This is a genomic window from Candidatus Accumulibacter sp. ACC012 (assembly GCF_907163155.1).
Lineage (GTDB): Bacteria > Pseudomonadota > Gammaproteobacteria > Burkholderiales > Rhodocyclaceae > Accumulibacter > Accumulibacter delftensis.
In genome coordinates, this window is sequence record NZ_CAJQUC010000025.1 from 57,672 (window position 1) to 146,460 (window position 88,789).

75 protein-coding genes, 2 tRNA genes and 1 pseudogene (1 of these 78 running past the window's edge) are annotated in these 88,789 nt (G+C 63.6%); 41 read left to right on the forward strand and 37 right to left on the reverse strand.

What is annotated here, in order from left to right; translation table 11 throughout:
• The 6 genes from QZ648_RS23770 to QZ648_RS23795 form a co-directional block, all read right to left on the reverse strand.
• On the reverse strand, positions 1–1,182 hold the 5' portion of the coding sequence (locus tag QZ648_RS23770; RefSeq protein ID WP_291998474.1) for an outer membrane protein transport protein. Its footprint begins 150 nt before the window's first position; 1,182 of the gene's 1,332 nt are visible here — the first part of the coding sequence; it begins with the start codon at positions 1,180–1,182; its stop codon lies off the left edge, out of view.
• A gap of 122 nt (positions 1,183–1,304) precedes the next feature.
• A complete protein-coding gene (locus tag QZ648_RS23775) occupies positions 1,305–1,838 on the reverse strand; it encodes a hypothetical protein (protein ID WP_291998475.1) in 534 nt (177 codons plus the stop codon).
• 111 nt (positions 1,839–1,949) lie between these two features.
• The gene (locus tag QZ648_RS25220; RefSeq protein ID WP_366144239.1) at positions 1,950–2,219 is read right to left on the reverse strand and encodes an SHOCT domain-containing protein; all 270 of its coding nucleotides are present in this window, start codon (positions 2,217–2,219) and stop codon (positions 1,950–1,952) included.
• A gap of 129 nt (positions 2,220–2,348) precedes the next feature.
• Entirely contained in the window at positions 2,349–2,747 is a 399-nt protein-coding gene (locus QZ648_RS23785; RefSeq protein ID WP_291998476.1) for a hypothetical protein, read from the reverse strand.
• 101 nt (positions 2,748–2,848) lie between these two features.
• Positions 2,849–4,492, reverse strand: coding sequence for a hypothetical protein (locus tag QZ648_RS23790; RefSeq protein ID WP_291998477.1), 1,644 nt, complete (start codon positions 4,490–4,492; stop codon positions 2,849–2,851).
• A 37-nt stretch (positions 4,493–4,529) separates the two neighbouring features.
• Entirely contained in the window at positions 4,530–7,367 is a 2,838-nt protein-coding gene (locus tag QZ648_RS23795; protein ID WP_291998478.1) for a DUF1254 domain-containing protein, read from the reverse strand.
• Positions 7,368–7,521: 154 nt separating this feature from the next.
• On the opposite strand from QZ648_RS23795, the gene QZ648_RS23800 reads away from it, so the two are divergent.
• Positions 7,522–8,610, forward strand: coding sequence for an AraC family transcriptional regulator (locus tag QZ648_RS23800; protein WP_291998479.1), 1,089 nt, complete (start codon positions 7,522–7,524; stop codon positions 8,608–8,610).
• A gap of 36 nt (positions 8,611–8,646) precedes the next feature.
• On the opposite strand, the gene QZ648_RS23805 is transcribed toward QZ648_RS23800, so the two are convergent.
• Positions 8,647–8,808, reverse strand: coding sequence for a hypothetical protein (locus tag QZ648_RS23805; RefSeq protein ID WP_291998480.1), 162 nt, complete (start codon positions 8,806–8,808; stop codon positions 8,647–8,649).
• On the opposite strand from QZ648_RS23805, the gene QZ648_RS23810 reads away from it, so the two are divergent.
• Together QZ648_RS23810 and QZ648_RS23815 are read left to right on the forward strand one after the other, a co-directional pair.
• Complete coding sequence (locus QZ648_RS23810) at positions 8,807–9,478, forward strand: DUF2092 domain-containing protein (RefSeq protein WP_291998481.1); 672 nt, start codon at positions 8,807–8,809, stop codon at positions 9,476–9,478. The genes QZ648_RS23805 and QZ648_RS23810 overlap by 2 nt on opposite strands.
• Positions 9,475–9,666 (forward strand): hypothetical protein, encoded by a 192-nt coding sequence (locus QZ648_RS23815; protein ID WP_169066000.1) that lies wholly within the window; start codon positions 9,475–9,477, stop codon positions 9,664–9,666. The genes QZ648_RS23810 and QZ648_RS23815 overlap by 4 nt, the downstream gene beginning before the upstream one ends.
• Positions 9,667–9,760: 94 nt before the next feature.
• On the opposite strand, the gene QZ648_RS23820 is transcribed toward QZ648_RS23815, so the two are convergent.
• From QZ648_RS23820 to QZ648_RS23830, 3 genes are all read right to left on the reverse strand, one after another.
• A complete protein-coding gene (locus QZ648_RS23820) occupies positions 9,761–10,267 on the reverse strand; it encodes a hypothetical protein (protein WP_291998482.1) in 507 nt (168 codons plus the stop codon).
• 324 nt (positions 10,268–10,591) lie between these two features.
• On the reverse strand, positions 10,592–12,259 hold the full coding sequence (locus QZ648_RS23825) for an IS1634 family transposase (RefSeq protein ID WP_291998483.1): 1,668 nt from the start codon (positions 12,257–12,259) through the stop codon (positions 10,592–10,594).
• A gap of 80 nt (positions 12,260–12,339) precedes the next feature.
• On the reverse strand, positions 12,340–14,184 hold the full coding sequence (locus tag QZ648_RS23830; protein ID WP_291995907.1) for an IS1634 family transposase: 1,845 nt from the start codon (positions 14,182–14,184) through the stop codon (positions 12,340–12,342).
• Between the two features lie 541 nt (positions 14,185–14,725).
• Between QZ648_RS23830 and QZ648_RS23835 the strand changes: the two genes are divergently transcribed.
• Positions 14,726–16,453 (forward strand): hypothetical protein, encoded by a 1,728-nt coding sequence (locus tag QZ648_RS23835; RefSeq protein WP_291998484.1) that lies wholly within the window; start codon positions 14,726–14,728, stop codon positions 16,451–16,453.
• 397 nt (positions 16,454–16,850) lie between these two features.
• Here the strand turns inward: QZ648_RS23835 and QZ648_RS23840 are convergent, their stop codons facing one another.
• From QZ648_RS23840 to QZ648_RS23870, 7 genes are read right to left on the reverse strand one after another with little or no spacing between them, the layout of a single operon-like run.
• Positions 16,851–18,611, reverse strand: a complete 1,761-nt coding sequence (locus QZ648_RS23840) for an Hsp70 family protein (RefSeq protein ID WP_291998485.1) — start codon at positions 18,609–18,611, stop codon at positions 16,851–16,853.
• Entirely contained in the window at positions 18,608–19,348 is a 741-nt protein-coding gene (grpE, locus tag QZ648_RS23845) for a nucleotide exchange factor GrpE (protein WP_291998486.1), read from the reverse strand. Before grpE ends, QZ648_RS23840 begins: the two co-directional genes overlap by 4 nt.
• 14 nt (positions 19,349–19,362) lie before the next feature.
• A complete protein-coding gene (locus tag QZ648_RS23850) occupies positions 19,363–19,653 on the reverse strand; it encodes a DnaJ domain-containing protein (protein WP_248595293.1) in 291 nt (96 codons plus the stop codon).
• Positions 19,646–22,207 carry a tetratricopeptide repeat protein gene (locus QZ648_RS23855; protein ID WP_291998487.1) on the reverse strand — a complete coding sequence of 854 codons (2,562 nt, stop codon included), beginning with the start codon at positions 22,205–22,207 and terminating at the stop codon, positions 19,646–19,648. The genes QZ648_RS23850 and QZ648_RS23855 overlap by 8 nt, the downstream gene beginning before the upstream one ends.
• Positions 22,208–22,262: 55 nt before the next feature.
• Positions 22,263–23,006, reverse strand: a complete 744-nt coding sequence (locus tag QZ648_RS23860) for an arginyltransferase (RefSeq protein WP_169066007.1) — start codon at positions 23,004–23,006, stop codon at positions 22,263–22,265.
• A 4-nt stretch (positions 23,007–23,010) separates the two neighbouring features.
• A complete protein-coding gene (gene aat / locus QZ648_RS23865; RefSeq protein ID WP_291998488.1) occupies positions 23,011–23,718 on the reverse strand; it encodes a leucyl/phenylalanyl-tRNA--protein transferase in 708 nt (235 codons plus the stop codon).
• Entirely contained in the window at positions 23,715–24,824 is a 1,110-nt protein-coding gene (locus QZ648_RS23870; protein WP_169066009.1) for an ABC transporter ATP-binding protein, read from the reverse strand. Before QZ648_RS23870 ends, aat begins: the two co-directional genes overlap by 4 nt.
• Positions 24,825–24,977: 153 nt before the next feature.
• On the opposite strand from QZ648_RS23870, the gene QZ648_RS23875 reads away from it, so the two are divergent.
• On the forward strand, positions 24,978–26,612 hold the full coding sequence (locus tag QZ648_RS23875) for an iron ABC transporter permease (RefSeq protein ID WP_291998489.1): 1,635 nt from the start codon (positions 24,978–24,980) through the stop codon (positions 26,610–26,612).
• A 57-nt stretch (positions 26,613–26,669) separates the two neighbouring features.
• Here QZ648_RS23875 and QZ648_RS23880 read toward each other — a convergent pair whose 3' ends face one another.
• Positions 26,670–27,701: an extracellular solute-binding protein gene (locus tag QZ648_RS23880; protein WP_169066011.1), complete on the reverse strand. Its 1,032-nt coding sequence runs from the start codon at positions 27,699–27,701 to the stop codon at positions 26,670–26,672.
• A 292-nt stretch (positions 27,702–27,993) separates the two neighbouring features.
• Between QZ648_RS23880 and QZ648_RS23885 the strand changes: the two genes are divergently transcribed.
• Positions 27,994–29,415 (forward strand): carbohydrate porin, encoded by a 1,422-nt coding sequence (locus tag QZ648_RS23885; protein WP_291998490.1) that lies wholly within the window; start codon positions 27,994–27,996, stop codon positions 29,413–29,415.
• 270 nt (positions 29,416–29,685) lie between these two features.
• Here QZ648_RS23885 and QZ648_RS23890 read toward each other — a convergent pair whose 3' ends face one another.
• Complete coding sequence (locus tag QZ648_RS23890; RefSeq protein ID WP_169066012.1) at positions 29,686–30,234, reverse strand: C40 family peptidase; 549 nt, start codon at positions 30,232–30,234, stop codon at positions 29,686–29,688.
• A 388-nt stretch (positions 30,235–30,622) separates the two neighbouring features.
• Here QZ648_RS23890 and QZ648_RS23895 point away from each other — a divergent pair, with 388 nt between their 5' ends.
• The 8 genes and pseudogenes from QZ648_RS23895 to QZ648_RS23930 all read left to right on the forward strand — a co-directional run.
• Entirely contained in the window at positions 30,623–31,618 is a 996-nt protein-coding gene (locus QZ648_RS23895) for an oxidoreductase (RefSeq protein WP_169066013.1), read from the forward strand.
• A gap of 32 nt (positions 31,619–31,650) precedes the next feature.
• Positions 31,651–32,775 carry a diguanylate cyclase gene (locus QZ648_RS23900; RefSeq protein WP_291998491.1) on the forward strand — a complete coding sequence of 375 codons (1,125 nt, stop codon included), beginning with the start codon at positions 31,651–31,653 and terminating at the stop codon, positions 32,773–32,775.
• 71 nt (positions 32,776–32,846) lie between these two features.
• Complete coding sequence (locus QZ648_RS23905; protein WP_169066015.1) at positions 32,847–34,748, forward strand: propionate--CoA ligase; 1,902 nt, start codon at positions 32,847–32,849, stop codon at positions 34,746–34,748.
• 193 nt (positions 34,749–34,941) lie between these two features.
• Positions 34,942–35,424, forward strand: coding sequence for a TonB-dependent receptor plug domain-containing protein (locus QZ648_RS23910; RefSeq protein ID WP_291998492.1), 483 nt, complete (start codon positions 34,942–34,944; stop codon positions 35,422–35,424).
• The gene (locus QZ648_RS23915) at positions 35,322–36,983 is read left to right on the forward strand and encodes a TonB-dependent receptor (protein WP_366144240.1); all 1,662 of its coding nucleotides are present in this window, start codon (positions 35,322–35,324) and stop codon (positions 36,981–36,983) included. The genes QZ648_RS23910 and QZ648_RS23915 overlap by 103 nt, the downstream gene beginning before the upstream one ends.
• Before the next feature lie 22 nt (positions 36,984–37,005).
• Positions 37,006–37,578, forward strand: coding sequence for a YfiR family protein (locus QZ648_RS23920; protein ID WP_169066017.1), 573 nt, complete (start codon positions 37,006–37,008; stop codon positions 37,576–37,578).
• Position 37,579: 1 nt separating this feature from the next.
• Complete coding sequence (locus QZ648_RS23925; RefSeq protein ID WP_291998494.1) at positions 37,580–39,967, forward strand: ATP-binding protein; 2,388 nt, start codon at positions 37,580–37,582, stop codon at positions 39,965–39,967.
• Positions 39,909–40,214, forward strand: a pseudogene (locus tag QZ648_RS23930) (EAL domain-containing protein); the annotation flags it as partial. The gene QZ648_RS23925 and the pseudogene QZ648_RS23930, both read left to right, overlap by 59 nt.
• A 74-nt stretch (positions 40,215–40,288) precedes the next feature.
• Here QZ648_RS23930 and menD read toward each other — a convergent pair.
• From menD to QZ648_RS23945, 3 genes are read right to left on the reverse strand one after another with little or no spacing between them, the layout of a single operon-like run.
• Positions 40,289–42,061 carry a 2-succinyl-5-enolpyruvyl-6-hydroxy-3-cyclohexene-1-carboxylic-acid synthase gene (gene menD, locus QZ648_RS23935; protein WP_169066019.1) on the reverse strand — a complete coding sequence of 591 codons (1,773 nt, stop codon included), beginning with the start codon at positions 42,059–42,061 and terminating at the stop codon, positions 40,289–40,291.
• Positions 42,058–43,560, reverse strand: a complete 1,503-nt coding sequence (locus tag QZ648_RS23940; RefSeq protein ID WP_169066020.1) for an isochorismate synthase — start codon at positions 43,558–43,560, stop codon at positions 42,058–42,060. Before QZ648_RS23940 ends, menD begins: the two co-directional genes overlap by 4 nt.
• Positions 43,561–43,600: 40 nt before the next feature.
• Positions 43,601–45,019, reverse strand: coding sequence for an AMP-binding protein (locus QZ648_RS23945; RefSeq protein ID WP_291998495.1), 1,419 nt, complete (start codon positions 45,017–45,019; stop codon positions 43,601–43,603).
• A 231-nt stretch (positions 45,020–45,250) separates the two neighbouring features.
• On the opposite strand from QZ648_RS23945, the gene QZ648_RS23950 reads away from it, so the two are divergent.
• Together QZ648_RS23950 and QZ648_RS23955 are read left to right on the forward strand one after the other, a co-directional pair.
• On the forward strand, positions 45,251–45,946 hold the full coding sequence (locus tag QZ648_RS23950; RefSeq protein ID WP_169066022.1) for an SOS response-associated peptidase: 696 nt from the start codon (positions 45,251–45,253) through the stop codon (positions 45,944–45,946).
• Positions 45,947–46,126: 180 nt separating this feature from the next.
• On the forward strand, positions 46,127–48,046 hold the full coding sequence (locus QZ648_RS23955) for a diguanylate cyclase (RefSeq protein ID WP_291998496.1): 1,920 nt from the start codon (positions 46,127–46,129) through the stop codon (positions 48,044–48,046).
• An 8-nt stretch (positions 48,047–48,054) separates the two neighbouring features.
• Here the strand turns inward: QZ648_RS23955 and fghA are convergent, their stop codons facing one another.
• The 8 genes from fghA to QZ648_RS23995 form a co-directional block, all read right to left on the reverse strand.
• Positions 48,055–48,915: an S-formylglutathione hydrolase gene (gene fghA / locus QZ648_RS23960; protein ID WP_169066024.1), complete on the reverse strand. Its 861-nt coding sequence runs from the start codon at positions 48,913–48,915 to the stop codon at positions 48,055–48,057.
• Between the two features lie 5 nt (positions 48,916–48,920).
• A complete protein-coding gene (locus QZ648_RS23965; protein WP_291998497.1) occupies positions 48,921–50,033 on the reverse strand; it encodes an S-(hydroxymethyl)glutathione dehydrogenase/class III alcohol dehydrogenase in 1,113 nt (370 codons plus the stop codon).
• Between the two features lie 60 nt (positions 50,034–50,093).
• Positions 50,094–50,585: a DUF1178 family protein gene (locus QZ648_RS23970; protein ID WP_291998498.1), complete on the reverse strand. Its 492-nt coding sequence runs from the start codon at positions 50,583–50,585 to the stop codon at positions 50,094–50,096.
• A gap of 37 nt (positions 50,586–50,622) precedes the next feature.
• Positions 50,623–50,706, reverse strand: a tRNA-Leu gene (locus tag QZ648_RS23975).
• A gap of 71 nt (positions 50,707–50,777) precedes the next feature.
• Positions 50,778–50,853, reverse strand: a tRNA-Gly gene (locus QZ648_RS23980).
• A gap of 193 nt (positions 50,854–51,046) precedes the next feature.
• The gene (locus QZ648_RS23985) at positions 51,047–51,463 is read right to left on the reverse strand and encodes a biopolymer transporter ExbD (protein WP_291998499.1); all 417 of its coding nucleotides are present in this window, start codon (positions 51,461–51,463) and stop codon (positions 51,047–51,049) included.
• A 17-nt stretch (positions 51,464–51,480) separates the two neighbouring features.
• The gene (locus QZ648_RS23990; protein WP_169066028.1) at positions 51,481–52,215 is read right to left on the reverse strand and encodes a MotA/TolQ/ExbB proton channel family protein; all 735 of its coding nucleotides are present in this window, start codon (positions 52,213–52,215) and stop codon (positions 51,481–51,483) included.
• Between the two features lie 20 nt (positions 52,216–52,235).
• Entirely contained in the window at positions 52,236–52,934 is a 699-nt protein-coding gene (locus QZ648_RS23995) for an energy transducer TonB (protein WP_291998500.1), read from the reverse strand.
• A 324-nt stretch (positions 52,935–53,258) separates the two neighbouring features.
• On the opposite strand from QZ648_RS23995, the gene QZ648_RS24000 reads away from it, so the two are divergent.
• Positions 53,259–53,573 (forward strand): hypothetical protein, encoded by a 315-nt coding sequence (locus tag QZ648_RS24000; RefSeq protein WP_169066029.1) that lies wholly within the window; start codon positions 53,259–53,261, stop codon positions 53,571–53,573.
• Positions 53,574–53,763: 190 nt separating this feature from the next.
• The gene (locus tag QZ648_RS24005) at positions 53,764–54,684 is read left to right on the forward strand and encodes a DMT family transporter (RefSeq protein ID WP_291998501.1); all 921 of its coding nucleotides are present in this window, start codon (positions 53,764–53,766) and stop codon (positions 54,682–54,684) included.
• Positions 54,685–54,702: 18 nt separating this feature from the next.
• On the opposite strand, the gene QZ648_RS24010 is transcribed toward QZ648_RS24005, so the two are convergent.
• Positions 54,703–55,413 carry an aspartate/glutamate racemase family protein gene (locus QZ648_RS24010; RefSeq protein WP_169066031.1) on the reverse strand — a complete coding sequence of 237 codons (711 nt, stop codon included), beginning with the start codon at positions 55,411–55,413 and terminating at the stop codon, positions 54,703–54,705.
• A 438-nt stretch (positions 55,414–55,851) separates the two neighbouring features.
• Between QZ648_RS24010 and QZ648_RS24015 the strand changes: the two genes are divergently transcribed.
• The 3 genes from QZ648_RS24015 to QZ648_RS24025 all read left to right on the forward strand — a co-directional run bounded on the left by QZ648_RS24015 (position 55,852) and on the right by QZ648_RS24025 (position 57,452).
• A complete protein-coding gene (locus QZ648_RS24015) occupies positions 55,852–56,433 on the forward strand; it encodes an SCO family protein (RefSeq protein ID WP_291998515.1) in 582 nt (193 codons plus the stop codon).
• 18 nt (positions 56,434–56,451) lie between these two features.
• Positions 56,452–56,880: a DUF1318 domain-containing protein gene (locus QZ648_RS24020; RefSeq protein ID WP_291998502.1), complete on the forward strand. Its 429-nt coding sequence runs from the start codon at positions 56,452–56,454 to the stop codon at positions 56,878–56,880.
• 77 nt (positions 56,881–56,957) lie between these two features.
• Positions 56,958–57,452: a copper chaperone PCu(A)C gene (locus tag QZ648_RS24025; RefSeq protein WP_291998516.1), complete on the forward strand. Its 495-nt coding sequence runs from the start codon at positions 56,958–56,960 to the stop codon at positions 57,450–57,452.
• Positions 57,453–57,553: 101 nt separating this feature from the next.
• Here the strand turns inward: QZ648_RS24025 and QZ648_RS24030 are convergent, their stop codons facing one another.
• The gene (locus QZ648_RS24030) at positions 57,554–58,495 is read right to left on the reverse strand and encodes a COX15/CtaA family protein (RefSeq protein WP_291998503.1); all 942 of its coding nucleotides are present in this window, start codon (positions 58,493–58,495) and stop codon (positions 57,554–57,556) included.
• Positions 58,492–59,541 carry a COX15/CtaA family protein gene (locus QZ648_RS24035; protein WP_169066035.1) on the reverse strand — a complete coding sequence of 350 codons (1,050 nt, stop codon included), beginning with the start codon at positions 59,539–59,541 and terminating at the stop codon, positions 58,492–58,494. Before QZ648_RS24035 ends, QZ648_RS24030 begins: the two co-directional genes overlap by 4 nt.
• A gap of 307 nt (positions 59,542–59,848) precedes the next feature.
• Here QZ648_RS24035 and QZ648_RS24040 point away from each other — a divergent pair, with 307 nt between their 5' ends.
• From QZ648_RS24040 to QZ648_RS24090, 11 genes are all read left to right on the forward strand, one after another.
• Positions 59,849–59,998: a hypothetical protein gene (locus QZ648_RS24040; protein WP_169066036.1), complete on the forward strand. Its 150-nt coding sequence runs from the start codon at positions 59,849–59,851 to the stop codon at positions 59,996–59,998.
• A 30-nt stretch (positions 59,999–60,028) separates the two neighbouring features.
• On the forward strand, positions 60,029–60,568 hold the full coding sequence (locus tag QZ648_RS24045; protein ID WP_043564523.1) for a cytochrome c oxidase subunit II: 540 nt from the start codon (positions 60,029–60,031) through the stop codon (positions 60,566–60,568).
• Between the two features lie 14 nt (positions 60,569–60,582).
• A complete protein-coding gene (locus QZ648_RS24050) occupies positions 60,583–62,277 on the forward strand; it encodes a cbb3-type cytochrome c oxidase subunit I (RefSeq protein ID WP_169066037.1) in 1,695 nt (564 codons plus the stop codon).
• Between the two features lie 157 nt (positions 62,278–62,434).
• Entirely contained in the window at positions 62,435–63,331 is an 897-nt protein-coding gene (gene cyoE, locus QZ648_RS24055) for a heme o synthase (RefSeq protein ID WP_169066038.1), read from the forward strand.
• 44 nt (positions 63,332–63,375) lie between these two features.
• Positions 63,376–64,260: an SCO family protein gene (locus QZ648_RS24060; RefSeq protein ID WP_291998504.1), complete on the forward strand. Its 885-nt coding sequence runs from the start codon at positions 63,376–63,378 to the stop codon at positions 64,258–64,260.
• A gap of 84 nt (positions 64,261–64,344) precedes the next feature.
• Entirely contained in the window at positions 64,345–64,809 is a 465-nt protein-coding gene (locus tag QZ648_RS24065) for a tRNA (cytidine(34)-2'-O)-methyltransferase (RefSeq protein WP_169066040.1), read from the forward strand.
• Between the two features lie 142 nt (positions 64,810–64,951).
• Positions 64,952–66,523, forward strand: a complete 1,572-nt coding sequence (locus QZ648_RS24070; RefSeq protein WP_291998505.1) for a hydrogenase iron-sulfur subunit — start codon at positions 64,952–64,954, stop codon at positions 66,521–66,523.
• Complete coding sequence (locus QZ648_RS24075) at positions 66,516–67,013, forward strand: hypothetical protein (RefSeq protein ID WP_169066042.1); 498 nt, start codon at positions 66,516–66,518, stop codon at positions 67,011–67,013. Before QZ648_RS24070 ends, QZ648_RS24075 begins: the two co-directional genes overlap by 8 nt.
• 106 nt (positions 67,014–67,119) lie before the next feature.
• Complete coding sequence (locus tag QZ648_RS24080) at positions 67,120–69,039, forward strand: 2Fe-2S iron-sulfur cluster-binding protein (RefSeq protein ID WP_291998506.1); 1,920 nt, start codon at positions 67,120–67,122, stop codon at positions 69,037–69,039.
• Positions 69,040–69,164: 125 nt separating this feature from the next.
• The gene (locus tag QZ648_RS24085) at positions 69,165–69,512 is read left to right on the forward strand and encodes a YdhR family protein (protein ID WP_291998507.1); all 348 of its coding nucleotides are present in this window, start codon (positions 69,165–69,167) and stop codon (positions 69,510–69,512) included.
• A gap of 28 nt (positions 69,513–69,540) precedes the next feature.
• Complete coding sequence (locus QZ648_RS24090; RefSeq protein ID WP_291998508.1) at positions 69,541–70,017, forward strand: PaaI family thioesterase; 477 nt, start codon at positions 69,541–69,543, stop codon at positions 70,015–70,017.
• A gap of 164 nt (positions 70,018–70,181) precedes the next feature.
• Here the strand turns inward: QZ648_RS24090 and QZ648_RS24095 are convergent, their stop codons facing one another.
• Positions 70,182–73,307, reverse strand: coding sequence for an SUMF1/EgtB/PvdO family nonheme iron enzyme (locus QZ648_RS24095; protein WP_291998509.1), 3,126 nt, complete (start codon positions 73,305–73,307; stop codon positions 70,182–70,184).
• A 422-nt stretch (positions 73,308–73,729) separates the two neighbouring features.
• Here QZ648_RS24095 and QZ648_RS24100 point away from each other — a divergent pair, with 422 nt between their 5' ends.
• Complete coding sequence (locus QZ648_RS24100) at positions 73,730–74,074, forward strand: DUF559 domain-containing protein (RefSeq protein ID WP_291998517.1); 345 nt, start codon at positions 73,730–73,732, stop codon at positions 74,072–74,074.
• A 276-nt stretch (positions 74,075–74,350) separates the two neighbouring features.
• On the opposite strand, the gene QZ648_RS24105 is transcribed toward QZ648_RS24100, so the two are convergent.
• Complete coding sequence (locus QZ648_RS24105; protein WP_169066117.1) at positions 74,351–75,298, reverse strand: CysB family HTH-type transcriptional regulator; 948 nt, start codon at positions 75,296–75,298, stop codon at positions 74,351–74,353.
• A 107-nt stretch (positions 75,299–75,405) separates the two neighbouring features.
• Between QZ648_RS24105 and QZ648_RS24110 the strand changes: the two genes are divergently transcribed.
• From QZ648_RS24110 to rlmB, 8 genes are all read left to right on the forward strand, one after another.
• On the forward strand, positions 75,406–76,182 hold the full coding sequence (locus QZ648_RS24110) for a sulfite exporter TauE/SafE family protein (RefSeq protein ID WP_169066048.1): 777 nt from the start codon (positions 75,406–75,408) through the stop codon (positions 76,180–76,182).
• A gap of 64 nt (positions 76,183–76,246) precedes the next feature.
• The gene (locus QZ648_RS24115; RefSeq protein ID WP_291998510.1) at positions 76,247–77,965 is read left to right on the forward strand and encodes a nitrite/sulfite reductase; all 1,719 of its coding nucleotides are present in this window, start codon (positions 76,247–76,249) and stop codon (positions 77,963–77,965) included.
• On the forward strand, positions 77,958–78,485 hold the full coding sequence (locus QZ648_RS24120) for a DUF934 domain-containing protein (RefSeq protein ID WP_169066050.1): 528 nt from the start codon (positions 77,958–77,960) through the stop codon (positions 78,483–78,485). Before QZ648_RS24115 ends, QZ648_RS24120 begins: the two co-directional genes overlap by 8 nt.
• Positions 78,482–79,207 carry a phosphoadenylyl-sulfate reductase gene (locus QZ648_RS24125; RefSeq protein WP_291998511.1) on the forward strand — a complete coding sequence of 242 codons (726 nt, stop codon included), beginning with the start codon at positions 78,482–78,484 and terminating at the stop codon, positions 79,205–79,207. The genes QZ648_RS24120 and QZ648_RS24125 overlap by 4 nt, the downstream gene beginning before the upstream one ends.
• Positions 79,208–79,249: 42 nt before the next feature.
• Positions 79,250–80,170, forward strand: a complete 921-nt coding sequence (cysD, locus tag QZ648_RS24130) for a sulfate adenylyltransferase subunit CysD (RefSeq protein ID WP_169066052.1) — start codon at positions 79,250–79,252, stop codon at positions 80,168–80,170.
• A 26-nt stretch (positions 80,171–80,196) separates the two neighbouring features.
• Positions 80,197–81,477, forward strand: coding sequence for a GTP-binding protein (locus QZ648_RS24135; RefSeq protein ID WP_169066118.1), 1,281 nt, complete (start codon positions 80,197–80,199; stop codon positions 81,475–81,477).
• A gap of 21 nt (positions 81,478–81,498) precedes the next feature.
• On the forward strand, positions 81,499–82,575 hold the full coding sequence (locus QZ648_RS24140) for a carboxysome shell carbonic anhydrase domain-containg protein (RefSeq protein WP_211203672.1): 1,077 nt from the start codon (positions 81,499–81,501) through the stop codon (positions 82,573–82,575).
• A gap of 96 nt (positions 82,576–82,671) precedes the next feature.
• Positions 82,672–83,433, forward strand: coding sequence for a 23S rRNA (guanosine(2251)-2'-O)-methyltransferase RlmB (rlmB, locus tag QZ648_RS24145; RefSeq protein ID WP_291998512.1), 762 nt, complete (start codon positions 82,672–82,674; stop codon positions 83,431–83,433).
• Here the strand turns inward: rlmB and QZ648_RS24150 are convergent.
• Positions 83,430–85,691 carry a polysaccharide biosynthesis tyrosine autokinase gene (locus tag QZ648_RS24150; RefSeq protein WP_291998513.1) on the reverse strand — a complete coding sequence of 754 codons (2,262 nt, stop codon included), beginning with the start codon at positions 85,689–85,691 and terminating at the stop codon, positions 83,430–83,432. The two genes, rlmB and QZ648_RS24150, sit on opposite strands and share 4 nt — an antisense overlap.
• Positions 85,692–85,824: 133 nt before the next feature.
• Positions 85,825–87,024, reverse strand: coding sequence for a polysaccharide biosynthesis/export family protein (locus tag QZ648_RS24155; RefSeq protein WP_169066056.1), 1,200 nt, complete (start codon positions 87,022–87,024; stop codon positions 85,825–85,827).
• Positions 87,025–88,789 lie beyond the last annotated feature (1,765 nt).

The following is an 88,789-nucleotide window of genomic DNA, read 5'->3' on the forward strand; positions in this document are numbered from 1 at the left end:
AATGCCCCAGTAGGTGGTCTTGCTGAGCTGCTGCTCGCCGCCAACACCGAAACGCCAGGCCGAGTTTACCGGCAGCAACGGCGAGACGTCGCCCGACTGCATGCCGGAGTCGTAAGCAACACCAAAGTTGAGCAGCCAGAGTTCGCTCAGGCGGTGCTGCGCGCCGAGCGCGACGTGCCAGGTATCCTTGAAGTTCAGGTTCTGCGTCAGGCTGACCGGATCATTGGTGTCCGAGATGCCCAACTGCACCTCGCCGAACTTGGACCACTGCTGCCAGCCAACGCTGCCGAGCACCGCCCAGCGATCATTGACCTGGGTAAACACGCTGGCCATCGCCTGCTGCGGGACATTGATCCCGACCTTGATGTCGGCGTCCAGTGTGCCACGGTTGCGCAGTATGGTGGCCAGACCGGGGCCGAGGTTCGAAAACTTGGCCGGTCCCTTGAAATCCAGATCGATCTGCGAATTCCAGGTCAGCCCCAGGCGTGTGCCCGGATCGATCTCATAGAGCAGGCCAAGGTTGAGCCCCCAGCCCCAGCTGCGGTCGTCCAGCTTCAGTCGGCCGTCGCCAAGGCCAGGCGCCGGATTGTTGATCGCCACGTAGTTGGTGTAGATGCCGTACATGGCATTGACGCCGGCGCCGAGCGAAAGCTTGTCGTTTACCTTGTAGGCGATCGAGGGCAGCAGGGAGATTCCGAGCAGCGTCGTTTCCTGCACGTAGTAGCGCCCGACCCAGTCGTTGTCGTAGCTCAACGGCGCACCGAAGTTGCCGGTGACCGCAAAACCGAGCTTGAGGTCAGGCGACACGCTATAGCTCAAAAAACCGCCGCCACCGGGGAACCAGCCATTCGAGCCAACCGCGTAGCCGCCGTTGTCGCCGCCAAGTCCGGGTGAGGTGCCCGTGTCGGCCGAGAACTTGGTGTTGCCCCAGAGCAACTGCCCCCCTGCCAGGAACTGCGTCCCCTCCAGCCTCGTCATGCCGGCAGGATTGCTGAGCACCGTCGACGCATCCTGCGCGCGCGCACCGTAGCCGGCCGACGCCAGACCGACGTCGGCCGTCCCGACCTCGTAGGCAATCAAGCCGCCGGCCATCCCCTGGCCGGCGGCCAGGGCGCCGGTGCACAAAACCAGCTTCACCGCCTTGCGGCACGCTGTACCGATCTCAAGCTGCCAAGTCATCATCGTCACCCATCCGCAATTGAATAGCCGTCAATTTCTTCGCCGCGAGCGGCCGCCAAGCGCGGGAGCGAACCACTGATGCCGCGGAAGGGCCAGCTGCCGCTCGCTCCTCCACACACCCGAAACTACCGCCAGCCAACGCCGCGACGCCCGACCCCGACGCCGTGGAAGCCAACTCCGACGCCGCCGCCGGGACCAATCCAGTCGATGAACAAGGCAGTCACGCCACCGCTCGTCGGCACCGTGCCTTCGATAAGCTTATAACTGTACACTAGGTCCTTGCCGTCGACGACCGGCTTGCTGATCTCGACGATGGTCAACGTGTTGTTCTCTTTGCCCGGCTCATAAACCGACAGGGTGGCATTTGGCGGATCGGCGCTGAAGTTGTTCGGTCCCGCCGCAGCTGTCCACTCTTCAAGATAGGCCGCCAGCGTGATATGGCCGGCGACGCGCACCGGCCGATCCGAGAAGTAGATCGTCTGTGGCGCGACGTTGACCAGGCGCAGCGTCGTGTCGTCGGCTTTCAGCCTTTCAGCGCTTTGCACGAACATCAACTGAAGCTTGCTTTCCTCCACCGCAGTTGCGGGGTTGAGCAAAGCACCAAGCGGGGCAGCCGCAACCAGCGCGGCAGCGGCCACGAAATTCCGTCTTGCATTCATCGTCGTACCTTTCGTCAAAAAAAAAAGCGGGCCTCGGCGATCGCCGCATCATGGCAAAGAAATTGGCAGCGGCATGGCCCGACCTTGCCGCGCCGGTATCGCCCGCGCGCCCTACTGCGTCAGCTGATTGAGGATCTTTTTCTTCGCCGCCTCGTAATCGCTGGCGCTGATCAAGCCCTGATCGTACAGCGACTGCAGTTCCTTGAGCCGCTGTTGTGGCGTCTTGGTCTGGCTGGCGTTCGCCGCGGCCTGATCGGCGGCAGCCGCCGCCTGCTGGGCTGATGCAGCAGAGGCATTGGCTGCGGTCTGCGCCGAAGACGCAGCCGCGGCTTCCTGCGAAGCGGCCGCATTTTCATTACCCGCATCCTCAGATTTGCCAATTCAAGCTGGAGACTTGAGCGCTCCGCGGCGGTGCTTCCGGACGACGCTCCTCACACCCTCGCCGCGAACCGAGGCGGCAACGACCGCGACAGCCTTACCGGAACTCCCAACAGAACCGATGATCCCGTTTCAGCGATGACGCCTCGTGCCGCGATCGCCGACGGCACCGGGCTGGTTGACGCCCGGGTCTCTGCCAACATTGCCGGCTGCTCCAGGCTGGTTAACGCCGGGATCCCGCCCGATATTGCCGACCGCTCCGGGCTGGTTAACGCCCGGATCGCGTCCGACGTTACCCGCCGCGCCAGGCTGATTGACGCCGGGATCCCGCCCGACGTTGCCGACCGCTCCGGGCTGGTTGACGCCCGGATCGTGCCCGACGTTGCCGGCTGCACCGGGCTGGTTGAATCCTCGGTCGCGCGCGTTCAGCGTCGCCGGCACGGCGACGATCAGGGTACCGATCAGCAGCGCCGGTAGCCACGTTTTTCTGCCGCCGGCCGGCCGGCCGACGATCTCTTTCTGCACTGTCATTGATGCCTTCATTGTTTTCTCCAAGATAATTGAAGCTGCTCCAGCGCAGCTCGACGCAAGCCCTGTCGCGCCCAGCAGCACTCCACGCACCCTCCGAACTGCTACTTGCCGCCCGGCGTCGCTGCCGACTTCGGCATCACCTGCAACACGTAAAAGCCCTTGCCGAGCGCAGTCGGGAAGTACACGCGCCCGCCGAAACCCGGCGGCGTCAGCGAGTTGATCGTCAGCGGCTCGAAAAAGTCCGACTCGGCGATGATCTTGCCGGTGGCCGCGTCACGCCAGGTCAGCTGCTCCTTGTAGTTGGCCGTGAACAGCGCGGCCTTCAGCGGCTCCTTCTCGACGTTGCGCTTCATGTTCGTCAGCAACAGCACACGCTTGTTCGCTGGCCCGAAAAGCGGCTGGAAGGTGGTGGTCGTGTTGTCGAGCACGAACACCACTTTCAGTTCGCCGCTGGCCGGGTCGAGCTTGATGCCGGCGACCTTGCCGACGCCCATGTCGGCGGAATAGATCATGTTGTTCTCGGGGTCGGCGCCGCACTTCGGCGGCGCAAAGCTCCACTCGCCCTTCTTCAGCTCGCCAAAGGGGAAAATGATCTGCTTCCTGTTCGCGTCCCTGAGGTTGGCGACAACGATGCTCGACGCCACCTTCTCGCTGCCGGCGCCATTCAGCTGGAAGGCAATCCAGTCGCCGAGCAGGCTGGGTGCGGTGGCAGTGGTCTGGCCTTCCTGCATTGGATGGATGACCCAGGAATCGTCGGCAGAGAGCTTCTTCGTCGCCGGGTCCCAGAAATAGCGCCGCGCGCTCTTGTCCATGCCAATGTAGATCGCGATCCTGCCTTCGTACATGCTCACGATGTGCGGCGACGACGCCGGCTCGGGAAGCGGGATGTCATCCAGCACCTCGAGCGTATCGGGGTTGACCGCCACCAGCTGCGAGTTCGGCTGCCGCATGCCTTGCTCGGCCGCGCACTTGATGATCGCCATCGTGCCCTGTAGCGTGCATCCCTTGGGCCGTGTCTGATCCTTCATGATCAGCGTCCCATCGGGCGCGACGGTCATGTGCTTGAAGTTGGTGTCCATGGGCGGTGCGTCGCCACTGGGCAGGGTGTTGTGCTTCAGGATCAGGCCGCTGTCCGGGTCGAGCAGCACGATCTGGTTCGACCAGGAAAAGGCGATCTTGCCGTTGGCCAGGATGTTCAGGTTGGCGTTTCCGATCCAGCGGCCAGACGCGTTCAGGTTGTCCAGATAGGTGCGCCAAAGCTGCTTGCCGGTGGTGGCGTCGGCCTTGGCGACGAAGGGCCCGGCCATGTTCGGGTCTTCGAGCGTCGGATATTCGCCGCCGACGATGTACAGCTCGCCTGGCTGGCGGTTGTTGATGTACGAGATGCCCGGGTAATCATCAGCGCTGCGCCAGGCGTAGACAGTGTTCGCGCCGTCGCGCGAACCGAGGAAGCTGGCGCAGGGGAACAGGCCACTGCGCTGCGCATCGGAGATCTCCGCGCCGTTGAGCGACGAATAGTAGCCCGGCGTCGAGATCTTCTGCTGGCAGTCCAGCTCCTTCGCGTACAGGCTGACATCGCCCGGCAGCGGGCCGTTGGCGACGATCTGGTTCGGCATCAGGCCGATCTTCGCGACGCGCTGGTCGATCTTCGGCTCGATCACCGACCAGCCCAGGCGGTAGGCGGCGTAGCCCAGAACGACCACCAAGATGAGGCCGATCAGCTTCAGCAATGAGGATGTCTTCAATGCACTTTCTCCCTTGTCGCGAGGTCGATGCGGCACATCACCTGGTCTTCAATCCCGACGCCTCGAACGCCGCTTTGTTGGTGTACTCCCCACGCGGGTAGTACGGCCCCATCACTTCCTCCTCCATGCCGGGCCTGGTGATGTTGTCGGGGCGTTCCTTCCAGGTCGGGTTGGTAGCCATGATGCGCAGCATCAACATGCCGAAGTCGGGCCGGTTCTTCGGCCCGGCAATGCCTTCGCCACGCGGGCTCCACTCGATCCAGGCGACGCCGTTTTCCGCCGTGGCGTTGGCCGGCCGGTCTTCCTTGCGGCTATAGACAATCGTGTAGTTGCGCTCGGCGTCGAGCGGCACCTGCATGTCGGTCAGGCCGTCGACGATCTGCCCCGACGGCATGGCCTCGCAGCTGACCAGGGACCAGTACTGGGTCTGTGCATCGGGCATGATTTCCAGGCCCTTGCCGCCAGCGCCGGCATAGGTGTTCGGGAAAGTCGGCATCTTGCCGCGCATTACGTAAACCGGGCCGAACTTGCGCGACAGCTGCACGAACAGGTACTCGGTGGCCGGGTCGCCGCCGCCGTCGATCGGGCCGGCGAAGGGGATTTTCGCACGCTCGTCGGGCGTCTTGAACGAACCCAGGATCGAGTAGCGGAGGTTCCAGTACTTCTCCCACACCGGCAGCCTGCGTGCCGGCGCGCTGGCCGGATCAAGTTGCGGGTCGTTGCCCTTGGCGTGCACCAGTTGCTCCCACTGCTCGTCGCTCACCGGCTGCTTGGTGGCACCGGGGAAGGGCCGGCCGAAACGTTTGAGCACTTCCTGCGAAGACAGCGTCGTGCCATCGGCCAGAGTGCCGGTATAGGTGGGCATGTGGAAACCGCCCCTGGGCGTGTCGGACGCCCCCCAGCCAGTACCGTCGCTGCCCTGGTCGGAGAGGTAGATGCGATTGACGAACTGCAGCTCGCTGCCACCTGTGCCGGCATAGAGCACATTGGCCTCGCGCTGCTGCGGATCCTCCGGTGCTTCCCTGGCGACGACGCGCAGCGTGAAGTTGCGCGCTTCGGCCAGGCGGTCCGCGCCGACTCGGAAGGGGTTGCTTGACCCCGGGTCGGGATCGATGTTGCGCCCGTCGACCGCCTCCCCGATGGAGACGAAAGTGCCGCCTTTTTCCCGGTACAGCGCGAACTGGAAGTAGCGCGCATGCGAGTAGCGATAGCTGAAGCTCACACTGCCACCGTCAGGGAGGGCCATGCGGCCGATGAAATAGGTCGACTGCCAGTCCGGCCACAGATTCGGGTTCTGGATCGGCCGCGGGTATTCGAGGTGGTTCCAGTAGCCCCAGCCGCGCGGACCCTGGAACAGGCCGTCGTGACCGTAGCGCGTGTCGGTGCGCACGATGTTCTCGATCGACTTGTCGCCGAAGCGCCGCACCCCCAGCGCGTTGAGGTTCTGCACCGGCACCAGCGCCGGCGGCTTCCACGCCCCCTCGCCGAGCGGATACACCGACGGCGCCTCGGTCTTCGGCCAGTACATTCGCATGACGACGAACAGCGGCCCGTTCGGCGCCGGCAGCCAGTTCGCTTCCTTGTCCTTGCCCGGCGAATCCTTCTGGATGTACACGGTGATCGAACCGTCGGCGTTCTTTTTCAGCTCGGGCAGCATCGGCGAGTTGATCAGGTAGCGCTTGATCGGGTTGTCGATCAAGAGCTGTGTGCGCCCGTCGTACATGGTGATCGACCAGAAGGCGTTCACCGGCGGTAGCTGGCCGGCGGCGAAGGTCATCTGGTAGCTGTGCTTGCTGCCGTCGGCGACGATGCCGTTGCTGTCGTGCCGCGTGAAGGGGTAAACCGCCTCGGCCTCGCTGTTACCGTAGATGCCGAGCTTGGCGGCGGCAGCGCGCAGCGCCCAGTTGCCGTTGTAGAAGTCGCGGTTGCCGGCAGCGGCACCGATATGCCAGCCATTGACGTCCTTGCCGATACTCTCGGCGGTCTGCCCGATCTTCTGCAGCGCGGCCTTGGTCGCCTCGCCCATCGCTGCCTTGACGGCCGGCGTCAGTTGTTCACCCGACGGCTTGAGCCCGGCGCCAATGCCAACTTTCGCGAAGCGTTCGCGCATCGGTTTTTCGACTTCGGCGGTGCCGGTCGGCGGGCAGAACTGCAGCAGGAAGTTGAGGTAGGCGGCAAACTCGCTTGTGAAAGCCTCGGGCTTGAAGGCCGGCCAGTCGATGGCCGGCGCCGCGGGCGGCCTGGCGCCACCGATGAAGGCCGACAGCGGCTTGACCAGGTAGCCGGCCTGGACCTGCTCGACATTCGGCATGTCGGCCGGATTGAAGAGCTGCGTGCGGTAGATGGCCAGGCTGAACTGCGTCTCGCTGCGGAAGGTCCTGGCCACAGTGGCCGGCGCCGTACCCTGCCAGTCGGGCCCGGCGATCAGGTAGCAGCCGGCCTCATTGCCCGTGGCGCGGCTGCCGATGTAGCCATAGTTGTCGGTGTACAGGTCGACCAGCTGCACGTCGTAGTAGCGCGCCGGCTCGATCTTCGGCATACACAGCACCATCGGCTCGGCACGTAGGTCGAGCATGACCATCGAGTAAGGGGTGTCGCTGTTCGGCGTGCTGATCGCCGTATCATGCGGGGTGTAGACGCGCGCCTCATTGTGGAGGGTGTTGAGCGGCGCCTTGAACTGGCCCGACTTGCGATCGATGAAGTAGTCGTACTGCACCTTGTAGCCGACGATCATCGGCAAGCCGTAGAGGTACGCCTCTTCGACAGCATCCTTGATTCCGGCGACGGCGTCCGCTTCCGTCGCCGCCAGGCTTGCCGTTGCCATGGTAGAACCCATGGTGATCGCCACAGCCAGCTTCAATACTTGCTTGCGCATGCTTAACTCCTTCTCTTGCCAACGATCCGGCTGAACACTGCGTGCGCTACGAAGGTGACCGGCCAGCCCATGAAAGGACGCGATTGTCGACTGTTCCGTACCAGCTTGCTTGATAATTTGCGACATCTGCAGGTACGCACCGGAAAGCTTCACCATGGAGAACAATCAGGCAATGCAGGAAGCGAAAAGTGGCTATGGCGAAGTTCCGGAGGGATTTCAGCGCGTTGGCCCCCTGGCCAACATCGCCCAGATGATCGCGCACTTTGCGCTTGATGCCGAAGCGCTGTTCGCCAGCGTCGGCGTCGCGCGAGACCTGGTCAGCGACCCGGACAACATCATTTCGCCGCACACTGCCGGCAAACTACTCGAACGCTGCGCCGAGCTCAGCGGCTGCCCGCACTTTGCGCTGCTTCTCGCCCAGGCGCAAAGCGCTTCCTCGCTTGGCATGGTCGGCGAGCTGCTGCCGCACTGCGCCGATGTCGGCACGGCGCTGGCCCACCTGCAGAACCTTCTCCACCTGCACGACCGTGCCGGGATGGCGACGCGCACCATCGATGGCGACTCCGCGACCTTCGGCTACGCCTTGTTTGCCGGGCCAATCGCCGGCGTCGACCAAATCTACGACGGCACGCTTCTCATCGCGCAGAACATCATGCGCCTGCTCTGCGGCCCGCAGTGGAAAGCACGCGCCGTGCTGCTCTCACGACGTCGACCGGAGAACCTGCGCCCCTATAAACAAGCCTTTCAGTGCCCGATCGAATTCGATGCCGAGAGCTCGGCACTGGTCTTCCCGGCCAGCGATCTGCGCTTGCCGGTCGCCGGTGCCGACCCTGATCGCTTCAAGCTCTTGAAAGAAAGGCTGGAAGACATCCGCAGCCAGCATGATCTCGACCTCGTCGCGCAGACCCGTCGCGTGGTGCAGGCGATGCTCGTCCTGCGGCGCTGTTCGCTGAGCGGCGTCGCCCGGGAGCTCTCGATGAACCCGCGCCGGCTGAACCGCCTGCTCGAGCGCGAGGGCAGTACCTACCGGCAGCTACTCGACGAAGCCCGCTGCGGTTTCGCGCTGCGGCTGATCTGCCTGACCGACCTGTCGCTCGGACAGATCGCCGTGGTCCTCGACTATTCCAGTGCCAGCGCCTTCACACACGCCTTCAAACGCTGGAAGGCTGTCTCGCCGCTGGCGTGGCGACGCCTGCATGGGCGAACGATTACGACCGCTGCAAGCATGCACGATTCACGCTAGACTAAGCGGAGCATCACGCTCCCAAACACAGAACCCTCATTCAGAAAGGTAGCTTTCAATGAATCCAGACACACGAAAACCAGTGAATTTCGCAGCGCGCAGCATTTCCACGCTTGCACTTTCGGTGGCGATTGCCTTGGGACTATCGACCCCTGCGAGCGCCGATGAACTGGATGCCAAACGATTGGTGAAGGCCATGTCGGAGTTCCTGGCCGCGCAACAGGCGCTGTCGTTCAACTACGACGCCACTCTTGAGGTGGTCACCCCGGAAGATCAGATTCTCGCACTGGCAAGTTCGGGCAAGGTGGAACTCAAACGACCCGACAAGATTCACGCAACGCGCGCCGGAGGCTTTGCCGATGTCGACATGTCCTTCGACGGAAAAAAACTCACCATCCTGGGCAAGAATCTGAATATATATACTCAGGTCGAGATACCCGGCTCCATCGATCATCTGGTCGATGTGATGCGCGACAAATACGACCGCCCCCTCCCCGCCGCGGATCTGCTGCTGTCGAACTCCTACGATGCGCTCATGGAAGGAGTCGAAGACATAAAAGATCTTGGCAGTGGCGTGATTGGTGGCGTCGAGTGTGATTCGCTGGCGTTTCGAGCCAAAGACGTCGACTGGCAAATCTGGATTGCCCACGGCGACAAGCCTTATCCCTGCCGTTACGTGATCACCTCCAAGCGCGTGCCGAATGGCCCGAGTTACAGCATCCAGTTCAGTAATTGGAAGAGCGGGAAAGCGGTCGCGGCGAGTGGTTTCGAGTTCAAGAATACGAGCAAGGCCACCGCGGTCAAGCTCGAGGATCTCAAAGGCACGGGTGACTTGCCCGAGCACTTCACCAAAGGAGAAAGCAAATGACCAGGCTGAAAGCGGTTGCAGTTTTCACGATCGCCACGGCGATCATTGTTCTCGGAGCTGAAGTTGGCGAGCAGCTCTCAATTCCGGGGATTAACAGTGTCATCCCGCGAGCTGAAGCCATCGTTGGCCGGCCTCTCACGCCGGTAAGCTACGCTGGCGTGGCACGGCGCACCGCACGCCGTTACTAAGCAGCCGCTTGTTATCACGGCTGGTCCGGCAATGAGCTAAGGGAAGCGGGCGTGGGCGATGAAGAGCACTTGCCAGCGCCCGCGCCTTCGCAGCTCAAGAACCACCGTTTCGCGCCGACGGCTCGTTTGGCGAAAGCCAGTCAGAGTCCTGGACGATGCCGAAGTCGCGAAGCCCGGCGATGAAGGCATCGGCGGCGCTGTCATGGCCTTGGCTGCGCACGAGGTCCAGCAATTTCGACGCCAGTTCGGCAAGCTCTTCGAGACTTTGCGCCGAATTGATGCTGGCGGCAGGATAATCCGCATCCGCTCCCAGAGTGGCGAGCATGCTGGTTGCCATGAACTGCCTTGCGGCGCGCAATGAATCTGCCGATGAGCTAGCGCCAGCCTCAGCAGCGACTTCGATAAAACCGCAAGCGAGCAGACCGGCAATACCGGCGGCCGCCTGCGCTGGCGAGGAGAATCGGCGAACCAGCGCCGCGGCGGTGGACTTCCCGTCAATGGTGATCAGCAGAGCGCGCAAACGGGCCGGCAGCTTGTGTCTGCGCCACTTGATCTCGTCGAGCCCCCTGGCCGTCTTGGTGTAAACGATGTCCGGATCCATCGCCACTCCTCTGCTTCCTAGTTACGAATATAACACCATTTTATTTTCATGGTGACGGTCACGCGTGCCTCGTGAAAGCCTTGAAATGCGGTCGCCGGAGGGCGCGTGCCGGCCAGTGCTGTTTGACTATTTCGCGCGCTGCAACACCGACCGTCATGCTTTCGACACAAAGGCGACGTACCATCTGCCGATTGCTTACCCAGCACGCGCGGGCACGGATGACATTCTAGCCCGTGTTTAACATTCTCAAAAAAACCTCTTGCATAATCAACTGCTTGCAAGGCACTTGAATCTCTAATGGCACAACAAGCGCGTAATTTCGTGTCAGGCGACCAGTTTTCGGGTTCCTCCGGGGTCTGAGTTGACGCCCAAGGCGCGATAGATCGCCATCAGCTCGGGCTCGGCGGCAGTGGCCTTGCGGACGTGCAGCGTGCGGCCATCGCGTTGCCGGAAAGTCGTCGTCACCCGGCGCTGGATCGAGAGGGTTTCGCGCAGGGTCGCCCAACTGTCGGGAATGCCCGCCGCCTTCAGCTTTAGGCGAAGGAACTGCACACACTGGTAAGCCAGCACGGTAATGAACAGATGGCCGTCGGCGCGCTCTTCCTTGTGATGAAAGACCGGCCGCAAGCCCAGCTCACTCTTGAGGCTGCGAAACACACTCTCCAGGTCAGTCAGCAGGGTGTAGGTGCGCCAGAGCCGCTCCTCGTCCCAGTCGAGTTCATTAGTGCGCAAGCAATAGACGCCCGGGTGCGTCGCTTGGCTCCCCTCGCGCGGCACCTTCTGCCAGGTGATCCCGGTGACCCGCTTGCCCGATTCGTCCGTCACCAGGTCCACCGTGTAATGCTGGCTGGTGCCGCGACTCTTCTGCTTCAGCCGGCCGAGTCGTTCGTGCAATTTGTCGGGGCGCTTCTCGGCACGTGGTTTGGCCAGGCCGTCCTGCATTTGCTGCAGTCCGGCTTCGAAGCGCTGGCTGAAGGATTCGAGCATGGCCTCCTCCTTGAGCTGCCGACCCGGTGAATGGCAAAACAACTGCAGCTCTTTCCCGTCTTCACTGAGCGCCTTTTGCAGCCGCAACGGTTGCTCGTCGGCGGTCTCGATCGTGACCGCCTGTGTTTCATCGAACTGCCGGGTCCCCCCGCGACGAACGACCAGGTAGCGATAGCCATGTTCGACCAGCCAGGCGATGTTGGCTTCGGTAGCGATGCCCGCGTCCATGATCACCAGCGCCCCTGCCGGGGCGTCCAGTCCGGTCAGCATGCCAGCAAGCGTGCCGGCTTCGCTGACATTGCCTTCGAAGGTCTGCGAGCGGCGCACAAAGCCACTGCCGTCGAGCACCAGGCCGAGCGTCACCAACGGGCAGTCGCTGCGCTTCTCCTTGGAACGGGCACGCTTGGCCTTGCGATTACTCGGAACTTCGCCTTCAAAATACGTGTTGGTCAGGTCGTAGAGCGTGATCGTCTCTTCCAGGCCAAAGAGCGTGCGAACGGTGCCGAACAAGCGCGCTTCAATCACTTCCCGATGCTTCATCAGGACGTCCGAAGCACGGTAAAGACTCATGTGCGACATCGACAGGAAGTCGACGTCGATCAGCTCGCCCAAGGCGCTCTGCTTCTGCAGCCAGCTCCAGGTCGCCCGCTCGGAGCCCGGGCGGCCCATTCTCCCGATCAGGTTGCCGATAATCGACGCCCGCAGCACGCCATTGACGCCCAACTCTCGCAATTGGTCGATGATGCCCAGTTCGGTCAGCGCATGCAGACCGACGTGCTCGACGCCAACCGAGCGCGGCTGCATCACTTGCAGCGAGTCAATATCGACTTCCTCGAACGTCACCGGCGGACGCGGCTTTCCGCAGGGCTCACTGGCCTCCGCCGCCGGCGGCGAGTCGCTCATCGGCGACCGCACGATCAGTTGCCCCGCGTAGCGCTGGGCTGCGCTTTCGATAGGGCCCGTGCAGGGCAGTGGCAGGAGCGCTTCCTGGCCCGTGTTTAACATTCTCAAAAAAACCTCTTGCATAATCAACTGCTTGCAAGGCACTTGAATCTCTAATGGCACAACAAGCGCGTAATTTCGTGTCAGGCGACCAGTTTTCGGGTTCCTCCGGGGTCTGAGTTGACGCCCAAGGCGCGATAGATCGCCATCAGCTCGGGCTCGGCGGCAGTGGCCTTGCGGACGTGCAGCGTGCGGCCATCGCGTTGCCGGAAAGTCGTCGTCACCCGGCGCTGGATCGAGAGGGTTTCGCGCAGGGTCGCCCAACTGTCGGGAATGCCCGCCGCCTTCAGCTTTAGGCGAAGGAACTGCACACACTGGTAAGCCAGCACGGTAATGAACAGATGGCCGTCGGCGCGCTCTTCCTTGTGATGAAAGACCGGCCGCAAGCCCAGCTCACTCTTGAGGCTGCGAAACACACTCTCCAGGTCAGTCAGCAGGGTGTAGGTGCGCCAGAGCCGCTCCTCGTCCCAGTCGAGTTCATTAGTGCGCAAGCAATAGACGCCCGGGTGCGTCGCTTGGCTCCCCTCGCGCGGCACCTTCTGCCAGGTGATCCCGGTGACCCGCTTGCCCGATTCGTCCGTCACCAGGTCCACCGTGTAATGCTGGCTGGTGCCGCGACTCTTCTGCTTCAGCCGGCCGAGTCGTTCGTGCAATTTGTCGGGGCGCTTCTCGGCACGTGGTTTGGCCAGGCCGTCCTGCATTTGCTGCAGTCCGGCTTCGAAGCGCTGGCTGAAGGATTCGAGCATGGCCTCCTCCTTGAGCTGCCGACCCGGTGAATGGCAAAACAACTGCAGCTCTTTCCCGTCTTCACTGAGCGCCTTTTGCAGCCGCAACGGTTGCTCGTCGGCGGTCTCGATCGTGACCGCCTGTGTTTCATCGAACTGCCGGGTCCCCCCGCGACGAACGACCAGGTAGCGATAGCCATGTTCGACCAGCCAGGCGATGTTGGCTTCGGTAGCGATGCCCGCGTCCATGATCACCAGCGCCCCTGCCGGGGCGTCCAGTCCGGTCAGCATGCCAGCAAGCGTGCCGGCTTCGCTGACATTGCCTTCGAAGGTCTGCGAGCGGCGCACAAAGCCACTGCCGTCGAGCACCAGGCCGAGCGTCACCAACGGGCAGTCGCTGCGCTTCTCCTTGGAACGGGCACGCTTGGCCTTGCGATTACTCGGAACTTCGCCTTCAAAATACGTGTTGGTCAGGTCGTAGAGCGTGATCGTCTCTTCCAGGCCAAAGAGCGTGCGAACGGTGCCGAACAAGCGCGCTTCAATCACTTCCCGATGCTTCATCAGGACGTCCGAAGCACGGTAAAGACTCATGTGCGACATCGACAGGAAGTCGACGTCGATCAGCTCGCCCAAGGCGCTCTGCTTCTGCAGCCAGCTCCAGGTCGCCCGCTCGGAGCCCGGGCGGCCCATTCTCCCGATCAGGTTGCCGATAATCGACGCCCGCAGCACGCCATTGACGCCCAACTCTCGCAATTGGTCGATGATGCCCAGTTCGGTCAGCGCATGCAGACCGACGTGCTCGACGCCAACCGAGCGCGGCTGCATCACTTGCAGCGAGTCAATATCGACTTCCTCGAACGTCACCGGCGGACGCGGCTTTCCGCAGGGCTCACTGGCCTCCGCCGCCGGCGGCGAGTCGCTCATCGGCGACCGCACGATCAGTTGCCCCGCGTAGCGCTGGGCTGCGCTTTCGATAGGGCCCGTGCAGGGCAGTGGCAGGAGCGCTTCCTGGGGATGCAGAAGCTGTTCGATGCGACGACACAGCACCGGCCAGTCCTCCTGCTTGATGGCGAAATTACGCCCGAGATTCAGCAGGGTGATCTGACGGACCTTGCCTGCGACGCGTTCGCCCCGCACCAGCCGAAAGGTGAAGTAGCCCTCGCCGGTGACCTTGTTGTTCGTTCGTGTCTGTCGGATATACATGCCCACGATCGTACAAGAAATGCAAGGGGAAAAACTAGGCTTGAAAAACTATTATGGCACAACATTGCGCCTCAGAAATGCGGCCTATTGAGAATCAATGACTTACAATCGCCGCAGCCCGGAAAAGGCCGCAATATGACAAAGAGTTGTTAAAGAGGGGCTAGCGGGCTGACTGCCCCTACGCGCCCGGACTAACGGTCATGACATGTCGAGACGCCCCTGATGATGAAAGCCATGACCGTTTTCCCTCTTCCCCTGACCCTTCTCGCGCGAGGGGAGAAGGGAGTTTCGTGAGTCGCTTGCGCGACTTTCACATTAACGGTCATTGCGGGACGGGCAGCCACCCCGTATCATGAAACATATCAAGGCGCGGCCTGCTCGCCGACCAAAGTTAGAGGCACCAGGGGTGGTGCTTGACCGAGGCAACAGAGCGGGTCCGCCCGGCTCTTTTTCTTGGCATCGCGACGTCATCGTCGGCGATGCTTTTTTGCGCCCGACGGTTGCCTTGTTTCACATTAAGCCATAAGCCAAGGAGGCGGGGATGGACAGGTTCTTCAGCGGACTACGCATCGGCGAAAAAATCGGCCTCGGCTTCGTCGTCATCGGCCTCCTTTTTGTCGGCGTCGCCTGGCACTACCATCAGACGCTGGCTACTGTGCTCGGCGACTACCGGCAACTACAGGTTTTTGAAGTGCGAAAATCGCTGGCGCTGGAGATCGAGATCGAACTGGCGGCCGTACGTGACGCCGAGAAAGGCTTCCTCATCGAGCACCGGGAAGCCTTGGTGGAAGAAACCGACAAGCACTTGCAGGCGCTGAACGACAAGGTGGCGGCGCTGGCCGCGGTCGACCCGGACTCCCGACAAACCGCAGCGTCCCTGCAGGGCCTGCTGAGCAGCTATCAGGAAGATTTCCACGCCGTCGCCGACGCCTGGCGGATCATGGGACTGGACGAGGACTCCGGACTACAGGGCACCTTCCGCAACAAAGTGCATCACCTGCAGGAGCTTGCGGCCAATTACAACGTCGACCGCCTGTACACCCTGCTACTGCAGATTCGCCGTAGCGAGAAGGACCTGGCCTTGCGGCAGGACCCTGCCTACCGCGAACAGGTTCGCCGGCTGATCGCCGAGTTTCGCCAGCTGCTGGAGACCTCCGAACGTCAGGACGCGGTCAGCCAGAAACTGCTGGCCGAGCTCACGGTATATGCGACGAGCTTCGAACCCTACGCCGAAAGCGCCCTCAAGGGCGGCAACGTCAGCGGCGGCAAGGGGCCGTTCCGCGACGCAGCGCACCGCATCGAAGCCATCCTGAATGCCTATCACGTACCCAAGCTTGAAACCAGCGTCCTGCAGCTCCGACGACGCGAGAAGGACTTCCTCCTGCGCGGCGATGAGTCTTACCCGCCGATGGTGGTCGAAATCGCCGACGCCATTCGCGCGCAGATCACCGCTTCGCTGATCGCCGAGGCCGACAAGTCGCTGCTGCTCGGGCTACTGCAAGATTATCAAGAGGACTTTCTGGCCCTGGTCGCGCAAAGGGCCAGCATCACTATCCTGAGCCGCGAGATGAGTGCCGCCGCCGATCTTGTCGCGCCGCTGGTAAAGCAGAACGCGGACCAGGCCAATCAGATGATGGCCCGCCGCGTCGTGGAAATTACCGAATCGTCGGAAGCCAGCGCGCGGCTCAGCCTGATCGTCGTCGGCTGCGCCATCGCTCTCGGCGCACTCTTGGCGGTGGTGATCACCCGGCGCGTCGTGCGCCGCATTCAGTTGATGGCCGGACTGCTCGACGACCTGGCCTACGGCAGTCCCAGCCACCGCGTCCCGACGGTGAAGGGTGGACGCGACGAAATAAACGCCATGGGGGAATCACTGAACTCACTGGTCGAGCACCGGGCGACCTTCATGCGCTGGTGGAAGGAATCAATGGCCGAAGTCAACGCGCGACGCGAGTTGGCTGGCGCGAACAGCGACGAGGAAAAGGACGAAGCGATGCACGATCTACGCAGCGCCGGCATCGCCAAACTACAGCTACTCAACGCCATTCGCAGCCGCCTGCTGCAGCATGGCGAGCGTGTTCTCGACATTTCTCAAGGTCTCCAGGCGGCCCCTGGCAGCGTCACCGAAGAGGATGCGAAAGCCCTCGAACATGCCGCCAAGGGCATGGCGACCTTGTTCGAAGTGCTCGCCACCGAGGACACACCCAGCACACTCAGCACATCCAGCAGTCGACCAGCGGCAAGTGCCAACGGCGGCGATCCCGCCTAGCGGCAAGCGAGCTCCCGAGCCGGTTTGGCAGGCCTTACACCTGCCGAAACATCACTCGCTGCAAGGCTCGGTCATAAATCCAGGCGGAAGGACTTCGTCACCTGGCGCCGGGAAGCGGGCACCCTCCTCCGCGTGCCGCTTCCGGTGAAGCGGCGGCGCGCCAGCCAGAAAGGCCTGGATAGCCTGCGCAAGCGCACTTCTCTGTAGTGCCAAAGCGGCGTCGACCTGCCTGCCCGCGGCGGCCCTGTCGCCGCCGACCAGCAAACGCGCGGCTTGCGCGAGGCGGCGAGCGGCCGCAAGCTCGGCTTGCCGCAGCAGCGAAAAATCACAGCCACAACGGGAACAGGTGGCGGCCTCAGTCAGGCGCGCACGGCACGCCGGACAGCGCGCGAGATGTTCAGGCATCGAGGTAATAGAGGAGATCGGCCAGCGCATCGGTAGGCGTTATCAGCTCGTCCGCGGATCCGCCAAGGCCATCCTTGACCGCCTCGATGGCGTTCACCAGGTCCTCGGCATCTTCGGCGGCCGCCGTGGTCAGCAGGCGCTCGGCTTTTTCGATTAGCGCCGTTGCTTCAATGCGCAGTCGCCGACCATCGGCAGTGCCCGCAGCATCGGCCCCGCCGGGGCGCTCCGCCGCCTCCTGCTCACCAAACAGCTCGTCGATCCGTTCGCGTGCGGCCAGCAACTTGTCGCCAGAGAAGGCGCTGATGGCGTTGTCGATGGTAATCGAATGCACCAGGCCGCTTTCCTTCTCGCGCGAAGTCACCTGCAGGATGCCGTTCACATCCAGCGAGAAGGTGGTAATCAGCGGATTACCGGCGGGGGCGTCGCGTAGCCCCTCGATCATGAAGCGCCCGATCGCGATATTGTTCAGCGCATCGGGATCTTCGCCCTGGTAGACGTTGATCTCGGCCCTGGTCTGGCCATCGAAAAGGGTGCCGAAGCCCTCGCTCCGCGAGACGGGAATCGGCGTGTTCTTGCGGATCAAGGGCACGAAGCAGTAGGGATACATTTCACCGTTGAAAGGCCCCATGGCACTGGTGCCGAAGGTGTAAGGAGTGACGTCGACGAGCACCGTCGGTGCCTGCGCACCAGCAATCACCGCCGCCTGAATGGCGGCGCCCATGGCGACGCAGAGATCGGGATCAACCTCTGCGCGAGGCTGCAGACCCAGCTCCTCTTCCAGTCGGCGCTGCACCAGTGGCGTGCGAGTAGCGCCGCCGACGAGCAGGATCTCGTTGATCTCGCTGACCGTCAATCCGGCACCACTGAGCGCCACGTGCACCGCGGCGAGGGTCTCGGCGACAAAAGGCTCGATCATGTCCTCGTAGTCGGAGCGCGAAATCTCGAGCGACAAGTGAACCGGCACGCCGTCCTTCTCGGACAGATACTCCTCGCTCAAGCTGGCATACGGCTGCTCCGACAAGGTGATCTTGGCCGTTTCGGCGGCGCGCTGCAGGCGAGCCATGGCCACCGCGTTGTCACGAACGTCGATCGTGTTCTTCGTGCGCAGGTGCTCGACCGCAAAGCTGACGAGTTTCTCATCGAAATCGTCGCCACCCAGGTGATTGTTGCCGTGACTGGCGAGCACCTCGACGACATCGCTTTCCAGATTCACCACCGAGACGTCGAAAGTGCCGCCGCCGAGGTCATAGACCAGCGCCTTGCGCGCACCACTGTGACAGCTTTCGTAGGCCAGCGCGGCGGCGGTCGGCTCATTGATGATGCGCATCACCTCCAGGCCGGCAATCTCGCCCGCCTCGCGCGTCGCCTGGCGCTGCGCATCGGAGAAATACGCGGGCACCGTAATCACCGCCCTGGTGAGCGTTTCGCCGGTATGGGCCTCGGCAATCTCGCGCAAGCGGCGCAGGATCATCGCCGAGATTTCCTGCGCACTGTAGTCCTTGCCAGCCATTTGCACGGCGTCCAGTTCGCCCATACGGCGCTTGATTGAACGTACGCTGCGCTCGGGATGCAAGACGTATTGGTTGCGTGCGGCTTCGCCAACCAGCAAAGTCCCGTCATCGGCGACACCGACCACCGAAGGGAGAATGCGGACCCCCGGAGCCACCTCGATGACCTCGACGCGCCCGTCGCGGACGATGGCCACCTCGGAGTTGGTGGTCCCCAGATCAATGCCGATAATGGTTTCTGTCATGTTCTGTTCGCTTTCTTGCTGACAATGACTTCGGCGATGCGCAGCAGCTCGCCGTCGTGGAAAAATCCGCGTTGAACTTCACGCACAACGCTACCGTCGGGAATCGCGGCCGACCCCGTAGCGGCTTCGAGACCGACAACGCGCATCCGTTGCGGATTAAGCGTTTCGCCGACGACCCGGATGGGCCGTACGCGATGGCCGGCAAGCAGTTCGTCGAGGCGTTGCAGGGTCAGGCGCTGCCCCTCGGCCAGGCTGGCGGCAAGACGGGTCGGACCAGGAAGCAGGCGCTCGAGAAACGATGACGGCGGTCGCCGCGCGGCGTCCACGCCACTCTGCAGGCGGTCGCGCAGGTCGATCAAGGCGAGCAGGAACTGCCGTGTGGTCTGCCCCTGGATCGAGGCTGCCTGCTCGCGCGCACGCTCGAGTTCCTCTTGCAGCCGCTCGCTATGCGCGCGCAGATCGTTGCCGAAGCAGCGCAACTCGTCTAGCGTATTCTTGAACTGACGCGATTGCAGACGCAGTTCGTTCTTGAGCACCGCCATTTCGGCGAGTAGAGTGCTCAGGTCGACCGCTGGCGCCGTGCTCTCCAAGTCATCACCGTCCCACGCATCGCCCGGCTCAGGCAGCTGCGCGGCGTCCTCCAGGTAGGCACGAAACTCCTCGACCAGACGCTCCACGCGCTCTCTTTCCTGGCCAGCGAGGGCCGTTGGCGCTAGCGTCTGTAGGTCAGTCAGCACTGGCGTCATTGCCGTCATTTCGCCCCCAGCACGCGCAGCACACGCTGCTCACTCGGGAGAGCAGGCGCGAAGTCGCTGCTGAGCGCGTGCAGCACGTCGTCTACGCTTGGCGATGAACGGTCGAAGAGCTGGTGTGCCAGGCGTCGGCGATGGTCGGAAATCGCCTCGTAGGCTGCGCGTACGCTCTCGAAGCGCTGGCGGTCGCGCTCGGGAGGCGATTCACGAATCGCCGCCAGGTACGCAGCTCGAATCGTCTCGTCGTTGGCACCCATCTCGACGCCAAGGATGCGGTAGGGATCAATCATCGAACAGGTCTCTCTGCCGGTCATCGTGAACCGGCGGTTTCGCTTTCGGGGCAACGGGGGAAGGTGGCGCGAGAGGAGGCTGCGGCTGCGGCTGCGGCTGCGGGTCAGGCTGAACACTCCCGGCGACAGGCCGAATTTCTTCGGCGACGCTCTCGATCAACAAGCGCGCCAGTTTCTTGCGATTCCCACCCGCGGCACGCTCCATTTTACTAAACTCACTAGCCGGGAAAACCGCGCGGGCCATGTTGATGGTTGCTTCTTCGCCGGCCATCTCGAACAGCATTTCCAGGGCTGCGCGTGGATTGGTGAACAACGTTTTTTCCACCTTGGCGAAGGCTTCGCCGAACTCGTCCAGATCCCCGAAATCGTCGAAATCGTCTGCATCCTCGTCGTCGAACTTCGCCGGCGGCGGTGACAGCAACTCGCGAATGCGTAGCGCGGTGCGTTGATCGCCTTCTTCGCGCGCCTTGTCCAGGGCTTCCTCGAGCGCCATGCCTTCGTCTAAGGATATCAACAAGTAGGCCGCAGAACCGTGGCGGGCGAAAACGTGGAAATAAACGAAGATCGGCCGCTCGGGCCAGCGCTTCCGGCCGGCGTCAGCGTAGGCCTGCAGCAAGGAGCGCTCGTTCCGGCGCAGCAGTGCTTCGCAAATCGAAATCCTTTCGGATTCGCTGAAGTCATGACGCGCAGCACCCCGCAAGGGTGCGCGCAACTCGTCCAGAACGGCGGCCAAAGTTCGCGGCCCGACTTCACACAGCGCGTTGATGGCATGCACCACGGCCAGCACTTCGCGCGCCGTCGTCGCCGCCGACAGTTTGATACCGGCACGACGCAGCGTAGGTGTCAGCTGAGCACCGAGGCGAGCGCCTTCGAGCAAGACGTGGAAAGCCGCCAGGAGATTGCCGCCGAATTCGGCCACCGCTTCGTGCAGCAGCCCGCTCGCCTGCGCATCGGTCGCACTCAGGCCGCGCAGGAGCTTGACGACACTTTTCTCGCTCGCCGCAGTCAGCCACTGCTCTGCCAGGTCGAGCTCCTTCCCCGCGGCCTCCGGTCGTCGCGCGCGAATCTGTTTGCGTGCGTGCGAGAGGTGCGCCTGAGCAATCAAGGCGCGCACCCGGGAATTGATCGGGTCGAGCGCCAGAACACGCTTCGCCAGAGCCACCGCTTTCTTGAACGCGTTGCCGGCGAGAGCCGTTTCGACCGCTTCGAGGAGCACCGCCGGATCCGTGGCAAAGTGCGCCAGCGCCTGGTCGACAGCGGTACGCGCCGCCCGCAGGTCGCCAGCCTGCCGATGGCTCTGGATCAGCTTCAGCTGCGTGCCGACGTCAGCCGGGTCAAGTGCCAGACTACGCTCCAGCCAGTCACGGCACTGCGCAGACATACCCTTGCCGCGGCCATCGTCGGCAAACAATTCAACCAGATGACGCAGGATCAGCGCCGCCTGCAGCGGCGCCTTCTCCGGCGCGGACAGCAATCCCGCAGCACGTAACCAGTGCGCCTTGCTCAGTGGCAGCTCGCCGTGCAGTTCCGCGGTCAGCGCCGCCAGGCACTCGCGCTCCTCTTCGGCCAGCGGGCCGAAAGTACTCTCGTAGTCGGGCACTCGTCTGTCCGCGAACGGCAACAGGCGGCGGCAGAGGATCGCTGCGCTGGCCGGCACGCCGCCCTGGCGGTGCAGCAACAGCTCGAGCACCCTGCCTGGCGACGGTGCGGAATCGAGCGTCGCCATGGTCGCCACATTGAGCAGCAGGGAACGCCGGCTTTGCGGACAGCCCTTCAGGTCCAGCAGCAACTGCCGCCCCTGGTCATCGAGAGCCGGCAGCGCGGCAAGCCAGCGACTACCCGTAAGTAGCGCCGCACGAACGACCGCCGCCAGGCTTTCGAAAGGGCCTCCCGCAGCGACGCGGGCGCTCAGTTCGGCGGCCTGCGTCGGCTCCTCGGTAAGCAACAGCAGGGATTTCAGGAGATAGCGGAGATCGCGGTATGGCGAGCGAAAGGGTATCGCGCGCAGCTGCTCCTCAAGCGCCAGTTGGTCGCCACGAGCGCAGGCGGCGATGGCCGCCAGGGCGAGCGCACGATGACGGGATAGTGGACTGTCGGCGGCGAGTTGCGCCAGCGCTTCGGCGGGCGCAGTCAAGACCACCGCTGCCAGCCGTGTTTCAAGCTCGGCGATAGCCGACGGCGAGAGATCAGCGCTGGTGACCAGCAAGCGCAGCGCAGCAGCATGCTCGCCTGCGCGCAGCAACCACTCGACGTAGGGGCCTTCTGCCAGCGGCCGATCGCACAGGCTGGTGCGATTCCGCCATACCACCAGCGCTTCGGAGAGCATGCCCTTGGCGGCCAGCTCGCCAGCGCGGCCAGCATAGCTGGCGGCCAGACCGTCGACCCACTCGCTCCTGCGCTCCTGCTTCAGCAAGGTCTTGTATAGCTCTATCGCCTGGCGATACTGGCCCGCCGCAAGCGTCTTCGCGGCCTGAGCCTCCGGCGTCAGCGGCTCAGCGAGTACCGCTTGACGGACGCGCGAGGCAGGAGTTCTCTTCTTGCGGGACACAGACATGGATTCAGCTGAGAGTGAAGCGACGGCAGGAATTTTATCCCAAGAACGAACCCGATTAGGCCCCCAGGCGCGCGCGCAGATCCACCCACTGCCGGTCGAACAGGCCCTCAATGGACTTGAAGTTGGCCTTGTAAGCCATTTTCCGGCTGTCACGGATCCAGTAACCCAGGTACAGATAAGGAAGCTTGTTGGCCGCACACTGGCTGATTTGCCAGACGATGTTGTAAGTGCCAAAACTGGCAGGGGAAAGATCCGGATCGTAGAAGGTGTAGACCGACGAAAGGCCGTCGTTGAGCACGTCCAGGATACTCACCATGCGCAGGACGCCGTTTTCGGTGAATTCGATGAGGCGAGTGTCAACGCGACTCTGCAGCAGGAAATGCGCGTACTGGTCATGGCTGTCCTCGTCCATGCCGCCACCGGCGTGCCGCGCCGCCTGGTAACGCAGGTAAAGCTGATAGTGCTGCTCATTGAAGCACAGTGGCAGTTCGCGCGCCTGCAGGCGCGCGTGCCTGTGCACACTGCGGCGCTGGCTGCGGTTGGGCTGGAACAGATCAACCGGAATGCGTACCGGGATGCAGGCCTGACAGTGGTCGCACTTCGGCCGGTAGGTGAACAGGCCGCTACGTCGAAAACCGCTACGCACGAGTTCGCCGTAAATCTCGGTGCTGATCAGATGGCTTGGCGCGGCGACCTGCGAACGCGCCCGCTCACCCGCCAGGTAGCTGCAGGTGTAAGGGGCCGTCGAGTAGAACTGCAGCAGGGAGAACGGCAGTTCCGAGTCATTGAGGCGCGCCATGCAACTAATTCCAGGGTTGGTTGGCGCTGTCGGCCGGCCATCGACCCGGCTGCCACGGCACGGCGACCAGCGCGCGCAAACGGGCCATGAAATCGGCACGCGGGATTTCGCGCGCGCCCAGAGACGCCAGGTGCGCGGTTTTCATCTGGCAATCTATCATGCCGTATCCCTCACCCTCAAGGAAACGCGCGAGGTGTGCGGCGGCAATCTTGGAAGCATCGGTGGCCAGCGCGAACATCGATTCTCCGTAGAACATGCGCCCGATAGCCATTCCGTAGAGACCGCCCACCAACTGGCCATCGATCCACGTCTCGACCGAGTGCGCGAAACCGAGTTGTGCCAGCTGCCAGTAGGCGTGCTGCATTTCGCGGGAAATCCAGGTGCCGTCCTGACCGTCGCGCGGCGCTTCTGCGCAGGCGCGGATGACCGCCGGGAAGTCACTGTCCAGTTTCACCTCGTAGCGACCGGCACGCAGGCGACGGCGCAGGGAGCGCGAGATGCGGAAGTCCCCAGGGTCAAGCACCATACGCGGATCCGGGCTCCACCAGAGGATCGGTTCGCCGCTCGCGTACCAGGGGAAAATGCCATGTTGGTAGGCGTTGAGGAGGCGTTGCGGCGACAGGTCGCCACCCGCACAGAGCAGGCCGTTGGGCTCGTGCAGCGCCCGTTCCAGTGGCGGAAAGGGGGCTTTGCCTTCGAGCCAGGGAATCATCGAGGCAACGGAATGCTCTGTGCGATGGGCACGACGCTTTGCATCGGCGTCTTGAAGGCGACGACGTGGTCAACGTCGAGGCGGATGCCGATCAGCTCGCCAAGGGCATGGTTGTGATGCGAAGGAACCAGCGACAGGACTTCAACGCCACTGGCGAGCTTCAAGGTATAGAGGATTTCCGCGCCACGAAAAGCCTTGAGCCGGACTTCGGCGAGCAGTTCGCTGCGGTCGTCGTGAACGATGTCGTCGGGACGTAGCAGCACTTCGACGCCACAACCCTGACCACAGGCAGCGCAACCCTGGCTGCATTCGAGCGGCAAACGCGATTCGAGAATGCCGAGTTCGACCTCTACGTGCCGTTCATCGATGACTCTGCCAGCCATGAACACCCCCTGCCCAACAAAATCGGCGACAAAGCGGTTGACCGGCTGATGGTACAGGCGATACGGACTATCCCATTGCTGAATGATGCCGGCGGCCATGACGCCCACCTCGTCGGCCATGGCAAAGGCTTCGTGCTGATCGTGGGTGACCAGCACCGCGGTAATGTTCTGGCTCTTGAGAATGTCACGCACTTCGAGCGACAGGCGCTCGCGCAGACCTACATCGAGATTGGAGAACGGTTCGTCGAGGAGCAGCAACTGCGGTTGTGGCGCCAGCGCTCGGGCCAGCGCCACCCGCTGCTGCTGCCCTCCCGAGAGTTCATGCGGGTATTTGCCGCCCTGGCCAGCGAGGCCAACGGTGGTCAGAAGCTCGGCGGCGCGCTCTTGACGCTGCTCGGCGGCCACGCCAGCGAGACCGAAAGCGACGTTGGCCGCCACCGTCAGGTGCGGAAACAGCGCGTAGTCCTGAAAAACCATGCCGATCTCACGCTTCTCCGGCGGCAGCCGCCAACCGGCGCGACTGACGGCCCTGCCCTGCACGCGAATCTCACCGGCAGCGATCGCTTCAAAGCCGGCGATGCAGCGCAGCAGCGTCGTCTTGCCGCAGCCCGAGGGTCCGAGCAGGCAGGCGATGCTGCCGGTTTCGACACTGAAGCCGACGCCATCGACGACGGTATGCGAGCCGAAGCGCTGGACGATTCCTTCGAGTTCGAGATGGGCCATCGAAGCCTGGTGAGGAGTGGATGAGTCGGTGAGTCGGTGACTCGGTGGGCGGCGGACCCCAGCTGCTCAGTTCCTGCCGACGTCAGCCAGGACGTGAAGCAGCAAGGAGCAAGGCTGCTTGTCAATTATAATTCTCATTTACGCACTTGAATCATGATCCGCTCACCGCTCAATCCCCTGCTCGTCGTTTCTGCCACCGTCGCCGCCCTAGTCGGCCTGCCGGTGGCCAGCGTGCTGACCAACATCCTCAGCGGCGGTACCGGAACGACCTGGTCGCACCTGGCAGCGACCGTGCTGCCGGACTACATCGCCAACACCCTGGTACTGTGCCTGACGGTCGGGGTGGGGGTGGTCGTCCTCGGCGTCAGCACAGCCTGGCTGACGACCATGCATTCATTTCCCGGTCGGCGCGTCTTCGAGTGGGCGCTGGTCTTGCCACTGGCCATGCCGGCCTACGTTCTGGCCTACGTGTACACCGATTTCCTGCAGTTTGTCGGCCCCCTGCAGACTTTCCTGCGCGAGTACTTCGGCTGGAGCAAGGCCGACTACTGGTTTCCGGAAGTGCGCAGCCTGGGCGGCGCCGTCACCATGTTCGTCTTCGTTCTTTATCCCTACGTCTATCTGCTCACCCGCACGGCTTTCATCGAGCGTGCCAGCGGCATGCTCGAAGCCTCGCGCACACTCGGTCTCGGGCCCTGGCGCAGTTTCTTTCGCGTCTCGCTGCCACTGGCCCGGCCGGCCGTCGCGGCCGGCGCCGCGCTGGCACTGATGGAAACGCTCGCCGATTACGGGACGGTCTCCTATTTCGGCGTGCAGACCTTCACCACCGGCATCTATCGTGCCTGGTTCTCGCTGGGTGATCGCATTGCCGCAGCGCAACTGGCGGCGGCGCTGCTCGGCTTCGTGATGCTACTGCTGGCCATCGAGCGGGTCTCCCGCGGCCGCTCGCGCTTCTACGACACCACCGCACGCAACCGGCCACGCACTAGCCAGCACTTGTCGGGCTGGCGCGGCTGGCTGGCCAGCGCAGTGTGTGCGCTGCCGCTGACCATCGGCTTCCTGTTGCCAGCCTACCTCTTGCTGCGCCTGGCGCTGGCCAACGGCGAGGCGCGCTTTGGCGAACATTTCTTCGTCATGGTGCGCAACAGCTTCGTGCTCGCCGGCCTGACCGCAATCATCGCCGTGTCGCTGGCGGTATTGCTCGCCTACGGCGCACGCCTCTCGAAAGGGCTACTGGCGCGCGCCCTCAACCGCCTGGTCAGCCTCGGCTACGCCGTCCCCGGTTCAGTCATCGCCGTCGGTGTCCTGATCCCGGTCAGCCGCCTCGACATCTGGCTGGCCGGCCAGTGGCAAGACTGGTTCGGCGCCAACCCCGGCCTGCTGCTCACGGGCGGAATCGCGGCGCTGATCTACGCCTATCTGGTGCGCTTTCTGGCCGTCGCCTTGCAGGCGGTGAGCAGCAGCCTGGCGAAAATCACCCCGAACATGGACGATGCGGCGCGCAGCCTGGGCCTCGGTCAGGGCGCAACGCTGCGCCGGGTGCACCTGCCGATCCTGCGCAGCAGCCTGTTCACCGCCAGCTTGCTGGTCTTCGTCGACGTCATGAAAGAGTTGCCGGCGACGCTGGTGATGCGCCCTTTCGACTTCGACACCCTGGCCACGCAGGCCTATACGCTGGCCGCAGACGAACGGCTCGCCGAAGCAGCCAGCGCGTCGCTGGCCATCGTCGTCGTTGGACTGCTACCGCTCATCGCGCTGTCACGCCAGATTTCACGCCGCCATCGCTGACGCCGCTGCGGCGATCGGCGCGAGCAGCGAAATTAGCGCTCTAACGCAATCAGGCAATCAGCGATACCCCACCTGATCGAAGATCATCTGCGCCTTGGCACGATACATCGCCAGCGAGCCGACCGGCAGCGGGTCGGCCTTGAACTTGCCGAGCGCAGTCAGCGCCGGATTGTCGATCTTGATCCCGACCACCACCGGCCACTCGTTGTTACCATCGGCGAAATAGCGCTGCGCCTGGTCGCTGGCCAGATACTCGAGGAACTTGAGCGCTGCTTCCTTGTGCGGTGCATGCTTGAGAATCCCGCCACCGGAGACGTTGATGTGTGCCCCATAGCTCTGCTGGTCAGGCCAGACGACGCCGATCTTGTCCATCGTCGTGCGGTCCTCGGGCTTGTCCGAACGCATCAGGCGCGCCAGATAGTAGGTATTGGCGACCGCCACCGCGCATTCGCCAGCAGCCACCGCCCGGATCTGATCGGTATCCCCACCTTTCGGCGCGCGCGCGAAATTGGCCACCATGCCCTTCGCCCATTGCTCGGCCTTGGCCTCGCCCTGATGGGCGATGATCGACGCCATCAGTGACAGGTTGTAGGGATGCGAGCCCGAACGCGAGCAGATCTTTCCCTTCAGGCGAGGATTGGCCAGGTCGCCATAAGTCTGCACTTCCTCGGGCTTGACGACGCCTTTGGCATAGACGATGACGCGCGCACGCGTCGAGAACGAAAACCAGTCGACGGTGCGCAGATTGGCCGGAATACGCGCCTCAAGAAGCGGCGAGCTCAGCGGCGCAAAGAGTCCCAGTTCGTGCGCGGCGGCGAGCCGCGCGGCATCGACGGTGAGCAGGATATCCGCCGGGCTGTAGGCGCCCTCGTTCCTGATCCGTTCGAGCAGTTCGTCTTCCTTGCCCTCGATACGCTTGATGGTGATTCCGGTCTGCTCGGTGAAACCCTGGTACAAGGCTTCATCGGTCTGATAGTGCCGCGCCGAATAAAGATTCAGCACTTTGTCCTCGGCCTGGCTGACGCTGCTGCCGAAGGCAGCGACAACCACCGCGAGAGTCAACAGCGAACGCGAAAACAGAACTTTCATGTCATACCTCCATTGCTTGAGATGCGAATAACTCTTGTTAGCAACGGATATTAACAAGCGCAGAGCTTGCTGTAAATGCGAATTCTTCGCATTTACAGCTGTGAGATTCGGGCCGTTTGACGATCCATCATTCCTAACCATGGAAAAGTTCAGCCAAACCATGGTAACGCGAATGATTCTCATGTACATTGCAAACCCATTCCTTTGGGTCCTTGCTGCGCTAGGGCAGCTTTGACAACGGTCATGCTCCGCGAGGCTGGCTCTCGCTCACTTTTTTGGAAGATGGATGTTGATGTCCAAGTACACATTCGGCGCCGCGCGCAGCGCATTGTTGCTCACTGTCCTTTTCACTCAAGCTTCGCCTGTGCATGCTGCCGCCGGGGACGACCCCGGCGCGTCCTCAAGGGCAGACGAAATCCGGCAGAGCGAGGGCGGGCCGGCGCACGAGATGATTTCCATCGCGAGCGCCGATGTCGCTGCGCCGAACTGGCAGGAAAGCACCCTCACCGGCGACTGGGGCGGTGCCCGTCAGCGCCTGTACGACAAAGGTGCCGAGCTCGAGCTTCTCTACACCGCTGACTACCTCCGTAACAATAGTGGTGGCTTCAAACGCGGCGGCGGCTACATGGGTCATGTCGACCTGATCCTGCAAGTCGACGGTGAGAAGCTGCTCGGCTGGCAGGGCGGATCGGCGTACCTGCAGTTGATCAGCAACAGCGGCCAACGCGTCAATCTCAACTACGTCGGTAGCCTGATGGGCATTGACAACATCGAAGCTCCGGTCAACCGCAGCGGCATCTTCCAGGCCTGGCTGCAGCAGTCCTTCCTCGACGACAAGGGCTCGCTGCGGCTTGGCCTTTACCCGCTCGACTCCGAGTTCTACGTTACCGATTCGTCGGGCGTTTTTCTGCATCCGTCGTTCGGGATGTCCGCCGAAGCCGGTGATTTCGGCACCCTGGCAGGCCCTACTATCTACCCGACCAGCACCTGGGGCGCCCGCCTGCGGATCGATCCGGACCCTGCCTGGTACGCCATGCTGGCCGTCACCCGCGGCGTTACGACCGAGCGTGCAGCGACTGCCGGCCCCAACATCAGCTGGCAACAGGGCAGCGGCAGCATGGTCATCGGTGAAGTCGGCCTGCGTCCGGCCGAACTGGGCGTGACGCTCGGTGCGTCAGCTCCGGCCGCCAGCCACGCGGGTGGCTTCGAACCCATCAGCAAGCTCGCCCTTGGCGCCTGGCGTTTCACGCCGCAGTTCCCGGAGCTGGTGGCGGTCAACGCGGCGGGCGATGCCAAGACCACGACGCACTGGGGTGCCTACATTCTCGGCGAACAGACCCTTTATCGTGTCCCCGACTCGAATCGCAACTTGACGGCCTTCGTTCGCTACGGCCTTACCGACGGCAAGACCAACAACATCGACTATTCGGTCAGCGCCGGTATCGCCTGGCAGGGCGTGCTCGCTGGCCGTGAAGACGACATCTTCGGCATTGCAGCAACGCGCGCACACGTCGGCCTGCAGGGACGTGAACTGCTGGCGGCCGATCTTGGCACGCCGCTGTCGGCTACTGCGGAAACCGTCGTTGAAGTAACCTACCAGGCCCAGCTGGCACGCGGCGTGATCGTGCAACCGCTGATCCAGCGCATTTTCAATCCCGGGCTTTCGCTACCCGACTCCACCGTTGCCGGCGCCCGTCTGCAGCTGGCATTTTGAGCACCGCCGCCAAGGCGCCGGGCAACACATGCCTGCTACAGATCCCCACCCATGAACGAAGGCCTCGTCGGGAATTGTAAATGCGGCGCTACAAGTCGCTGCGGGAAATGGTTTCGGAAAGTCTGATCAAGAATGCAGCACTACACACTAAACTGACCGAATTTTCTGGGGTTCCGGCTTACCACCCCTAATCTGAAAGTCGCCTACGCAACTCAGGAGTCGCCCTTCTCTCCTCGCGGACGAAGGGCCAGGGGGGACGGTCATAACCGGTTACTGAGCGAGGCTTTTCTGCTCCTCGCGAGCCAGCAAGCGACGGGCGCCGTTGTAGCGGTTGATCCAGTAACTCTGGCGCATATCCTCGATACGCACTTCGGCACCGGAGCGCGGCGCGTGCAGGAAGCGGTTGTCACCGAGATAGATGCCGACGTGCGAGAACGCGCTCCGCATGGTGTTGAAGAAAACAAGGTCTCCGGCTTTCAGCTCCTGGCGGCCGATCACCGCACCCACCTGGCTCTGTTCTCTGGCCGTGCGCGGCAGCAACATGCCGATCGCCTCCTTGAAAACCACTTGCACCAGACCGCTGCAGTCCAGGCCGACATCGGGATTGGTGCCGCCCATGCGATAGTTGATGCCGATCAGCTCGAGACCCTTGAGAATCAGGTCTTGAGCGCTGTTGGTGTAGCGCTCGAAGAACGACGCGTCCTCGGCAATCCTGTGCAATTCGGTGGCGTAAACCGAGCCGGCACTTCCTGGGAGGACCGCTGGGAAAGCCATCAGCGCGGCAGCGAAAAGGGAGGCGAGAAGGTGTTTTTTGAGCATAGAGGCGGAATTTATGTGAAAAAAGTCACACTGTAAACCCCCAATCCAACCGCAGCTATCCCAGAAACCGATCGAAACAAGCACTGCAAGCGACTCACTTAAATGAGATATCCAATAAAAATCAGCCTCGTGGCAATGCTGCACTGCACATACGAGCAAGGGAACAAACGCGCTATATTCCTTGTCTCGCTGGCACCCGCATCGAAGACTCTAATTCTGGCAACGGCGATGACGCGCGTTGGCGCGCAAAGGTGCTGGGCTTTGTGTTTATAATCGCCGACTGTCCCGACGGTCAACGAGGCGGCAGCTTCGCCCCGCGTTTCGCTCGACTCCCGTTGTGCTCGACTCCTTGTGCTCAACCCCATCCAATCCAACGTACGGAGCCTGCATGAGTCCCTTCAAAGCGTATCTGATCGATGAACAGGAAGGTGTCACCAAAAGCGACTTCGTCAAGCTCGAGGAAGCGCAACTGGATGCGGGCGAAGTAACGATCAAGGTCGCCTACTCGAGCGTTAATTTCAAGGACGCGCTGGCGGCAACCGGCGCCGGCCGCATCATCCGCCGCTACCCCTGCGTTGGCGGCATAGACCTCTCGGGAACCGTCGCCGCGAGCAGCGACGCGCGCTTCAGCGTCGGCGATGCGGTCATTGCCACCAGCTTCGACATCGGCGTTGCGCACCACGGTGGTTATGCCGAATACGCCAGGGTGCCCGCGCAATGGGTCGTCCCCCTGCCCACCGGTCTATCGCTGTACGAAGCGATGGCCCTGGGTACCGCGGGCTTCACGGCGGCGCTGGGAATTGTGCGCATGGAGGAAAACGGTCTCCAACCGAGCAAGGGTCCGCTGATCGTCACCGGGGCCAGCGGGGGCGTCGGCAGTCTGGCGGTGGACATGCTGGCCCGGCGTGGTTATCAGGTCACGGCACTGACCGGCAAGGAAAGCGAAGTCGACTACCTCAAAAGCCTGGGCGCGGCAGCCGTGATGCTCCGTTCGACGCTCGACCTGTCGCGCATCAGGCCCCTCGACAAGACGCTCTGGGCTGGTGCCGTAGATAACCTCGGCGGCGAGGTTCTCGCCTGGATCGTCAGCACCATGAAACAGGGCGGAACGATCGCCAGCATCGGTCTGGCAGCCAGCCCGTCACTGAACACGACAGTAATGCCTTTCATCCTGCGCGGCGCCTGCCTGCTGGGAATCGATTCCGGCTACATTGGCGAGCCGTACCGCAGCAGCCTCTGGCAGCGTCTGGCCAGCGACCTGCGCCCGCAGCATCTGCAGTCGATGACGCGCTGCATCGCTTTCGACGAACTGCCCAAGGTCTTCGACGACTTCCTCAAGGGTCGTGCGCATGGCAGGGTAGTGGTCGCTGTGGGCGGCACTTGACGCCCCGGCCTTGATTGCCAGCGCCCACCGCGATGGACACCCCGCAGCAACGGCCTCGCATCCTGATTGTCGATGAATCGCGAAACGTCCGCACCCAGCTCGTCCAGCTCATCCGCGACCAGTACGACTTCCGCGAGGAAGGCGATGGTGAAGGCGGCTGGCAGGCGCTGGTCATCGATCATTCGCTGCAGCTGGTGATCTGCGCCGTGTCGATATCAATACCGCTACTCGATAGCGACGGTCTGCTGGCGCGACTGCGCTCGTCGAGGCTGGCCCGCCTGCGTCAAATTCCGGTGCTGATGATCGCCAGCAACGATGAGGAGGCCAATGTGCGCGCCCGCGCGCTCGGCGCCTCCGAGTTCATCGCCGGCAACATCGGCGCCAGCGAACTGCTGGCGCGCATCGACTCGGCACTGCGCCTGGCCCAGGCGCAGAACGTCCTCCGCGAAAATCCGGAACGCGACACCCAGCACCCCGATACCGGACTACCCACCCGCCAGCGCCTCGAAGTTCATGCGGCGCAGGCAATCTCGTATGCCCTGCGCCACGAGAGCCCGGTGAGCATTCTGATCATGGGCTTCGACCGCTTCGACGCACTGCGCAACGAGCACGGTGAAGATCTGGTCAAAGAGTTGCACAAACGTTTCGCAAGTATGCTATCCACCAAGGTGCGCAAGGAGGACAGCCTCGGCCACTACTCCGGCAGCGATCTGGCCGTGGTTTCGCCGGGTACCCCCTACCCGGCCTGCGAAGCCTTCGCCAATCGCCTTCGCGAGGCCTTCGCGGTGGCTAATATCGCGGTGCACGGCAAACGCCTCGATTTGTCGGTCAGCGTCGGGGTGGCAAATACCCCGGTTGATCGTCTAAACTCAGCGTCGTCCTTGCTCACCCTGGCCGCTCAGCGCCTCAAGACGGCGCAGCAGGCGGGTGGCAATCGCGTCGTCGCCTGCGGCGAAAAACCGTTGAGCCAGCAACCAGCGCCACGCCTAGGCCATGCCATCGACCTAATCAAGGCCGGACACGAGAACGCGGTGATCCCGCATCTCCTGCACTTGAGCAAAGAAGTACTGCCCTTCCTGGAACTACTGGAAAGGGAATTGAAGTTGGGTCTGCCTTTGGCAGAGATCCGAAAAAGGACGCTTGACCGGGAGCATTAGGCGCTCCAAGACACCCGGCAGGCGTAGTTTCCACTGCAGCACGTGGTTTAAATTTTGCACGAGGGAGTCTCATGACGACAATCCAAGAGTTTCACAAGAAATCAATCGACAATCCGGACGCTTTCTGGGGAGAAGAGGCCAAACTCATCGACTGGCACACGCCGTTCAGCCAGGTACTCGATTTTTCCCGGCCACCGTTCGCCAAGTGGTTCGTCGGAGGCGAAACCAATCTTTGCTACAACGCCGTCGATCGGCACGCCGCCACGCGACCGAACGACCGCGCGCTGGTCTTCATCTCGACCGAAACCGACCAGGAAGTGGTCTATTCCTTCGCCGACTTGAAAGCCGAAGTGATGCGCATGGCGGCGATCATGCAAAACCTCGGCGTCGGCAAGGGCGACCGCGTTCTGATCTACATGCCGATGGTCGCTGAAGCGGCCTTCGCGATGCTCGCCTGTGCGCGCATCGGCGCCATCCATTCGGTCGTTTTCGGTGGCTTTGCCTCCGGTTCGCTGGCCACCCGCATCGACGATGCAACGCCGGCACTGATCGTCTCTTCCGATGCCGGCATGCGCGGCGGCAAGGCCGTCCCCTACAAGGGCCTGCTCGACGAGGCGATTTCCCTGGCCGAAAAGAAGCCGGCGAAAGTGCTGATGATCGATCGTGGCATCGACAAGGGCTTCAACAAGGTCGCTGGTCGCGACGTAGACTATGCGACCGAACGCGCCAAGGTCATGGACACCGACGTGCCGATCGTCTGGCTGGAGTCCTCCGAGCCGTCCTACATCCTCTATACCTCCGGAACCACAGGCAAGCCGAAGGGCGTGCAGCGTGACACGGGTGGCTACGCCGTCGCCCTGGCCGCGTCGATCAAGAACATCTTCTGCGGCGAAGCCGGCGAGACCTTTTTCGCCACCTCCGACATCGGCTGGGTCGTCGGCCACTCCTACATCGTCTATGGTCCGCTGCTCGCCGGCATGGCCACTATCATGTACGAAGGCACGCCGCTGCGTCCCGATCCCGGCATCTGGTGGCAGATCGTCGAGAAATACAAGGTCAGCGTCATGTTCTCGGCGCCAACGGCGGCACGGGTGCTCAAGAAGCACGACACCGAGTACATGCACAAGTACGACCTGTCGACGCTCAAGCATCTGTTCCTGGCCGGCGAACCTCTCGACCAGCCGACGCACGAGTGGCTGATGGGCGAACTCGGCCTGCCGGTGATCGACAACTACTGGCAGACCGAAAGCGGCTGGCCGATGCTGTCGGCCATGCCTGGTGTCGAGAAGACCGAAATCCGCTACGGCACGCCGAGCTTCCCGGTCTATGGCTACAACCTCAAGATCTTCCGCGAAGACGGCACGATCTGCGATCCGGATGAAAAAGGCATCGTCGGCATCCTGCCCCCGCTACCGCCGGGCTGCCTGTCGACCGTCTGGGGCGACGACGCGCGCTTCGTGTCGACCTACTTCACGCTCTTCCGCGAGCCGCAGGTCTACTCGTCGTTCGACTGGGGTATCGCCGACAAGGAAGGCTATCACTACATCCTCGGCCGTACCGATGACGTCATCAACGTTGCCGGCCACCGTCTGGGGACGCGCGAGATCGAAGAAGCCATCCAGGGACATCCGGCGATTGCCGAAGTTGCCGTCGTCGGTGTTGCCGACAAGCTCAAGGGTCAGATGCCGATGGCTTTCGCGGTGGTCAAGAGCGCCGACAGCATCGCCACGCCAGAGCTGGTAGCTGCGCTAGAAAAGGCGGTGATGAAGCAGGTGGACGCCAGCCTCGGTGCGATCGCTCGCCCGAGTCACGTGCACTTCCTCAGCGTGCTGCCCAAGACCCGTTCGGGCAAGCTGCTGCGGCGGACGATCCAGGCCCTCGCCGAAGGTCGCGACCCGGGCGATCTGACGACCATCGAGGATCCCCTGGCCCTCGAACAGCTGCAAAAGGCACTGAGCGCCGCCCAGGCTTGAGGCCGCGGCCGCCACCTGGCGGCCAACACTTGAACCTTCAACTGCCGCCCGTGAGGGCGGCATTTTTTTGGATTCCGCTGCGGCAACAACGACCCCATTGCCGAAAACCTGAACCACGGCCATAAAGGTGCGCTGGTTTTGTCCGTTAACTACCTGTCAGTCGCCGATACCCGACCCGAGAGGCCCCCGAACCATGACCGCCAAAACCGCCGCCTCGACCCGTGCCCTCGCGCTCGCCTTCGCTTTCGCCTTTGCAACCCAGACCACAGCCCAGTCCCTGCCGCCGGAGGAGCTCGACATCAGCCTCGAAGACCTGCTCCGCGTCGAAGTGACCAGCGCTTCGCGCAAGAGCGAGCGCCTGCACGACGTGGCCGCGGCGGTGTACGTGATTAGTCGTGAAGACATCGAACGCTCGGGAGCGACGAGCATTCCCGAAGCGCTGCGCATGGCACCCGGCGTCGAGGTTGCGCGCCTGGCCAATAATCGCTGGGCGGTCAGCGTCCGTGGCTTCAACGACCGCTTCGGCAACAAACTGACGGGCGCAGCATCTACTCGCCGATCTTTGCCGGCGTCCTGTGGGAAAACGAGGACACCCTCCTCGAAGACATCGAGCGCATCGAGGTCATCCGCGGCCCAGGGGCGGCGATGTGGGGAGCCAACGCGGTCAACGGGGTGATCAACATCATCACCCGCCGACCGCGCGATACCCAGGGCAATCTGCTCGTTGCCGGCGCCGGCAACGAGGAACGCGGCTTCGCCTCGTTCCGCCATGGCGGCGAGGCCGGCGACGGCCACTACCGGGTCTGGGGAAAGGCCTTCAATCGCGACACGGCGGTCAGCGCTGACGGTCGCTCGGGTAACGACTACTGGCGCTCGGGGCGCGTCGGCTTTCGCGGCGACTGGACCGTCGCCAGCGGCCAGCGCGTGATGCTCAGCGGTCAAGCCTATTCGAACGATACCGGTGACCGCTGGCAGGTCCCCGACATCACTGCGCCGCAAGGAGTGCGGCTCACCGACATGCAGCAGACCGGCAAGGGAGCGCACCTGCTCGGGCGCAGCGAATGGATCCTGAACGATGGTTCCGAAGCCGCGCTGCAGGCCTATGTCGACGTCAGCCAGATCGAATTACCCGGCGCTTTCAAGGAGGACCGAACGACGATCGACATGGATTTCCAGCATCGTCTGCTCGTTGGCAAGCGCCACGACGTGCTCTGGGGCCTCGGCTATCGCTACTCGGGTGACCGCATCGACTCGGCAGGAATCATGTCCTTCCAGCCGGACAGTCGCAGCTTCAATCTGGCCAGTGCCTTCGTCCACGACGACATCACCCTGCTGCCGAATACGCTGCGCATGATCCTCGGCGTGCGCCTGGAAACCAACAATTTCACCGGCTATCAACCGCTGCCAAACGCCCGCCTGATGTGGACGCCAAGCGACAGTCAGTCGGTGTGGGGCTCGGTCGCCCGCGCCGTGCGCACCCCATCGCGCGGCGAACTCGACGCCGACATCGACCGGTCGGTGCAGCCGCCCGGCACGCCGGGCAATCCCTCGCCCTTCCCGATCCTGACGCGCAACGTCCAGGACGATCACGAGCTGAAAACGGAGACCGTCCTGGCCTATGAACTCGGCTACCGGCAGCGCTATGCAAACAATCTGTCGCTCGATGTCGCCGCTTTCTACAACCAGTACGGCGATCTGCGCGCGGCGGTGCTCGGCGCGCGCAGCTTCGAATTCTCGCCGCCGCCACCGCACATCGTTCAGACGATCACCCCGGACAACAACGTCGAGGCGCATACCCATGGTGTCGAGGTCTCCGTCGACTGGTCGCCGCTGCCCTGGTGGCGGCTGCAGCCGATCTACAGCTACCTCTCGCTGACCTCCTCGTCAACCAGTGGCGACCCGGTCTCCGTCGCCAGCGCGCAGATCTACAACAGCAGCGACCCGCAGCATCAATGGTCGCTGCGTTCGTCGATGTCCGTCACCGACCGGCAGCAGTTCGATCTCTGGCTGCGCTATGTCAGCAAGCTCGGCGACCGGACCTCGCAGTTCTCGATTCCGGCCTACACCACCCTCGACCTGCGCTACGCGTGGCGGCCGACGCGTGACCTGGAGTTGTCGCTGGTCGGGCAGAACCTGCTCGACAACCAGCACCCGGAGTTCGTCCCCAGCCTGCTGCCCGGGCAGGCGCTGGAAATAGAGCGCGGCGTATACGTCAAGGCCAAGTGGCAGTTCTGAGAGTGCGGAGAGTGACAACTCGATGGCCGCACGCATGAACTCCTTGGCGCTCCGTTGTCTCGCCGTGCTTCTGGCGATTGCCACGATCATGGCTGCCGGCAGCACTCGCGCCCAGGGCACGCTCACCGAGGCACAGGCCAAGGCGGCGTTCGTGATCAACTTCGCGCGCTACATCGAATGGCCGGAGCGCGTTTTCACGACCCGCACGGCGCCCCTACTGATCTGCGCCCTCGGCCGTAGCGCCGTCGGCAACGCTCTGGAAGCGCACGAAGGCCGCCAGGTGCAAGGGCGCCCGGTCGCCGTGCGCCAACTGCTGGGCATCGACGAGACGCGCCCCTGTCAGGTGCTGTTCATCGCCGACTCGGAAGAACGCCGTATGAGCCAGTTGCTGCGCGCGCTCAGCGGACAGCCGATACTGACGGTCAGCGACGCCGACGCTTTCATTGATGGCGGCGGCACCATCGGTCTGGTGCGTGCCGAGCAACGCCTGCAGTTCGAGGTCAATCGCCAGGCTTTGGAACAGGCACAGCTCAAGGCCAGTTCCAACCTTCTCAAGCTCGCCCGCAACCTGGCCGATTTCAAGGGAAAAAACTGAGATGCGTTTCCGCGATTTACCGCTGAACAACAAGATGATGTTGATTATCGGTCTGACCGTCGGTGCCGGTCTGCTGATCAGCACCCTGCTCTTTGCCGGCTCGGAGATCGACGACAACCGTCAGGCCGAGCTGGCCAAGCTCAATGGCATGGCCGAGATTCTGGCCGCAAGCAGCACCGCGGCGATCGCCTTCGCCGACACGGCTGCGGCCAGAGAAACGCTGGCCGGCCTGCGCATTCGTCCCGAAGTCAGCGGCGCTTCGATCACCCTGCACGACGGCACGCTCTTCGCGCACTATCCTGCCGACCAGACGCCGGTGGCCGCAACGAGTCCCGGCGCCAGCGCCGCGCTCGTCGCCGGCGCCTACTGGGGCAACTCGCTGAAGATCGAGTACCCGATCCGCCAGGGCAAGGAAGTTATCGCCACGCTGAGCATCGAATCCGATCTCACGCCGATGTGGCAGGACATCACCCAGCGCATGCTGGTCGTCCTCGGTGGCGCCCTGATCGCCTTCGGCGTCGCCCTGCTGCTCGCCGCGCGCCTGCAACGTTCGGTTTCGGCGCCGATTCTGGTGCTCAGGCAAGCGATGCACCGGGTGGGCACCGACAAGGACTATGCGCAGCGGGTAATGATCGATCAGCGCGACGAGATCGGCGACCTGATCACCGGCTTCAACGTCATGCTCAGCGAAGTCCAGCTGCGCGACCAGGAGCTTGCCAAGCACCGGGCGACACTTGAAGATCAGGTCGAGCAGCGCACCGCACAACTGCGCCAGGCAAAGGAACAGGCGGAAAGTGCCAACGTCGCCAAGTCCCGCTTTCTGGCCAACATGAGTCACGAAATCAGGACCCCGATGAACGGCGTCATCGGCATGGCCGACCTGCTCATGGAGACGCCGCTTTCAGCACAGCAACGACGCTACACCGAGACCCTGCGCGTTTCGGCCGAGTCGCTGTTGCACCTGCTGAACAACGTTCTCGACCTGTCGAAAATCGAGTCCGGTCGACTGGAAATCGAGCATCTGGCCTTCAGTCCACAGCAACTCGTCGAGGAGGTCGTGCAACCGTTTCGTGAAATGGCCTCGGCCAAGGGCGTGCTGCTCAGCCTGGTAATTGACCCGGACGTGCCCGCGGCTGTCAGCGGCGATCCCTACCGCATCAAGCAGATCGTCAGCAACCTGCTCAGCAACGCCGTCAAGTTCACTGAACGCGGCTCGATTGCCGTCTCCCTGACTTGCGAATGCACAGACCTTGCCCAGCCCGAGTTGGGGTCGGCAGATGCCGGGGACTGCGCCCTGTGCTACGCAGTCATCGACACCGGGGTCGGCATCTCGCCAAAAAATCGCGACAAGCTGTTCGCGCCTTTTTCACAGGCGGACGATTCGACGACGCGCAAGTTTGGCGGCACCGGTCTCGGCTTGGTGATCATTCGCGAACTGGCGCAGCGCATGGCCGGCGAGGTCGGCTTCGAAAGCGAGCCTGGACGCGGCTCGACCTTCTGGTTCCGGCAACGGGTACAGCGGCACACGCAAGTACTGCCGCAACCGGCATGGCTTTCACAGCAGGCACGCAGGCTGAGCGGACGCGTACTGCTCGTCGAAGACAATGAGGTCAATCGCGAGATCGCTGGCGCCATCCTCGACACCCTCGGATGCCAGGTGGACTGTGCTCACGACGGCGCACAAGCGGTAGTTGCGGCGCGTGCGGGGATCTACGACCTGATCCTGATGGATTGCCAGATGCCGATCATGGACGGCTTCGCAGCCACTCGTCAAATCCGCAGCGAAGAGCAGCAGACGGAGCGTGCCCGGTGTCCGATCATTGCCCTGACCGCCAACGCGCTGGCTGGAGACCGCGAACAATGCCTGGCCGCCGGCATGACCGATTACCTGGCCAAGCCGATCAACCGCGCGCAACTCGCCGCGGCACTGGAGCGCAACCTTCCCGCGACGCCAGCGCCGTGTGGCGACAGCGGTCAGCCTGCGGCCAGCGATGCCAAGTCCATCAGCCAGGTTCAGCCGGACACGCCAGCGGCTTTCGACCCCCGCCTGGTGCAGGCTCTGCCGATGGTCGCCGATGGCAGCAATCCGGCCTTCGCCGACCGCATCCTCGATATGTTCACCAGCAACGCCACCCAGATCCTCGAGGCCATCGAAGCGGCGAGCGCGAGCGGCGACGCGACCACCTTGCAGCGTTCCGTGCATACGCTCAAGTCGTCGAGCGCCACGGTCGGCGCGCTGGCACTGTCCGAACAAGCCAGGCAGCTCGAAATGCTGCTGCGCGCCGGCAGCTCGCCGGCCAGCGACTGGCCGTCCAGGCTCAGGCACGCCTATGACGAATTCGCCGACAAGCTGGCACAATATCGCATCACCAAGTTTCCAGCAGGATGACATCGCCGACAAACTTGCCGATGCGGTACGGCGCGCCGGCATTTCGGCACAGCAACCGGTCCTTGAACTAACCGAGTCCTTGCTCATGGTCGACGCCGAACGCACCATCGCTCGACTGCACAGTTTGCGCGACCAGGGCTTCAGCCTGTCGCTCGACGATTTCGGAACCGGCTAGTCGTCCTTGAGCTATCTCAAACGATTTCCGATCGATGAACTGAAAATCGACCGCGCCTTCGTCAACGACGTCGCCTGCGGCGGCGAGGTCGCGATGCGGCCTTGAGGCAGGAGTGCACGACGCTCGCCGGTGGAGTGAATCCCTGATCAACAGCACTTCGCAAGGAGGTCGTGCCAGCTCAGCCCAGCGCCCACCTGCCGCCAGTACTCGCGGCGTCTGGCGACGCTCGCCTGGCGATCGATCGGCACTTCGATCAGCGTCGCACCACCGCGCTGCAGCGCCCGCTCGACGCTGGCCGTGAATTCGGCCAACGAACTGACACGCTCGCCGGCGCTGCCGAAGCTTTGGGCGGCGGCGATCAGGTTGATGCTCTGCGGGGTCAGCCAAGCGCGCTCGAACTCGGGCAAAGCGGCGACCGGCAAATAATCGAAGATGCCACCGCCACCGTTGTTGAGCACCACGACAATGATGTCACGGCCGCTGGCTGCGGCCAGTGCGCTCAGATCGTGCTGCGCGGTCAGGTCGCCGACCAGCGCCACGCAGGGGCCATCGCTGGCGATCCCCAGCGCAGTCGACAAATTGCCGTCGATGCCGCTGGCACCGCGATTGCCGAAGAAGCGCAGCGGCTTGTCGCTGCTGCCCGAAAAGGCATCAAGGTCACGAATCGCCAGCGAGTTGCCACAGAACAGGCGATGGCCCGCCGGCAGGATTTCGAGCAGCGCCGGAATCAGCATGCCTTCGAAGTTCTCCGACGCCTCGGCAGCGTTTGCGCAGGCCACGAACGGTGCTCTTGCCACGGCCTCGGCGGCGGCTTCGGCCTGCGCAAACGCGTCCCGCCAGCCGGCCGGCACGGGTTTCCCGCCGCCCGCCAGCAGAGCCTGACAAACCTCTAGCGGATCGGCCTGAAGCAGCCTGCTGGCGGCGTGCTGCGGATCCGGCCAGCGGCTGTCCGGGCTGATCACCACCTGCACCGCTGGCCCAGCCCTGCGCAACCAGTCCTGCAGGGTACGGGTGACAGGAAAGGCGCCGAAACGCAGCAGCCATTCCGGCCTTGCCGCAGCGAGCGGCGATGGCTGGCGCAGGAAGCTCTCGTAACGCACGCAGAGCCGGCTGCGGTCGTGCGCACCAAAACGCAGGTTCGACAGTGGTTCAGCAAGGATCGGGCAGTCGAGCTGCGCGGCCAGCGCGCTCACTGCGTCGGCAAATCCCGGCGGATAGTCGGCGCCACCACAGACGATCAGCCCGGGACGAGCGTTAATCTCGGCCAGCGTCTCGCTGATCGCCTGCGGCCTGGGCATCAGCAGCGGGGCGGCGACGCTGATCGCCGACGGACAGGCCGTGGCCGCATGCGTCGCGAGCAGGTCGCCGGCCGGCAACAGCGGTTCGCGGAAAGCCAGATTGAGATGCACCGGACCCGGCAGCGGCCAGCGGCTATCGGCGAGCACCCGCGCCGCCAGGCGCTGCAGGTAAGCAGGTGAGAAGTCGGCATCGGGCAGCGGCGGCGCATGGAAGGAACGCACGTGCCCGCCAAACAGCTGCTGCTGGTCAATCGTCTGGTTGGCGCCCCAGCCGAGCAGCTCGGGCGGGCGGTCGGCCGACAGCAGCAACAGCGGCACGCTGCCAAGATCGGCTTCGATGAGCGCCGGAAACCAGTTCGCCGGCGCCGAACCCGAGGTACACAGCAACGCCGCCGGCTGCCGCGTGGCCTTGGCCACGCCCAGCGCGCAGAAGGCGGCGCTGCGCTCGTCGAGGATGACCTGGCAGCGGATCGCCGGCTGACGCAGGAAGGCCAGCGCCAGCGGACTCGAACGCGACCCCGGCGAAAGCACCACGTCGCGCAGTCCGGCAGCGGCCAGGGCATCGACCAAGGTCTGCGCCCAGCGCAGGTTGAGCAGACCGCTGTCGGCGGCGGCGCTCATGCGCTCCGGCTCACCTGGCCAGGTACGCCGCGCAGGGCTTGGCCCAGGGGCTGGCGCAAGGCTTCGGCGATCACCGCCATCTTGGCTTCGGTTTCGGCGAATTCCTGCGCCGGGTCCGAGCCGGCGACGATACCCGCCCCCGCGAACAGCTCGGCTTCGCTACCCTTTATGCGCGCGCAGCGCAGCGCGACGACCGCTTCACCGTCACCGTCACGGTCGATCCAGCCGATGCCACCGCTGTACCAGGCGCCACGGCGATCGCCGTGGCTGCGCAACCAGTGCCGCGCAGCGCCGCTCGGGACGCCGCCCACCGCAGGCGTCGGGTGCAGGCACGCAATCAGGTCGAAAAGCCCGACCCCCGGCCGCACGTGCCCGCGGACGCGCGTCCGCAAGTGCTGCAGCTCACGCAACTGCAACACTTCCGCCGGTGTCGGCGATGCCAGCACAGCACAGAGTGGCAGCAGTGCGGCACGAACAGCATCGACCACCAACTGCTGCTCGTGGGTGTTCTTGTCGTGCTGCAGCGCCAGCACACTCGCTGCGCGAGGATTTGCTGCCGCCACCGGCCAAGCCGTACCAGCGAGCGCATCGGCCTCGACAAGGCCGTGGCGCAGCGAGACCAGACGCTCGGGCGTGGCGCCGAGAAAACACTGCTCGCGCTCACCGACGCCGTAGATGGTGCATTCGGGATGGCGATCGGCGAGCGCGGCCAGCAAGGCTGCCGGGTCAATGCGCTTGCTGCTGTCGACGTATACGCTGCGCGCGAGAACCAGCTTGTCGACGCCGCCGCCGGCGATCGCAGCCAGGGCGGCGCGGGCTCGCGCCAGGAACGCCCGATCGGCCAGCGCGGCGCTGCGGCGGCGCACGACGCTGGCCGCAGCGGCCGGGGCTGGCGTCCGCTCTGGCGCCCGCTCTGGCGACTGAGCAGCACGCAAAGCGCTGCGCCAGCGTTCGATGGCGCTTTCACCTTCGCGCACCGCGCAGCTGAAAGTGGCCGTGCAGCGACCCGCTCGATTGGCCAACAAAATGGCAGGCACCAGCAGGCGCGCGTTCGGCAAGTCGTCGGCGCTGTCGGCAGCGTTCCGGGTGTTCTCGGTGTTCTCAGCGAAGGCGAAACCGATATGCGCCGCGGGAACGAAACCGGTGTGCTGCCAGTCGTCGTGCTCCCAGACCGGCGCCAGACCGGAAAAAGCGGCCTGCAAGGCCGAAAAACGCGCCGCACCGGCGCTCGTGAAACTCATCGCGCTGCCAATGGCGAGGCGAAAGTCGCCGCCTGCGCCAGTGCGCTGAGGGCTGTCCCTGCCAGCCTCCGTCGGCCGCGCCCACCAGTTGAGCTGCGCTTGCGCGAGATCGACGTCCAGCCAGCGCTCATCCTTCCCTGCGCCGAGATCGAGCGTGACGCTGAGCAGGCCCCGCGCCGCCGCCGCCGCCAAGCGCGCGCGCAAACGCCGCCGCAAGAGTGCACTGCGCGGGCCATCGAGCAGCTCAGCGAGGTTCATGCATTCACTCATTCACTCATTCATTCATTCATTCATTCTTTCACCCACTCACCTGCGCGAGCTCGCGCAAGGCGCGCCGTTCGATCTTGCCCATGGCGTTGCGCGGCAGCGCATCCAGGCGCAGCAGCCGACGCGGCCGTTTGGCCGCCACCAGATGCTGCCGGCTCCAGTCGTGCAGCGCGCCGAGCTCGGCCGGACCGACGATCAGGGCAACCAGCAGGTCACCCCAGAGCGGATCGGCAACGGCGGTCACCGCGACGTCGATGACGCCGGGGCAAGCCGCCAGGCAGGACTCGACTTCGAGCGGGTGCACGTTGACGCCGCCGCTGATCAGCATGTCGTCGGCACGGCCGAGAATGCTGAGCCGTCCGTCGGCGTCGAAACGGCCCAGGTCAGCGGTCGGCAACCAGCCGTCTTCAAGGCCGTCACCGCGCTGCCAGGCCGGGTTCAGGTAGCCGGCCATGACCTGCGCGCCGTGTAAATGGAGACGCCCGTCGGCAGCCACCCGGGCGCGCAGCCCGCTCAGCAAGTGACCGACCTGGCCCGCCTGCCAGTTGCCATCCGGCCGTAGCAGCGTCGCCGCCTGCGCCGTCGACTCGCTCATTCCCCAGCTCGGGCAGATCGGCCAGCCGCTCGCCAGGGCGCGCTCGCAGAGCGGCCGCGACAAGGCCGCGCCACCGATCAGTGCATGGCGCAGACTGCGCGGCGGCGACGCGCCCTGCGCCACGTCAAGCAGGCGCGCCAACATCGCCGGAACCAGCGACAGGTGACTGACAGGGCGGGCGTGCAGATCGTCCCAAACGGCAGCCGCCGAAAAACCGTCATGCAAGAGCAGCGTCGCCGCGGCGCGCAAACACCGGCCAAGGATGGCGATACCGCCGATGTGATGCAGCGGCAGACAGGCCAGCCAAAGGTCTCCGGGGTGTAGCGGCAGGCGCTCGTTCGCAGCCGCGGCGGCGGCGTCGATATTGGCCTCGCTGAGCATCACCACCTTGGGCGCGCCCTCACTGCCACTGGTGGCAATCAGCAGCGCCAGATCGGTGGCCGCATCGGCAACACTGGCGTCATTGGGCGCGTCGCCTGCCTTGCTCCTCCCGTGCCCAGCAGCGAGCGACGGGGAAGCTGCGGGTGAAAGGTCCAGGCTATCGGGCAGCGGCGAAAGCCGCTGCAGGCGACCGCCAGCAAGCGCTTGCAGCCTCGGCCAGGCGGCCTCGGCGAGGAGCGGATCGAGCGGCAGAAAAGCCACTTTCGCCGTCGCACAGGCCAGCGCCGCGAGCGCCAGTTCGCCAGCGCCCGCGGCGATGGCCACGGCGTCGCCAGCCGCCAGCCCTTGCGCACGGAGAAAGCCACCAGCGCGCTCAGCCAGAGACGCCAATTCGTCGTAGCGCCATTCGCCGCGCGTGCTCAGCAAAGCGAGCTCCGAGGGGTGCTGGCCTGCGTTCGCATGCAGCCAGCGCACGAACGGGCTGCGCCTCTCTGGAAAAGGCGCAGTTTTTTTGTCGGCAGAAGGGAAGACGAGGCGTGGGTCACTGTGAACGGCAAGACATGGCGCCAAGATTATACGCAGCCGCCCTGGCTCCCGCCCATGCTGCCGATCAAGAAAAACGCCGCACGCGTCCTGGGCGCTACTCGGCGATGCCAGCGAGCAGCACCGCTTCGCCGCCTCGGCGGACCCTGCTAAACTCGGACCATGTGTGGACGCTATGCCCTCGATGCCCCGCGCTCGCAGCTCTCACGACGCTTCGCCCTCGACGAATGCGTCGAGCTGAGCGCCCGCTACAACATCGCCCCGACCAGTGACGTCGCGGTCATTCGCCAGTCGCCAGAGGGGCAACGCGTTCTCCACCGGCTGCGCTGGGGGCTCTTGCCGCACTGGGCGAAAGACCCGGCAATCGCTGCCCGCCTGATCAACGCCCGCGGCGAGCCATTGGCCGCGCTGGCCGCAACAGCCGCCTTTCGCGACGCTTTCCGCAAGCGCCGCTGCCTGCTTCCGGCCAGCGGTTTCTACGAATGGCAAAAAGTCGCCGCGCGACCTGGCTCGGCACGCAAACAGCCCTTCTACACCTCTCTGCAATCGGGTGAAGTGATGGCCTTCGGTGGACTCTGGGAAGCCTGGACCGCACCGAGCGGCGAAGTGATCCGCAGCTGCTGCATCGTCACCACCGCCGCCAACCAGGGCCTGCAGGCAATCCACGAGCGCATGCCGCTGATTCTTGCTCCCGAACACTGGCAGGACTGGCTGAGCGCCCCGGTCGACCAGGCGGCAGCGCTGATCCGCCCCTGCCCGGACGGCGTCCTGCAAAGCTGGCCGGTCAGCCCCCGCGTTGGCAAGGCCAGCGCGGACGACCCAGCCCTGATCACCGCGCTGCATGGAGACGAGCCATGAAAACCAGCAGCAGCACGATCGCCCGACACCGAGCTACTGGGAACGAACGGGAGGCCGCGGCGCGACGCCCTGCCGCGGCTCACAGATCATCATGCCTGAGCGGATCTTGCGCCATCGTCATCCGCCGATGACCTGCGTTTTGTAGCATAATCGCCGGCAAATGCCGGACTCGAAACTTTCTTGATCAGCTTCGTCGACCCCGAACGCTACCGTTTGATGAAGGCGACGGGCAAGCTGCCGTCGCCGAAAGGCGTCGCCTTCGCGATCATCACCCTTCTGCAACGGGACGATTTCCGGGTTACGGAACTGGTGCGACTGGTGCAGTCGGATCCGGCGATTGCCGGACGCCTGCTCAAGTTCGCCAACGCCGCCGCCTTTGGCCGCACGCGGCCGATTGTTTCCCTGCAACGGGCGATTGTCGCCCTCGGATCGTTCAAGGTCCGCGATCTGGTGATCGGGCTGTCGGTGATGCACAGCCACAAGAGCGGCCAGTGCGTCGAATTCGATTACACCGCTTTCTGGGGCCATTCGCTGGCCACCGGCATCGCTTGCCAGGAACTCGCCCGTTTCGCACAGATTTCGAGCGAAGACATCTTCACCATCGGCCTGCTGACCCGGGTCGGCGAATTGGCGATGGCCTCGCTGTACCCCGACGAGTACGCCGAGGTACTGATCGCGGTGAAGGAGCTGCATCAGGATCTGGCCACTCTCGAGCGTGAACGCTTCGCCATGGACCATCGCCAGCTTGGCGCCACCATGCTCGCCGAGTGGGGCTTGCCGGACATGCTGATCCAGGCCGCCTACCATCAGGAGCAACCCGATGTCGCCGGTTTTCCGGATGGCTCGCGTTTGCAGACGCTGACCCACTCGCTCAATTTTGCCTGCTCGCTGGCCGAAATCTGCATGGCCGACGAGGAGGCACGCTGGAGCCTGCTGCCGGGTCTGCTGACCCGGGCCGCGCGCCTGGGAGTCAGCGGTGACGCGCTCAACGAAATGGTCGACCGCATGGCGCGGCGCTGGCGTGAGTGGGGAGCGACGCTGCAGGTACGCACGCAGGAGCTGCCGCCCTTCGCCGAAATCCTCGCCGCCAGCCCGCCGAGCCGACGGGTCAGCGCCGCCAGTCCCGAACACAGCGGCAAAGCGGCTGCGCCGCGCCTGCAGGTGCAGATCCTCGGCGTTCCGGCGCCCGAGCTGCCCGCCTTGATGGAACAGATCGAAAGTCTCGGACATCTGCCAGTGCTGCTGGACAGCAGCCCCGAAGGCCTGAAGCAGGCGCTGCGTCAGCCCGCCCAGATCGTCATTGCCGACATGTCGATGCCCGGCCTCAAGCCGGCCGTCTTCTGCCGCATCCTGCGCCAGACCAGTGCCGGCAAGGAGACCTACGCCCTGCTCCTGGCATCGCCGGATAGCGAGGGCCATATCATCGAAGCCATCGACGCGGGCGCCGACGACGTACTGGTCAAACCGCTGACCGTCCAGACCTTGCGCGTGCGCCTCAATACCGCCACGCGCATGATCCTGCTGCGCGAGGAGATTCAACGCGAGCGCCGCGGCATCATGCGTTCGACCGGCGAGTTCGCCGTCGCCCACAAGCGCCTGCTGCAGGAGGCGCTGACCGATACCCTGACGCAACTCCCGAACCGACGCCACGGCCTCGACTTCCTGGCTTCCGAATGGGCATTCGCACAGTCCAACGCGCTACCCATGGCCTTCCTGCTGCTTGACATCGACCACTTCAAGCGCATCAACGACAGCCACGGACACCCCGCCGGCGACGCCGTCCTGCGCCAGCTCGCGGACCTCCTCAAGCGCACCTCACGTGGCGAAGACCTGGTTTTTCGCTACGGTGGCGAGGAGTTCGCCGCGGTGCTGCCCAATGCCAGCGTGCGCGCCGCAGCGCAGATCGCCGAACGCATCCGGGCCTTCGTCGAAAAGTACAACTTCCTGTGGAACCATCAGACTCTGCCAGTCACCGTGAGCATCGGCGTAGCGTCCGCCAGCGCTTCCGACAAAAACAGTCAGGCGCTGATCCAGGCCGCCGACACAGCGCTCTACCAGGCCAAGAACGAAGGCCGCAACCGGGTCGTCGTCGCCAGCTGACGCCCAGCTCAGGGGGCGAGCAAGGCCAGGGCGTGATGGCGCAGGTGATCGTCGATGAAGCTGGCGATGAAGTAGTAGCTGTGGTCGTAACCAGGGTGCACCCGCAGGCGGAGCGGATGGCCGGCAGCCGCGCAAGCCTGACGCAACTTCTCGGGCTGCAGTTGCGCGACCAGAAAACCGTCGGCCGCGCCCTGATCGACCAACAGAGGCAGGCGCTCGCCGCCTCGGGCGATCAGTTCGCAAGCATCCCACTCTTTCCAGCTGGCTCGATCTTCACCGAGGTAAGCGGCGAAAGCTTTCTGCCCCCAGGGGCTGTCGAGGGCGTGGCTGATCGGTGCAAAAGCCGACAGCGAGCGATAACGGCCGGGGTTGCGCAGCGCACAGATCAGCGCACCGTGGCCGCCCATCGAGTGACCGCTGATGCCGCGCCGCGCGTCGATCGGCAGCAGCTCTTCGAGCAGCGCCGGCAACTCCCAGACCACGTAGTCGTGCATCCGATAGTTCTCGGCCCAGGGCTGTTGCGTGGCGTTGAGGTAGAAACCGGCGCCGTGGCCGAAATCCCAGGCGCCTTCCGGATCGCCGGGTACCTGCGCACCACGCGGGCTGGTGTCGGGCGCGATGATGGCCACGCCCAGTTCGGCCGCAAGGCGCTGGGCGCCCCCTTTGTGGACGAAGTTCTCGTCGCTGCAGGTCAAGCCGGAGAGCCAGTACAGCGCCGGCACCGTGCCCAGCTCGGCCTGTGGCGGCAGATAGACGGCAAACACCATCTCGCAGCGCAGCGTCGCCGAGTAATGCCGATAACGGCGCTGCCAGCCATCGAAACAGCAATTGGCAGCGATCTCTTCGAGCGCCCCGGCAGTCACCGTCATGGCCGTCAGAAGTGGATCACCGAGCGGATGCTCTTGCCGGCGTGCATCAGCTCGAAAGCGTGGTTGATGTCCTCCAGCCCCATGGTGTGCGTAATGAAGGTATCAAGCGGAATCTCGCCGTTTTGCGCGCGGGCGACATAGCCGGGCAGTTCGCTGCGGCCACGCACGCCGCCAAACGCCGACCCCCGCCAGACGCGGCCCGTCACCAGCTGGAAGGGTCGCGTCGAGATTTCCTCGCCAGCGCCGGCGACGCCGATGATCACCGCTTCGCCCCAGCCCTTGTGACAGCACTCGAGCGCCGCGCGCATGACCTTGACATTGCCGATGCACTCGAAGGAGTAGTCGACGCCGCCATCGGTCAGGTCGACAATCACGTCCTGGATCGGGCGGTCGTAATCCACCGGATTGATGCAGTCGGTCGCCCCCAGTTGCCGGGCAATGGCAAATTTTCCCGGGTTGGTGTCGATGGCAACGATCCGCGCCGCCTTGGCCATCACCGCACCGATCACTGCCGACAGGCCGATACCCCCAAGGCCAAAAATCGCCACCGTTGCCCCCGGCTCGACCTTGGCGGTATTGACCACCGCACCAATGCCGGTGGTCACGCCACAGCCGAGCAGACAGACCTTCTCCAGCGGCGCATCCTTGGCGATCCTGGCCAGCGAGATTTCCGGCAGCACGGTGTACTCGCTGAAGGTCGACGTGCCCATGTAATGGAAAATCGGCTTGCCCCGGTGCGCGAAACGGCTGCTGCCGTCGGGCATCAGGCCCTTGCCCTGCGTGGCGCGAATCGCCTGGCAGAGATTGGTCTTGCCCGAGGTACAGAACTTGCATTGCCCGCACTCGGGCGTGTACAGCGGAATCACGTGATCACCGACCGCGACCGAAGTCACGCCGGGCCCGATGGCCTCGACGACGCCGCCGCCCTCGTGGCCAAGAATGCTTGGAAAAATCCCTTCGGGATCGGCACCGGAGAGCGTAAACGCATCGGTATGGCAAACGCCGGTAGCGACGATGCGCACCAGCACCTCGCCACTGCGCGGCGCCTCGACGTCGACTTCGGTAATTTCCAGAGGCTGTCCCGCCGCCCAGGCAATGGCAGCACGTGCTTTGATCATCGACAACTCTCCTCAATCGTTAATGTGATAGTCGCGCAACAGCTTGCCATCGGCCGTATGTCAGTGCAGGTCTTTCACTTTCAGGCGCGGCAAACGGAGGACTTCGACCCCCTCCTCACGCAATGCCTCATATTCCTCGTCGCTCGCCTGCCCCCGAATCGAGCGCTCCGGCGTCTCCAGGTAGTGGATCTTTCTGGCCTCTTCGGCGAAGTGCTCGCCGACGTCCTCGCAATTGGCAAGCAGCATGGTCGTCAGTTGTTGAAGGGAGGAACGCGCGCCGGCACGCGGATCGATCGCCGGCGACGACGGAACGGGAGCGGCGACGGTCGCACTTGACGCGGCTGACATGGGTGGCATGGGTGGCGGAGCCACTTCCGAACTCTTCGACTGACGACCCACATGCAGCGCCGACGGCACCCGACGAACCTGCAGCGAACCACAGTCCGGGCAGCTGATCAGCGAACGCAATGACTGGCTGTCGAAATCCTCGCGCGACTGGAACCAGCCTTCGAAGCGATGCTCGTGCTGACAGGAAAGATCGAAAATGATCATCGGGAACCAGCGCAGAAAGCCTGCAGTAAAGGGATCGTGCCCGGAGCCGGGATCGAACCGGCACAGCCGCAAGGCCGAGAGATTTTAAGTCTCTTGTGTCTACCTATTCCACCATCCGGGCGATGCAAGCCATTATACCTGCCCCGAAATGAAAGAAAGGGAAAGTGCTTTACGCACTTTCCCTTCGATATCTGGAGCGGGAGAAGAGTCTCGAACTCTCGACCTATACCTTGGCAAGGTATCGCTCTACCAACTGAGCTACTCCCGCTTGGAAGCATTTCTGGTGCCGCTCGACGCGTCGGGAAGACCCGCTACGAATCGAAAGATTCGCGACCACCAGCGCCGCGCATTATCCGGATGCTTGCGGCTGCTGTCAACCCGCAACTCGTTTTCGACGACAGCGCCCTGCACTTTGCCAAGCGCGGCTGTCCAGGCTGGCAGCAGGCCCGCAGACCCACCGGCTAGGGCGTCGGCTCGGTCACGAAGGCGATTTTCACCAGACCCGCACGCTGCGCGCCGGCAAGCACCTCGGTGACGCGCTCGTAGCGCGTTCCACGGTCGGCGCGCAGATGTAGTTCGGGCTGTCCGCCAGCGGCGTTGATGGCCAGGAAGCGCGCCGCCATGTCGCTGCGCTCGACCGCCTGGCCGTCGATGAAAACGTCACCGGCAGCGTCGATGGCCACCGACAACACTTGCGGTGGATCATCGAGCCGGCTGGCATCGACGCGCGGCAGGTCGATCGGCAGGGCTTCGTGAAAGAGCGGTGCGGTGATGATGAAGATCACCAGCAGCACCAGCATCACGTCGACCAGCGGCGTGGTATTGATTTCCGCCATCGGCTGGCTGCTGCCACTGTTTTCGAATGAACCGAATGCCATGCTGCCCTCCCCCTTGTTCAGGCGCTACGCCCGGCACGAACGGCGCCCAGATCGACCAGCTTGTCACCCGGCCGGCCACGCAGACCGGTGGTCAGGTAGGCGTGCAGGTCATGCGCAAAGCCGTCCAGGCGCGCCAGCGTCAGGCGATTGCCGCGGGTGAAGGCGTTGTAGGCGAGCACCGCCGGAATCGCCACGAAGAGGCCACCGGCGGTCATGATCAGCGCCTCACCGACCGGGCCGGCGACCTTGTCGAGGACCACCTGGGTGGCGCCCGAGAGACCGACCAGAGCGTGGTAGATACCCCAGACAGTCCCGAACAGGCCGATGAACGGCGCCGTCGAGCCCACCGAAGCCAGGAAGGTGAGTCCGGATTCGATGCTCGCCTGTGCTTCAACGATCTGGCTGCGCAGCGAGCGCGTGACAAACTCGCTGACGCTGACCCCGGCGCCGATGCCGCGATCGGAGTGCTGGTGGTGCAAGCCGGCGGCGTTGGCACCGGCAACCGCCATGCTGGTGAAGATGCCGGTGCGATCCTCCAGCCGGATCGCCTCGATCGCCGCCGGCAGGCTAGGCGCACCCCAGAACGAAGCCAGTGCGCGCGCATGACAACGCTTGGCCTGCCAGACCGCGTAGGCTTTGCTGGCAATCACATACCAGCTGAGCACTGACAGCAACACCAACAGTGTGGCCACCGAATGCGTCACCACATCGCCCTGTGCCCAGAACTGCGCCAATCCCAACTCCATTCGCATAGTCTCTTCCACTTCCCTGTTCAACCCTTGAGCGTGAATTGTAGCGGTACCAGCACTGACGACTCGATGGCCGTCGCGCCGCGCCTGGCGGGGACGAATCGCCAACGTTCGACAGCCGCCCTGGCCGCTTCGTCGAGGCGTCGAAAACCGCTCGCCTGTTTGATCTCGACGCTCAGCGGCAGGCCCTCGGCGCTGACCATGACGCGCAGAACGACACGCCCTTCCTCACCCATTCGCCGCGAAGCCGCCGGATAGACGGGAGGCGGGTTGCGCAGATAGTCGGCGTCGAATCGCGCCCCAACCGCTGGCAGAGGCGCCGCAAGCGCCAGCGGTGATGCCACTGCCGCCGACGCTGCGGGCGGCGCGACGGCGAATGGAGTCGCCGCAACTGCCGTAGGCGCCGCCGTCAGTAGCGCCGGCGGCGTTGGCAATAGCTTCTTCGCAGGCACCGGCAATGCGCGCGCCGCCTTCTGCTGGTGGAGCTTTCGCGGCGCTTTGACGGGTGCTGGCAGCGCCACCGCGGCTGGCGGTTCAAGCGCCTTGGCCACCTTTGGCGGTTCGACCGTCCTGCTTTCTTCGACTTTTGCCCGCGCCGGGGCGAGTTCCAGGACGCGCACGGTCAGCACCGGCAAGGGCTCCGGAGGGGTGTGCCCGCTGACCATTCCAAAAGCGAGAAACAGGCCGCTGAGGTGCACGCCCAGGACCAGCAGGACGAGCACAGCCAGCCTCCAGAAAGGCGGCCTGCGCTCTTCCGGCAGTTCGAAGTACCCTGCTGTGCCATGCACCTGGCCCGACATTTCGCCCAACTCCGCCAACTCTGCCTAGCTCAGTGAGCACTGAGCGGTGCTCGAAAGGGCGTCATTGTAAGCCGCCCCAGCAACATCCGGATGCGGCATTTTGTCTCGGTAGAGGCGCTCGCCGTCCGGGAAAGCCAGTGCCGGCAGCACTTCGTTTGCCGGCAGCCGCCATTGTGCCTATGATTCTGCTTCGCGACGTCGAGAAAAAACGAGTGCCTTGCCGGCCGCCAGCGAGGCACGGAGAAAATGAACCAATGCGGGGGGAAGCAGGCGGATGCAGAAGCTGGGCCGTATGCCAGCCTCCTGAACGTGACGCCGCCCGCCCTGTTACGACGGAGCAAGAGCAACGGCGGGGTTTTTCCCTTCGCAAGTGTCTATAGCGTGATCGAAGGACGAAAAGAGGTCAAAGTGCAGGGATCGAGTGAGATGTTGATCCGGGGAAACGACTATCCGCTCAAATCCGCCGAGCGCTCCTTCGAGAGGCAACACAACGCCAATTCCCATGTCCGTGGACGCCTGTTCGCGCTGATCGATTACCTCAACCGCATGCAGCAGAAGTAGGCGCTGCACTGCCACTTGCAAACGAATCGCCTCGCTATGCCGCTCGCCACCCACCACTCCACGTATGGGTACCGGCCGCCGACGTTGCGGAGCCATGCTCGCGACTTGGCAAGCGCAAAGGGTATGAAATCCTGCACAATGCCGGCCTTTCCCCCCGGGCCGCGACGACTTCGCGGCAGGAAGTGCCAAAATGTCGCACCGCCGTGCTGTTGCTCTGATGGTCCTGGCCACGCTGCTGTGGAGCATCGCCGGCGTTGTCGCTCGCCAGCTCGATAACGCTGCCAGCTTCGAGATCACCTTCTGGCGCAGCCTCTTCGCGGCGCTGGCTTTGAGTGTGGCGCTGACGCTCATGCGCGGGCCGGGAATGTGGCGTGGTCTGGCGAAAGCGCGCTGGCCGGTCTGGTTCTCGGGCCTGTGCTGGTCGGTGATGGCCACCGCTTTCATGCTCGCGATAAGCCTGACCACGGTCGCCAACGTGCTCATCAGCATGGCCATCGCCCCGCTGATGACCGCCCTGTTCGCACGCATTTTCCTGCAGCACCGGCTGCCGGCCAGAACCTGGGCGGCAATTGGCGTGGCTGGCGTGGGCATCGCCGGGATGTTCTGGAAGGATGCGGGCACTGGCCTGTCATTGACCGGAAGCATCGTCGCGATGGCTGTCCCGCTGGCCGCCGCGCTCAACTTCACGATGCTGCAGCACGTCGGCCAGGGCCAGGGCGAACCGGCAAATGGCCCGCGCCACGACATGTTGCCAGCGGTGCTGATCGGCACCATCCTGTCGGCGGCGTTCACCTTGCCACTGGCCTACCCCTTGCAGGCGTCGGCACACGATCTCCAACTGCTGGCCTTGCTGGGCAGCGTTCAACTGGCGCTTCCCTGCCTGATGGTGGTACGCCTGTCGCGCCAGCTAGCGGCACCCGAGATCGCCCTGCTCGGCCTGCTCGAAGTGCTTTTCGGCATCAGCTGGGCGTGGCTCGGTGCCGGCGAAACGCCGCATGCGAGCACGCTGATCGGCGGCGCACTGGTCCTCGCTGCGCTGATCACCAACGAGGCGCTGGCCTTGCTCGGTCGCGGCGCGCAACGGGCGCGCAACGGTCATGCCAGGGAGTGAAGTGCCTGATCAGGGAAGTCAGGGAAATGACTGGCGGTCGGCAAGCGCATATTCCGCCGCTGTCGTGGCGTGAATGCGCGTCGTGTCGAAGAGCGGTACGGCTGCATCCGCAGCATTGACCAGGAGCGAAATCTCGGTGCAGCCGAGAATTACCGCCTGCGCGCCCTTCGCCACCAGCCGGCTGATGATGCGCCGGTACTCGTCGCGCGACGCATCGCGCAGCTGGCCGGCGCACAGTTCGTCGTAGATCACGCGATGGACGATTTCGCGGTCGGCCGCGTCGGGCAGCACGACATCGATCCCCTGCCGTTGCTGGAGCCGTTCCCGGTAAAAGACCTGCTCCATCGTGAAACGCGTGCCGAGCAGGCCGACCCGGGAAAAACCCGCACGCTGGATTTCGTCTGCCGTCGGGTCGGCAATATGGAGCAGGGGCAGTGCGACGGCAGCCTCGATGGCCGGCGCAACACGGTGCATGGTGTTGGTACACAAGACGAGGAAATCGGCACCGGCCGCGTCGAGCGACTGCGCAGCTTGCGCCATCAAGGCGCCGGCCGCGCTCCAGTCACCGCGACGCTGGAGTTCCTCCAACGGCTGGAAATCAACGCTGCAGAGCAGCAGCGGCGCCGAATGCAGGCCACCGAGTCGTTCCTGCACGGTTTCATTAATGATCCGATAGTAGGGAATCGTCGACTGCCAACTCATGCCGCCGATCAGGCCGATAGTTTTCACGCGATTTCCTCCAAACTCCCTCCAGCCTCTTCATTCTCAACAGCGGCGACTCAGATCGCCATCGTTGCCGGTAGTCCACAAGTTCTGCTGCCGATCCCGGCTGAGCCCATTGTCGCCGGCCTGGCGACGAACCGCCATGTTGAAGCCACCGCGAGAGCCCGTTCGCGGCGACGCGGCGGGAAATTTCCTTGAGCTGCTGCTGCAGAATGACCGACAATGATTAACCTGAATCAAGGCAACAGGCCGGCGCGCTCCGGACAATGCCAGCCTGAGCGCAGGATGTCGGCCACGGCGGGCGACGATAGACAAGCCGCTTGCCGACCGAAAAACCGCCGCGCCAGCCGCGCCGCCGCCGCCGCACCCACGGGCGACGAACAACTGGCCAACGCCGCCCTCTTCACTCTGCACAACAGACTTTCGCGACAAGCAAAGACGACCATGAAAATCCTTTCAACGCTGATCCTGTCCATCACCCTGCTGCTCTCGGCGTGTTCTCAGCCCGTGGCTTTCAAGTCCAGCGACATCACCGGCGTCGATTGGGGCAAGACCCTGAGTTTGACCGACCACCACGGCAAGCCGCGCCAGCTGGCGGATTTCAAGGGGCAGGCGATCGTTCTCTTCTTCGGTTATACCCAGTGTCCCGACGTTTGCCCGACGACACTGCTGGCGATGCGTGACGTGCTCAAGCGTCTCGGCGACAGCGCCAGTCGCGTGCAAGTCCTTTTCGTCACCCTCGACCCGGAGCGGGATACCGCGCAACTGCTGTCCGGCTACGTCACCGCCTTCGATCCGAGCTTCATCGGCCTGCGCGGCGACGACGCCGCCACCGCTGTCGCCGCCAAGGAGTTCAAGGTCTTCTCCGTCAAACAGGCCGGCAGCACGCCCGACACCTATTCTATCGACCACAGTACCGGCAGCTACGTCTTTGACCCGCAGGGCAAGCTACGGCTGCTGGTCCGCCACGGCGAGCCCGCCGACAGCGTCGCCGCCGACATCAAGCGGCTACTCGATGGTCAATGATCGTTCAGGAAAAATGATATGAAACGCCTTCTCGCGCTACTGCTCCTCACTTTTCTATCACTGCCGCTCGCGGCGGCACCGCCCAGCGCGGAGATCAATCTCGATATCGGCACGCCGCCGGTGATCCTGGTCAAGCACACCCTCGCCCAGCGAGGCTCGCGACTGGTCTATTTTTTGGATCCCGGTGTCATCGGTCTGGGTTACGACGGCATGATCAAGGTGCGTGACGACAGTAGACTCAACCTGCCGCAACTCCAGGTCGTCGGAAAACTCATTGACCAGGAAAACCCGGACCGCAATTCGCTGATCTACGCGATCGCCGAAGGCCACGGCGGCCAGCAGTTCGAGCCGGCCGTGCGCGCGGCGCAGATCAAGCGCTGGAAGGCGCAGTTCCACTCGGGCTGGTGGATCGAGGACGAGCAAGGCAACTGGAGCCAGAAACCCTGATTCCTTCATGCCGCGCCTGCGGCATCTTGTCGCATGAGGCAATACGGGCCGCCACTTATAATCAAGGCCTTTGCATGATGATGAAGGAGTACGGCTTGAAAGCAACACGAACTCAACTGGCGATGGCCTTCCTGTTCAGCCTGTCCGCAACGGCAGCGCTGGCCGCCGATGTCGAGGTCAAGGATGCCTGGATACGCGGAACGGTAACCGGCCAGCAGGCGACCGGCGCTTTCCTGGAAATCACCAGCAAGTCGGACGCGGCGCTCGTCGGCGCCGCCAGCCCGGCCGCGGCAGTCAGCGAAATCCACGAAATGAAGATGGACGGCGGGATCATGAAGATGCGCGCCGTCACCCGCCTCGAACTGCCGGCCGGCAAGCCGGTACAGCTGGCACCCGGCGGCTACCATGTGATGCTGATGAAACTGAAGCAGCCGCTGAAGAAAGGCGAGTCGATCCCGCTGACGCTACAGGTCGAGGGCCCGGACAAAACCGTGCAAACGATCGAAGTTCAGGCCGAAGTACGCGACCTGACCGCCAGCGGCTCATCGGCGAGCGAACACAGCAAGCACTGAGCAGCCGCCCCTGAGTGTTTGCTGGCGTCGGGCGCAAGGCCGATCGGCGCGGGACGATGTCGCTGGACGGCAGCGTTGACACTTCGCCACGCGCCTGGCCCTCAGCGCCGCAGCAAGCTCACTAGGGTAGCGAGCAGTACGGCCGCGCAGCAGGCATGCGCGACCGCCAGCCACAGACTGAAGCCGCTGATCACGGTCAGCGCCCCGAGCATCACCTGCGCGGGCAAAAGCAGCAGCAGCGCCATGGCTGCCTTGCGCGTCGCGCCATCGGCGAGCGCCTGCCAGGCAGCGCCGCCCAACAAGAGCAGCGTCAGCAAGGCACTCCAGCGGTGCAGCAGATGCAGACTGATCCCCCCGGCTTCGCCCGCTGGCGGCGGCCCATTCAACGCCGCAAATACCTGCATGGCAGCCCAACCGTCTGCTGTCGGCCACCAGTGGCCCATACAATCCGGCAAGGACAAACAGGCCAGGGCTTCGTAACGGGCGCCGATCAGCGCACCGAGGATCAGCGTCAGCGACAGCGCAGCGCTACCGAGCTGTAGCAGCCGCCTTGGCGGCCCGGGTCGCGCCTTCACCGCCCTGCCCAGCATTGCTTCCGGGCGGCTGGCGAGCGCCACTCGCCACGAGAAACTCACCAGGCCAAGGCCGCCGAGGATGTTCAGGAAAGAAACCAGCACTAGCCGTGGATCGGAACTCCAGAAGCCGAGCACCGCCAACGCCAGCACCAGCAACACCAGGGCGCTTGCCGGACGTGCCGGCGACGGCAGCGACGGACGACGCCAGCACAGCCACGCCAGATGGCAGACCAGCAGTAGCGCCAGCGAGGCCGTAGCGCGATGCAGCAGGCGCAGCGGGCCGAAAGCCTGCGCCGGCGGCTCGCTGCTCAGCAGCTGCGCGTAGCAGGCGGGCCAGTCGGCACAGCCGAGACCGGCCGCTGCAAGGCGCAGCCAGGCGCTGAGCAGCACCACCAGCAGCGACAGCGCCGTCAGCCAACAGGCAATCGTCCGGATTTTCTGCAGTCGCAAAGCCTGGCTGGCAATCAAGCGGCGCTGCCCGCCACCGGCTCTACCCGCAGTTGGTGATTCAACCACAGCAGCAGGCCGAGAACGATCATCGCGCCCCCCTGATGTGCGGCGCCGAGGCCAACCGGAACCGCCAGCAGCAAGGTCGAGATCCCGAGCACGATCTGCAGGAAGACGGCTACCAGGACCAGAGTTGCTGCCAGGCGGGCACTACGGGAAAGCGCGGCCGCCCTGATCTTCCACCACAACCAGGGCACCAGAAAGGCCAACAGCCATGCCCCCAGGCGATGGTCAAACTGCACCAGCGCCATGTTGTTGAAGAAATTGAGATACCAGGGATCGATGATGAAGCTTTCCGGCGGCAGGAAATGCCCGTTCATCAGCGGAAAGCTGTTGTAGGCCTTGCCGGCCCGAATGCCGGCGACCAGACCACCGCTGACCACCATGTAGCCCACCAGAATCGCCAGCCAGAAGGCGAAGCGCTGCAAACCCTTTAATGTCGCGTCGGTGGTCACGCGCACGCGCTCGCTGAGCAGGCCGAGCGCCAGCCACATCATGGCCACGAAAATCAGGAAGGCCAGCGACAGATGCGCCGTCAGGCGATACTGGCTGACGCGCGGATCATCGACCAGGCCACTCTTGACCATGTACCAGCCCATCGCGCCCTGCAGGCCCCCGAGCACGAAGATGCCGAGCAGCTTGGGCATCAGCGGCGGGTCGATCTTGCGTCGCCAGCAAAAATAGAGGAAGGGCAGCAGGAAGACGACACCGATCAGGCGTCCAAGAACACGGTGCCAGTACTCCCAGAAGAAGATACCCTTGAACTCCTCGAGCCCCATCTGGTGGTTGACCTTGTGGTACTCCGGCGTCTTCTTGTATTTCTCGAAAGTCTCGTCCCACTCGGCCTGGTTGAGCGGCGGAACGATGCCCACGATCGGCTTCCACTCGACGATCGACAGGCCGGAATGGGTCAGGCGGGTGACGCCGCCGACGACCAGGATTGCGAAGACCATGGCGCTGCAGATGAACAACCACAGCGCAACTTGCCGGCGAGCGACTTTATTCATACGATGGATCCGGGAGGGAAGAGGAAAGCGAAGCGAGGAAAGCGAAGCGCGAATTATAGGCCTTCGGCGGCGGCCTTGAGCGCTCCAGGGGCTGCGACCGGCGGCCGCATGAGCATGCCTGCAAGGCTGATGATTGCTGGCTTTGCCGGTCATCGCCGTCTTTCCCCGTTCTTGACGTGCATCAAATCACAAGCAGGGCAAGAGCAGGTATTCTTCGCCCAATTGTGCCCGACAAGCCCAAGGAATTTTACCTTATCGGCAACTTATCAAGCGCCACGAGCGCCAATCAGCGAAGGAGGATTCAACCATGGTCGACGACAAAGACGACGACATCCCGTTCATGCAGAAGCTGCTGGACAACCACTTTCTGCTCCTGTTTCTCGGTGTGGCGTCACCAGGGCTGATCTACATCCTGTGGGGCATCATCGACATCATGAACACGCCGGTCGCCAAATAAAACAGCCAGTCACCTCAGGGAGAGAGAAATATGAGTGCAATTCTGCCGCCGTCAGATCGGCTATGGTGGAAGCAACCCATCGACAAGGTCGAATGGGCGTGGATAGCGATCGCCTTCGTATGGGGGATGATCATGTTCGGGATGATGATCTACTGGCACATATACGGTAAGCAGAACCTGTCCAACGAGGCCTACAAGACCACCCCGGAACTGTTCGCCGCCAAGGCCGAGAAGTTCATCGCCGAAAACACCATCCGCACCGAGACCGACCAGGACATCCCGGTGGTGAGAGTCCCGCCGGGCGGCGACGGCTACCTGATCGCCCGCCTCTGGGCCTGGTACCCGATCCTCGAACTCGAGGAAGGTCAAACCTACAAGATCCATCTCTCGTCGATGGACTACAACCACGGTTTCTCGCTGCAACCGGTCAACATCAACATCCAGGTGATCCCCGGTTATGAGCACGTGGTGAAGATGACACCAACCAAAAAAGGCACTTATGCCATCGTTTGCAACGAATTCTGCGGCATCGGCCATTCCTGGATGCTTGGCCGTATCTACGTGAAATAAGGGGGAGTAAATAGATGGCAACCACGTACCGCACCTGTCCAATCTCGGGAATGCAGTTTGAGGACCAGGCCGAGAAACTGATGCGCTGGAACGCCGTCGCCGGCGTCCTCTGGCTGCTGGTAGGCGGCGTCACCGCGCTGTTGGTGATCCTTACCCGCTGGCCGGCGATCAAGCTGCTGCCGGCCGACCAGTTCTACCTGATTCTCACCGCCCACGGCATCGACATGCTGATTCTGTGGATCCTGTTCTTCGAAATGGCCGTTCTCTACTTTGCCTCATCGACATTGCTGCGCTGTCGACTGGCGGCACCGAAGATCGCCTGGCTCGGCTTCTGGCTGATGGTCGTTGGCGGCATCATCACCAACGTCGCGGTTTTCCAGGGTGAATCAAGTGTCATGTTCACCTCCTATGTGCCAATGCAGGCGCAGCCGCACTTCTACCTGGGCATCATCCTGGTCGCCGTCGGCGCCCTGCTCGGTACCTGCGTCTTCTTCGGCACCCTGGTCGTCGCCAAGAAGGACAAGACCTATCAGGGCTCGCTGCCGCTGGTGACTTTCGGCGCCCTGACCGCGGCGATCATCGCCACCTTCACCATCCTGTCCGGTGCCGGCATCCTGATCCCGACCTTCTTCTGGTCGATGGGCTGGATCAAGGAAATCGACGCCCAGTTGTACCGCATGATCTGGTGGGGCCTGGGACACTCGTCGCAGCAAATCAACGTTGCCGCGCATGTCTCGGTCTGGTATCTGACTGCCGCCGTGCTCTTCAACGCCAAGCCGCTGTCCGAGAAAGTCTCGCGTTTTGCCTTCCTGCTCTACATCCTCTTCCTGCAACTGGCCAGCGCGCACCACCTGCTGTCCGACCCGGGCATGAGCGCCGAGTGGAAAGTGCTCAACACCTCGTACTTCATGTACTTCGCGGTGATGGCCTCGATGATCCACGGCTTCACGGTCCCTGGCGCAATCGAAGCGGCGCAACGGCGCAGAGGTTTCACCAACGGCATGTTCGAATGGCTGCGCAAGGCACCCTGGGGCAACCCGGTGTTCTCGGGCATGTTCATCTCGCTGGTCAGCTTCGGCTTCCTCGGCGGCATCTCTGGTGTCGTCCTCGGTACCGAGCAGATCAACATGCTGATGCACAACACCTTCTACGTTCCCGGCCACTTCCACACCACGGTTGTCAGCGGCACGACGCTGGCCTTCATGTCGATCACCTTCCTGCTGGTTCCGGTGCTCTTCCGGCGCGAACTGATCCTGCCGAAGCTGTGCCAGATCCAGCCCTACCTGTACGGCATCAGCATGGGCATTCTCGGCCTGGTGATGATGGGCGCCGGTACGCTGGGCGTTTCCCGCCGGCACTGGGACATGGCCTTCTCCGGCGCACCGTTCCAGTATGAATGGCCGGGTGCTGCCTACCTGATGATGGGCCTGACCGGTATCTTCGGGGTCATCGCCGTCATCGGTGGTGGCCTGTGGATCCTGCTCATCGTCGGCTCGCTGCTGTTCGGCAAGAAGCTCGACGGCGGCAAGGTCTCCGACAAGCCGACCCCGATCCCGGGCAACACGCAAGCGGCCTCGGCCGTCGCGCACGGCAGCGACCACATACCGGTCCCTGGGACCGTCGTCCTGGCCTTGCTGCTCTTCGTGTCCTTCGTGCTCTACTACTTCGTCAACTGGAAGTACCTGTCCGAAGTCTGGCTGCTCAGCTGATCGAGCGCTCCCCCACGCCCCTGGCGTGGGGGCCTGCCTCAATCGGGCCCGGGACAATGCTCCAGGCTCGATTCAAGCAGGTCTGACCCTTCGCCCCCGGGGCGATTTCGCGCCAACTCCTGCCTCTTCTTTTCCCTTCGCTGCGCCACCGAGACTCATGCACTCCACGCTCCCACCGAACAGCACTTCCGGCTTTCCTTTCCGTGCCATTCTGGGCCTTTTCAAGTTGCGTATCGGCGTGGTCATCACTTTTACCGCCCTCGCCGGCCTGGCCGTCGGCGCCGGCCCCAGCCTGAGCCCCTTGCAACTGCTGGTGTTGACCCTCTCGGTACTCGTCTCCTCGGCCAGCGCCGGTGCCTTCAACCAGTATTACGAACACGACAGCGATCACCTGATGGCGCGCACCAGCAAGCGCCCCTTCGTCACCGGCGAACTGCGCCATGGTCCCATCTGGCTGCTGCTGATTGCTGCCTTGATGGTGCTTTCGGTCGGCGCCGCCTGGATCGCGCTCAATGCCTGGTCAGCGCTCTTCGTCTTCCTCGGCGCCTTCTTCTACGCCATCGTCTATACCGTCTGGCTCAAGCGCCGCACCTGGCTGAACATCGTTTTCGGCGGCCTGGCCGGGAGCTGGGCAGTCCTCGCCGGGGCGACGGCGGCCGACCCGCAACTCGGCGCCGTGCCTCTGGCGCTGGCGCTGGTACTCTTCCTGTGGACGCCACCGCACTTCTGGAGTCTGGCCATCGCGTTCCGTGACGACTACGCCGCCGCCGGCGTGCCGATGCTGCCAGTGGTGGTTGGTGAGCAGCGGGCGGCGAAAACGATTTTCTTCAGCACCCTGGCGCTGGTCGCCGCCTCCTTCATTCCACTGGCTTTCGGACTCGGTGCGATCTACTTCGTCGGCGCCGCCAGCGGTGGCTTCCTGTTCATCCACAAAGCCTGGCTGCTGACTCGCGACACCCACCGCAAATCGGCGATGGCCTGCTTTCACGCTTCATTGATCCAGTTGACACTGGTGCTGCTGGCCGCCATCGTGGACAGTCAATTTGCGTCCTGACCCTGGGACGCCCTGACCTTCTGATCCACCACTGGCATGTTTCGATGATTGGTCCCTGTTTTCGCGCCCTCCTGGCGTCGCTTCTCTTTCTGGCAGCCTCCCCTCTCGTCGCCGATGAAGCCGCGGTCGAACAGCCCAAGCTCACGGCTCGGCCGCAGGGGCTGCTGCGCGGCGACCTGACACTGACCGCGCTCGACGAAAAAGCCGCTTACACCTTCTCGCAGGCCGCCATTGGCAGGCCGCTGGGGGACTTCGTGCTGCTCGACCGCAACGGAAAGCCGGTCGAACTGTCCCGTTATCTGGGCAAGCCGCTACTGGTCAACTTCATTTACACCGCCTGTTTCCAGGTCTGCCCGACGACCACCCGCAACCTGCAGAAAGCGCTCGAGAACACGGTCAGCGTCATGGGTGCCGATCGCTTCAACGTCGTCAGCATCGGCTTCAACCAGCCTTTCGACTCGCCAGCTGCCTTGCGGGATTTTTCCCGGCAGTACGGCATCGACCTCCCCAACTGGAATTTTCTCAGCCCGGCGACGGCAATCGTCGATGACTTGACGGCTCATTTCGGCTTTCGCTTCATCGCCACCTCGGCCGGCTTCGACCACCTCAACCAGGTGACGATGGTGGATGCAGAAGGCAGGATCGTGCGCCAGGTCTATGGCGAGAAGTTCACCGCCGAAGACATCGCCGAACCGCTCAAGCTGCTGATCACCGGCTCCGCCATCCCGCCCGAGACGGGCACCCTGCGGGAGATCATGGAGCGTATCCGCATCATCTGCTCGGTCTACGACCCGCAGACCGGGCGCTATCGTACCGACTACTCGCTGTATTTCATGTTCGCCGGCTTCCTGACTTTCGTCTTCTTCATGATCTACCTGTCGATCAACTTCTGGAGAAATCGGCGCCGCGACGAGCCCAAGGCGCCCTGATCGGCGAGCGCCAGCGCCGGTCCCCCACTTTTGAACTGCAAAAGCCACTCGCGGGCCAGGCAAGCCGAGCCACCGGAGCAGCCATTGAGCGCCGTCGTCCTCTTTCGACCCGAAATCCCGCCGAACACCGGCAACGTCATTCGCCTGTGTGCCAACACCGGCTGCGAACTGCACCTCGTCGAACCGCTCGGCTTCCGCTGGGAAGACCGCTCGCTGAAGCGTGCCGGCCTCGACTATCACGAGTTTGCTCGCGTTTTTCGGCACGCCGACTGGGACGCCTGCAAGCAGGCCCTGAGCGGGCGGCGCCGCTTCGCGCTCAGCACGCGCGGCGGACGACGTTTCGACGATCCGGACTTCGCTGCCGACGACGTCTTCGTCTTCGGCCAGGAGACCAGCGGCCTACCGGCCGAGGTGATGGCCGAATTCGCCGCCGAGCAGCGCCTGCGCCTGCCGATGCGGCCCGGACAACGCAGCCTCAACCTCTCGAATGCGGTCGCGGTGATGGTCTTCGAAGCCTGGCGGCAACAGGGTTTTGCCGACGGCGTCTAAGCCAGCTTCCGTGGTCTTGTGACATGTCGCAACCGTCATGGCATGTTTTGTATTTGACTCGGGTCAAGTCGCCTCCAGCCCGCAGTCTATATAATCAGCGGCTAATGATTATTCTCAACCACGCTTCAGAGGCCTCCGGCACGTGAGCTTCCACGCCGCATTGCGCAACGGCACAAAGAGCGTTTTTCTGCGTGTTGAAGAAGCCTTCGATTCCCCGTTCGGTGGCCAGGACAACCCCCTGCGCCATCTCGGCGCGATGGGTCTCTATCTGCTGTGGATCGTCGTCGGCAGCGGTCTTTATCTCTACACCGTTCTCGATACCGGCATCGACGCCGTCTATCACTCCATCGGCTATCTCTCCAACGAGCAGTGGTACCTCGGCGGCGTCCTGCGCAGCCTGCATCGCTACGCCTCGGACGGCTTCATGCTGGTGATGATGCTGCATCTGCTTCGCGAATGGTCCTACGGCCGCTATTACGGCTTCCGCCTTTACTCGTGGATGACCGGCATCCCGCTGATCTGGCTGGCCTATATTGCCGGAATCGGCGGCTACTGGATCGTCTGGGATGAACTCGCGCAATTGTCGGCGACCGCGACCACCGAACTGCTCGACTGGCTACCGATCTTCAGCGAGCCATCGGCGCGCAACTTCATGTCGCCGAGCGCGATCAGCGACCGCTTCTTCACGGTCCTGATTTTCATCCATCTCGGCGTGCCGCTGCTACTGATCCTCGGCCTGTGGGCACACGTCCATCGCGTCGCTCATGTCGATTACCTGCCGACGCGTCGCGTGATGCTGGCTACCGCCGCCGCCCTGACCCTGCTCGCCCTGTTCCGACCCGCGCTGAGCAACCCGCCCGCCGATCTGGCCAGCGTTCCCGGTGAACTGGCTTTCGACTGGTTCATCCTGTTCATTCATCCGCTCACCGACCTGACCTCGCCAGCCATCGTCTGGTCGCTGCTCTTCGGCCTGACGGCACTACTCTTCGCCCTGCCCCTGCTGCCGCACCCCAAGGCGCAGCCGATCGCCGTCGTCGACCCGGCCAACTGCACCGGCTGCGACCGCTGTCATGTCGACTGCCCCTATGCGGCGATCTCGATGGCGCCGCACCCGGGCCGACCCGGCTACCAGCTGGCGATCGTCGACGCCGACCTCTGCGCCAGTTGTGGCATCTGTGCCGGCTCCTGCCCGTCATCAACCCCTTTCCGCCGTCGCGAGACGCTGATCACCGGCATCGACATGCCACAACTGCCGGTCAACGCCCTGCGCCAGCAACTCGAGCAGGCGCTGGCGCAACTCGCCGGCCGCACCCGCATCGTCGTCTTCTCCTGCGCGCGCGGTGCCCAGGGCAGCCCGCTGGCCGGCGCCGACACCGCGGTGATTGAGCTGATCTGCACCGGCATGCTGCCGCCGGCTTTCGTCGAATATGCGCTGCGCGGTGGTGCCGACGGCGTCGTGGTTGCCGCCTGTCGCGGCGGCGGCTGCGATTTCCGCCTCGGCGAACGCTGGACCAGCGAGCGCCTGCTCGGCGATCGTGAACCGCACCTGCGCCCCAGCGTACCCCCCTCGCGACTGCAACTACTGCTCGGCTCGGCGCACGACAGCGGCGCACTGGTCGCTGCGGTGGCCGAACTCAGAACCCGGATCGAAACCCTCGGGGTTGCGACCGACCGCCTTCCACCCTACCTGCGGAGTGCTTCACATCATGCTTAAACCCGCCGCCATCGTCGGCCAGGTGATCCTCTACGGCGCTTTTGCCGCTTTCATCGGCTATTTCGCCACCTCGCCGACCTACCACCAGATTCCCGAAGACGTCGCGCTGATCAAGCTCTCGATCAGCCACCTCGGCGACCGCGAGTGTCGCAAGCGGACACCCGAAGAGCTGGCCAAGATGCCACCGAACATGCGCGCACCGATGGACTGCCCGCGCGAGCGCTCCGACATCAATCTCGAAGTAGACCTCGACGGCGAGCCGGTTTTTCGTACAGTGCTGCACCCCACCGGCCTCTACAAGGACGGCGTGTCGACCGTCTACAAGCGCTTCGAAGTCAAGGCAGGCACGCACCAGCTGGCAGTCCGGATGAACGACAACCTGGTCGTCCCCGGCTTCAACTTCGTCCAGGATGAAGAGATCACCCTTGCCCCACGGCAGGTAATGGTCGTCGACTTCAACCCGGATCAAGGTGGCTTGTACTTCAAGTGATCACCGCCACTGCGCATAACTCCAGACGCTGCCGCCGACACAGGTCCCGGCCAACAGGTACGCACGCGAGTTCCACATCAAACAATTTCCCGAGCTGACATCAAAAATGGTCAAAATCATTCAACAAGTCATCCGCTGGCTGTTCATGCGCATCGAGAATGTGTTCAACGTCGCCTTCGGCGACAAGATGAACCCCTTCTACCACCTCGGCACGATCAGCTTCTGGCAATTCTGGTTGCTGCTCATCTCCGGCCTCTACCTCTACATCTTCGCCGACACCGGCGTCCATGACGCCTTCGAGTCGGTCGAGAGCATCACCCATGACCAGTGGTGGCTGGGCGGCATCCTGCGCAGCGTGCACCGCTACGCCACCGACGGCATGATCCTGACCATGCTGCTACACATGCTGCGGCACTTCGCCTACGATCGCTATCGCGGCTTCCGCTCGTTTTCCTGGCTCACCGGCGTCGTCCTGCTGTGGCTGATCTACATCGCCGGCGTCAATGGCTTCATGCTCGTCTGGGACAAGCTCGCGCAGTTCGTGGTCATCGCCACTGCCGAGTGGTTCGACATCCTGCCCATGTTCAACGGCACCCTGATCCGCAATTTCCTGTTCCTTGAAAACGTCAATAGCCGCCTGTTCACCCTGCTCGCTTTCCTGCACATCGGCATCCCGCTGATCATCGGCATCGTGATGTGGGTGCACGTGCAGCGCATCCCGCGCGCGCACATCAATCCGCCGCGCCCGATCGCCATCGCCGTGACCCTGATGTTCCTGGCGCTGTCGCTGGTCAAGCCGATCCTCAGCCAGGGTGGCGAAGCCGATATGGCGGTAGTCCCGACCGGCATTGCCTTCGACTGGTTCGAGTTGCCGGTGCTGGCGCTGGTCTACGTCACCAACCCCCTGCACCTCTGGTTCTGGGTCATCGGCCTCACCGTCCTGCTGATCCTCGTGCCCTGGCTGCCGCCAAAACGACTCGGCTCGGCCAAGGCATTGACCTCGATCACCTTCCAGCCCGATCACAGATCGGTCAGCGCCCGCTTTGGCGAAACCCTGCTCGACGCCGGCCTGCGCCAGGACATCAACCTGCCCTACGAATGCCGTAACGGCGGCTGTGGGGTCTGCAAATGCACCGTCCTGCAAGGCAAGGTCGACCCCGGCCTGTACCAGCCGAGCGCGCTGTCCGACGCCGAACTGGCGCAGGGCAAAGTGCTCTCCTGCTGCGCCACCGCCCTCGAAGACGTGATCGTCGAGTACCAGGCCAGTGCTGCCAGCAGCCGCATCCCGGAGTACACCGCCCGCGTCGTCAAAATGGAGAAGCTCACCCATGACGTCATGCGCGTCCTGCTCAAGTTGCCGCAAGGCCAGCAGATCAAGTTCAAGGCCGGCCAGTACGTAAACATCATCCTCGACGACGGCCAGCGACGCGCCTTCTCCTTCGCCAACCCGCCGCACGAACCCGAGTTCGTCGAACTGCAAATCCGTCTGATGACTGGCGGCAAATTCACGACGCACGTTTTCGAAGCCATGCAGGAAGGTGACGAGATCCGCTTCGAAGGCCCGATCGGCGACTTCAGCCTGCGCGAATCCGAGCGCCCGATCGTCTTCGTCGCCGGCGCCACCGGCTTCGCCCCGGTCAAGAGCATGGTCGAAGACGCTTTCAAGCGCGGTCTCAAGCGCCAAATCCATCTCTACTGGGGCGTCAAGACTCTGAAAGATCTCTACCTGCCCGAACTGCCGACGCGCTGGGCGCAGGAACACGACAACTTCCACTTCATCCCCGTGCTCTCCGAGCCCGAGTCCGAAGCCACCTGGAGCGGCCGCACCGGCCTGGTCCACGAAGCCATCCTCGAAGACTTCCCCGAACTCAAGGAACACGAAATCTACGCCTGCGGCTCGGTGCGCATGGTCGAAGCCATCTTCCCCTTCCTCAAGCAGCACGGTGCGGAAGACGGCGCGTGCTTCTCCGATGCCTTCAGCGTCTCGGCCAGGTCGATGGCTTTCCAGCCCAGGCAGGGGTCGTAGCCTGGGCCTGGAGTAAGACGCTTCCAAGCCCCTCGCCCCTCGTCGGAGAGGGCTTGGGGAGAGGGGCAGCAGCCAGTCGACCACCCCCCCGCCACCCAGGATCACCACCACGCCAGGAGAAGCCCATGATCACCGTCATCGTCGAATTCAAGCTCCCCCACACTCTGTCCAGAGAACAGGCCCAGGCCACTTTCCGGAGCACGGCGCCAAAATACCAGGGCATGCCCGGCCTGATTCGCAAGTACTACTTTCTTTCCGAAGACGGCAAGCGCGCCGGCGGCATCTATCTCTGGAACATGCGTGCCGACGCCGATCGGGTCTACACGCAAGAATGGAAAGCCTTCGTCCGCGGCAAATACGGCAGCGAGCCGTCGCTGACCTTCCTCGAATGCCCGCTGGTCGTCGACAACCTCACGCAGGAAATCATTGCCGACCAGGCAGTTCAAAGCGAGATATCGCCCGCCACTCGGTAACGCCCACGACTACAGAAAGGAAGCAAAAATGCCCGACAAAGCTTTTCAGGATTTTTATCCGGAGGATTTCAGTCATTGCTACGGATGCGGCAAAAGCAATGAACACGGCCATCATTTGAAAAGCCATTGGGATGGCGAGACGACCGTTGCCCGCTTTACGCCGCAGCCCTATTACACCGGCGGCGTCCCCGGCAATGTCTACGGCGGGCTGATTGCCTCCCTGCTTGATTGCCACGGAGCCGCATCGGCGGCGGCCGCCGCGTGCAAGGCAGAAGGTCGCGAAATGGGCGGCGCGCCGCCGATGCGCTTTGTCACCGCCTCGCTCAAGGTCGACTATCTCCGCCCGACGCCGATAGACGCCGAACTGGAAGTCCGCGGCGAAATCGTCGAAGTCAAAGCGCGCAAAGTCACCGTCAATCTGTCCTTGACTGCCCATGGCGAGGTTTGCGCGCGCGGGCACATGATCGCCGTGCGACTGCCTGATGCGGCAGCGAAAAGGCAGTAGGCAGGCCGCGACGACGGCGTAGCCAAAACCTTGGCCGGCTTAAAGGGAAGCCCTGAACCGTGCAGGCTGCCAGCGAAAAGCGCCGAAGCGGGGGAAGTCTCCCCCGCACCCCCTCCAGAGTCAGCGCACCCGAGCTCCAGAGTCCAGAGGAACAGAGGACAGGGCTACTCAACAGGGGAAGAACGCAACACCACCCGGAAACCGATGAGGGAGTCACGGGAGCGGGGATCGGACCTGAGGCGATAGGCGCAGCGCGCGTAGCCACGAAAGAAGGGCCACGAGGCGCCGCGAACGACCCTTGGAACGTCGTCAGCCGCGCGCAGATCCTCGCGGCGACCGTCAGGTTGATAGGGATACGGCCTGAAAAGGCTGCGCGTCCATTCAAACGCGTTGCCAATCATGTCGTACAGGCCGAAATCGTTGGCCGGAAAACAACCGACCGCAGACGTGTCGCCAATCCCCGAGTCAGCATAGTTGGCCCGAGCCGGGTCAACGTCATTGCCCCATGAGAAGACCGCATCCAGCAAGCCGCCACGGGCGGCTTTCTCCCACTCCAGCTCGCTGGGCAGTGCGACCCGCCACTGGCGCTGGCGCACGAGCCTGCCCGGGTCACTGTCCGCGAACAGCGGCGAAGCGGCAAGCTGTTCGTTCAGCCACTCACAGTAGGCGATGGCCTCATGCCAGCTCACCCGCAGCACCGGTCGGCTGTCCGGGTCTCGCAACGAGTCAGCATCGCCGATCTCGTAGTGCGCCGCCTCGACGAAGGCGCGGAACTGCGCGACGGTGACCGGATAGCGCGCGATAAGGAACTCCGGCGTTGGCGTCGGCTTGTCATTGATTTCGTCATGATCCACGCTGCCACCGACGATTTCCCCAACTCGCCGCGCATCCGCCTTGCGCGTCCCGATCCGGAACTCGGGGTCAGCCGCAATGCGTACAAAACCGAGCATCTCGTCGGCCGGCAGCCAGAAGCGCTCTTGGTCAAACCGCGGGTCGCCCAGCGCCGAGAGCACATCGCCCGCACGCGCACGAACAACCGGCATGGCAGCTCGCAGCGTCGACTCGTCTGCCAACAGTTCAACGATCCTCCGCGCGCAACCGCCGCGGGTCGCTTCGCCGCATTCGCGCCATTCCAGCGCCGCCGTGCCCGCCAGTTCGGCTGCCGAGAACTGCGCGTTCGGCTCGCCACCGACCCTGGCCAGCGCTCCGAGAAAATCGCGCGCCGACTTGGCGGCATTGCTCGCCCGGTAGCCAGCCAGCAATAGAATCGGCTCGCGCCACCACGGATCGTCGAGGCGGTCGCCGAGCACGGCAAGGATCGCGTCACGGCCCTCGTCGCCGGTGACTTCGCGCAGGTAGCGCGCCACCAGGAATTCCTGAAAGGCCAGATGAATGAAGCGATAGGCGCCCTGTCGCTCCTCCAGCACGCTGCCGCGCTGACGGGCGTGGCTGAGGAAGCGGTCAATTTGCGGCCGAAATTCGGCCTCCTCACGCAAGACCTTCTGCAAGGCCCGCTCACCGATCTCGCGCCCCTGGTCACGCCCCTGCTGGTGCATGTGAAAAGCGAGATGCTGCGCCATGTCGCGAAACGCCTTCCAGTCGCTGGCCAACTCGCGGATGTCGGCCTGCTCGCGTCCGTAGTCGACTTGCAGCAAGGCGCTGATCGCCTTGTCGAAGAGCTCGGCGCGCCCGTCAGGAAGCGTGCGGTTGTTCACCTGCACGATCAGCAACAGGCGCACCATCAGCGGACTATCGACCAGCACCTGCGCATCGTCGCCGAGGCGCGTACGGCGGTCGTCCTCGAGCCGCCGAATGCCACCCAGGAGTTCCTGCACCCGCTCGCTGCGCAAATCGGCGTCCTGCGGGTGGATACAGGCGTACGCCTGGCGCACCATCGGTACGACGTGTTGCTCGAAATCGAGCGGCTGCACGGCAATCTCACGGAACCTCACGCCCAGCGCAGTACCGCCGCTGCGGTAGGCGATGGTGCGACAGGTGACAACGACGCGCATGCGCTCCTGGCCACTGACCAATTCCTCGACCGACGCACGCACTTCGGCGCGCTCTTCTTCATTGGCGACCTCATCGAGCCCGTCGAGCAACAGGATCACCGGCCGCCCGTCCCTGAGGAGTTGTACGAAGAAATCGTCGGGCAGATCGACGTCGGCCTGCTTCCCGATCAGGTGATAGGAGATGAAGTGTGTCAGCGTCCTCTCGCGTGCCGGTGCGTTGGCCGGCAGCTCGCGACGGAAGCGGGCGAACGACGCGAGCGGCACAAAGATCGGCAAGGGCAGTTCGCTGGTAGCGACCACCGCCAAACCGAGGCGCGACTGCGCCGGCTCCGCCTGCCCGGTGAGCAGTGAAGACGCCAGCGCCCACGCCATGTGCAGCAGTACTGTCGTCTTGCCCGACCCTGGCCCGCCGATGATCACCAGGCGATTACCGAGACCGAGCACCTGGTTGAGGTCAATATCGCTGTCGCGCTCGCGCTCATCGGGTTCTGTTTTCTCGCCAGCGTCACCGCGGCTGCGGGGGCGAGGGAGAGACTGCGCTGCCATCTTGTCCTGCGCGTCACCGGGCCGCGGGATCGGTCGGGCACGCAGCGGCACATAGGCCGCCTCCAGCGGCAGGGACACCACCAGCGCGCCCCCCGCACGTTCGATGCCGCGCAGCTCGATGGACTCGGTATGGCTGCGCAGCCAGCGCAGATAGCCGTCGACCGGGTAGGCCCTGCCGGCCGTCGGGCCAGCGTCGACCTTGGGTGACTTTTGCGACTGCTCAGGCTGGTGCGACGCGACTCGGATCGAGCCGCTTGCAAGCAGCTTATCCAATTGTTGATTGAACTCATGCTTCAGCTGGTCGGTGTTCGTGTAACGCGTTGGGAAGTGCTCCACGACCTTCAGCTTGTCCTCGAACGCCCACAGGCTTGCCATATCAGCCCGGTTGACACTGGCAGAGCTGATCTGCACGTCCTTGAAATAGGTGAAGATCAAGGGCCTGCCGGTGGCCTTGAATTGCGCGTGGGCGGTCTCGAATTCTTCGTCGGTGTAGCGACCAGCCTTGCTCCCGACCAACGTTACAAAAAGGTCGCATTCGCGAATCGCCTGGTTGTACTCGTCCTGCAACCGGGTCTTCGACATGGCATTGAGGAAGTCTTCCCAGAGCACCACCTCGATGACGACACCCCGCGGACGTAAAGCCTTGTTCTTGCGGCTGATGCAGAGCTCAAACTCCTTCCGCTCCTCGCAGAATTCGGAGGACGAGGCAAGGAAGAGCTTCGTGGTGATCATCGTGACGGTTTCCAGAAGGCGTGTCGCCGAACAGTATAGCCAAGCGTCCGCGAGAAACAGCGGCAACGCCGCCCGCCCACCCGGCGCTGCCGCTTTTGCCGTCTGGAAAGCACTCCCTTACCAAGCACGCTAAATCGCTGCGTCGTGAATCAAGGACAACGGCCATGGATCGCCACACACCCGCAAGCACGGCCAAACTGATTACCAGGATAATCGCCACAAGCTGCACCCCGGCACCCCGGACGCACGACACGGTGAGCACAGCCACGCGGCCCCGCCAACACGCGAGCAGCATGTTCGCCACAGCAAACCGACCACGCCGAAAGCAGCACTAGCCCCTCGCCCCTCGTGGGAGAGGGGTTGGGGAGAGGGGGAGAAAACCAATGCCCAAGCACGACTTCGTCAAATCCCTACGCCAGAACATGACCGACGCCGAGAATCTCCTCTGGCGCCACCTGCGAGCGCATCGCCTGGGCGGCGTGAAATTCAGGCGCCAGCAGGCGATTGGCCCGTACGTCGTCGATTTCGTGCATTTCGGTGCTCGTGTCGTCGTTGAAGCGGACGGTGGACAGCACAACGAATCGCTGCCCGACGAGACACGCGATGCCTGGTTGACGGCTCAGGGATTCCGAATAATGCGCTTCTGGAACAACGACATACTGACTGACACCGCGGCGGTTCTGGAGGCGGTGATGGCGGAAGTTGAACGTGCTTCCCCCTCTCCCCCAGCCCCTCCCCCGCAAGGGGGGAGGGCAGCAGGCAGGTAGCGAGCGACGGCGGGCGCGATGGCCTGGCCGCGCCCTGGTTTGACTATCTGCCCGACGCTGCCGGGGACCCGTTCGCGAGTGCTGTAGTCGAGGCTGGCCAGCCATTCGTCGGGAACGAAGCCGATGATCAGGTCGCGCACCAGCTCCGGAGTGGAGAAGAGAAACTTGTAGCCGCTGTCGTGATCCTTGCGCATCGGCGGATGGCAGCAAGCCAGGACCGGTCGGAAACATCGACCAGAAGTGCCACGGCGAATCGTCGCCTTGAGCGGCTGATGCTCAAAGCTGATACTCCTCCCCCGGCCGCGCACCGGCAATGGCCATATCGACCGCTTTTCGCGTCAGCTGCGGCGCGAAAAGCTCAATGAAGTCGTACTCGAAGCGACGGATGTGATTGCCACGCCGCAAGCCGATGCGCGTGGTGTTCGAGCCAAAGAGATGTTCGGCAGGCAGCGCCTGCAGGCCGGCGTCGCGGGTGGCATCGAAAGCCATGCTGGCGATGATGCCGAGGCCGAGGCCGAGGCTGACGTAGGTCTTGATGACGTCGGCGTCGATGGCGGTGAGCACGACGTTGGGGGTCAACCGGGCGAGTTCGAAAGCCTTGTTGATGCGCGAGCGACCGGCGAAGGCCGAGTCGTAGGTGATCAGTGGCCAGCGCGCCAGGGCAGTCAGGGACAGGGGCTTCTCGCCGAGGATGGCATGCCCGTCGGGAGCGATCACGCAGTGCACCCATTGGTAGCACGGGAGCATCAGGAGCTGCGGGTACTGGTCGAGCGCTTCGGTGGCGATGGCAATGTCGGCCTCGCCTTTCAGCGCCCATTCGGCGATCTGCGTCGGATGCCCCTGGCGCAGCGACAGCCGCACCCGCGGATGGCGGTCGACGAAGCTCTTGACGACGCCGGGCAGCGCGTAGCGTGCCTGCGTGTGCGTCGTGGCGATGACCAGGCTGCCGGAGTCGCCACCGGCGTACTCCTCGCCGACGCGACGGATGTTCTCCGCGTCGCGCAGGATTCGTTCGGCGATTTCGAGCACCGCCCGGCCCGGCTCGGTGACCGCTGTCAGGCGCTTGCCACTGCGCTCGAAAACGATCACCCCCAGTTCGTCTTCGAGCAGCTTGATCTGTTTCGAGATTCCCGGTTGCGAGGTGTACAGCGCTGCCGCGGCTTCCGAAACGTTGAGGCCGCGCTGCGCCACTTCGACGAGATAACGCAGTTGCTGGAGCTTCATCGCCACCCTTAATCACCGTTGGTTATAACAATCTAACTGAATAGTCTTTTTCGATCAAACTCTGTGCTGCTACCATGCGCGCTCATTTTCGCTAGAGCGGATCCTTGATGGACTGGATGTTCACCTTGTCGGGCTTTGTCGTTGGCGCCATCGTCGGGCTCACCGGCGTTGGTGGCGGCTCGCTGATGACCCCACTTCTGGTGCTGGTCTTCGGCATCCACCCGGCAACGGCCGTCGGTACCGATCTCCTGTATGCGGCAATCACCAAGGCTGGCGGCACTTTCGTGCATGCCAAGAAGGACCATGTCGACTGGCGCATCACCCGTCTGCTGGCGACGGGCAGTATTCCCGCCGCGCTGCTGACCATCTGGGCGCTGTCCTTCCTGCCCAAGCAGAGCGACGAGGTTTCGCACGTGATCTCGGTCTCGCTGGGCATCGCCCTGCTGCTCACCGCCGGGGCGATCATTTTCCGCCACAAGCTGCAGAACCACGCGCTGGCCCACGCTGATGACAGCGCCCATACGCAGCTGCGAGCACCGATCACCATTGCCGTCGGCGCACTGCTCGGCGTCCTGGTCACCGTTTCATCGGTCGGCGCCGGGGCGCTCGGCGTCGCCGTGCTGTTCTACCTTTACCCGCGGCTGCCGACACTGCGCATCATCGGCAGCGACCTCGCGCACGCTGTGCCGCTGACCCTGGTCGCCGGCCTCGGGCACTGGCTGCTTGGCAGTATCGACTGGTCGCTGCTTGGCAGCCTGCTGCTCGGCTCGCTGCCCGGAATCTGGCTCGGCAGCCACGCCTCGGCGAAAATCCCGGACCGTATTCTTCGCCCCATCCTGGCCTGCATGCTGCTCGTCATCGGCGGCAAGCTGATCGCCCAGTAGATGCCCGTGCCCGGCCTGATCCAGGGAATGGCAGGCATGACTTCATTCTTATAAGGAGCGACCCATGTATCGCTACGACAGTACTGACCAACAACTGATTGACCAGCGCGTGAGCCAGTATCGCGGCCAGATGGAGCGCCATCTGGCGGGTGAACTCTCGGACGACGAGCTGCGTCCGCTGCGCCTGCAGAACGGCCTTTACATCCAGCGGCACGGTCCGATGCTGCGCATCGCCATCCCCTACGGCATGCTCTCGTCGGCGCAGCTGCGCAAGCTGGCCGAAATATCGCGCCGCTACGACCGTGCCGTCGGGCACTTCACGACCCGCCAGAACATGCAGCTCAACTGGCCGCAGTTCGAGGAAACGCCGGAGATCCTGGCCGAGCTGGCGAGCGTCGAAATGCACGCCGTGCAGACCTCGGGCAACTGCATCCGCAACATCACCAGCGACCACTTTGCCGGCGTCGCGCCGGACGAACTGGTCGACCCGCGCCCGTACTGCGAACTGCTGCGGCAATGGTCGACTTTCCATCCGGAATTCGCCTACCTGCCGCGCAAGTTCAAGATCGCGGTGAATGCCGCGGCACAGGACCGCGCAGTGATCCGGGCGCACGACATCGGACTCGAGGTGGTCAGCGACGAGCGTGGCGAGATCGGCTTCAAGGTCCTCGTCGGTGGCGGTCTCGGGCGCACGCCGATCCTCGGCAAGGTGGTTCGCGAGTTTCTGCCGCGCCGGCACATCCTCTCCTACCTGGAGGCCATCCTGCGCCTGTATAACCGCTATGGTCGCCGCGACAACATGTACAAGGCGCGTATCAAGATTCTCGTGCAGGCGCTCGGCAGCGAGGAGTTTGCGCGCCAGGTCGAGGCCGAGTGGGCGCATCTGCGCGACGGCGAGACAACGGTCACCGACGCCGAGTTCGATCGTATCGCCGGCCACTTCGAGCCGCCGGCCTGGGAGACGCTGCCTGCCGAAGACCCCGCGCACAACGCCCGCCTGACTGCCGACAAGGCTTTCGCCAACTGGGTCAAGCGCTGCGTGCACCCTCACAAGACGCCGGGCTATGCCGCCGTGACGCTGTCGCTGAAAGCGCCGGGAGTCGCTCCCGGCGACATCAGCGACACGCAGATGATCGCCGTCGCCGACCTCGCCGACCGCTTCAGCTTCGGCGAACTGCGCGTCAGCCATGAACAGAACCTGATCCTTTCCGACGTCAAGCTCGGCGATCTGCACGAGCTCTGGCAACTCGCCCGCGGCCAGCGCCTGGCGACCGCCAACATCGGTCTGCTGACGGACATGATCTGCTGCCCTGGCGGCGACCTCTGTGCTCTGGCCAATGCGCGCTCGCTACCGATCGCCGAGGCGGTGAACGACAAATTCGACGACCTCGACTATCTCTACGACATCGGCGACATCTCGCTCAACATCTCGGGCTGCATGAACTCCTGTGGTCACCATCATGTCGCCAACATCGGCATTCTCGGCGTCGACAAAAACGACGAGGAGTGGTACCAGATCACCGTCGGCGGCCAACAGGGCAACAGCGCGATCATCGGCAAGGTCATCGGCCCTTCCTTCTACGCCCAGGAAGTGCCGGAGGTCATCGAAGCCCTGATCGCCGTCTATCTCGAACAGCGCACCGCCAGCGAGCGCTTCATCGACACCTGGCAGCGCGTCGGTATCGAGCCCTTCAAGGCACGCGCCTACGCCGGCCGCGACCGGCGCCGCACGGCCAAGGTCGCCGGCAAGGAAAGCCAAGCAAAGGAAATCGTCAATGCCTAGGATCATCAAGAATACGCAGATCGTCGAAGACCACTGGCAGGTGCTGACGCTGGCCGAAGGAGAAACACCGGAAGCCGTCGCCCTGCCTGCCGCGCCGACGCTGCTGCCGCTGGCCGTCTGGCTGGCACGCCGGAACGAGATCGTCGCCGCAGGCCTGGCGCCTGGCGTCTGGCTGGACGCCGGCGAGGGCCCGGAAGCATTGGCCGACGACCTCGACCGATTGGCGGTGATCGGCGTCAATTTCCCGAAATTCACCGACGGCCGCAGCTACTCCAGCGCCCGCCTGCTGCGCGAGCGCTACGCTTACCGCGGCGAGATTCGCGCCCTCGGCGACGTGCAGCAGGACCAGCTGTTTTTCATGCGCCGCTGCGGTATCGACGCCTACGCCCTGCGTGCCGACAAGGACATCGACAAAGCGCTCGCCGGTTTGGCGGTCTTCAGCGACGCCTACCAGGCGGCGGTCGACCAGCCGCAACCGCTGTTCCGCCGGCGCACGGCACGCGGCCAGGAGGCGGCATGAAGCACCTCGGCACACTCGACGACCCCGCGCTGCTCGACGCGCTGGCCAGCAAAGTCGCTGGCGCGCGCCGCCTGTTGCGCGAAATCGCCGACGATTTCTCGCCGGCCGCTTTTGCCAGCAGTCTCGGTGCCGAAGACATGGTGCTCACCGATCTGATCGTCACCGAGCGGCTCGACATCGAGATCTTCTCGCTCGACACCGGCCGCCTGCCGGCCGAGACCTACGCGCTGATCGCAAAGGTCAAGAGCCACTACGGCCTGGCGCTGCGCCTGTATTATCCGCGCCACGATCTGGCCGAGGCATGGACGCGTGAGAACGGCATCAACGCTTTCTACGAGTCGGTCGAGCTGCGCAAGGGCTGCTGCCATTTCCGCAAGGTTGAACCTCTGCAACGCGCGCTGGCTGGCCGCAAGGCCTGGATCACCGGCATGCGCGCGCAGCAATCGGCGACTCGTGAGGACCTGCCGCTGCGCAGTTTCGACGTCGGCAGCGGTGGGCTCGAGAAATTCAACCCGCTCACAGCATGGAGCGAACGCGAAGTCTGGGCCTACCTCAAGCAGCAGCAGGTACCGTACAACGCCTTGCACGACCAGTTCTACCCGAGCATCGGCTGCGCGCCCTGCTCGCGCGCGATCACGCCGGGAGAAGATGTACGCGCCGGCCGCTGGTGGTGGGAGAATCCCGACTCGAAGGAATGCGGCTTGCACCTCAAGCGCACCTGAAACCCGCACCGACAAACAACCGATGAATCACACAGGTCAATCATGAGCAGCACAGCACTTTCTAGTGTCACCCTTTCCCATCTCGACTGGCTCGAATCCGAGGCCATCCACATCATGCGCGAGGTTGCCGGCCAATGCAGCAACCCGGTGCTGCTGTTCTCCGGCGGCAAGGACTCGATCTGCATGCTGCGTATCGCCGAGAAAGCCTTTCGCCCAGGCCGTTTCCCGTTCCCGCTGATGCATATCGATACCGGCCACAACTACCAGGAAGTCACCGACTTCCGCGACCAGCGCGCCGCCGAGCTCGGCGAGCGGCTGATCGTGCGTTCGCTCGAGGACTCGATGGCGCGCGGCACGGTGGTCCTCAAGTCCGCCGACGAACCGCGCAACAAGCACCAGTCGATAACCCTGCTCGAAGCAATCGAGGAATTCGGTTTCGACGCTTGCATTGGTGGTGCGCGCCGCGACGAGGAAAAGGCACGCGCCAAGGAGCGAATTTTTTCCTTCCGCGACGAATTCGGCCAGTGGGACCCCAAGAACCAGCGCCCCGAGCTCTGGGACCTCTATAACGCACGCAGCTTCAAAGGCGAAAACATTCGCGTTTTCCCGATCTCGAACTGGACCGAGATCGACGTCTGGCAGTACATCGAGCGCGAGCGACTGGCCCTGCCATCGATCTACTTCGCGCACCGCCGCCCCATCGTCCGGCGCAGCGGCGGCATGCTGCCGGTCACCGCGGTGACACCGGTCAAGCCCGGTGAGGTGGTGGAAGAAGTGATGGTTCGCTTTCGCACCGTCGGCGATATCACCTGCACGGCGCCGGTCGAGTCAGACGCCGACAGCGTCGCCAAGATCATCGCCGAAACGGCAATCACGACGATCACCGAGCGTGGCGCCACCCGCCTCGACGACCAGACCTCGGACGCGTCGATGGAGCAACGCAAGAAGGAAGGCTATTTCTGATGTCCGCAATCGACACCATTGAACCCATGCAAGCACTCCCCCTCGAAGATGCCCCCGACAACGGCCTGCTGCGCTTTCTGACCTGCGGCAGCGTCGACGACGGCAAGAGCACGCTGATCGGCCGCCTGCTCTACGACAGCAAGACGATTCTCGCCGACACCCTGCACGCCATGCAGCGCACGTCCGAAAAACGCGGGCTGGATGTTGTCGACCTGTCGCTGCTCACCGACGGCCTGCAGGCCGAGCGCGAACAGGGAATCACCATCGACGTCGCCTATCGCTACTTCACCACCGGCACGCGCAAATACATCATCGCCGACGCCCCAGGCCACGAGCAGTACACGCGCAACATGGTCACCGCCGCGTCGACGGCCGACCTGGCGATCATCCTCATCGACGCCCGCAGGGGCGTTCTCGCGCAGACCCGCCGCCACTCGTACATAGCGCACCTGCTCGGCATCCCGCAGGTGGTAGTGGCCGTAAACAAGATGGACCTGGTCGACTACTCGCCAGAAATCTTCGCCCGCATCAAGGCCGACTATCTGGCCTTTGCCGGCAAACTGGGGATCGCGAACATTCGCTTCATGCCGATGTCGGCGCTGCACGGCGACATGATCGTCGAGCGCGGCACGCGACTCGACTGGTACACCGGGCCGAGCCTCATCGAAACCCTCGAAACGGTGCCGGCAGTCCATAGCGCACACGCCGAGAAATTCCGCTTCCCGGTGCAATATGTGTGCCGTCCGCAGGATTCGGCCAATCCGGAACTGCACGATTATCGCGGCTTCATGGGCCGTGTCGAGTCCGGCGAGCTGGCCATCGGCGACGCGGTGACGGTGCTGCCCTCGGGGCTGGAGACGCGCGTCAAGGACATCCAGGTGCTCGCCGAGTCACTGCCCTGTGCCACCGCCGAGCAGTCGGTGACCCTCCTCCTCGAAGACGAGATCGACATCTCGCGCGGCGACATGATCGTCAAGAGCGGCGAACTGCCGACGCTCAGCAAACAGATCGACGCCATGCTCTGCTGGCTGGCCGAAGCAGCGCTCGATCCACGCCGCAAATACCTCATTCGTCACACCACCCGCGATAGCAAGGCGATGCTCGCCGGCATCGATTACCGGATCGACATCAACACCATGGAACAGCAGGCGTGCGAGCGGCTGGTGATGAATGACATTGCCCGCGTGCGCTTCAAACTGGCGCAGCCGATTTTTGCCGACCCCTACGCGGAAAGCCGCGGCACCGGCGCCTTCATCGTCATCGACGAATCTTCGAACAACACCATCGGCGCCGGCATGATTCTCTGATCGGCACGGCCTGCTGTGGTCATGGATATTCACGGAAAGCCAATCGCCGAACGCATAGCCTGGCTGTTCGGCCTGGCCGAGCGCCATGCAGCGATGTACCGCAGCCCGGAAGCCTGGCTGGCACGCCAGCGCTATCAGGCCGAGCACCCGACGGCGATTGCCGTCCTCAAGTGCATGGACGGGCGCATCAACATCCCGGTGGCGACCAACACCCCGGTCGGCCTGCTGATGCCTTTTCGCAACCTCGGTGGGATCTTCGACCTCGGCTGGCCGCACCTCGGCGAAGTGCTCGCGCACCATGTGCAGCGCGTCGTCAACGCCGGACGGCATGTGCTTTTCCTGGTCACCTACCACTACTCGCAGGGCGAGCCACGGCGCGGTTGTGCCGGCTTCGACTACGACACGGCGGCAGCCATCGCCCATACCTACGAGATACGCCGCCAGGTCGAACACATCTTCGGCAGCGACCACGGTACCGTCTATCCGCTGGTTTGCGGTTTCGAAACCGACGAAGACGCACTGGTGATCCACGGCACCACTGGCGAGCAGTTGCACCTGGCGAAACTGACCGCCGCCGACCGGGCAGCGCTCGAACAACGCCTCGCCGCCCTGCTGCCCGACATGCCGGCACAGATGCGCGCCGATCTGCTGCCGCTGCTGCACGGCAATCTCGAACATATCGAGAGCGTACGCTCGCAGATCCGCAGTCGCGAGCGCCTGCTGGACATCGAGCACCGCGAGTGGACGATTTGTCTCGGGCGTGGCTTCGATTTCCTGCACACGCCCAATGTCGCCTTGATCATCGGCCCCTACAGCCCCAATCTCGACGTCCCGATCCGCAAGGCGGCCGGGATCATCGAAGCGAACATGCAGGCCGGACGGATTCCGGATGATGGCTTTCTGCTCCTGGCGTCGGTACCGTACGAGGAAATCGGCGTAGACCGCGCGCGGGCGGAGCTCAAGTCGAGCTTCCTGTCGAGCTTCGCCGCCGACGTCATTCGCCGCGAATTTCCCCGCCTGGGCGAGCAGATGACAACGCGCACGGCGGTCCTCGACTGGCGCTCGCGAACCCTGGAGGCGATCGCCAGCAAGCAGTAGCCGCGTGCGCCAGGCACCTGGTGGCAGCCAGCCAAGCGACAGGGCGTGGCGGCAAGCTGTTAGAATCGCGCCCTCTATCTACCGGCCTTGCCTATCATGTCCCAGAATTCACGCCTGATTTTCGGCTTCCATTCGACGCTCGCCAAACTGCGTCACGACCCCGGCGCAATACGTGAAATCTACGTCGACGCCGCGCGCCACGATGCTCGCCTGCGTGATCTGGTTCGCCAGGCGGAGTTCGCCACGGTGCGCATCCTGCCGGTGGACGGCGCGCGACTGCAGGCCATGGCGCCAGGCGCCCGGCACCAGGGAGTGATCGCCACGGTCGATGCGACGCCGCGGCACGTGACTCTCGACGACGTTCTCGACACCCTCGACGAACCAGCCTTCCTGCTGATCCTCGACAGTATTCAGGATCCGCATAACCTCGGCGCCTGCCTGCGGGTTGCCGATGCCGTCGGCGCGCACGCGGTCGTCGCACCCAAGGATCGTGCCGTTGGCTTGACACAGGCGGCCGTGAAAGTGGCCAGTGGTGCCGCCGAGACCGTCCCCTACGTCACGGTCACCAATCTCGCCCGCACGCTGCGCGAACTGAAGGAAAGGGAAATCTGGATCGTCGGCACCGATGCCGACGCCAAGGACGATCTCTACAGCGCCCAGTGGCCCACGGCCTGCGCCTGGGTACTCGGCGCCGAAGGCGACGGCCTGCGCCGCCTGACGCGCGAGACCTGTGACCAACTGGTCAACATCCCGATGCTCGGCTCCGTCGCCAGCCTCAATGTCTCGGTCGCCACCGGCGTCTGCCTCTACGAGGCGCGACGACGGCGCGGGCCAGCCAGCAATTCCGGCAATTACTAATCCTTGTACGAGTAGCGGTAGACGTAGCCTTTGTAACCGTAGCGGTAGCGCTGGCGGCTGACATTGAGGTCGTTGAAGACGAAGCCCTTGACTTCGACACCAGCCTGATTGAGGCGCTTGACCGCTTGCTCGAGTTCGCGAATCGGGTGCTTTCCCGAGCGGGCGACCATCAGCGTGGCACCGACATGACGGCCGATGATCGCCGCATCGGAAACGGCCAGCACCGGCGGCGCATCGACGATGACCGTGTCGAAGCGTTCGCCGAGTTGCGTCAGCAAGGTGACAAAGCGCTCGTGCATCAGCAGTTCGGAAGGATTGGGCGGGATCTGGCCGGTAGAGATCACCCACAAGTTGGCGACCGAAGTCGTTTTCAGAATCGCGTCCAGCGAAACCTGCCCGGCAACGTACTCCGAGATTCCCGACGCACGCTCCCTGCCGAACTCTTTGTGGATATGCCCTCGGCGCAGGTCGGCATCGACGATCACCACGCGCTTGCCGACCTGCGCCAGCACGACACCAAGGTTCTTGGAAATGAAGCTCTTGCCGAGGCCGGGGCTCGAACCGGTGATCAACAGCGAGTTGCGTTTTGCGTCGAGCAGGGCAAAGTGCAGCGTCGTGCGCAGGCCGCGCAGGCTCTCGACCGCGTCGTCTTCCGGAAACCCGACGGCCAGCAGCTCGCCGACACCTGATTTTGCCTTGCGGTGCAAATCGACTTCGGTCTTGCTGTGCGGGACCGTTGCATAGACCGGCAGGCCGAGTTGCGACTCGATGATCTCGGGATCTTCGACAACCACACGCAGCGCCCGCAGCAGCCAAATGATGACCATGCTCAGCAATACGCCGAGAAGCAGGGCAATACCCAGAATCGCGGCCGGCCCGGTGCCGACGGGTTGGCGAGCGACTGCCGCCGAATCGATGATGCGCACGTCGCCAACCGTCCCGGCCTTTGACACCCGCAATTGCTGGGCGGTATTAAGCAACTCGGTATAGAGCCTGTTCGAGACTTCGACATCGCGCGCCAGACGTAGAACCGTCTGCTGCGTATCAGGCAAGGCCGCAACATCGGCGTCAAAAGCCTTGCGACGCTCAGTGAGACGCTGCAACTTGTTATCCATCGCCTGAATCCTGGGATGCTCGGGAGTGAAGCGCTGGCGCAATTCATCACGCTCCTGCTTGAGCAACACGGCGGCGTTCTCGACCTCGACCAGGGACTTCAGCACGCCCTGTGTCTCCAGGCTCAAGTCGAGCGAACCACGGCTTTGACGATAGTTGTTGTACGCCGCCTCGGCGCTATCGACCTGTGTTTTGAGAGCGGGAAGCTGGGTTTCGAGAAAGGCCAAGGTCTTCTCGGCTTCGGCCGAACGCCGTTCGACGTTCTGCCGAACATAGGTGTTCATGATGTCGTCGAGAACAATACCAATCTGCCCGGGATCTCCTCCCAAGAGGTTAAGCTCCACGAGGCTGGATTTCTTGCCGCGCTCCTTGACGGAATAGTTCTTGCGCAAACTGGCCACGGCTGTTTCGGCGGAAAGTCTCATCAGCCGAAACTGTGTTCCTGGCCGCGCCTGGAGCTGCGCGACAAAAATCGAGTAATCCTGGTTACTGGCACGCGTCCCCGCTTCACCCTTGAGGACCGGCTGATCCTCCCAATCCAGCACTTCGAAAGCGCCGTCGTCACCCGCGACCAAGGTGAGCCTCTGATCCAGAGCTGGTCGCGGAACGTCGAGCGAATCGACCTGAATGCGGTCACCACCCCATGCAAAACTCGACAGGCCCAGCCATGGCGAATTCGGTTCATCACCTTGGTAGCGCCGGCTGACCGCACCGCCAATCAAGGGCAGGGTTCTGGGAACGGCCACAATGTCCAGCTTCAGCTTGCTGACCACCCGTTCCAGGACCATCCGCGAGCTGAGGATTTCGAGTTCGGCTGAGACCGTTGTGTCGTCACCCAACAGCGGCTGCAGGGCCTTGAGGGAACCCATTCCGGAGCTTTTCTCCTCGACTTGCAAGAGACCATCGGCCCGGTAGACCGGCTTCGCCACCACCACCCAAGCCAGGCCAAGAACGAGTGCCAACAGGCTCACCGCGGCAATCAACCAGCGGTAGTCAATGAGCACGGCAATGATCTCGCCAAGCGCCAGGCCCTCGTCCTCATCTTCCGAGGACATCTGCTGCATCGGCTGCGCTTGCGCCTGAGCGTCTGACCGGCCGGCGACACCGGGCGCGTTGAAAGAGGTCTGTGACTGGTCGTTGTTCATGGATCGTCCGTGATTGCCGCCGCCAGAGTCATGGCTGGGCGGCTCAGCGTGTTAGGCAGGCGTTTGCGGGGGAGCTTAGCCGGCGGCTTGGTCAGCCCCCGACAGGCCTGCGGCGGAAAAAAACTCGTCGAGATCAGTACGGCGGTTGTCTCGCGCCGAAAAGCGGATACTGCGTCTGGCTGGTAAGATTAAGCATCGTCGCCGTCGGCAGGATATTGGAGATCACGCGCTGCCAGCGAACGACTGCCGCCGCATCGACATAGACAACATCGCGCGGCCGCAGCGGAAAGCGATCGGCGAGCAACATTGCGTCGGGAAGACGGGAATCCAGATGGAAGAGCTCCGGAGTCTCGGTATCGCCGCGCATGACATAGATCCAGCGTGGGTCGGCAGTCGTCTGACTGATATAGCCAGCGTCGCTGAGCGCTTCGGCGAGCGTCGAGCGCTTCTTGTTCATTACTTGCGAACCCGGCCGAACGACTTCGCCGAGCACGAAGATCTTGTTGTAGCTGCGGTCCGCGACATTGATGATGTCGCCGTGCTCCAGCAAGGCATTCTGTGCCGTCGCACCGTAGTCGTACATTGCCTGGATATCGACCAGGTAGGTGCTGCCACGACGAGTCAGCAGCACTCGGCTGTAGTCGGCCTCCGGAGTGAAGCCACCGGCGCGGTTGACCGCCTCGATTACCGTCATCGGAATATCGGTCACGGGCTGGATACCCGGTTTGCTCACCTCGCCAACGACATAGACCTGCTGGCTGCGAAAAGCCACCATGCGCACGTCGAGCTGCACCTGCTCGATGAATTTTGCCAACTTTACCGACAAAATCCTGCGCACTTCGCCGGTCGTCTTGCCCTGGACATTGACCACTCCGGCGTACGGAAAGTAGATCGTTCCATCATCGGCGATAACGGTGCCCGCCTGCTCAGCGGTACGGAAGCTGCCGGCCGGGATGGTCAGCTCGGGGTGATCCCAGACGATGATTGAAATGATGTCGCCCGGCCCAAGCTTGTACTCGGGCGTCGGTCCGGAACCCTTGCCGCCGGAACGCGGCGCGCTCTCCGTCGCCTTCCTGGCAACGCTGGTGCCGTCACCGATGGGCGGTCGGGCTGCCTTGAACATGTCGACGATCAGTTCGGCAGTAATCGGCTTGATCTTGATGTGTTCCGGTACCAGAGCGTCTCCCTGCTGGACCGGCAACATCACCGCAGACTCGTCGCGGTCGCTGTAGCTCTGGTTACCGGGCACAAGGCTGCAGCCTGCCAGAGCGCTGACGGCAAGAGCGATCAAGAGGTGCCGGATTCGACCAGGCACCACAGGCGACATTTCCATACTTAGCTCCTCGTTTTCCATTCGTTCGTGCTCTCGTCAGCGTCCCTGGGGAACAAAACGCCAGGAAGTTTACATTCCGAACACAGGCACCGCAAATGCAGCCACCCGCTCGGCACCGTGCATAGCTATTGGAGACGCCACGGCCCTTTACACAACACGGCGCCGGAAGTGTTCTTGGTGCTGTGGGAGTCGCGAATCACACCCGCACGATAACGCCGCTCGGGGCGATTGCACGTGCGCTATTTCACGCCCCCGCGCAATAGCGAACGCGGCTTCTCGGCTAGTTCAGCCGAGCTTTTCGACCCAGGGCTTGACCTGCGGCTTCGATCAGGCGCAACGCTTCCGCGTGCGCTTCGTCGCCGCGCCGATAGGGGTTCAGGGATTTCGGTATTCGTCCAGTGCCCGAGCAGGAAAGGTCCTTGCCGCGGGGCAGCGGGGTCCAGCGCCAGCACCGCGTCGCGATGATGCTGTTCCATCACCAGAACCAGCTCGGCCCCATCGCAGGCGCTCACGGACCAACTGGCGGCCGTCGGTGCGCACTGAGGTCGACGCCGCGCGATTGCATCATCGCGCAGGTCGTGCTCATCGGCGGGGTGGGTTGACCAGCGCCACCGCTACCCGCTGACTGTTCCAACCGGTCGACCGAGGGCTTCAATCCTTTTGCCGAAGAAAAAACTCGGCCGCGGGGCTGCGACAAATTTTTCCCGTGGCACACGTGAGAAGTTCTGTTGAACATCTCAGCGCTCCCTCACGTCTGAGGCACGCTGACTTCGAGCCCACTGCGCGCCGTTCATCACCCGCCGCTCGCTCCATGTAGTAGATCAGTGTCTGCGCACGCTACGCCGCTCGTCGTGCCGACGTTGGTGCCGATCGTCCCCGCTTCGAGCACGCATTGGAACTTAAGTCGTTCTCGTCCGACGGCGTATGAAAAGGGCGAAACATCGCTACACCGTGCCGCCGAAGGAAGTGTTTCTTTCAATTGCGCCACATCCCGCGGCACTTTGCCGAATCAGGTGCCATCGCCGTTCGCCGGCATTGGCACCCACATAGACGTTTGCGGCCCCTCGGTCCGCCGGGGAGCAGTTCAGTTCGGTACCCGCTCAGAGCTGGTAGTCTAGCGGCTGCCACCCCAAGCGCGCGCCTATCAAGCCAACAGATCAGGAACTTCTCCACGCACTTATCCACAAAAATTCCTGTGTACATTAACCGATGAAGCGCCAAGCGCACGATTGATCGGGCGCGTTCGGGGGCACCACCGCCATGGGCGCAGAATCACAGCAAATAAGCCCCAAAAACGATGCAGGAAGAGCCAGAAATCAGTCTTCGGGAACTCCCCGCAGCAGGCAGCGACACCGATCATCCCTCCAGGTAAGCTGCGCGAGCGGCGTGGGGGGGCAAAAAAAAAACAAGCGACGATGTCACAGACCCGATTCCGGCACGCACTGACAAGGTTGGTGCAAGTGGTGACGGTCGCTCGAAAGCGACTTGCGCCGCCAGATGCCCGCAGCATGACGCCAACCGTATCCATCCAGCGGCAGCGCAAACAGCCACAAGCGGTCCCGTGTGGTCTCGCCGCGAGTCCCCTGCGACAGGGCTATGAACAACCAGGGCGAAACACGAAGCCCACACCATGCTGCCGTTTATCACCGAGAAAACACCCGCGCCGACAATTTCCCGCATAGCGCAGGTTGTAGTACAGGAATCCTGCCAAACCGGACGCCCAGCGCAAGGACGACTAGAAACGACTACGCCACCCTGGCCCGCG

Coding starts and splice junctions, on each gene's coding strand:
- QZ648_RS23775 (WP_291998475.1), bottom strand. CDS start 1,838: ATGAATGCAAGACGGAATTTCGTGGCCGCTGCCGCGCTGGTTGCGGCT.
- QZ648_RS23785 (WP_291998476.1), bottom strand. CDS start 2,747: ATGACAGTGCAGAAAGAGATCGTCGGCCGGCCGGCCGGCGGCAGAAAA.
- QZ648_RS23795 (WP_291998478.1), bottom strand. CDS start 7,367: ATGCGCAAGCAAGTATTGAAGCTGGCTGTGGCGATCACCATGGGTTCT.
- QZ648_RS23800 (WP_291998479.1), top strand. CDS start 7,522: ATGGAGAACAATCAGGCAATGCAGGAAGCGAAAAGTGGCTATGGCGAA.
- QZ648_RS23810 (WP_291998481.1), top strand. CDS start 8,807: ATGTCGGAGTTCCTGGCCGCGCAACAGGCGCTGTCGTTCAACTACGAC.
- QZ648_RS23805 (WP_291998480.1), bottom strand. CDS start 8,808: ATGGCCTTCACCAATCGTTTGGCATCCAGTTCATCGGCGCTCGCAGGG.
- QZ648_RS23815 (WP_169066000.1), top strand. CDS start 9,475: ATGACCAGGCTGAAAGCGGTTGCAGTTTTCACGATCGCCACGGCGATC.
- QZ648_RS23820 (WP_291998482.1), bottom strand. CDS start 10,267: ATGGATCCGGACATCGTTTACACCAAGACGGCCAGGGGGCTCGACGAG.
- QZ648_RS23825 (WP_291998483.1), bottom strand. CDS start 12,259: ATGTTAAACACGGGCCAGGAAGCGCTCCTGCCACTGCCCTGCACGGGC.
- QZ648_RS23830 (WP_291995907.1), bottom strand. CDS start 14,184: ATGTATATCCGACAGACACGAACGAACAACAAGGTCACCGGCGAGGGC.
- QZ648_RS23835 (WP_291998484.1), top strand. CDS start 14,726: ATGGACAGGTTCTTCAGCGGACTACGCATCGGCGAAAAAATCGGCCTC.
- QZ648_RS23840 (WP_291998485.1), bottom strand. CDS start 18,611: ATGACAGAAACCATTATCGGCATTGATCTGGGGACCACCAACTCCGAG.
- QZ648_RS23850 (WP_248595293.1), bottom strand. CDS start 19,653: ATGATTGATCCCTACCGCATCCTTGGCGTCGAGATGGGTGCCAACGAC.
- QZ648_RS23855 (WP_291998487.1), bottom strand. CDS start 22,207: ATGTCTGTGTCCCGCAAGAAGAGAACTCCTGCCTCGCGCGTCCGTCAA.
- QZ648_RS23860 (WP_169066007.1), bottom strand. CDS start 23,006: ATGGCGCGCCTCAATGACTCGGAACTGCCGTTCTCCCTGCTGCAGTTC.
- aat (WP_291998488.1), bottom strand. CDS start 23,718: ATGATTCCCTGGCTCGAAGGCAAAGCCCCCTTTCCGCCACTGGAACGG.
- QZ648_RS23870 (WP_169066009.1), bottom strand. CDS start 24,824: ATGGCCCATCTCGAACTCGAAGGAATCGTCCAGCGCTTCGGCTCGCAT.
- QZ648_RS23875 (WP_291998489.1), top strand. CDS start 24,978: ATGATCCGCTCACCGCTCAATCCCCTGCTCGTCGTTTCTGCCACCGTC.
- QZ648_RS23880 (WP_169066011.1), bottom strand. CDS start 27,701: ATGAAAGTTCTGTTTTCGCGTTCGCTGTTGACTCTCGCGGTGGTTGTC.
- QZ648_RS23885 (WP_291998490.1), top strand. CDS start 27,994: ATGTCCAAGTACACATTCGGCGCCGCGCGCAGCGCATTGTTGCTCACT.
- QZ648_RS23890 (WP_169066012.1), bottom strand. CDS start 30,234: ATGCTCAAAAAACACCTTCTCGCCTCCCTTTTCGCTGCCGCGCTGATG.
- QZ648_RS23895 (WP_169066013.1), top strand. CDS start 30,623: ATGAGTCCCTTCAAAGCGTATCTGATCGATGAACAGGAAGGTGTCACC.
- QZ648_RS23900 (WP_291998491.1), top strand. CDS start 31,651: ATGGACACCCCGCAGCAACGGCCTCGCATCCTGATTGTCGATGAATCG.
- QZ648_RS23905 (WP_169066015.1), top strand. CDS start 32,847: ATGACGACAATCCAAGAGTTTCACAAGAAATCAATCGACAATCCGGAC.
- QZ648_RS23910 (WP_291998492.1), top strand. CDS start 34,942: ATGACCGCCAAAACCGCCGCCTCGACCCGTGCCCTCGCGCTCGCCTTC.
- QZ648_RS23920 (WP_169066017.1), top strand. CDS start 37,006: ATGGCCGCACGCATGAACTCCTTGGCGCTCCGTTGTCTCGCCGTGCTT.
- QZ648_RS23925 (WP_291998494.1), top strand. CDS start 37,580: ATGCGTTTCCGCGATTTACCGCTGAACAACAAGATGATGTTGATTATC.
- menD (WP_169066019.1), bottom strand. CDS start 42,061: ATGAGCGCCGCCGCCGACAGCGGTCTGCTCAACCTGCGCTGGGCGCAG.
- QZ648_RS23940 (WP_169066020.1), bottom strand. CDS start 43,560: ATGAACCTCGCTGAGCTGCTCGATGGCCCGCGCAGTGCACTCTTGCGG.
- QZ648_RS23950 (WP_169066022.1), top strand. CDS start 45,251: ATGTGTGGACGCTATGCCCTCGATGCCCCGCGCTCGCAGCTCTCACGA.
- fghA (WP_169066024.1), bottom strand. CDS start 48,915: ATGACGGTGACTGCCGGGGCGCTCGAAGAGATCGCTGCCAATTGCTGT.
- QZ648_RS23965 (WP_291998497.1), bottom strand. CDS start 50,033: ATGATCAAAGCACGTGCTGCCATTGCCTGGGCGGCGGGACAGCCTCTG.
- QZ648_RS23970 (WP_291998498.1), bottom strand. CDS start 50,585: ATGATCATTTTCGATCTTTCCTGTCAGCACGAGCATCGCTTCGAAGGC.
- QZ648_RS23985 (WP_291998499.1), bottom strand. CDS start 51,463: ATGGCATTCGGTTCATTCGAAAACAGTGGCAGCAGCCAGCCGATGGCG.
- QZ648_RS23990 (WP_169066028.1), bottom strand. CDS start 52,215: ATGCGAATGGAGTTGGGATTGGCGCAGTTCTGGGCACAGGGCGATGTG.
- QZ648_RS24000 (WP_169066029.1), top strand. CDS start 53,259: ATGAACCAATGCGGGGGGAAGCAGGCGGATGCAGAAGCTGGGCCGTAT.
- QZ648_RS24005 (WP_291998501.1), top strand. CDS start 53,764: ATGTCGCACCGCCGTGCTGTTGCTCTGATGGTCCTGGCCACGCTGCTG.
- QZ648_RS24015 (WP_291998515.1), top strand. CDS start 55,852: ATGAAAATCCTTTCAACGCTGATCCTGTCCATCACCCTGCTGCTCTCG.
- QZ648_RS24020 (WP_291998502.1), top strand. CDS start 56,452: ATGAAACGCCTTCTCGCGCTACTGCTCCTCACTTTTCTATCACTGCCG.
- QZ648_RS24025 (WP_291998516.1), top strand. CDS start 56,958: ATGATGAAGGAGTACGGCTTGAAAGCAACACGAACTCAACTGGCGATG.
- QZ648_RS24035 (WP_169066035.1), bottom strand. CDS start 59,541: ATGAATAAAGTCGCTCGCCGGCAAGTTGCGCTGTGGTTGTTCATCTGC.
- QZ648_RS24040 (WP_169066036.1), top strand. CDS start 59,849: ATGGTCGACGACAAAGACGACGACATCCCGTTCATGCAGAAGCTGCTG.
- QZ648_RS24045 (WP_043564523.1), top strand. CDS start 60,029: ATGAGTGCAATTCTGCCGCCGTCAGATCGGCTATGGTGGAAGCAACCC.
- QZ648_RS24050 (WP_169066037.1), top strand. CDS start 60,583: ATGGCAACCACGTACCGCACCTGTCCAATCTCGGGAATGCAGTTTGAG.
- cyoE (WP_169066038.1), top strand. CDS start 62,435: ATGCACTCCACGCTCCCACCGAACAGCACTTCCGGCTTTCCTTTCCGT.
- QZ648_RS24060 (WP_291998504.1), top strand. CDS start 63,376: ATGATTGGTCCCTGTTTTCGCGCCCTCCTGGCGTCGCTTCTCTTTCTG.
- QZ648_RS24075 (WP_169066042.1), top strand. CDS start 66,516: ATGCTTAAACCCGCCGCCATCGTCGGCCAGGTGATCCTCTACGGCGCT.
- QZ648_RS24080 (WP_291998506.1), top strand. CDS start 67,120: ATGGTCAAAATCATTCAACAAGTCATCCGCTGGCTGTTCATGCGCATC.
- QZ648_RS24085 (WP_291998507.1), top strand. CDS start 69,165: ATGATCACCGTCATCGTCGAATTCAAGCTCCCCCACACTCTGTCCAGA.
- QZ648_RS24090 (WP_291998508.1), top strand. CDS start 69,541: ATGCCCGACAAAGCTTTTCAGGATTTTTATCCGGAGGATTTCAGTCAT.
- QZ648_RS24095 (WP_291998509.1), bottom strand. CDS start 73,307: ATGATCACCACGAAGCTCTTCCTTGCCTCGTCCTCCGAATTCTGCGAG.
- QZ648_RS24100 (WP_291998517.1), top strand. CDS start 73,730: ATGACCGACGCCGAGAATCTCCTCTGGCGCCACCTGCGAGCGCATCGC.
- QZ648_RS24105 (WP_169066117.1), bottom strand. CDS start 75,298: ATGAAGCTCCAGCAACTGCGTTATCTCGTCGAAGTGGCGCAGCGCGGC.
- QZ648_RS24110 (WP_169066048.1), top strand. CDS start 75,406: ATGGACTGGATGTTCACCTTGTCGGGCTTTGTCGTTGGCGCCATCGTC.
- QZ648_RS24115 (WP_291998510.1), top strand. CDS start 76,247: ATGTATCGCTACGACAGTACTGACCAACAACTGATTGACCAGCGCGTG.
- QZ648_RS24120 (WP_169066050.1), top strand. CDS start 77,958: ATGCCTAGGATCATCAAGAATACGCAGATCGTCGAAGACCACTGGCAG.
- QZ648_RS24125 (WP_291998511.1), top strand. CDS start 78,482: ATGAAGCACCTCGGCACACTCGACGACCCCGCGCTGCTCGACGCGCTG.
- cysD (WP_169066052.1), top strand. CDS start 79,250: ATGAGCAGCACAGCACTTTCTAGTGTCACCCTTTCCCATCTCGACTGG.
- QZ648_RS24135 (WP_169066118.1), top strand. CDS start 80,197: ATGCAAGCACTCCCCCTCGAAGATGCCCCCGACAACGGCCTGCTGCGC.
- QZ648_RS24140 (WP_211203672.1), top strand. CDS start 81,499: ATGGATATTCACGGAAAGCCAATCGCCGAACGCATAGCCTGGCTGTTC.
- rlmB (WP_291998512.1), top strand. CDS start 82,672: ATGTCCCAGAATTCACGCCTGATTTTCGGCTTCCATTCGACGCTCGCC.
- QZ648_RS24150 (WP_291998513.1), bottom strand. CDS start 85,691: ATGAACAACGACCAGTCACAGACCTCTTTCAACGCGCCCGGTGTCGCC.
- QZ648_RS24155 (WP_169066056.1), bottom strand. CDS start 87,024: ATGGAAATGTCGCCTGTGGTGCCTGGTCGAATCCGGCACCTCTTGATC.